This window comes from Gordonia paraffinivorans NBRC 108238 (assembly GCF_000344155.1).
In the GTDB taxonomy this organism is placed as follows: Bacteria; Actinomycetota; Actinomycetes; order Mycobacteriales; family Mycobacteriaceae; genus Gordonia; species Gordonia paraffinivorans.
Map to the genome: position 1 here is coordinate 1 of NZ_BAOQ01000011.1, position 115,343 is coordinate 115,343.

General features: G+C 69.4%; 97 protein-coding genes, 2 tRNA genes and 1 pseudogene (1 of these 100 running past the window's edge). 69 read left to right on the forward strand and 31 right to left on the reverse strand.

What is annotated here, in order from left to right; all coding sequences use genetic code 11:
- Nucleotides 1-128: 128 nt before the first annotated feature.
- Nucleotides 129-995 (reverse strand): universal stress protein, encoded by an 867-nt coding sequence (locus GP2_RS05620; protein ID WP_006899511.1) that lies wholly within the window; start codon nt 993-995, stop codon nt 129-131.
- Between the two features lie 132 nt (nt 996-1,127).
- On the opposite strand from GP2_RS05620, the gene glsA reads away from it, so the two are divergent.
- Nucleotides 1,128-2,561 carry a glutaminase A gene (glsA, locus tag GP2_RS05625; protein ID WP_006899512.1) on the forward strand — a complete coding sequence of 478 codons (1,434 nt, stop codon included), beginning with the start codon at nt 1,128-1,130 and terminating at the stop codon, nt 2,559-2,561.
- 102 nt (nt 2,562-2,663) lie between these two features.
- Nucleotides 2,664-3,347, forward strand: a complete 684-nt coding sequence (gene nucS, locus GP2_RS05630) for an endonuclease NucS (protein ID WP_006899513.1) — start codon at nt 2,664-2,666, stop codon at nt 3,345-3,347.
- 76 nt (nt 3,348-3,423) lie between these two features.
- Here nucS and GP2_RS05635 read toward each other — a convergent pair whose 3' ends face one another.
- Both GP2_RS05635 and mce read right to left on the reverse strand, forming a co-directional pair.
- Nucleotides 3,424-4,377: a coiled-coil domain-containing protein gene (locus GP2_RS05635; protein ID WP_040526503.1), complete on the reverse strand. Its 954-nt coding sequence runs from the start codon at nt 4,375-4,377 to the stop codon at nt 3,424-3,426.
- 268 nt (nt 4,378-4,645) lie between these two features.
- Nucleotides 4,646-5,128 (reverse strand): methylmalonyl-CoA epimerase, encoded by a 483-nt coding sequence (gene mce, locus GP2_RS05640; protein WP_040526504.1) that lies wholly within the window; start codon nt 5,126-5,128, stop codon nt 4,646-4,648.
- 85 nt (nt 5,129-5,213) lie between these two features.
- Here mce and GP2_RS05645 point away from each other — a divergent pair, with 85 nt between their 5' ends.
- The 5 genes from GP2_RS05645 (at nt 5,214) to GP2_RS05665 (ending at nt 9,525) form a co-directional block, all read left to right on the forward strand.
- Complete coding sequence (locus GP2_RS05645) at nt 5,214-6,416, forward strand: acetyl-CoA C-acetyltransferase (RefSeq protein WP_006899516.1); 1,203 nt, start codon at nt 5,214-5,216, stop codon at nt 6,414-6,416.
- A 103-nt stretch (nt 6,417-6,519) separates the two neighbouring features.
- Nucleotides 6,520-6,915 carry a DUF3817 domain-containing protein gene (locus tag GP2_RS05650; protein WP_006899517.1) on the forward strand — a complete coding sequence of 132 codons (396 nt, stop codon included), beginning with the start codon at nt 6,520-6,522 and terminating at the stop codon, nt 6,913-6,915.
- Between the two features lie 16 nt (nt 6,916-6,931).
- Nucleotides 6,932-7,246 (forward strand): thiamine-binding protein, encoded by a 315-nt coding sequence (locus GP2_RS05655; protein ID WP_006899518.1) that lies wholly within the window; start codon nt 6,932-6,934, stop codon nt 7,244-7,246.
- The gene (locus GP2_RS05660) at nt 7,247-8,512 is read left to right on the forward strand and encodes an MFS transporter (RefSeq protein WP_006899519.1); all 1,266 of its coding nucleotides are present in this window, start codon (nt 7,247-7,249) and stop codon (nt 8,510-8,512) included. It begins immediately after the preceding gene.
- 59 nt (nt 8,513-8,571) lie between these two features.
- Nucleotides 8,572-9,525: a tetratricopeptide repeat protein gene (locus tag GP2_RS05665; RefSeq protein WP_006899520.1), complete on the forward strand. Its 954-nt coding sequence runs from the start codon at nt 8,572-8,574 to the stop codon at nt 9,523-9,525.
- A gap of 93 nt (nt 9,526-9,618) precedes the next feature.
- On the opposite strand, the gene glgB is transcribed toward GP2_RS05665, so the two are convergent.
- The 5 genes from glgB to GP2_RS05690 all read right to left on the reverse strand — a co-directional run bounded on the left by glgB (nt 9,619) and on the right by GP2_RS05690 (nt 18,155).
- Complete coding sequence (gene glgB, locus GP2_RS05670; RefSeq protein WP_006899521.1) at nt 9,619-11,868, reverse strand: 1,4-alpha-glucan branching protein GlgB; 2,250 nt, start codon at nt 11,866-11,868, stop codon at nt 9,619-9,621.
- Between the two features lies 1 nt (nt 11,869).
- Nucleotides 11,870-13,870 (reverse strand): maltotransferase domain-containing protein, encoded by a 2,001-nt coding sequence (locus GP2_RS05675; protein WP_006899522.1) that lies wholly within the window; start codon nt 13,868-13,870, stop codon nt 11,870-11,872.
- Between the two features lie 141 nt (nt 13,871-14,011).
- Complete coding sequence (locus GP2_RS05680) at nt 14,012-16,108, reverse strand: ATP-dependent DNA helicase (protein ID WP_006899523.1); 2,097 nt, start codon at nt 16,106-16,108, stop codon at nt 14,012-14,014.
- A gap of 87 nt (nt 16,109-16,195) precedes the next feature.
- Nucleotides 16,196-16,813, reverse strand: coding sequence for a nicotinamidase (locus GP2_RS05685; protein WP_006899524.1), 618 nt, complete (start codon nt 16,811-16,813; stop codon nt 16,196-16,198).
- A 37-nt stretch (nt 16,814-16,850) separates the two neighbouring features.
- Nucleotides 16,851-18,155 carry a nicotinate phosphoribosyltransferase gene (locus GP2_RS05690; protein WP_006899525.1) on the reverse strand — a complete coding sequence of 435 codons (1,305 nt, stop codon included), beginning with the start codon at nt 18,153-18,155 and terminating at the stop codon, nt 16,851-16,853.
- Between the two features lie 20 nt (nt 18,156-18,175).
- Between GP2_RS05690 and clpS the strand changes: the two genes are divergently transcribed.
- From clpS to rdgB, 11 genes are all read left to right on the forward strand, one after another.
- Nucleotides 18,176-18,499, forward strand: a complete 324-nt coding sequence (gene clpS, locus GP2_RS05695; RefSeq protein WP_006899526.1) for an ATP-dependent Clp protease adapter ClpS — start codon at nt 18,176-18,178, stop codon at nt 18,497-18,499.
- A gap of 79 nt (nt 18,500-18,578) precedes the next feature.
- Complete coding sequence (gene aosR / locus GP2_RS05700) at nt 18,579-19,154, forward strand: oxidative stress transcriptional regulator AosR (RefSeq protein ID WP_006899527.1); 576 nt, start codon at nt 18,579-18,581, stop codon at nt 19,152-19,154.
- 132 nt (nt 19,155-19,286) lie between these two features.
- Entirely contained in the window at nt 19,287-20,384 is a 1,098-nt protein-coding gene (locus tag GP2_RS05705) for a P1 family peptidase (RefSeq protein ID WP_006899528.1), read from the forward strand.
- Nucleotides 20,385-20,562: 178 nt separating this feature from the next.
- On the forward strand, nt 20,563-20,970 hold the full coding sequence (locus GP2_RS05710) for a M67 family metallopeptidase (RefSeq protein ID WP_006899529.1): 408 nt from the start codon (nt 20,563-20,565) through the stop codon (nt 20,968-20,970).
- Nucleotides 20,971-20,972: 2 nt separating this feature from the next.
- On the forward strand, nt 20,973-21,248 hold the full coding sequence (locus tag GP2_RS05715; protein ID WP_006899530.1) for a MoaD/ThiS family protein: 276 nt from the start codon (nt 20,973-20,975) through the stop codon (nt 21,246-21,248).
- Between the two features lie 2 nt (nt 21,249-21,250).
- Nucleotides 21,251-22,222 carry a PLP-dependent cysteine synthase family protein gene (locus tag GP2_RS05720; protein ID WP_006899531.1) on the forward strand — a complete coding sequence of 324 codons (972 nt, stop codon included), beginning with the start codon at nt 21,251-21,253 and terminating at the stop codon, nt 22,220-22,222.
- A 55-nt stretch (nt 22,223-22,277) separates the two neighbouring features.
- The gene (locus GP2_RS05725; RefSeq protein ID WP_006899532.1) at nt 22,278-22,913 is read left to right on the forward strand and encodes a rhomboid family intramembrane serine protease; all 636 of its coding nucleotides are present in this window, start codon (nt 22,278-22,280) and stop codon (nt 22,911-22,913) included.
- Nucleotides 22,914-22,939: 26 nt separating this feature from the next.
- The gene (murI, locus tag GP2_RS05730; RefSeq protein ID WP_006899533.1) at nt 22,940-23,743 is read left to right on the forward strand and encodes a glutamate racemase; all 804 of its coding nucleotides are present in this window, start codon (nt 22,940-22,942) and stop codon (nt 23,741-23,743) included.
- Nucleotides 23,744-23,842: 99 nt separating this feature from the next.
- Nucleotides 23,843-24,607: a cyclic nucleotide-degrading phosphodiesterase gene (locus GP2_RS05735; RefSeq protein ID WP_006899534.1), complete on the forward strand. Its 765-nt coding sequence runs from the start codon at nt 23,843-23,845 to the stop codon at nt 24,605-24,607.
- An 80-nt stretch (nt 24,608-24,687) separates the two neighbouring features.
- The gene (gene rph, locus GP2_RS05740; RefSeq protein WP_006899535.1) at nt 24,688-25,443 is read left to right on the forward strand and encodes a ribonuclease PH; all 756 of its coding nucleotides are present in this window, start codon (nt 24,688-24,690) and stop codon (nt 25,441-25,443) included.
- The gene (gene rdgB / locus GP2_RS05745; protein ID WP_006899536.1) at nt 25,443-26,060 is read left to right on the forward strand and encodes an RdgB/HAM1 family non-canonical purine NTP pyrophosphatase; all 618 of its coding nucleotides are present in this window, start codon (nt 25,443-25,445) and stop codon (nt 26,058-26,060) included. Before rph ends, rdgB begins: the two co-directional genes overlap by 1 nt.
- 174 nt (nt 26,061-26,234) lie before the next feature.
- Here the strand turns inward: rdgB and GP2_RS05750 are convergent, their stop codons facing one another.
- Together GP2_RS05750 and GP2_RS05755 are read right to left on the reverse strand one after the other, a co-directional pair.
- On the reverse strand, nt 26,235-26,585 hold the full coding sequence (locus GP2_RS05750; RefSeq protein WP_006899537.1) for a DUF3817 domain-containing protein: 351 nt from the start codon (nt 26,583-26,585) through the stop codon (nt 26,235-26,237).
- Entirely contained in the window at nt 26,582-27,022 is a 441-nt protein-coding gene (locus GP2_RS05755; protein WP_040526508.1) for a glucitol operon activator, read from the reverse strand. Before GP2_RS05755 ends, GP2_RS05750 begins: the two co-directional genes overlap by 4 nt.
- 90 nt (nt 27,023-27,112) lie before the next feature.
- On the opposite strand from GP2_RS05755, the gene GP2_RS05760 reads away from it, so the two are divergent.
- Nucleotides 27,113-27,197 (forward strand) — tRNA-Leu (locus GP2_RS05760).
- 249 nt (nt 27,198-27,446) lie between these two features.
- On the forward strand, nt 27,447-28,796 hold the full coding sequence (locus GP2_RS05765; RefSeq protein WP_006899539.1) for a wax ester/triacylglycerol synthase domain-containing protein: 1,350 nt from the start codon (nt 27,447-27,449) through the stop codon (nt 28,794-28,796).
- Nucleotides 28,797-28,970: 174 nt separating this feature from the next.
- Here GP2_RS05765 and GP2_RS21810 read toward each other — a convergent pair whose 3' ends face one another.
- A complete protein-coding gene (locus GP2_RS21810; protein ID WP_006899540.1) occupies nt 28,971-29,618 on the reverse strand; it encodes a hypothetical protein in 648 nt (215 codons plus the stop codon).
- 190 nt (nt 29,619-29,808) lie between these two features.
- Between GP2_RS21810 and GP2_RS05775 the strand changes: the two genes are divergently transcribed.
- Nucleotides 29,809-31,386: a DUF7782 domain-containing protein gene (locus tag GP2_RS05775; protein ID WP_006899541.1), complete on the forward strand. Its 1,578-nt coding sequence runs from the start codon at nt 29,809-29,811 to the stop codon at nt 31,384-31,386.
- 34 nt (nt 31,387-31,420) lie between these two features.
- Here GP2_RS05775 and GP2_RS05780 read toward each other — a convergent pair whose 3' ends face one another.
- The 4 genes from GP2_RS05780 to GP2_RS05795 all read right to left on the reverse strand — a co-directional run bounded on the left by GP2_RS05780 (nt 31,421) and on the right by GP2_RS05795 (nt 36,606).
- A complete protein-coding gene (locus tag GP2_RS05780; RefSeq protein ID WP_006899542.1) occupies nt 31,421-32,242 on the reverse strand; it encodes a DUF1206 domain-containing protein in 822 nt (273 codons plus the stop codon).
- A 59-nt stretch (nt 32,243-32,301) separates the two neighbouring features.
- The gene (locus tag GP2_RS05785) at nt 32,302-33,513 is read right to left on the reverse strand and encodes a trans-sulfuration enzyme family protein (protein ID WP_006899543.1); all 1,212 of its coding nucleotides are present in this window, start codon (nt 33,511-33,513) and stop codon (nt 32,302-32,304) included.
- On the reverse strand, nt 33,510-34,748 hold the full coding sequence (gene opgC, locus GP2_RS05790; RefSeq protein ID WP_006899544.1) for an OpgC domain-containing protein: 1,239 nt from the start codon (nt 34,746-34,748) through the stop codon (nt 33,510-33,512). The genes GP2_RS05785 and opgC overlap by 4 nt, the downstream gene beginning before the upstream one ends.
- A gap of 70 nt (nt 34,749-34,818) precedes the next feature.
- Nucleotides 34,819-36,606: an AMP-dependent synthetase/ligase gene (locus GP2_RS05795; protein WP_006899545.1), complete on the reverse strand. Its 1,788-nt coding sequence runs from the start codon at nt 36,604-36,606 to the stop codon at nt 34,819-34,821.
- A 238-nt stretch (nt 36,607-36,844) separates the two neighbouring features.
- Between GP2_RS05795 and GP2_RS05800 the strand changes: the two genes are divergently transcribed.
- The 3 genes from GP2_RS05800 (at nt 36,845) to GP2_RS05810 (ending at nt 43,540) form a co-directional block, all read left to right on the forward strand.
- A complete protein-coding gene (locus GP2_RS05800) occupies nt 36,845-38,650 on the forward strand; it encodes a DEAD/DEAH box helicase (RefSeq protein WP_174320699.1) in 1,806 nt (601 codons plus the stop codon).
- Between the two features lie 175 nt (nt 38,651-38,825).
- Nucleotides 38,826-39,179: a rhodanese-like domain-containing protein gene (locus tag GP2_RS05805; protein ID WP_006899547.1), complete on the forward strand. Its 354-nt coding sequence runs from the start codon at nt 38,826-38,828 to the stop codon at nt 39,177-39,179.
- Nucleotides 39,180-39,370: 191 nt separating this feature from the next.
- The gene (locus tag GP2_RS05810) at nt 39,371-43,540 is read left to right on the forward strand and encodes a PDDEXK-like endonuclease domain-containing protein (RefSeq protein WP_006899548.1); all 4,170 of its coding nucleotides are present in this window, start codon (nt 39,371-39,373) and stop codon (nt 43,538-43,540) included.
- 83 nt (nt 43,541-43,623) lie between these two features.
- On the opposite strand, the gene GP2_RS05815 is transcribed toward GP2_RS05810, so the two are convergent.
- Both GP2_RS05815 and GP2_RS05820 read right to left on the reverse strand, forming a co-directional pair.
- Complete coding sequence (locus GP2_RS05815; RefSeq protein WP_006899549.1) at nt 43,624-44,436, reverse strand: SIR2 family NAD-dependent protein deacylase; 813 nt, start codon at nt 44,434-44,436, stop codon at nt 43,624-43,626.
- Complete coding sequence (locus tag GP2_RS05820; RefSeq protein ID WP_006899550.1) at nt 44,433-44,858, reverse strand: HIT family protein; 426 nt, start codon at nt 44,856-44,858, stop codon at nt 44,433-44,435. The genes GP2_RS05815 and GP2_RS05820 overlap by 4 nt, the downstream gene beginning before the upstream one ends.
- A 524-nt stretch (nt 44,859-45,382) precedes the next feature.
- Here GP2_RS05820 and GP2_RS05825 point away from each other — a divergent pair.
- Together GP2_RS05825 and acpS are read left to right on the forward strand one after the other, a co-directional pair.
- Nucleotides 45,383-54,646 (forward strand): type I polyketide synthase, encoded by a 9,264-nt coding sequence (locus GP2_RS05825; protein ID WP_006899551.1) that lies wholly within the window; start codon nt 45,383-45,385, stop codon nt 54,644-54,646.
- Nucleotides 54,647-54,669: 23 nt separating this feature from the next.
- Nucleotides 54,670-55,062, forward strand: a complete 393-nt coding sequence (gene acpS / locus GP2_RS05830; protein WP_040526511.1) for a holo-ACP synthase AcpS — start codon at nt 54,670-54,672, stop codon at nt 55,060-55,062.
- 21 nt (nt 55,063-55,083) lie between these two features.
- Here acpS and GP2_RS05835 read toward each other — a convergent pair whose 3' ends face one another.
- Together GP2_RS05835 and bcp are read right to left on the reverse strand one after the other, a co-directional pair.
- Entirely contained in the window at nt 55,084-55,716 is a 633-nt protein-coding gene (locus tag GP2_RS05835; RefSeq protein ID WP_006899553.1) for a TetR/AcrR family transcriptional regulator, read from the reverse strand.
- A gap of 25 nt (nt 55,717-55,741) precedes the next feature.
- Nucleotides 55,742-56,233, reverse strand: coding sequence for a thioredoxin-dependent thiol peroxidase (gene bcp, locus GP2_RS05840; protein ID WP_006899554.1), 492 nt, complete (start codon nt 56,231-56,233; stop codon nt 55,742-55,744).
- Nucleotides 56,234-56,379: 146 nt separating this feature from the next.
- Here bcp and GP2_RS05845 point away from each other — a divergent pair, with 146 nt between their 5' ends.
- From GP2_RS05845 to GP2_RS05860, 4 genes are all read left to right on the forward strand, one after another.
- Entirely contained in the window at nt 56,380-56,601 is a 222-nt protein-coding gene (locus GP2_RS05845; RefSeq protein WP_006899555.1) for a DUF3618 domain-containing protein, read from the forward strand.
- Nucleotides 56,602-56,752: 151 nt separating this feature from the next.
- Nucleotides 56,753-56,825, forward strand: a tRNA-Lys gene (locus GP2_RS05850).
- Nucleotides 56,826-57,049: 224 nt separating this feature from the next.
- Nucleotides 57,050-58,255 (forward strand): L,D-transpeptidase, encoded by a 1,206-nt coding sequence (locus tag GP2_RS05855; protein ID WP_040526512.1) that lies wholly within the window; start codon nt 57,050-57,052, stop codon nt 58,253-58,255.
- Nucleotides 58,256-58,261: 6 nt separating this feature from the next.
- Nucleotides 58,262-59,779, forward strand: a complete 1,518-nt coding sequence (locus tag GP2_RS05860; protein WP_006899557.1) for a DUF4185 domain-containing protein — start codon at nt 58,262-58,264, stop codon at nt 59,777-59,779.
- A 396-nt stretch (nt 59,780-60,175) separates the two neighbouring features.
- On the opposite strand, the gene GP2_RS05865 is transcribed toward GP2_RS05860, so the two are convergent.
- Complete coding sequence (locus GP2_RS05865) at nt 60,176-60,595, reverse strand: amidohydrolase family protein (RefSeq protein ID WP_006899558.1); 420 nt, start codon at nt 60,593-60,595, stop codon at nt 60,176-60,178.
- Between the two features lie 398 nt (nt 60,596-60,993).
- Between GP2_RS05865 and GP2_RS05870 the strand changes: the two genes are divergently transcribed.
- The 18 genes from GP2_RS05870 (at nt 60,994) to lgt (ending at nt 78,769) form a co-directional block, all read left to right on the forward strand.
- The gene (locus GP2_RS05870; RefSeq protein WP_157211652.1) at nt 60,994-62,784 is read left to right on the forward strand and encodes a GIY-YIG nuclease family protein; all 1,791 of its coding nucleotides are present in this window, start codon (nt 60,994-60,996) and stop codon (nt 62,782-62,784) included.
- 244 nt (nt 62,785-63,028) lie between these two features.
- On the forward strand, nt 63,029-64,369 hold the full coding sequence (gene hisD, locus GP2_RS05875; protein WP_006899560.1) for a histidinol dehydrogenase: 1,341 nt from the start codon (nt 63,029-63,031) through the stop codon (nt 64,367-64,369).
- Nucleotides 64,366-65,523: a histidinol-phosphate transaminase gene (locus GP2_RS05880; protein ID WP_006899561.1), complete on the forward strand. Its 1,158-nt coding sequence runs from the start codon at nt 64,366-64,368 to the stop codon at nt 65,521-65,523. Before hisD ends, GP2_RS05880 begins: the two co-directional genes overlap by 4 nt.
- Nucleotides 65,520-66,143: an imidazoleglycerol-phosphate dehydratase HisB gene (gene hisB, locus GP2_RS05885; protein WP_006899562.1), complete on the forward strand. Its 624-nt coding sequence runs from the start codon at nt 65,520-65,522 to the stop codon at nt 66,141-66,143. The genes GP2_RS05880 and hisB overlap by 4 nt, the downstream gene beginning before the upstream one ends.
- The gene (gene hisH / locus GP2_RS05890; protein WP_006899563.1) at nt 66,140-66,778 is read left to right on the forward strand and encodes an imidazole glycerol phosphate synthase subunit HisH; all 639 of its coding nucleotides are present in this window, start codon (nt 66,140-66,142) and stop codon (nt 66,776-66,778) included. Before hisB ends, hisH begins: the two co-directional genes overlap by 4 nt.
- Nucleotides 66,775-67,074, forward strand: a complete 300-nt coding sequence (locus tag GP2_RS05895; RefSeq protein WP_006899564.1) for a hypothetical protein — start codon at nt 66,775-66,777, stop codon at nt 67,072-67,074. Before hisH ends, GP2_RS05895 begins: the two co-directional genes overlap by 4 nt.
- Nucleotides 67,075-67,147: 73 nt before the next feature.
- Entirely contained in the window at nt 67,148-67,891 is a 744-nt protein-coding gene (priA, locus tag GP2_RS05900) for a bifunctional 1-(5-phosphoribosyl)-5-((5-phosphoribosylamino)methylideneamino)imidazole-4-carboxamide isomerase/phosphoribosylanthranilate isomerase PriA (protein ID WP_006899565.1), read from the forward strand.
- Nucleotides 67,891-68,724 (forward strand): inositol monophosphatase family protein, encoded by an 834-nt coding sequence (locus tag GP2_RS05905; RefSeq protein WP_006899566.1) that lies wholly within the window; start codon nt 67,891-67,893, stop codon nt 68,722-68,724. Before priA ends, GP2_RS05905 begins: the two co-directional genes overlap by 1 nt.
- A gap of 56 nt (nt 68,725-68,780) precedes the next feature.
- Nucleotides 68,781-69,554: an imidazole glycerol phosphate synthase subunit HisF gene (gene hisF / locus GP2_RS05910; protein ID WP_006899567.1), complete on the forward strand. Its 774-nt coding sequence runs from the start codon at nt 68,781-68,783 to the stop codon at nt 69,552-69,554.
- A gap of 43 nt (nt 69,555-69,597) precedes the next feature.
- On the forward strand, nt 69,598-69,966 hold the full coding sequence (hisI, locus tag GP2_RS05915) for a phosphoribosyl-AMP cyclohydrolase (protein ID WP_006899568.1): 369 nt from the start codon (nt 69,598-69,600) through the stop codon (nt 69,964-69,966).
- 38 nt (nt 69,967-70,004) lie between these two features.
- A complete protein-coding gene (locus GP2_RS05920; protein ID WP_005196179.1) occupies nt 70,005-70,184 on the forward strand; it encodes a tautomerase family protein in 180 nt (59 codons plus the stop codon).
- Entirely contained in the window at nt 70,181-71,773 is a 1,593-nt protein-coding gene (locus GP2_RS05925) for an anthranilate synthase component I (RefSeq protein ID WP_006899569.1), read from the forward strand. Before GP2_RS05920 ends, GP2_RS05925 begins: the two co-directional genes overlap by 4 nt.
- Nucleotides 71,770-72,525, forward strand: a complete 756-nt coding sequence (locus tag GP2_RS05930; RefSeq protein WP_006899570.1) for a Trp biosynthesis-associated membrane protein — start codon at nt 71,770-71,772, stop codon at nt 72,523-72,525. Before GP2_RS05925 ends, GP2_RS05930 begins: the two co-directional genes overlap by 4 nt.
- 203 nt (nt 72,526-72,728) lie before the next feature.
- Nucleotides 72,729-73,547 (forward strand): indole-3-glycerol phosphate synthase TrpC, encoded by an 819-nt coding sequence (gene trpC, locus GP2_RS05935; RefSeq protein ID WP_040526513.1) that lies wholly within the window; start codon nt 72,729-72,731, stop codon nt 73,545-73,547.
- 61 nt (nt 73,548-73,608) lie between these two features.
- Nucleotides 73,609-74,940, forward strand: coding sequence for a tryptophan synthase subunit beta (gene trpB / locus GP2_RS05940; RefSeq protein ID WP_006899572.1), 1,332 nt, complete (start codon nt 73,609-73,611; stop codon nt 74,938-74,940).
- A complete protein-coding gene (gene trpA, locus GP2_RS05945; protein WP_006899573.1) occupies nt 74,937-75,746 on the forward strand; it encodes a tryptophan synthase subunit alpha in 810 nt (269 codons plus the stop codon). Before trpB ends, trpA begins: the two co-directional genes overlap by 4 nt.
- A 256-nt stretch (nt 75,747-76,002) precedes the next feature.
- Nucleotides 76,003-76,776 carry a hypothetical protein gene (locus GP2_RS21605; protein ID WP_157211653.1) on the forward strand — a complete coding sequence of 258 codons (774 nt, stop codon included), beginning with the start codon at nt 76,003-76,005 and terminating at the stop codon, nt 76,774-76,776.
- 82 nt (nt 76,777-76,858) lie between these two features.
- Entirely contained in the window at nt 76,859-78,769 is a 1,911-nt protein-coding gene (lgt, locus tag GP2_RS05955; protein ID WP_006899575.1) for a prolipoprotein diacylglyceryl transferase, read from the forward strand.
- Between the two features lie 333 nt (nt 78,770-79,102).
- On the opposite strand, the gene GP2_RS05965 is transcribed toward lgt, so the two are convergent.
- The gene (locus GP2_RS05965) at nt 79,103-79,987 is read right to left on the reverse strand and encodes a hypothetical protein (RefSeq protein ID WP_157211654.1); all 885 of its coding nucleotides are present in this window, start codon (nt 79,985-79,987) and stop codon (nt 79,103-79,105) included.
- A 438-nt stretch (nt 79,988-80,425) separates the two neighbouring features.
- Between GP2_RS05965 and gltB the strand changes: the two genes are divergently transcribed.
- The 11 genes from gltB to GP2_RS06010 all read left to right on the forward strand — a co-directional run bounded on the left by gltB (nt 80,426) and on the right by GP2_RS06010 (nt 96,373).
- Nucleotides 80,426-84,997 (forward strand): glutamate synthase large subunit, encoded by a 4,572-nt coding sequence (gltB, locus tag GP2_RS05970; protein ID WP_006899578.1) that lies wholly within the window; start codon nt 80,426-80,428, stop codon nt 84,995-84,997.
- Nucleotides 84,990-86,495, forward strand: coding sequence for a glutamate synthase subunit beta (locus tag GP2_RS05975; RefSeq protein WP_006899579.1), 1,506 nt, complete (start codon nt 84,990-84,992; stop codon nt 86,493-86,495). Before gltB ends, GP2_RS05975 begins: the two co-directional genes overlap by 8 nt.
- A gap of 173 nt (nt 86,496-86,668) precedes the next feature.
- Nucleotides 86,669-88,093 (forward strand): pyruvate kinase, encoded by a 1,425-nt coding sequence (pyk, locus tag GP2_RS05980; RefSeq protein WP_006899580.1) that lies wholly within the window; start codon nt 86,669-86,671, stop codon nt 88,091-88,093.
- Nucleotides 88,094-88,174: 81 nt separating this feature from the next.
- The gene (locus GP2_RS05985; RefSeq protein WP_006899581.1) at nt 88,175-89,053 is read left to right on the forward strand and encodes an acyl-CoA thioesterase; all 879 of its coding nucleotides are present in this window, start codon (nt 88,175-88,177) and stop codon (nt 89,051-89,053) included.
- Nucleotides 89,050-89,541 carry a hypothetical protein gene (locus GP2_RS05990; protein ID WP_230824764.1) on the forward strand — a complete coding sequence of 164 codons (492 nt, stop codon included), beginning with the start codon at nt 89,050-89,052 and terminating at the stop codon, nt 89,539-89,541. Before GP2_RS05985 ends, GP2_RS05990 begins: the two co-directional genes overlap by 4 nt.
- Nucleotides 89,542-89,666: 125 nt before the next feature.
- A complete protein-coding gene (locus GP2_RS05995) occupies nt 89,667-90,356 on the forward strand; it encodes a vWA domain-containing protein (protein ID WP_006899583.1) in 690 nt (229 codons plus the stop codon).
- The gene (locus GP2_RS20915) at nt 90,347-91,363 is read left to right on the forward strand and encodes a hypothetical protein (RefSeq protein WP_157211655.1); all 1,017 of its coding nucleotides are present in this window, start codon (nt 90,347-90,349) and stop codon (nt 91,361-91,363) included. The genes GP2_RS05995 and GP2_RS20915 overlap by 10 nt, the downstream gene beginning before the upstream one ends.
- A 48-nt stretch (nt 91,364-91,411) precedes the next feature.
- Nucleotides 91,412-91,846: a hypothetical protein gene (locus GP2_RS20920; RefSeq protein ID WP_006899585.1), complete on the forward strand. Its 435-nt coding sequence runs from the start codon at nt 91,412-91,414 to the stop codon at nt 91,844-91,846.
- On the forward strand, nt 91,846-92,265 hold the full coding sequence (locus tag GP2_RS20925; RefSeq protein ID WP_006899586.1) for a hypothetical protein: 420 nt from the start codon (nt 91,846-91,848) through the stop codon (nt 92,263-92,265). Before GP2_RS20920 ends, GP2_RS20925 begins: the two co-directional genes overlap by 1 nt.
- A gap of 178 nt (nt 92,266-92,443) precedes the next feature.
- On the forward strand, nt 92,444-94,423 hold the full coding sequence (locus tag GP2_RS06005; protein WP_006899587.1) for an ABC transporter ATP-binding protein/permease: 1,980 nt from the start codon (nt 92,444-92,446) through the stop codon (nt 94,421-94,423).
- A 111-nt stretch (nt 94,424-94,534) separates the two neighbouring features.
- Nucleotides 94,535-96,373, forward strand: a complete 1,839-nt coding sequence (locus GP2_RS06010; RefSeq protein WP_006899588.1) for an AMP-dependent synthetase/ligase — start codon at nt 94,535-94,537, stop codon at nt 96,371-96,373.
- A gap of 6 nt (nt 96,374-96,379) precedes the next feature.
- Here the strand turns inward: GP2_RS06010 and eutC are convergent, their stop codons facing one another.
- Both eutC and GP2_RS06020 read right to left on the reverse strand, forming a co-directional pair.
- Entirely contained in the window at nt 96,380-97,177 is a 798-nt protein-coding gene (gene eutC / locus GP2_RS06015; protein WP_006899589.1) for an ethanolamine ammonia-lyase subunit EutC, read from the reverse strand.
- 11 nt (nt 97,178-97,188) lie between these two features.
- Nucleotides 97,189-98,598 (reverse strand): ethanolamine ammonia-lyase subunit EutB, encoded by a 1,410-nt coding sequence (locus GP2_RS06020; RefSeq protein ID WP_006899590.1) that lies wholly within the window; start codon nt 98,596-98,598, stop codon nt 97,189-97,191.
- 410 nt (nt 98,599-99,008) lie between these two features.
- On the opposite strand from GP2_RS06020, the gene GP2_RS06025 reads away from it, so the two are divergent.
- The 5 genes from GP2_RS06025 to GP2_RS06045 all read left to right on the forward strand — a co-directional run bounded on the left by GP2_RS06025 (nt 99,009) and on the right by GP2_RS06045 (nt 104,230).
- Complete coding sequence (locus GP2_RS06025; RefSeq protein ID WP_006899591.1) at nt 99,009-99,800, forward strand: enoyl-CoA hydratase-related protein; 792 nt, start codon at nt 99,009-99,011, stop codon at nt 99,798-99,800.
- A 29-nt stretch (nt 99,801-99,829) separates the two neighbouring features.
- Entirely contained in the window at nt 99,830-100,579 is a 750-nt protein-coding gene (locus tag GP2_RS06030) for an SDR family NAD(P)-dependent oxidoreductase (protein ID WP_006899592.1), read from the forward strand.
- A 41-nt stretch (nt 100,580-100,620) separates the two neighbouring features.
- On the forward strand, nt 100,621-102,294 hold the full coding sequence (locus GP2_RS06035) for a class I adenylate-forming enzyme family protein (protein ID WP_006899593.1): 1,674 nt from the start codon (nt 100,621-100,623) through the stop codon (nt 102,292-102,294).
- Nucleotides 102,295-102,311: 17 nt separating this feature from the next.
- Nucleotides 102,312-103,457, forward strand: a complete 1,146-nt coding sequence (locus tag GP2_RS06040) for an acyl-CoA dehydrogenase family protein (protein WP_006899594.1) — start codon at nt 102,312-102,314, stop codon at nt 103,455-103,457.
- Nucleotides 103,458-103,555: 98 nt separating this feature from the next.
- Nucleotides 103,556-104,230, forward strand: a complete 675-nt coding sequence (locus tag GP2_RS06045; RefSeq protein WP_006899595.1) for a TetR/AcrR family transcriptional regulator — start codon at nt 103,556-103,558, stop codon at nt 104,228-104,230.
- Here GP2_RS06045 and GP2_RS06050 read toward each other — a convergent pair.
- Nucleotides 104,204-104,842: a TetR/AcrR family transcriptional regulator gene (locus GP2_RS06050; protein ID WP_083900199.1), complete on the reverse strand. Its 639-nt coding sequence runs from the start codon at nt 104,840-104,842 to the stop codon at nt 104,204-104,206. The genes GP2_RS06045 and GP2_RS06050 overlap by 27 nt on opposite strands.
- 61 nt (nt 104,843-104,903) lie before the next feature.
- Here GP2_RS06050 and GP2_RS06055 point away from each other — a divergent pair.
- A pseudogene (locus GP2_RS06055) lies at nt 104,904-105,778 on the forward strand (alpha/beta fold hydrolase).
- Here GP2_RS06055 and GP2_RS06060 read toward each other — a convergent pair.
- On the reverse strand, nt 105,779-105,994 hold the full coding sequence (locus tag GP2_RS06060; protein WP_006899599.1) for a dodecin: 216 nt from the start codon (nt 105,992-105,994) through the stop codon (nt 105,779-105,781).
- Nucleotides 105,995-106,100: 106 nt separating this feature from the next.
- Here GP2_RS06060 and GP2_RS06065 point away from each other — a divergent pair, with 106 nt between their 5' ends.
- Entirely contained in the window at nt 106,101-106,508 is a 408-nt protein-coding gene (locus tag GP2_RS06065) for a YchJ family protein (protein WP_006899600.1), read from the forward strand.
- Between the two features lie 64 nt (nt 106,509-106,572).
- On the opposite strand, the gene GP2_RS06070 is transcribed toward GP2_RS06065, so the two are convergent.
- From GP2_RS06070 to GP2_RS06085, 4 genes are all read right to left on the reverse strand, one after another.
- Complete coding sequence (locus tag GP2_RS06070) at nt 106,573-107,973, reverse strand: amidohydrolase family protein (protein WP_006899601.1); 1,401 nt, start codon at nt 107,971-107,973, stop codon at nt 106,573-106,575.
- Between the two features lie 138 nt (nt 107,974-108,111).
- Nucleotides 108,112-108,744, reverse strand: a complete 633-nt coding sequence (locus GP2_RS06075; RefSeq protein WP_006899602.1) for a DUF2461 domain-containing protein — start codon at nt 108,742-108,744, stop codon at nt 108,112-108,114.
- A 4-nt stretch (nt 108,745-108,748) separates the two neighbouring features.
- Complete coding sequence (locus GP2_RS06080; RefSeq protein ID WP_006899603.1) at nt 108,749-109,846, reverse strand: DUF6670 family protein; 1,098 nt, start codon at nt 109,844-109,846, stop codon at nt 108,749-108,751.
- The gene (locus GP2_RS06085) at nt 109,843-110,508 is read right to left on the reverse strand and encodes a CHAP domain-containing protein (RefSeq protein WP_006899604.1); all 666 of its coding nucleotides are present in this window, start codon (nt 110,506-110,508) and stop codon (nt 109,843-109,845) included. Before GP2_RS06085 ends, GP2_RS06080 begins: the two co-directional genes overlap by 4 nt.
- 122 nt (nt 110,509-110,630) lie before the next feature.
- On the opposite strand from GP2_RS06085, the gene GP2_RS06090 reads away from it, so the two are divergent.
- The gene (locus tag GP2_RS06090) at nt 110,631-112,118 is read left to right on the forward strand and encodes a phospholipase D-like domain-containing protein (protein ID WP_006899605.1); all 1,488 of its coding nucleotides are present in this window, start codon (nt 110,631-110,633) and stop codon (nt 112,116-112,118) included.
- Between the two features lie 99 nt (nt 112,119-112,217).
- On the opposite strand, the gene GP2_RS06095 is transcribed toward GP2_RS06090, so the two are convergent.
- Nucleotides 112,218-112,823: a TetR/AcrR family transcriptional regulator gene (locus GP2_RS06095; RefSeq protein ID WP_006899606.1), complete on the reverse strand. Its 606-nt coding sequence runs from the start codon at nt 112,821-112,823 to the stop codon at nt 112,218-112,220.
- 495 nt (nt 112,824-113,318) lie between these two features.
- The gene (locus GP2_RS06100) at nt 113,319-113,864 is read right to left on the reverse strand and encodes an SbtR family transcriptional regulator (RefSeq protein ID WP_006899607.1); all 546 of its coding nucleotides are present in this window, start codon (nt 113,862-113,864) and stop codon (nt 113,319-113,321) included.
- Nucleotides 113,865-114,004: 140 nt separating this feature from the next.
- On the opposite strand from GP2_RS06100, the gene GP2_RS06105 reads away from it, so the two are divergent.
- Both GP2_RS06105 and GP2_RS06110 read left to right on the forward strand, forming a co-directional pair.
- A complete protein-coding gene (locus GP2_RS06105) occupies nt 114,005-115,054 on the forward strand; it encodes a hypothetical protein (RefSeq protein WP_006899608.1) in 1,050 nt (349 codons plus the stop codon).
- A 209-nt stretch (nt 115,055-115,263) separates the two neighbouring features.
- On the forward strand, nt 115,264-115,343 hold the beginning of the coding sequence (locus tag GP2_RS06110) for a glycoside hydrolase family protein (protein ID WP_006899609.1). 916 nt of this gene lie beyond the right edge of the window; only the first 80 of its 996 coding nucleotides appear in the window; the start codon lies at nt 115,264-115,266; the stop codon falls past the right edge of the window.

Genomic DNA, 115,343 nt, shown 5'->3' on the forward strand with positions numbered 1-115,343 from the left:
AGTGGGCGGTTGCGTCTCGTCTGTCGAACGACGATGTCCGAACCGCCGGCAACGGGCGGATGAGAAATGCCCCGCGACCATCCGGTCGCGGGGCATTTGCAGCCTTCATGCGAGATCAGTCTGCAGGGTCAGTCAGAACCCTTGGGCACGACGATGATCGGCACCGACACCGCGCGCAGGATCTTTGCCGCGGTGGCACCGAGGAAGAGCGTGCCGGGCGAGGCCAGTCGGCTCGAGCCGACCATCACGATGTCGCCGTCATGCCACTCGAGCGACGCGATGGCCTCCTCGATCGTGTCGCCCTGGACGACGGTGGAGGTGACCGGGAAGTCTTCCGGCAGTTCGGCCCTCGCGGCCTCGAGCGCCTTCTGCGCGTGCTCGCTGGCCTTCTCGACGGCGGCGTCCTCCGGTGCGTTCCGCCAGGGCTGCATGTCCCCGAGCGCGAGCAGCGACACGAGGCGGATCGGCCGGTGGGCGCGGATGCCACTGCGGATGGCGGTCTGGAACAGCAGGGGAGCACCCGGACGGTCTCCGATCGTCACGGTGATCTCGCGGACCTCGTCGGCGCCGAGATGGGCGAATCCGGGAGGAGCGACCGCCACGGGGATCGGCGACGAGTGGAGGATGTCGTTGACGTCGGTTCCCAGGGTGTGACGACCGAGGATGCCGCCGCCGGCGCCTCCGATGACGAGGATGTCGGCGGAGATGCGTCGTGCCTCGATGATGAGGCCCTCGGCCGGGTTGGGGTGCTCGGCGATCGTCGTCGTGGACTCGATGTCGTCGGGCAGGCGCGAGGCCGCCTCGTCGAGCCACTTGCGCGCCGCGTGGTCGAGTGCGTCGGAGAGCTTCTCGACCGCGTCGTCGGCCCCTGGCGGCTCCGGCGGGATGACGATGCAGATCTCGAGTTCGGCGTCGAAGGTCCTGGCCAGGCAGGCGCCCAACGCGACGGCATCCTCGCCGCCCGAGGTGGCGATGTATCCGACGAGTAGCTTCATCGTGCCTCCCAACTACACATGACCGACCCTGTGCCAGCCTAGTCATGGTTTGCCGGCGGTTCCGGCGCGTCGGAGTCACAGCGCTGTTGTGTCACGCTGTCCGATCGGCGTCGGACGCGCTTAGATTGGCCCATGGAATCCCTCGTCGACGGCTATCTGCGCCACATCATGGACAACGTCCGTCCTGACCGGTCCGGGCACGTGGCCGACTACATCCCCGAGCTGGCCCGGGTGGACCCCGAGGGGTACGCGTTGTCGTTGTGCGTGCACGACGGCCACACCTACTCGCTCGGGGACTCCGCGACGTCGTTCACCATCCAGTCGGTGTCCAAACCGCTCACCTATGCGATGGCCCTGCATCGGCATGGTCCGGAGGCGGTCGACGCGAAGATCGGGGTGGAGCCGTCGGGCGAGGCGTTCAACGAGATCAGCGTCGACGACCGCAGGCGGCCGAAGAACCCGATGATCAACGCGGGCGCGATCTTCGCGGCCTCGATGCTGCTGCCGTCGAGGCGGGATGTCGACGAGGCCGACATCGACGCGGCCTTCACTCAGATCCTCGAGTTCTACTCCGGTTGTGCCGGCCGCCGCCTGGAGATGGATGCCGACGTCTACGCCTCCGAGAAGGCGACCGGGTCGCGCAACCGGGCGATCGCCTACATGCTCGACAGCTTCGGCGCCCTCGAGACGAGCCCCGACGCGGCACTGGACCTCTACTTTCGTCAGTGTTCGATCCGGGTGACCACCGAGGACCTCGCCGGGATCGGCGCGACCATCGCCAACGGCGGTGAGAATCCCCGGACCGGTCGCGTCATGTTCTCCCACGAGATCGCCCAGCGCGTGCTCTCGGTCATGACGACGTGCGGCATGTACGACGGGGCGGGGGACTGGGTCACGTCGGTGGGACTGCCGGCCAAGAGCGGCGTCGGCGGCGGGATCCTGGCGGTTCTGCCCGGCCAGCTCGGCATCGGCGTCTACTCCCCGCGACTGGACGAGCACGGCAACAGCGTGCGCGGCGTCGAGACGTGCGAGCACCTGTCCCGGGATCTCGGGCTGCACATGTTCAACGTCACCCGCGAGAGTCGGGTGACCATCCGGTCGGTGTACGACCTCACCGACATCCCGGTCAGCGACGACTGGACCGATCGGGAGCGCAGCTACCTCCGCACCTGCCGCGACAAGGTCCGTGTCTACGAACTCCAGGGCGACCTCACGTTCGCGGGCGCCGAGAGCGTGCACCGGAGGCTCCTCTCCGACATGGACGACTACGCCGCGGTCATCGTGGAGATCTCGCGTCTCGGAGTCGTCGACGCGGTGGCGCGAACCATGGTCCTGAGCATCAAACGCGCACTCTCCGACACCGGCCGGCGTGCGGCGCTCGTCGATCCCGACGGGCTCGTGCGGGCCTGGGTGGAACGACAGCGTGAAGCGTGGACGAATCCGAAAGACAGTGCGCCGGTTGACCTGAAGGGCTTCGATCCGGCGCTGCCGCATGTGCACGCGACGATGGAGGAGGCGATACTCGACGTCGAGACCTTTCTGCTGAAGGACGCCTACGACGAGTGACCCGGCGCGACGGCCCCGCGGCGGTCCGGTGTTTTCCGGAGGCGGCGCCAGACCCGGCGCGGGGACGTGAGGCCACCGCTGCCGATGCCCTAGGGTGGGCACGTGCGTCTCGTCATCGCTGAGTGTCAGGTCGACTACGTCGGGCGGCTGACCGCCCACCTCCCCATGGCCAAGAGGCTGTTGCTCATCAAGTCCGACGGGTCGGTCAGCGTGCACGCGGACGACCGCGCGTACAAGCCGCTGAACTGGATGAGCCCGCCGTGCTGGCTCACCGAGGCCGCCGTGCCGGACGGGACCGAGGCCGAGGCCTATTGGGTCGTGACCAACAAGGCCGGCGAGGAGCTCCGGATCACCATCGCGTCGATCGAGCACGACTCGCAGCACGAGCTGGGCGTCGATCCCGGCCTGGTGAAGGACGGCGTCGAGGCCCACCTGCAGGAGCTGCTCGCCGAACACATCGAGGCGCTCGGGCCCGGTCACACCCTGATCCGCCGGGAGTACATGACCGCGATCGGACCGGTCGACATCCTCTGCCGCGACGCGGAGGGAAAGACCGTCGCCGTCGAGATCAAACGACGCGGCGAGATCGACGGTGTCGAGCAGCTCACGCGTTATCTCGAGCTGCTCAACCGCGACACCACGCTGGCCCCGGTGTCCGGGGTCTTCGCCGCGCAGCAGATCAAGCCGCAGGCCCGCACGCTCGCGGAGGATCGCGGAATCCGTTGCGTCGTGCTCGATTACGACGCCCTGCGCGGTGCGGAGAGCAACGAGTTCCGGCTGTTCTAGAACAGCCCTGACATGACACGACGCAGGGCCGCGCCGACCATCCGGTCGGTCGCGGCCCTGCGTCATGTTCGGCGTCTCAGGCGTTCGCGCGCGCGTCGGGCGACAGCTTGCGGTTGAGCAACTCGAGATCGTCGGTCTCCGACAGCAACTCGTACTCGGAGTCCTCCGGGCGCGCCAGCAGCTCGGGCAGCTCCGCCAGTTGCTCGCGGAGCCGTCCGAGGTTCGCGGCGATCTCCTGGCGGGTGTGGTCGGCGGCCTGGGCCATCTCGCGGGACCGGCTCAGACGCTCGTTGGCGATGTCGAGGGCGGTCTGCCGGATGTGGGCGGCCTCGTCGAGGGCACGTTCGCGCTGGTCGGCGAGCTCGGCTTCCTGACGCTCCCGCTGCTCGGCCAATTCGCGCCGGGTGACCTCTGTCAGCTCTGCGGCCTCCGCCTCGGCCTTCTCCACGATGCGGCGGGCCTCTTCGTGGGCAGCCTGCATGGTCGTGGAGTGCTCGGCCTCCATGGCGGCGGTGCGCTCGGCGATCAGGCGGGCCGACTCCGCCTCGTTCTTGGCCGCGGTCTCCTTCATCTCGCGGGCCCGCGCGGACGCCTCGTCGAGCATCTTCGTGGCGGCGGCCTCGGCCTCGCTGCGGACGCGTTCCGCCTCGGCGGCGGCCTCGGCGCGCATGTCGTCGGCTTCCTGACGCGCGACCGACAGCGTCTCGGCGGCCTCGGCGGAGGCCTCGGCACGCATCTCCGAGGCCTCGTCGGAGGCGAGCTGGAGCATGCGGGACAGCCGCTCGCTCATCCCCTGGGCGGTGGTCGGCGGAACCGACAGCTTGTCGACCTCGCGCCGCAGCTCGGCTATCTCCTGGCGCGCCTCTTCGAGATGGGCGGCGAGCTCGTTGGCGTTGGCGGTGGCGGCGTCGCGATCCGCGGCGAGGACCCGCAACTCGGCGTCGAGTCGCCGGAGGTGCTCGGCGACCTGCTCACGGTCATAACCGCGCATCACGATCGCGAAGGGCAATTGCCGTGCAGGACCTGACATGACGGCCAGTGTATCGGAGGAGCGTGCCGCGGGAGCCCCGTCGACCGGGCGGGTCCGCCCACGTCGACGCCCCGTCGGTTCGGCGTCCGGAGTCCGTTCGCGAGACGACGATGCCGGTGGAGCGGGGCTCCACCGGCATCTGTTTCGGGCATGGGCCCGAGGCGCTTTCGAGTATGAGCGGCAGGCGCGGTCGGATGAGCGGGGGCGCCGAGGAGACCCGTGGTCAGTGCGTCCTGCCGTCAGGGGCCCTCGCCTGCGACCCTCGTCGTCAGTGCGCCGCGTCGGCCGCGGGCTCGACGAGCTCGAGCAGCACGCCGCCGGCGTCCTTCGGATGGACGAAGTTGATACGCGAGTTCGCGGTGCCGCGCTTGGCCTCCGGGTAGAGGAGGCGGACACCCGCGCCGGTGAGGCGGGCGGCCACGGCGTCGATGTCGGTGACCCGCACCGCCAGCTGCTGGAGACCGGGGCCGTTGCGGTCGATGAACTTGGCGATGGTGGAGGACTCGTCGAGCGGGGCGAGCAACTGGATGAGCGTGCCGCCGCCGGCCGGGCCGACCATGGCCTCCTCGACGCCCTGTTCCTCGTTGGTCTCCTGATGCAGCGACTCGAACCCGAGGTGTGTCGCATACCACTTCTTGGCGGCTTCCAGGTCCGGAACGGCGATACCGACGTGGTCGATCGCGACGACGAGGTCGGAGATCAGCGCGGTCGCGCCTGCGGGGGTACTGGGGTCAGTTGCAGAGGTGCTCATGTCACAACGGTAGCGTTGTGGGTCAGAGCGCACAGAGCGGGCGCTCGGTAAGCCCCCTCGCACGACATCCCCGGAGGTTCCCTCAATGTCCTCGAACGCTGACAACACGACGGTCATCGTCGCCGGCGCACGCACCCCGTTCGGCCGCCTGTTGGGGTCGCTGAAGGACTTCAGCGCCGTCGACCTCGGAGCGATCGCGGTCAAGGGCGCCCTGGAGAAGTCCGGTGTCCCGGCCTCGGCGGTCGACTACGTCATCATGGGCCAGGTGCTGACCGCGGGGGCGGGTCAGATGCCGGCCCGCCAGACCGCCATCAAGGCCGGTATCCCGTGGGATGTCCCGACCCTGACCATCAACAAGATGTGCCTGTCGGGCATCGACGCGATCGCGCTCGCCGACCAGCTCATCCGCGCCGGTGAGTTCGAATGCGTCGTGGCCGGCGGCCAGGAGTCGATGACCCAGGCCCCGCACCTGCTGCCGAAGAGCCGCACCGGCTTCAAGTACGGCAACACCGAGCTCGTCGACCACACCGCCTTCGACGGACTGCACGACGCCTTCACCGACCAGCCGATGGGCGCACTGACCGAGCAGGGCAACGACACCGACGGCTTCACCCGCGAGCAGCAGGACGAGGTCGCGGCCCGCAGCCACCAGCGCGCCGCGGCGGCCTGGAAGAACGGCCTGTTCGACGACGAAGTCGTCCCGGTGGAGATCCCGCAGCGCAAGGGCGACCCGATCGTCTTCAACGAGGACGAGGGCATCCGCGCCAACACCACCGTCGAGTCGCTCGCCGGCCTGCGCCCGGCCTTCCGCAAGGACGGCACCATCACCGCGGGCAACTCGTCGCAGATCTCCGACGGCGCGGCCGCGGTCATCGTGATGTCCAAGGCGAAGGCCGAGGAGTTCGGCGTGTCCTGGATCGCCGAGATCGGCGCCCACGGCGTCGTCGCCGGCCCCGACTCGAGCCTGCAGGCGCAGCCGGCCAACGCCATCGCGAAGGCCTGCGCCCGCGAGGGCATCGACCCCGCCGACCTCGACCTCATCGAGATCAACGAGGCCTTCGCAGCTGTGGGCCTGGCATCGACCAAGCAGCTCGGCGTCGACCCGGAGAAGGTGAACGTCAACGGCGGCGCCATCGCCATCGGCCACCCGATCGGCACCTCCGGCGCCCGCATCACCCTGCACCTCGCACTGGAGCTCAAGCGTCGCGGCGGCGGCATCGGCGCGGCCGCACTGTGCGGTGCCGGCGGCCAGGGCGACGCCCTGATCGTCCGCGTCCCGAAGGCCTGAGGGGCCTACCGACGGGCCTGAGGCCCGTTCCGAACCGGTCCGACGGGGGAGACGTCTACTACACTTTGTCGTAGGCGGCTCCCCCGTTCGGCACAATGGAGCCATGTTGTCTTTCTTCGACCTCACCACCCCCGCGAAGCGCTTTCGGTTCATCGCCGTGGCCGAGGCCATCACGTGGGCGTGGCTGATCGTCGGCATGATCCTCAAGCGCGTCAACGACGATCCCGAGGCCATCGCGCTGCCGGGTGCCGTCCACGGCGCGGTGTTCATCGTCTTCGTGCTGGTCTCGCTGGTCAGCCACTTCCAGCTGAAGTGGAACGCCGTGACGTGGGACCTGCGTCTCGGCGGACTCCGAATCGCCGTGCCGGTCGTGACCCTGCTGGCCCTCGTATCGAGCATCCCGCCGTTCGGCTCGCTCGTCTTCGAGTGGTGGGCCAAACGCAACGGCCACCTCGCGGAACTCTCGGCGACGGAACCGGCCGCCGAGGTCGCCGCCTGAGCGGAGCGTCCTGCCCATGATCGTCGCCTTCAGCCTCAGCCCCTCCGGCGGTGACGCCGTCGACGCCGACGGCGGGATGTCGGAGGCAGTCGCCGCGGCCGTCGAGGTCGTGCGGGCCTCCGGCCTGCCCAACCAGACCACCGCGATGTTCACCTATCTCGAGGGCGAGTGGGACGAGGTCATGGCCGTGGTGAAGGCGGCGACCGAGGCGGTCGCCGCCCGCGCACCGCGGGTCGGCCTCGTGCTCAAGGCCGACATCCGTCCCGGCCACACCGGCGAGCTGACCGGCAAGGTCGAGCGCGTCGAACGTCATCTCGACCCGGATTCCTGAATGCGGGTGATCGCCGCGGCCCCGCCACGCCGGTCCCGACGCGCGGTCGCGGCGATCTTCGCCCTCAACGGGTTCCTGGCCGCGATGTGGGTCGCCCACATCCCGGTCATCAGCGACCGCACCGGCGTCGGTCACGACGAACTCGGCGGACTGCTGCTCCTCCTCGGCGCCGCGGCGTTCGTCGGCATGCAGCTCTGCGGTCCGCTGATCGACCGCTGGGGCTCGCGACCGCTCACCATCGCGGCGGCCTGCCTGCTCTCCGCCGTGATCGTGACGCCGGTCCTCGCGGTCGACACGGTCACACTCGGCGCGGCCCTCGCCGCCTTCGGCTTCGCCAACGGCTGTCTCGACGTCTCCATGAACGCTCAGGCCGTGGCGGTCGAACGCGCCTACGGCCGCCCGATCATGTCCTCGTTCCACGGCTGGTTCTCGGCGGGCGGCCTCGTCGGGTCGGGTGTGGTCGCGGTGACGCTGTGGACCGACGCCGGGGTCGTTCCGACCGTCGCCTGCGCGGCGGCGGCAGGCCTCGTGGTGGTGGCCGTGGTGGCCGCAGACCTCCGCGGCCGGGAGTCGCTCGGCGCGGCCGCCCCGGGCGGTATCGGGGACGAGACCGCGAGCGACGCGAAAGCGTCGAGCTCCTGGTGGGAGCTGGTCGATCGCCGCCGGCTGGTGCTGCTCGCGGTCGTCGCCTTCGGCCTGATGCTCGGCGAGGGGACCGCCTACGACTGGAGCGCGCTGCAGATCGTCGAGTCCCATGACACCGCCGAGGCACTCGGCGCCGTTGCCTTCGGCGCGTTCAGCGCGACGATGACCATCACCCGGTTCGTCGTCGACCGGGCGGTCGGCGCCGTGGGTGCGGTCCGCGTCCTGCGCGGCGGCGCGCTCGTGGGCATCGCCGGGATGGCGCTGGCCATCTGCGCTCCCGGCCCGGTGCTCTCGCTCGTCGGCTGGGCGATCTTCGGCGCGGGCCTGGCCGGATTGATCCCCCAGATCTTCACCGCGGCCGGCAACCTCACCGACGGAACCGGCGGCCGAAGCATCTCGGTCGTCGTCGGCATCGGCTACCTCGGCCTGCTGGCCGGGCCCGCGGTCGTCGGGTTCATCAGCAGCAGAACGTCTCTGGACGTCGGGCTCCTCGCGGCGATCGCGGCACTGATGCCGGCGGTGTGCCTCGCCGGCGTCGTGGGATCGCGAGACGGTTCGTCGTCCGCGGTCGGCGAACCTCGGACATCCGAGCCGGGCGGTCGTGCCACACTAGAGGAGTGACGCGACCAACCAATCGTCAGCAGGCCGCCGCGGCGGCCCGACAGCAGGCTGCTGCCGCCATGGCAATGTCCGGTGCCGTCGATCTCGGCGTGATCAAGGAGCGGGCCGAGGCACAACGTGCCGCCGCCCAGCGCGCCGAAGCGCAACGTGCCCAGACCCAGAACCAGAACCCGGCCGCCGGTGCCGGGGCCCCGGCCGGTCCGCCGGCGGGAGCACCACCCGCGGGGCCCGCGGTCATCGACGTCACCGAGGTGACGTTCGAGGCCGAGGTCCTCGACCGGTCGATGAGCCAGCTCGTCGTCGTCGACCTGTGGGCCGAATGGTGCGGTCCGTGCAAGCAGCTCTCGCCCGTGCTCGAGCGCCTGGCCGCGCAGTCGGGGGGACGCTGGGTGCTCGCAAAGGTGGACGTCGACGCCAATCCCCGTATCGCGCAGGCGTTCCGGGTCCAGTCGATCCCGATGGTCGTCGCGATCGTGCAGGGTCAGCCGGTCACCGCGTTCAACGGTGTCCGTTCCGAGGCGGAGATCACCGCCTGGATCGACGAGATCTTCGCCCAGGTCGGCCATGCGCTGACCGGCGCACCCGCCGACGCGCCGGCCGAGGAGCCGACCGACCCGCGGATGGCGGCGGCCGAGGAGAAGATGAACGAGGGCGACTTCGACGGGGCGCTCGCGGTCTACCGTTCCATCGTCGAGGCCGAACCGGACAACGTCGAGGCGGCGTCGGCGGCGCGGAATCTCGAGTTCATCCTGCGCGCGCGGGCGCACGACCCGTCGATCGTCGAGAACGCAGCGCCGCACGATGTGGACGCGCAGCTCGCCGCGGCCGACGTCCTGCTGCTGTCGCAGAAGCCGGAGGAGGCGTTCGACCGGATCATCGGCGTCGTGCGCGTCACCGCGGGCGACGAGCGCGAGCGTGCCCGGACGCGTCTGCTCGAGCTGTTCGAGCTGTTCGATCCGGCCGAACCGTTCGTCGTGTCGGCGCGCCGCAAGCTCGCCATGGCGCTCTACTGAGCACGACTGGCCAACCGAGAAGGCTCACCGCCCCAGTGGGGAAGTGGGCCTTTCTCCGTCTTCGGACCCGGCGAGGTCGGAGCCGACCGGTGGTCAGGCGTTGCGCGGCGCGAGCCAGATGGCCGAGTTCGCGGGGAGCATGAGCTGCGCGGAGGTCGGACGGCCGTGCCAGGACGGCCCGTCGGCGGTCACCGAGCCCAGGTTGCCCTTGCCGGCGCCGCTGTAGGCGTCGGCGTCGGTGTTGAGGATCTCGTCCCACACGCCCGCGCGCGGCAGACCCAGCCGGTAGTCGGTGCGGTCGACGCCGGAGAAGTTGAAGATGCACGCCACCACGGAACCGTCGGTGCCGAACCGCAGGAAGCTGATCACGTTGTTGGCGGTGTCGTTGGCGTCGATCCATTCGAACCCGAGCGGATCGGTGTCCTGCGTGTAGAGCGCCGGCGTGGCCCGGTAGACGCGGTTCAGGTCGGTGACGAGAGCCGAGATGCCCGAGTGCAGCTCGCCCTCCCAGCCCTCCAGCTGGTGCCAGTCGAGACTGCGGTTGTCCGCCCACTCGCCGACCTGGCCGAACTCCTGACCCATGAACAGCAGCTGCTTGCCCGGGTGCGACCACATGTAGGCCAGGTACACGCGTGCGCCGGCGGCCTTGGTGACGGAGTCGCCGGGCATCCGCGTCCACAACGTCCCCTTGCCGTGGACCACCTCGTCGTGTGACAGCGGCAGGACGAAGTTCTCGCTCCACGCGTACATCAGCGAGAAGGTGATCTCGTGATGGTGGAAGCTGCGGTGCACCTGATCCCGGGACAGATAGTCGAGGCTGTCGTGCATCCAGCCCATGTTCCATTTGAAGCTGAACCCGAGGCCTCCGAGGTCGGTCATCCGGGTGACGCCCGGCCATGCGGTGGACTCTTCGGCGACCGTGACGACGCCCGGGAAGTGCTTGTGCACCGTCGCGTTGGTCTCCTGCAGGAACTGCACCGCCTCGAGGTTCTCGCGGCCGCCGTGGATGTTCGGACGCCACTGGCCGTCCGGCCGCGAGTAGTCGAGATAGAGCATCGACGCGACGGCGTCGACGCGCAGTCCGTCGATGTGGAACTCGCTGAACCAGTACAGGGCGTTGGCGACCAGGAAGTTGCGCACCTCGTGCCTGCCGAAGTCGAACACGTATGTGCCCCAGTCGAGTTGCTCGCCGCGCATCGGGTCGGCGTGCTCGTAGAGGGGAGTGCCGTCGAACCGTGCGAGAGCCCACTCGTCCTTGGGGAAGTGGGCGGGCACCCAGTCGACGATCACGGCGATGCCACGCGAGTGGAGGTGGTCGACGAGATACCGGAAGTCGTCGGGGGTGCCGAATCGCGCGGTGGGTGCGTAATACGAGGTGACCTGGTAGCCCCACGACCCGCCGAAGGGGTGCTCGGCGACGGGCAGGAACTCCACGTGCGTGAACCCCTTCTCGACGACGTAGTCGGCGAGCTGGTGCGCGAGGTCGCGGTAGGAGAGGCCGTGTCGCCACGACCCCAGGTGCACCTCGTAGATCGACATCGGCTCGCGCTCGGGCGCCGACGCGGCGCGCCGTGCGATCCAGGAGTCGTCGGACCACTCGTGCGTCGACACCGTCACCACGGAGGCGGTCGACGGGGGAGGAGTGGTCCGGTACGCCATCGGGTCGGCCTTGTCCCGGACCACGCCGTCGGCGCCGTGCACGCGGAACTTGTAGAGCGCGCCGTCGCCGACGTCGGGGACGAACAACTCCCAGACCCCGCTGCTGCCGATCCTGCGCATGGGCGCACAGCGACCCGACCAGTGGTCGAAGTCGCCGATGACGGCGACACCGTGCGCATTGGGCGCCCACACGGAGAACGCGGTGCCGCGGACCTCGCCGTCGGGGGTGGTGTAGGAGACGACGCGGGCGCCGAGCACCTTCCACAGTTCCTCGTGCCGGCCCTCGCCGAACAGGTGCAGGTCCATCTCCCCGAGGCTGGGCAGGAACCGGTAGCCGTCGGCGACGACGAACTCCGAGGTGCCGCCGTCACCATCTGGGTAGACGACCCGGTAGCGGTAGTCCATCAGGTCCGCGACGGGAACGGTGACGACCCACAGGTCGTCGGTCTGGCGGGTCATCGGGTGGTCGACGCCGCCGATCACCGCCGACACCGAGACCGCCCCGGGCCGCAGGGTTCGCAGGATCGTGGTGCCGCCGGGCGCCTCGTGCGCGCCGAGGAAGGCGTGCGGGTCCGGGTGGGTCAGGGAGTCGAGACGGCGCAGGTCGTGGTCGGTGGCCCGCGGGTCGGGCAGTGCGGAAGCGGTGTCGGGGGCGGACTCGGGATCGCGATCGGTCACGGGCACCTCACTGGAGTCGGTAGGCGAGTCGCGCGGCCACCGCCGGGTCGAGCGGCGGTAGGGCGAGGATGTGGGCGACCGCGCGCCAGGGCTCGAGCCGGACGTAGTTGTCCTGGCCCCACCAGTACTCCTCGCCGGACACCTCGTCGATCACCGGGAAGCGGTCGTACCACTCGAAGCCGAGCTTGGGCAGGTCGAGCCAGACGGTCGATTCCTCCGCGCCGAAGGGATTGAGGTTGATGACCACGATGACGCGGTCGCCGGACACCGGATCGATCTTCGAGTAGGCGATCAGCGACTCGTTGTCGACGTGGTGGAAGTGGATGTTGCGCAGCTGTTGCAGCGCGGGGTGCCGGCGCCGGATCGCGTTGAGCGAGGTGATCCACGGCTCCAGCGACTCGCCGCGGCCGGCGGCCGCCTTGTAGTCGCGCGGGCGCAACTCGTACTTCTCGGAGTCCAGGTACTCCTCGCTGCCCTCGGCCACCGCGACGTGCTCGTACAGCTCGTAGCCGCTGTAGACGCCCCACGTGGGTGCGAGCGTCGCAGCGAGCGCGGCCCGGAGCGCGAACATTCCGGGGCCGCCGTGCTGCAGGCTCGCATGCAGGATGTCCGGGGTGTTGACGAACAGGTTGGGTCGCGCCTCGTCGGCCTTGGCCGCGAGTTCACGGCCGAACTCCTCGAGCTCCCACTTGGCGGTCTTCCACGTGAAGTACGTGTAGGACTGGCTGAATCCCAGACGGGCCAGGCCGTACAGCCGCGCGGGACGGGTGAACGACTCGGAGAGGAACAGCACGTCGGGATTGCGCTTCTTGACCTCGGTGATCAGCCATTCCCAGAAGTTCGGCGGCTTGGTGTGCGGGTTGTCGACGCGGAAGATCTCGACGCCGAGTCCGACCCAGTGCAACACCACCTTGAGCACCGCGCGGTAGATGCCGTTGCGGTCGTTGTCGAAGTTCAGGGGGTAGATGTCCTGGTACTTCTTCGGCGGGTTCTCGGCGTAGGCGATGGTGCCGTCCGGCTGGATGGTGAACCACTCGGGATGCTCGGTGGCCCACGGGTGGTCGGGGGCGCACTGCAACGCGAGGTCGAGCGCGACCTCCATCCCGAGCTCGCGGGTCCGGCTCACGAAGTACCGGAAGTCCTCCTCGGTGCCGAGCTGCGGGTGGATCGCGTCGTGCCCGCCGGCGGCCGAACCGATCGCCCACGGGGACCCGACGTCGTCCGGTCCGGCGACGAGGGTGTTGTTGCGGCCCTTGCGGTTGACCTCGCCGATCGGGTGGATCGGGGGCAGGTAGACGACGTCGAAACCCATGTCTGCGATCCGGGGCAGGTCCTCGGCGGCGGTGAGGAACGTCCCATGCACGGGGTTGCCCTCGTTGTCCCAGCCGCCGGTGGACCGCGGGAAGAACTCGTACCAGGAGCCGTAGAGGGCGCGGGACCGGTCGACCCACACCCGGTAGGTGCGGCTCTTGGTGACGAGCTCGCGGACCGGGGCGTCGTGCAGCAGTTCGGCGACCTCGTCGGAGATGGCGAGGGCCACCCGGTTCTCGACTCGGCGGCGCCGGGCGCGGAGCAGACGGGCGGCGTCGATGAGCAGCTCGCGGTTCTCGTCGGCCTGCAGCTCGGCGGCCCGCTCCAGGACGCGGGCACCGGTCTCGAGGTCGTTGGCCAGATCTGCGGCGCCCTGACCGGCGTCGAGCTTCTTGAGGACGGCCGAACGCCACGTCAGGTACGGGTCGCTCCAGGCCTCGATGCGGTACGACCAGAAGCCCACCCGGTCGGGGACGAAGGCGGCGTTGAACGTGTCGGGTTCGGGTGCCGGCGTCATCCGGATGTCGAGGACGCCGCGCCGCGGGGCCTCCACGTGCAGGGTCACGCCGAGTGCGTCGTGGCCCTCGCGCCAGGCCGTGGCACTGACCGGGAAGAACTCTCCGACAACGGCTTTCGCGGGATGCTGACCGGCCGAGACCAGGGGTTGGATGTCGTCGATCCCCATGCGCCCGATCACTCGAGGCCTCCTCTCGTCAGCTCCCGCGATTGGCCAGGGTGCCTGATGGATCTCGCCTGCGTTGGAATCACCGCTACCCAACCTAGTGCCCCGCGCACGGGCTTGTCTTGTCGTAGGCCGACGCGGGGCGGCGGGTGGGGGTCAGCCCACCGGGCGGGGTGCGGCGGCCAGGCGGGACAGCGCCGAGCGGACGACCGCGGGATCGGTCGTCCGCCACATCGGCGGGAGAGAGGCGAGGAGGTATCCGGAATAGCCGGCCGTGGCGAGTCGGGAGTCGAGGACCGCGACGACCCCGCGGTCGTCCACCGATCGCAGCAGTCGTCCTGCTCCCTGGGCCAGCAGCAGTGCGGCATGGTTGGCCGCGACCGACAGGAAGCCGTTGCCCCCGCGGGCGTCGACCGCGCGTTGCCGGGCGGTCAGCAGCGGGTCGTCGGGGCGCGGGAACGGGATGCGGTCGATGATGACCAGGCTCAGCGAGGGGCCGGGCACGTCGACCCCCTGCCACAGCGACAGCGTCCCGAACAGGCAGGTCTCCGGGTCCTCGGCGAAGCGGCGGACCAGCGTCGAGGTGGTGTCGTCGCCCTGGCACAGCACCGGGAAGTCGCTGCGTTCCCGGATCGCCTCGGCGGCCTCCTTGGCCGCGCGCATCGACGAGAACAGGCCCAGCGTCCGGCCGCCGGCGGCCTTCACGAGATCGGCGATCTCGTCCATGGTGCGCGGCGCGATCCCGGAGCGTTCGGGCCGGGGGAGGTGCTTGGCCACATAGAGGATGGCCGATTTCGGGTAATCGAACGGGGAACCGGCGTCGAGGCCGGTCCAGCGGACCGAGCCGGAGTCCGACGGCACGGCCTTGCCGTTGGCCGTGGTGCCCCGCGCGGCGGCCGGATCGGGGCCGGGTTCGTCGGCGGCGGGCCGATCGGTGCCGCGCCCGGAGGCGGGCAGGCCCCAGGTCGCGGCCAGCGCGTCGAACGACCCGCCGATGGTCAGCGTGGCCGAGGTGAGCACGACCGTGGAGTTGGAGAACAGCGACGCCCGCAGCAGGCCGCCCACCGACAGCGGCGCGATGTGCAGGACCGGGCGGGGCTCGGCCCCTCGCCGGGAGGTGTCGAGCGACACCCACACCACGTCGCGTCGTTTGGACTCGTCCGGTTCGTCGAAGGCGCCGAGGACGCGGACGACCGTGTCGTGCATGTCCTCCAGCGTGGTCAGCGCCGCCGATCGGGCTGCGGCGGCGCCGTCGTCGCCTCCGCCGGGCGGGCGGACCGGTCCGATGGCGGTGCGTGTCTGCCACAGCCGATCACGCAGCATCGCCAGGACCGCGGTGGCGTCGGGCGGCAGCTGCGTCCACTGGGTCTTCGGCGCGGACTCGAGTAGTTCGCCGAGCTGCTCGCCGGCGCCGAGTAGCGCGTCGGCGGTCTCCTCGTCGACCAGCTTGCCGACCCGGCGCGACACGAGTGCGACCGATGCCGTCGACAACTCGTCGGTGGCCACCGACGTCATGCGGTCGACGAGTTCGTGGGCCTCGTCGATGATGACCACGTCGTGCTCGGGCAGTACGTTGGCCGGGCTCGTCGCGTCGATCGCCAGCAGCGCATGGTTGGTGACCACCACGTCGACCTTCGCCGACTGCCGCCGCGCCTGCTCGGCGAAACAGTCCTCGCCGTAGGAGCAGTTGGCCGCGCCCAGGCATTCGCGCGCCGACACGCTCACCTGGCGCCACGACCGGTCGGTCACGCCGGGCACGAGGTCGTCGCGGTCGCCGGTCTCGGTGTCGCTGCTCCACTCGCGCAGGCGGGTGACCTCGCGGCCGGTGCGGGACAGCTCGAACGGGTCGAACAGCTCGGTGTCCGGCTCCTCCGCGGTGCCCGCATGGATCTTGTTGAGGCACAAGTAGTTTCCGCGCCCTTTGAGGATCGCGAAGGTGGGCTTGCGGCCGAGGGGCTTCTGCAGCGCGTTCGCCAGGCGGGGCAGGTCGCGCTCGATGAGCTGCCGCTGCAGGGCGATCGTCGCCGTCGACACCACGACGGTGCGCCCGGACTCCACGGCGTGCCGGATGGCCGGCACCAGATAGGCCAGCGACTTGCCGGTGCCGGTGCCGGCCTGCACGGCCAGGTGCTCACCGGTGTCGATGGCGTGGGCCACGGCGTTGGCCATGGTGACCTGGCCCTCGCGGCGGCGGCCACCGAGAGCGGTGACCGCGGCGTCGAGCAGTTCGGTCACCTCGGGTGTGTTGGCCATGGGGGAGTGCGGCGTCCTTCGTGAAGAGTGCGGAGTCGGGTGGCGGGGCTGCTGCTGTTCAGACGGAACGGCCCGCCCGTCGGTTCCCTAGGTCTGAGAGGAACCGGTGGAACCGTCGTAGATCAGGTCGCCGACGAGCTCGACCCCGGCCTCGCGCATCTGCTTGCACGCCGCCTCGCAGGTCTTGTCGGACACCCCGGCCGTGAAGTTCAGCAGCACCCGGGTGGTGAAACCCTCCGCGGCCGCGTCGAGCGCGGTGGCGCGCACGCAGTGATCGGTGGCGATGCCGACGATGTCGACGGAGGACACGTGGTGGTCGCGCAGCCACTGCGCCAGGGTGGTCCCGTCCTCGGCGGCTCCCTCGAAACCCGAGTAGGCCGCGGCGTATTCGCCCTTGGAGAAGACCTCCTGCACCGGGTCGGTGTCGAGTTCGGGATGGAACGCCACCCCGTCGGTGCCGGCCCGGCAGTGCGGCGGCCACGAGTCGACGTAGTCCGGCTCGTCGGAGAAGTGGTCGCCGGGATCGATGTGGTGGTCGCGGGTCGCGACGACGGTCTCGTACTCGCCGAGGATCTTCGAGATCGCGCGCGCCACCGCGGCGCCGCCGCTGACCGCGAGCGCGCCGCCCTCGCAGAAGTCGTTCTGCACGTCGACGACGATCAACGCGTCGGCCGGCGTGGTGCCGTCGTTGCGTTCGATGCTCATCGCAACACTCCCTGACAGATCGAAGGTGTTCTGCTCGTCAGTCGAGCACGTAGCGCGTCGGGACCGCCGGGTCGCCGTGGGACAGGCCCAGGCCCTCCCAGGGCAGGCTCACCAGCCCGGCGGCGAGGCGTTCGCGCGCGTCGGACAGGGTCGGCAGCGGTTCCACCGGCTCCCCGCCGCGGACCAGCGGGATCTGCAGGTCGCGCAGCTGCAGGCCGTCGGCGTCGGGACGTGGTCCGTCGGCGCGGTAGACGATCTCCTCCACGATCGTCCCACTGCTGCGCGCGGCGCGTACCGCCGCCTTCGCCCCGCCCCGCGACTCCTTGTGGCTCGACCGCTTGGCGACGGGCATCCCGTCGACCTCGACGAGCTTGTAGACCATACCCGCAGTCGGTGCGCCGCTTCCGGTCACCAGCGAGGTGCCCACCCCGTAGATGTCGACCGGTTCGGCTCGCAGGGATGCGATCGCGTACTCGTCGAGGTCGCCGGAGACGACGATCTTGGTCTTGGTGGCGCCGAGCGCATCGAGTTGCTCGCGCACCTTTCGGGCGAGGACGCCCAGGTCGCCGGAGTCGATGCGAACCGCGCCGAGCCCGGTGCCCGCGACCTCGATCGCGTTCTGCACGCCCCGGGTGATGTCGTAGGTGTCCACGAGCAAGGTGGTGCCCACGCCGAGGGCCTCGACCTGCGCGGCGAAGGCGGCCTTCTCGTCGGGGCCGTCGGGACCGGTGAAACCGAGCGTGAAGGCGTGGGCGGCGGTGCCCGCGCTCGGCACGCCGAACCGCCGGTTGGCCTCCAGATTCGACGTCGCCGACAGCCCGGCGATGTAGGCGGCGCGTGCCGAGGCGACCGCGGCGCGCTCGTGGGTGCGCCGCGAGCCCATCTCGATGATCGGCCGGGAACCGGCGGCGCTCACCATGCGCGCGGCGGCCGAGGCGATCGCGCTGTCGTGGTTGAGGATCGACAGGACCAGGGTCTCGAGCAGGACGGCCTCGGCGAACGTGGCGCGCACCGTCAGGATGGGCGAGCCCGGGAAGTACAGCTCGCCTTCGCGGTAGCCGTCGATGTCGCCGGAGAAGCGATAGTCGCGCAGCCACTCGACGGTGTCGGGGTCGAGGAACTTCTCGACGACCGCGATCTCGTCGTCGCCGAACCGGAAGTGGGCGAGCTCGTCGATGAGGCGTCCGGTACCCGCGACGACGCCGTAGCGCCGGCCGTCGGGGAGGCGTCGGGCGAACACCTCGAACACGCACCGGCGGTGCGCAACCGGCTGGCGGAGCGCCGCCGCGACCATGGTCAACTCGTAGTGATCGGTCAGCAGCGCGGTGTTGTCGATGCTCACTGTGGCGTTACCCTGTCTTCATGGCGCTTGACGAAACTCGTGCGCACGAGGCTACCCCCGGCGGCACTGCGGTGGCCGAACCCGCGGTCGCCGACGGCGCGGCGGACCTCGACAAGCCCTGGATGACCATCGTGTGGGACGACCCCGTCAATCTGATGCGGTACGTCACCTATGTGTTCCAGAAGATCTTCGGCTACTCCGAGGCGCGGGCCAACGAACTGATGATGCAGGTCCACACCGAGGGCAAGGCCGTGGTCTCCAGCGGCGACCGCGACAAGGTGGAGAGCGACGTGCGCAAACTCCATGCGGCCGGTCTCTGGGCCACGATGCAGCGCGATTCATGAGCAGGCGCTCGGCGTGCCGCGCCCCGCGACCGGGAAGCCCCCGGGACCACATCGGAGACCGGTGAGGGGACACTGACGCGTGCGCACCTGGAAACGCAAAGGGCGCGGGGACGGGGTCCGCATCGTCTCCCAGCTCGACTCCCACGAGGCCGAACTGCTCGCCTCACTGGTCTCGTCGATGTGCGAGCTCCTCACCGAGCGTTCCGACACCGCGCCCCGCGACGCGCTGTCGGAGGTGACCGGGATCCGCACCGGCCACTCCGAGCCGCCGGACGACGCCACACTCGGACGCCTGTTGCCGGATTTCCATCGTCCCGACCAAGACGAGCAGTTGTCGGCCGAGGTCGTCAACGGCCGGCTCAACTCGGCGCTGCGCAGCGTCAACGAGCCGAAGATCATCGACGCCAAGCTCTCCGCGGCACACGTCCTGCTCGACACCCTGCCCGCTAGCGGGGGCGACCTTTCGCTGACCGTCGACGAGGCGGAGGCCTGGCTGACCGCCCTCAACGACGTGCGGCTCGCGCTCGGCGCGATGCTCGGCATCTCCGAGGACACCCCGGACCAGCTGCCGTCCGATCATCCGCACGCGGCACACCTCGACGTCTATCACTGGCTCACGGTGATGCAGGACCTGCTCGTCGAAGCGGTGATGTGACCGCCGCCGGCTGACCTAGAGTTCGGTGGGGACGGTTCGGACCTTTCGGGCATCTCACGTTCTCGGCTGGGTGCCCGGACGGCGGTCGACCGCCACCGGGGACGACACAGGCGGGGGAGAGCGGAGGAACGCGTGACCACCATCGGACGACCCGCCCGGGCCGGTGACCGGATCACCGACGTCGCAGGCATCACCGTCGGGCACTTCCAGCGCGTCGACGCCGATGCGCGCGTGGCCGATCCGGACTCGCCCGACGGGCACGGATGGGCCACCGGAACCACCGTCGTCCGGGTCGCGGCCCCGAACGCGGTCGCCGCCGTCGACGTGCGCGGCGGCGGACCGGGCACCCGCGAGACCGACCTGCTCGACCCGTCGAACACCGTGCAGACCGTCCACGCGATCGTGCTGTCCGGCGGCAGCGCATACGGGCTGGCGGCCGCGGACGGCGTGATGCGCGCCCTGGAGGCCGACGGGGTCGGGCTGCCCATGGACGCCGCCGGCCACGTCGTGCCGATCGTTCCCGCCGCGGTCATCTTCGACCTGCCCGTCGGGGCATGGGACCACCGGCCCGACGCCGGCTTCGGCGCCGAGGCGGTGCGCTCTGCCGGGACCGACTTCTCCGTCGGCAGCGTCGGCGCGGGCGCCGGTGCGCGGGCCGGCTCGCTCAAGGGCGGCGTGGGCACCGCATCGGTCACCATCGCCGAGGGCCCCGCGGCCGGCATCACCGTCGGCGCGCTGATGGTCGCCAACCCGGTGGGTGCCGTGATCGACCAGTCCACGGGCCTGCCCTTCGACCTCACCGACGCCGACCTCGCCGCCCGCGGGCTGAAACGGCCCGACCCCGAGGAATGTTCGGCCGTCGCCGCCCTCGCCGCCAAGCAGACCGTGCTGAACACGACCATCGGGGTGGTCGCCACCGACGCCGCGCTCGACGCGGCGATGACCCGTCGGCTCGCGATGGCCGGGCACGACGGACTCGGCCGGGCCATCCGCCCGGCGCACTCGCCGCTCGACGGTGACACGATCTTCGCCGTCGCGACCGGCGGGGTGCGACCGGAATCGGCCGTCCCGGTTCCGCCCGGCATGCACGCCGATGTGGCGATCGTCGCCGAGGTCGGTCGGCACGCCGCCGAGGTCGTGCAACGCGCGATCGTCGACGCGGTGCTCTCGGCCGAGTCGGTGGCGTCCATCCCCGCCTACCGCGACATCGCGCCGTCGGCGTTCGTCTGACGGCGGCTCTCGGGCGAGGCGACTCTCGGGTGAGGGCGGTTCTCGCGCCGCGCGCGTCCCGTGACCCGGGTCCTGGTCGGAATATGGTGGCGATGTGTGGCGTTGCCAGGCGCGACGCCTCACGGGACGGTGAGATGCCGTCGCACACCCCGCACCTGCAGAGGAGAACCGGTCACAGATGCTCAGGATCGATCAGCACCTCGTCGACGAGATGATCGCGCACGCCCGCGCCGATCACCCGGACGAGGCATGCGGGGTGATCGCGGGACCGGAGGGCTCCGACGAACCGCGCCGGTTCATCAAGATGGTGAACGCCGAGCGGTCGCCGACGTTCTACCGGTTCGACTCCGCCGAACAGCTCGCCGTCTGGCGGGAGATGGATCGCCGCGACGAGGAACCGGTGGTGATCTACCACTCGCACACCGCCACCGAGGCATACCCCAGCCGCACCGACATCTCGTATGCGGGCGAACCCGATGCCCACTACGTGCTGCTGTCCACCCGCGACCCCGAGACCACGGAGATCCGTAGCTTTCGCATCGTCGACGGCACGGTCACCGAAGAAGAGATCGAGATCAGGAGCTGACCATGTCCGTCACCGTGTCCATCCCCACGATCCTCAGGACCCACACCGGAGGCGCCAAGCGCGTCGAGGGTTCCGGTGAGACGCTCGCCGCGCTGATCGACGATCTCGAGTCGTCGAACCCCGGCCTCAAGGAGCGGCTCGTCGCAGACGGGAAGCTGCACCGCTTCGTCAACATCTACGTCAACGACGAGGACGTCCGCTTCTCCGGCGGCCTCGACACCGCCATCACCGACGGTGACGAGGTGACGATCCTGCCCGCGGTCGCCGGCGGCTGCTGAGCGTGACCCGCTACGACTCCCTCATCGAATCGGTCGGCAACACGCCGCTGATCGGACTGCAGCGTCTGTCGCCGCGCTGGCACGACACCGACGAGGGTCCGCACGTGCGGCTGTGGGCCAAGCTCGAGGACCGCAACCCGACCGGGTCGATCAAGGACCGCCCGGCGCTGCGCATGATCGAGCAGGCCGAACGCGACGGTCTGCTGCACGAGGGCTCGACGATCCTCGAGCCGACGAGCGGCAACACCGGAATCTCCCTCGCGATGGCCGCGAAACTCAAGGGCTACCAATTGATCTGCGTGATGCCGGAGAACACCTCCGAGGAGCGCAGGTCGCTGTTGCGCATGTACGGCGCGCAGGTGATCTCCTCGCCCGCGGCCGGCGGCTCCAACACCGCGGTGGCCGTCGCCAAGAAGCTCGCCGCGGAGAACCCCGACTGGGTGATGCTCTACCAGTACGGCAATCAGGCCAATGTCGACGCGCACTACGAGGGCACCGGTCCCGAGCTGTACGCCGACCTGCCCGAGATCACGCACTTCGTCGCCGGGCTCGGCACCACCGGGACCTTGATGGGCGTCGGCCGGTTCCTGCGCGAGCAGAACCCGGACATCGAGATCGTCGCGGCCGAACCGCGATACGGCGACGAGGTCTACGGGCTGCGCAACATCGACGAGGGCTTCATCCCCGAGCTCTACGACGACACCGTCCTGACCCGCCGGTTCTCGGTGACCGGCGTCGACGCGGTCGCCCGGGTGCGCGAGCTGATCGAGCTCGAGGGCATCTTCGCGGGCATCTCCACCGGTGCGATCCTGCAGGCCGCGCGCGGGATCGCGCGCCGGGCGCTCAAGGAGGGCGCGCGCGCCGACATCGGCTTCGTGGTGCCCGACGCGGGGTGGAAGTATCTGTCGACCGGGGTCTACGAAGGTAGCCTTGACGACGCGGAGCAGGCGCTCGAGGGCCAGCTCTGGGCGTGACGCGGATCGTCGTGCACGCCAATCCAGGAGTCGGTACCCGAAAGCACACGTAGCCATGACGTCGTACACCCCGCCGCTCGGCCAGGAACAGCCGTCGCGTTCCCGGCGGCCCCTGTGGCTGCGGTCGCTGATCACCACGGTGTGCATCTTCGCGGTGCTCTTCGTCGTCGAGCTCGTCGACGCGGCCACCGCGGTCGATCTCGACGCCAACGGGATCGAGCCGCGCCAGGTCGACGGCCTCGACGGCATCCTGTGGGCGCCGATGCTGCACGCCGACTGGCAGCATCTGTTCGCCAATCTGGTGCCGGGTGCGGTCCTGTGCTTCCTCGTGCTGATGACGCAGCGCTTCCTCATCGTGACCGCGATCGTCTGGCTGGTCTCGGGGCTGGGCGTGTGGCTGTTCGCCGCGCCGTACACCGTCACGGTGGGGGCGTCGGGCATCATCTTCGGCTGGCTCACGTTCCTGCTCGTGCGCGGGCTGTTCAACCGGGATCCGTGGCAGATCCTCGGCGGGGTCGTGCTCTTCCTGATCTACGGCTCGCTCCTGTGGGGCGTATTGCCGTCCAATCCGTTCGTCTCGTGGCAGGCACATCTCTTCGGCGCCGTCGCCGGTGTGCTGGCCGCATGGTTCCTGGCATCGCGGGATCGCAAGAAGCGGACCCGCGCCGCGTCCCCGGGGGTGGCGTCATAACAGGCTTCAATTCAGGTCCGCTCGCGGTGATCTCCGATCCCGAGGCTCCCATCGGAATCTTCGACTCCGGCGTCGGCGGACTCACCGTCGCGCGCGCCGTCATCGACCTGCTCCCCGACGAGGACATCGTCTACATCGGCGACACCGCCAACGGTCCCTACGGTCCGCTCACCATCCCGGAGATCCGCAAGCACGCGCTCGCCATCGGCGACGAGCTCGCCGAACGTGGCGTCAAGGCGATCGTCATCGCCTGCAACACCGCGTCGGCCTCCTGTCTTCGGGATGCCCGCGAGCGCTACGCACCGATCCCTGTGGTGGAGGTCGTCCTGCCGGCCGTGCGACGAGCCGTCGTCGCCACCAAGAACGGCAGGATCGGTGTCCTCGGCACCGAGGCCACGATCGCCTCACGCGCCTACCAGGATTCGTTCGCCGCGGCCCGCGACGCCGTCATCACCGCGGTGGCGTGCCCGCGCTTCGTCGACTTCGTGGAACGCGGCATCACCAGCGGCCGGCAGATCCTCGGACTCGCCCAGGGCTACCTCGAACCGTTGCAGCGCGCGGGAGTCGACACCGTCGTGCTCGGCTGCACCCACTACCCGCTGCTGTCGGGTGTGTTGCAGCTCGCGCTGGGCGACGAGGTGACCCTTGTGTCGAGCGCCGAGGAGACCGCCAAGGACCTCTTCCGCGTGCTCACCGAGAACGACCTGTTGCATCCGCACACGGGCCGGGAGGCGACTCGGGTGTTCCAGGCGACCGGTGATCCGGAGATGTTCGCGAAGCTCTCGCGGCGCTTCCTGGGGCCGTCGGTGGGCACCGTCCAACATCTGTGACGAATCGGGACCCGCCCGAGAGCGCCGGATCCCCATCGCCGCACAGTTGTGACCACGTAACCCGACTTCGGTGCGGGAAGTCATGGCACAGTAGGGCCTATGCGTCTCACGGTCCTCGGATGTTCGGGCAGTGTGGGCGGGCCGGGGGCGGCGTGCTCCGGTTACCTGCTCGCCGTTCCCGGAGAACAGCCGGTGCTGGTGGACTGCGGGCCGGGGGTTTTCGGTGAGCTGCAACGGGTGACCGATCCCAACGGCGTCGCGGTCGTCCTCAGTCACCTCCATGCAGATCACTGTCTCGATCTCCCGGCGATGCTGGTCTGGCGGCGCTACGCCCCGACGCCGGCAGTCGGGCGGGCGCCGCTCTACGGACCGCCGGGCACCGCGATGCGGATCGGCTACGGCTCCTCGGAGTTCCCGGGACAGATCGACGACATCAGCGACACCTTCGACGTCCACGAGTGGCGCGACGGGCTCGAGATCACCCTCGGCGGCATGCGGATCAAGGCCGTCGGGGTCAACCATCCGCCGGCGACCTTCGGGCTGCGCATCACCGGGCCGCAGGGGCAGGTGATCGCCTACAGCGGCGACACCGCACCCTGCGACGAGCTCATCGACCTCGCTGCCGACGCCGACCTGTTCCTGTGCGAGGCGTCGTGGACCCACTCGCCGTCGGAGCGCCCGCCGGACCTCCACATGTCGGGGATCGAGGCGGGGGAGGCCGCGACCAAGGCGAACGTCCGCGCGCTGGCCATCACCCACGTCGCCCCGTGGACAGACTCGGCGGAGATCCTCGCCGAGGCGCGCAGCACGTTCTCCGGGCCGGTCGATCTCGTACACCAGGGCCAGGTCTTCGACCTTCTCTGACCGAGGTCTTCGCCGGTCGTTGTCGTCGGTGTTCTCCGGCTGTTGCCGAGCGCGGGGACGCCGGTCGATAGAGTTGAGCCGTGACCACACGAGCTGACGGCCGAGCCGACGACGAACTGCGCCCCATCAAGTTCACCCGCGGATTCACCAGCCACCCCGCGGGTTCGGTGCTGGTGGAGTTCGGGGACACCCGGGTCATGTGCACCGCGAGTGTCACCGAGGGCGTGCCGCCGTGGCGTCGCGGCTCCGGACTCGGATGGCTGACCGCCGAGTACGCGATGCTGCCGGCCGCCACCCACGAGCGCTCGTCGCGCGAGTCGGTGAAGGGCAAGATCGGCGGGCGCACCCACGAGATCAGCCGGCTGATCGGCCGCTCGCTGCGCGCGTGCATCGACCTGTCCGCGCTCGGCGAGAACACGATCGCCCTCGACTGCGACGTGCTCCAGGCCGACGGCGGCACCCGCACCGCAGCGATCACCGGCGCCTATGTCGCCCTGCACGACGCCGTGACGTACCTGCGAGCCGCGGGCAAACTGTCCGACCCGCAACCGCTTTCGTGCGCGATCGCGGCCGTCAGCGTCGGCGTCGTCGACGGCCGCGTCCGGCTCGACCTGCCCTACGAGGAGGATTCGCGCGCCGAGGTCGACATGAACGTCGTCGCCACCGACGCCGGGACCCTCGTCGAGGTCCAGGGCACCGGCGAGGGCGCGACGTTTGCGCGGTCCACGCTCGACACGCTGCTCGATCTCGCGGCGGTCGGGACCGAGAAGCTCTTCGAGGCGCAGCGCGCCGTGCTCGCCGAGCCGTACCCGGGCGAACTGCCGGGCCAGGGCTGATGGCGAAGGTCCTCCTCGCGAGCCGCAATCGCAAGAAGCTCGCCGAACTGCAGCGCGTCGTCGACGCCGCGGGGATCACCGGACTGGAGATCCTCGGCCTCGACGCGGTGCCGGAATACCCGGAGGAGCCCGAGACCGGCGCCACCTTCGAGGAGAATGCGCTCATCAAGGCCCGCTCGGGTGTCCGCGCGACCGGATTGCCCTGCCTCGCCGACGATTCCGGCATCAGCGTGGACGCGCTGAACGGGATGCCGGGTGTCCTGTCGGCACGCTGGTCCGGGCGCCACGGTGACGATCCGGCCAACAACGCGCTGCTCCTCGCGCAACTGTCCGACACCCCGGACGAGCGGCGCGGGGCGGCATTCGTCTCCGCGTGCGCGCTGGTTCTGCCCGACGGCACCGAGACGGTCGTGCGCGGGGAATGGCGTGGTCGAATCCTGCGCGAGGAGCGAGGCCCGAACGGCTTCGGCTATGACCCGCTGTTCGCACCCGACGACGATCTCGCCGCCGGACGTTCCTCGGCCGAGCTCACCCCGGAGGAGAAGGACTCGCTGAGCCACCGCGGCAAGGCGCTGGCGCAGTTGGTGCCGGTGTTGCGGGAGCTGGCTGGTTCCTGAGGTCGGCATCGCAGGTCGTACGACGGCCTTGCGAGCTCACGATGACGATCATTCAGCAGTAGGTATCGCCTGGCGATACCTACTGCTGAATCTGTTGTCGAGGCTTTTGCGGGGTGCCCGCGCAGCAATGCCCGGTCCGCGGACGAAGGCGCCCTTCAGGTCGCCGGTGACGGATCAGAGCCCGAACTGCGCCTTCACTTCCTTGGTCCGGATGTGCTCGACCCAGAAGGACAGGAACGGGATGGTGCCGGCGATCGCGGTGATGATCGTCTTGCCCACGCTCCAGCGGACCTTGATGGCCAGGTCGACGGCCATGATCAGGTACACGAAGTAGACCCAGCCGTGGACGATGGGCACGAAGCCCAGGGCCTTGTTGTCGAAGCCGTAGGCCAGGATCAGCTCGGCGACGAGCAGCAGCAACCAGATACCGGTGATCCACGCGAGCACCCGGTACCGCAGCAGGGCGGCCCGGACCTTCTCCGCCTGTGCGGCGGGGACGGGGGAGGCGGAAGCGGTCTCGGTCACTGGGTGCCTTTCGACGAGGGGGTGCTGTCGGTGGACTGGGACTCGGGGGCGTCGGCGGCACGCAGCTCGGCGAGGTACCGGTTGTACTCGATGAGTGCTTTGTCGGCCCGCGGATCGAGATCGGCGAGTGCCGCTGCGCTCGGCGTGGTCGGCCGCTCCGGGAGGATGCCCTCGGGGATCTCGTCCACCCGGGACTTCTCGGCGACCTTGCGCGCCTCTTCGGGGTCGCTCTCCAGGACGACGAAGCGGCGGTAGGCGTAGATCACGGCCACCGCGAAGGCCGGCCATTGGAGTGCGTAGCCCAGGTTCTGGCCGGTGCCCGACGCGGACTCGAAGCGGGTCCACTGCCACCAGGCGAGCGCAAGGCATGCCGCCGCGGCGACGACGGTCAGCACGATGAGCGCGGGCCGGTGCGTGCGACGACGGGGAGAGGACATGCCTTTCACGGTACCTGGCCTGCGATGATCAGAACGCGGCCGGTAGGGTGGTCGCCGTTACAGTGCGTCCGGCCCCGCCGGGCGCGTCTTGCGCGAGTGGCGGAATTGGCAGACGCGCTGGATTTAGGTTCCAGTGTCTTCGGACGTGGGGGTTCAAGTCCCCCCTCGCGCACCACGCCGCGGGCGTGCGGCGCAGTACGCCGGGTCCGTCATTTGGCGCGGGTGCGGCTATCTCAGCGTCGCGCTGTGTGCGACTTCTGCCGGTCCCGGTCGGTGGACGGCTCGGTAAACCATCGAGCTGCTCCAAACGCCCAGGTCTATCGTTGATCTTCATCGCGTTGTCGTGCTGATACGCCTCTCCTGACAGCTGCGCGCGAGCGGTTCCAGAGTCGCGCGTCCGAGCACCATAGATAAGTTGGGTCGAGTGATACGAGTCAAGCCACTTGATGCTCTGTACGTCTATTCCGAGTCCGATCGCGTGAGTTCGGCGATGGTCTCCGCATATGCGTTCGCAGAATCCGACGCGACCACGGAAGAGTTGGTTCAGTGGCTCGCCGACCGAGCTTCTGGGATTCCGGAACTCAGGCAGAGGATGGTCCGAGCCTATGGCGACATCGGAGATGCTTACTGGTCGGAGGCTCCGGCCTTCGACCCTCGTGACCACATTTCCGCAACGTCGGGCATGTCGTGGGATGAGCTTCGGATGCGAATCGCCGGCACACACCGAGTCGTCTTCGATTCTTCCCGACCTCTGTGGAGTGCCGAGATCGTCCGACACGTCGGCGGAATCGAACCGGCCCACGGGCGTGAGTGCGTGGTCGTCATCCTCAAGTGCAATCACGCGATAACCGACGGCTTGGGTTTTGCGGATGTCGCGAGGAAGTTGTTCTCGAGTGACGTTTCCAGTTGCGAGGTAGGGCAGACCGTCTCGCGTGGCACTGTCACAGCGCTCGAATCGGCACGACTGGTTGTCCGACCATTTCTTGTCCTATCCGACGTATGGCGTTTGCTGAAGACCAGCCGGCAGAGGTCGAAAGACAGACGAGCAGGTCTTTGGAGCATGCCGGATTTCGAGCCCCGCAGTTCGGCGGTCAATCAGGCCTGGAGCGGCGAGGCGGTCACCGAGGTCGTGTACGCGTCGGTTTCCGAGTTGCGGCAGGCGGCGAAGCGAATCGGTGAGGTCTCGGTGAATGATCTGGTGCTCGCTGCCATCGGTGGCGCAGCGGCAAGGCACCTCGGGGAAGAGCATCTGGCCGCAGCTGTGCCGATCTCGATCAGAGATATCTCCGCCGAGGCCCGCAATGCGACCGCGATTGCGATCGTCGACCTGCGCGTGGACCTACCGGCGGCCGAGCGGTGTGTCGCGATTCACGCGAATGTGGCCCGGGAGCGTGCCCGCTTTCGTCTGCCTTCGTGGGCGGAATCGTGCCAGCCGGACATCTTGCCCCGGCTTCCTGGATTCGTCTACCGAGGGCTTGCCGCCTGGCAGCGACGGTCGGGTGCGCACGCCAAGCCTGGATTCACCCAACTCAAGGTGAGCACGGTCCCGAAGGGGCCTGCAGATGAGTGGGTGTTGGCCGGTTCGCCTGTGGTGGCCAATTTCGGGGCACCCCCATTGGCGGATGGTCTCGGGCTCAACCATTCGGTCTCTCGCCTGGGGGACGTTCTGGGAATCGCTTTCGTGTACGACCCCAAGCAGCTGCCGGCGCCGGACGGCTACGCTCGGTGTCTGAGAGCAGAGCTCGCGGCGCTAACGGGCGCAGACGCGATGTAGGGCCACAGACAGACGATCGTGAGCGTGGCCTGGCCGTCCAGGTGTTCGGAGGCCTCCCCCTAGCGCCGGAATCAGGCGCTTGAAGGGCGCACCTACTTGAACTCGCCGTCGCCCCGACATGCAACGAGTAAGAAGTGCCTCGACCGGCGTTCTCGTGCGGAGGCGATGTGCGACTCAGGCCGAGATCAACTCCACCGCATCGTCATCGGCGAAGACGATGTCGTGGTCATCGGTCGATATCGCCCACCGGCGCAGGCGGGCGACGTGTTCGTGATCGATGCGCGCCTCGACCGGTTTGTCGCCCGGGGCGAGGTCGGCGAAGTCGTCGATGATCTCTCCCTCGCGTACCGTGCCGTCCTCGAGCGTGACGCGCACCCGCGACGAGACGTGCGGCTCATCGTCATCCGCGGCATCGGCGGTCTCCGCAGCGTCCTCGGGTGTCGTGACGGCGGCCACCTCCTCGGCGGTGATCTCGACGGTCTCGTCCTCTGCGTAGCCATCGGAGTCGTCGGCGGGCGACTCCGAAACCGCGGACTCCGGGTCGCTCGCCTCGGCCGCGGCGCTCTCCGTCTCGGTGTCGGTGCCGGCGACCTCGGTGGTGACGCCGTCCGCTTCGCCCGTAGCGGTGTTCTCGGCGGTTGCGTCGACGTCCACGTTCTCGTCCACGGTGCTCTGGTCGGGGGTGTCGGTGACGGCCGTGTTCTCGGCGGTTGCTTCGACGCCCACGTTCTCGTCCACAGTGCTCTGATCGGCGGCGTCGGTGACGGTCACGTCCTCGGCGGCCGCCGTCTCTCGATCGCCGCTGCTCTCCGGTGAGCTCATGGCGTTGCCGTCCTTCCGATCAGGATCTGGATACGTGCATGGTCAGGTACCCACTCGTGATGTGGTTCACCCGTACTAGCCCACATAGTAATAAATTTCCAGATTGTCATCCCGAACGGAATCGAATCGTTGCCGACGCACGGCGTCGGCCGTGGTTCTACGGCCGCAGTGCGTGAGTAGCCTCATCAGCGTGACCGCGCAACGTACCTCCGGCCAGCCACGCAGCGACGCATCCACGACGAAGGCCCCGCCCGCCGACACCGGCCATCCGCTGACCGACGACGCGGTCGTGGACGCGCTCGGCGCCGACCTCCGTGCGGCCGGCTACACCACCGACGGGGTCACCGAGTTCCTGGGCGACGACATCCACGACGCGCTGCTGCGCGGTGTCTGGTGGCCCGCGTCGACCGCCACCGAAGACGCCGACGCCGATCGGGTCCCGCTGGCCACCATCATCCGACTGTTCCTCCTCGGCTCCGACGAACCGCGATCACGTGTCGCGCGGGCGTTCCCCTCGGCCGGAGTGGACGCGCTCGTCGACCAGGGTGTGCTCGAGAGGCTCGACGACGGACTTCTCCGCGCCCGCCTCGACATCCGGCCGCACGCCGACGACACCCACGATTTCCTCGTCGTCGCCGACCAGGATGCGGCGATGCGACCGGGCCCGCTGGCCCGCGACCACGTGCTCGGGATCGGTGCCGCGTCGTTGTCGCTGGCCCGAGCGGTGATCCGCGAACCGGCCCGGCGCGCGCTCGACATCGGCACCGGCTGCGGGATCCAGGCGCTGCACCTGAGCTCGCACTGCGAGGAGATCGTCGCCACCGACACCAACGAGCGCGCGCTCGCCCTGGCGCGCGCCACGGCACGACTCAACGGCATGACATGGGATCTGCGCGCGGGCAGCATGTTCGAACCCGTGGCCGGCGAGCGGTTCGACCTGATCGTGTCCAACCCGCCCTTCGTGGTCGGCACCGGCAGTCAGGACTACATCTACCGCGACTCCGGCGTCGTCGGAGACGCGTTGTGCGAGCAGTTGATCCGCGAACTCCCAACGCACCTGAACCCGGGCGGCACCGCGCAACTCCTCGCCAACTGGATCATTCCCGAGGGCGCGGACTGGCGCGACCGCCCGCGCGCCTGGCTCGAGGGCACCGGTCTCGACGCCTGGGTGGTCCAGCGGGAGGCGGCCGATCCCATCAGCTACGTGTCGCTGTGGTTGTCCGACGCCGGGGAGGACGAGCAGACCGCGACCCGTCGCGGAGCCGAGTGGCTGAAGTGGTTCGCCGACAACGGGATCGCCGCGATCGGGATGGGCTCCATCACCGTCCGGGCGCCGGAGGCGGGGGAGGACCGCCGACCCGACGTCGTGATCGAGGAGATCACCGGCGCCGGCGAGGAGATCACCGGTCCGGAGGCGCAGGCCTTTCTGGCGCGACGCCGATACCTACGTGAGACCTCGGATGCCGAACTGCTCACCCGACGGCTCTCGGTGGCGCCGGTCATGCTCGAGGAGCACTCCCTGCCCGGCGAGGACGGCTGGCAGCTCGTCGGCTCGGCCGTCCGCCGGCCCGGAGGTCCCGCAGCGGTCCTCGGCGTCGACGAGGTGTCGCGGGCGCTGCTCGCCGGCTGTCGCGGTCAGGTCCCGCTCGGTGCGCTGATCGAATTGCTGGCCGATTTCCACGGGGTCGATGCCGACGCGCTGGCGGAGGCGGCGCTCCCGGTGGTGCGCGAGGCGATCGGACGCGGAATCCTCTACGAGGCCACCTGAGTCGCTCGTCGCAGCGGGCCGCTCCGGACGTCGGTCACATCCGTGCGAAGCGGGTCAGCCAGTAGCAGTAGACGCCGTAGGCGGCGATGCCGGCGGCAGCCAGCAGCATCAGGACCTGACCGGCCGGCAGGCCGGACAGCGATTTCACCGTCGCGTCGAGGCCACTGGCCTTCGACGGATCCGCGGTCGCCACCGCGACGAGGACGAGGACGCCTGTCCCGACGAGCACGGTCCCCTTGCCGCAGTAGCCGATCACGCCGGCGACCGTCGCGCCCCGGTCGCCGGCGACCGTCAGGTCGTCGAGGAACTTGCGTCGCACGCCCTTGTACACGTGGTAGCCGCCGACGCCGATGATGACGAGTCCGGCGACCACGACCACGAACTTTCCCGCGCCCGACTCCATGAGCCGGGCGGTGAGACCGGCGTTCTGCTCTCCGCTCGAGGTGCCGCCGCCCATCGCGAATCGTGCTGCGGTCCAGGCGAACCCGACGAACACGAGCCCCACCGAGAATGCCTTGCCGCGATCGACCCAGTCCTCGAGGCCGTCGTTGTCGCCACGGCCGGGCTCGGTGGGGGGCGGTCCGACGATCGCCTCGGCGAACCGCCACAGCGCGAGTCCGGCGAAGGCCACGGTCGCCACCCAGAGCGCGATCCGCCCACCCGTGCTGTCGGCGAACATCCCCAGCGCGCCCGACTGGTCGGCGGAACCGCCGTCGCCGAATGCGAGGCGCACGATGATGTAGGCGATCAGGAGGTGGACGAGTCCGCTGACCGCGTGACCCGCGCGGGCCACCCGCTCGAACCATGAGCTGTCGGTGGCGCGGTCGACGGCGCCCGTGAGGGAGTTGCCGGCCATCGTCGCCGCCCTTCTGTCCGTGAGGTGCACGGTCAGGGGATACCCGGCGGCCGGGTCCGCTACACCCGCTGGTCGACGCCGTTCGGAAAGGTTGCCGCGAGCGCCCGGGCCAGGTCGGCGATCAGATCGTCGGCGTCCTCGAGTCCGACGGAGAAACGCAGGTGGCCCCACTCGCGGAACTCCGCCGGGTAGGCGGCGACACGCGGCCCGTCGGGCCCGACGTGCACGATCAGGGACTCGTCGTGGCCCAGTGACACCGCGGAGGTGATCACCTCGAGATTGGCCACGAACCGGTTCTGGGTCGCCGAATCTCCGCGCACCGCGAACGCCATCATGGCGCCGAAGCCCCGGCCGTCGAACTGGCGTGCGGCCAGGTCGTGCTCGGGATGCGAGGGCAGCCCGGGGTAGCGGACGTAGGCGATGCGCGGGTCGGCGTCGAGGAATGCCGCCACCCGTTCGGCGGTCTGCTGGTGCTGGGCGAACCGAAGGGGCAGGGTGATCGCGCCGCGCGAGATGAGCCAGGCGTTGAACGGAGAGATGACGCCGCCCACGTCGACCATCGCCTCCGTCTTGATGCGGTCGATGAGCTCGGCCCGGCCGAGCACCGCACCGCCCATCGCGTCACCGTGGCCGTTGATGTACTTCGTCAGCGAGTGCACGACGAGGTCGGCGCCGTCGGCGAGCGGCCGGTAGAGCGGGGGAGGCGTGAAGGTCGAGTCGACCAGCAACAACGCCCCCGCCTCGTGCGCGATCCCGGCCATTGCGGCAATGTCGGCGACCTTGGTGGTCGGGTTCGCGATGGTCTCCACCGCGAAGAGCTTGGTCTCGGGCCGGAAGGCGGCGCGGACCGCGTCGTGATCGGTGACGTCGACGAAGGTCGCCTCGATCCCGTACTTCCTCGGCAGCAGCTCGGCCCAGAGTTTCCAGGTCGCCTCATAGGTCGTGTCGGAGACGACGACGTGGTCGCCGGTGGACAGGAAGGTGAAGAACACCGCGTGCAGGGCGGCGACCCCGGAGGCCAGGGCGACGGCGGCCTCGGCCTCCTCCAGCGCGGCGAGCTTGTCCTGCAGGGCCACCTGGTTGGCGCCGGTGTTGCGCGTGTAGAACAGCTGGTTGGTTCCCGACCAGCTCATCTGCTCGGGTTCGGGCGGCAGGTGGTAGGAGTTCGCCATCGTGATCGGCGTGCGGATCGACGGACCCGACGGGTCGTTGCCCGCATGGACACTGCGGGTCATCATGCCGTGGGCGTCGGGCCTGATCTCGTCGTTCATACGTGGGCTCCTGTCGTATGCAGCTGCTCGCCGGTCGGGGTCTCCCGATCGGGTCGATGTGCCGGCCCGGGGGCCGGGCCGGACGGCTTCCTCTGGTCGCCGAGGCTCCGGACAATCCGTCCGGGGACCCGGTGCAGCTTGTCGATGTGCATGAAGTGGCGGAACTCGGCCCAGGCCCAGCAGGCGCCGAACACCAGCAGCGCGACGGACTGCATGGTGATGTCGTCCCACGGGCGGTGCGCGATGTGGATGGGCACGACGACCAGCGCGATCGCCTGGATGACGTAGGAGTCGAGACTCCGGGTGCCGGTCATGACCAGCGGGCGCAGCCAGTCGTGGTGCCACCAGCGCAGCAACAGACGGAACACCCCGTAGAGGGCGGGGATCGCGAGATAGGCGCCGATCGCCCGTGCCGGACGGAAGTCGAGTTTGTCGGCGAGCTTCGGTTCGAGGTGCGCCCACGGTCCGGTGTCGATGCCGTAGTGGAAGAACAGCGCGACGGCCACCGCCACCGCGATGATGACGAGCAGCCATCGGTCGATGAATTCGGGGACGTCCCAGCGGGTCCAGTTCCAGCCGATCACCACCGACGGGATGAACATGATCTGCCAGCCGGCGACGTTCTGGATGTGGGGGGCCGCCTGGTAGGCGCTGAGATAGAACCAGTCCGGGGACCAGAAGAGCGACAGGACGTACAGCGCCAGCGAAGCCGCCAGGATCGGCGCCCACCAGCCGCGCTGCAGCATCGGGAACAGGGCGAACGCCGTCGCCATCAGCACCATGTAGAGCAGCAGGATGTTGCCGCCGCTCGGCAGGTACTGCATGGTCACCGACAGCCAGATCCCCTGCATCCAGCCGTCGATCGGCAGCAGCAGCGTCAGCCAGCGGTGTCCGGCCAACGCGGCCGCGACCGCGACGAGCGCGATGAGCAACTGGCAGCAGTAGAGGACGGCGATGCGTTTGAGGAGACGGACGTAGGCGAAGCGCAGCCCGTACCGCGTGACCCAGCGTTGGTACACCAGGCCCAGGACGATGCCGGAGAGCATGACGAAGGCCGACATGCCGTCGACGTAGTTGAAGGAATGCGTGGGGGCCGCGAGCGCCGACTCGGTCGCGAAGTGCGCGGTGACCATGCTCCAGATCGCCACTCCGCGGGTGGCGTCGATCGCGAGATCCCGGTTGCCGGGGCTCCGTTTCGCGGGCACACGGTTTGCAGACGCACGGTTCGCAGACATTGACCTGCACACTAGAACTCACCGCGGCCCGGAGTCATCCCGGGCCGCGGTGAGTCGTGATGGAGATCGCTTACGAGTACAGGTCGGCGATCGCCTCCTTGTAGGCGTCGTGGATCACGTTGCGCTTGAGCTTGAGCGTCGGCGTCAGCTCACCCGACTCGATGCTGAAGTCGGTGTCGAGGATCGTGAACTTCTTGATGGCCTCGGCGTTGGACACCTTGGCGTTCGCCTCGGCGACCGCGGCCTCGATCTCCTTGCGCAGGTCGGGGTTGTCGACCAGGTCGGAGATCGGGGTGTCGGCGGGCAGGTGGTGCCGCTCCAGCCAACCCGGGATGGCCTCCGCGTCGAGGGTGATCAGGGCGCCGATGAACGGCTTGTTGTCGCCGACCACCAGGCACTGGCTGACCAGCGGATGCGCGCGGATCGAGTCCTCGAGCTGTGCCGGGGCGACGTTCTTGCCGCCGGCGGTGACGATCAGTTCCTTCTTGCGCCCGGTGATGAAGAGGTAGCCGTCGTCGAGGGTGCCGACGTCACCGGTGTGGAACCAGCCGTCGCGGATCGCGTCGGCGGTGGCCTGCTCGTTCTGCCAGTAGCCGCTGAACACCATCGGGCCCTTGACCAGGATCTCGCCGTCCTCGGCGATCCGGACGGTCACGCCGGGCACCGGGCGGCCGACCGAACCGACCTTCTGGTGCTTCTCGTTGTTCGCGGTGACGGCGGCGGTGGTCTCGGTGAGGCCGTAGCCCTCGTACACCGGGATGCCGACGCCGCGGAAGAAGTGGCCGAGGCGGGCGCCGAGCGGGGCGCCACCGGAGATCGCGCCCTCACACTGGCCGCCGAGTGCGGCGCGGAGCTTGCCGTAGACCAGCTTGTCGAACAGCGCGTGGCGCAGCTTCAGGCCGAGGCCGATCTTGCCGGCCTCCATCGCCTTGCTGTACTCGATCGCGGTCTCGGTGGCCTTCTCGAAGATCGAGCCCTTGCCGCCGTCGTAGGCCTTCTGCTTGGCGGAGTTGTACACCTTCTCGAACACGCGCGGCACCGACAGCACGTAGTGCGGCTTGAAGGTGGCGAAGAGATCGACGAGGTTCGCGATGTCGTTCGTGTGGCCGAGGATGACGCGGTTCTCGATGGCGGCGACGGCGATGATGCGCGCGAGCACGTGGGCCAGCGGCAGGAACAGCAGGGTCTGCTTGCCCTCCTGCAGGCCGGCGCCCACGGCGTCGCGGGTGGCCGCGCACTCCGCCATGAAGTTGGCGTGGGTGAGCAGGACGCCCTTGGGGCGTCCGGTGGTGCCCGAGGTGTAGATGAGGGTCGCGGCGTCACTCGAGAGGGCGTTCGCACGACGGCGGTCGAGCTCGTCGTCGGCGACCTTCGCGCCGCGCTTGGCCAGCGTGGGCAGCGCGTGCTCGTCGAAGACGAGGGTCTCCTTCAGGGTGGACGTCTCGTCGATGACCCGGATGTGCTTGGTGTAGTGGCCCTGGTTCTCCACCACCAGCAGGACCGCGGCGGAGTCCTCGAGGATCCACTGCACCTGGTCGGGCGCCGAGGTCTCGTAGATGGCGACGGTGCAACCGCCCGCACGCCAGATCGCGTAGTCGAGGACGGTCCACTCGTAGCGGGTCGACGACAGGATCGCGACCCGGTCGCCGGGCTGCACGCCCGAGGCGATGAGACCCTTGGCGACCGCGTCCACCTCGTCGGCGAACTGCTTCGCGGTGACGTTGATCCACTGGTTGTGGGAGCGCTTGCGGAAGAGAGGGAGGGTCGGTCGCTCGCTCCGGTACTTCAGGATCGAGTCGACGAGGCTCGCCTTGTCGTCGATCGTCAGATCGGACGGGGTGGCGTACTGCTGCTGCATGGCACTCCTGTGTCGGGCAGACGATATGGGCATTTCGGGCACCGGCGTCGGGAAACACCCCGACCACCGGCCGTTGAGTGGAACTGACAGTACCAGTATTCGGTGTGATGCATCACACGTGCCACTCGAAGTGGTGTATCCGCAGTTCATCGGCGAGATGTGACGGGCTTGTGGCACGATGCCGAGTTTCCCGGCCTGGGCGTTTACAGTTGATAGCGATGAATGAGACCCGTAGCGCATGAGCACTTCCGATCAAGACGAGCGCAGTGCGCCGGCAGACCCCGCAGTGACAGGCATTTCCGTGACAGAATCCCCGGCGGCAGCTTCGCCGGCCAGCACCACCGACCACACCTTCGACGATCTGGGCATCGAGCCCCGGGTCCGGGCCGCGATCTCCGACGTCGGCTACGAGACCCCGTCCCCGATCCAGGCGGCGACCATCCCGCCGCTGATGGCCGGCCGCGACGTCGTCGGCCTGGCCCAGACCGGCACCGGTAAGACCGCGGCGTTCGCGATCCCGATCCTGTCGCGCCTCGACACCTCCGCGAAGACTCCCCAGGCGCTCATCCTCGCGCCCACGCGCGAGCTCGCGTTGCAGGTGTCCGAGGCGTTCGGCCGCTACTCGGCGCACATGCCCGAGGTGAAGGTCCTGCCGATCTACGGCGGCCAGTCCTACGGCGTGCAGCTCGCGGGCCTGCGTCGCGGCGCGCAGGTCATCGTCGGCACCCCGGGTCGCGTCATCGATCACCTCGACCGCAAGACCCTCGACATCTCCAACCTCGAGTTCCTCGTGCTCGACGAGGCCGACGAGATGCTCACGATGGGATTCGCCGAGGACGTCGAGCGCATCCTCGCCGAGACCCCCGACTCCAAGCAGGTCGCGCTGTTCTCGGCGACCATGCCCAGTGCGATCCGGCGCCTGGCCCAGCGGTATCTGAACGATCCGCAGGAGATCACCGTCAAGTCCAAGACGGCGACCGCGCAGAACATCACCCAGCGCTATCTACAGGTGTCCCACCAGCGCAAGCTCGACGCGTTGACCCGATTCCTCGAGGTCGAGGAATTCGACGCGATGATCGTCTTCGTCCGCACCAAGCAGGCGACCGAGGAGCTCGCCGAGAAGCTGCGGTCGCGCGGCCTGTCGGCGGTGGCGATCAACGGCGACCTCGCGCAGGCGCAGCGCGAGCGCACGATCAACCAGCTCAAGAACGGCTCGATCGACATCCTCGTCGCCACGGACGTGGCCGCGCGCGGACTCGACGTCGACCGCATCTCCCACGTCGTCAACTACGACATCCCGCACGACACCGAGTCCTACGTGCACCGCATCGGCCGCACCGGTCGTGCGGGCCGCTCGGGCAACGCGCTGCTGTTCGTCTCGCCGCGCGAGCGCCACCTGCTCCGCGCCATCGAGCGCGCGACGCGGCAGGAGCTGACCGAGATCGGCTTGCCCAGCGTCGACGACGTCAACGCGCAGCGCGTCGCCAAGTTCGCCGACTCGATCACGCAGAACCTGTCGTCGGAGCACCTCGATCTCTTCCGCGGCCTCGTGGAGAACTACGCCCGCGAGCACGACGTCACGATGGCCGACATCGCGGCGGCTCTCGCCCTCGAGACCCGCGACGGCGGATTCCTCATGGCCCCGGACCCGCCGGAGTCCGAGCGCCCCGCCCGCCGCGAGCGGGCCCCGCGGCGTCCGGGTGCGAGCTACGCGACCTACCGCATCGCGGTCGGGCGCAAGCACAAGGTCTCCCCGGGCGCGATCGTCGGGGCCATTGCGAACGAAGGCGGTCTCACGCGCGCCGACTTCGGCAACATCAGCATCCGCGACGACTTCAGCCTCGTGGAGTTGCCCGACGATCTCGACAAGGAGACGCTGTCGCTGCTGCGGCACACCAGGATCGGCAAGCACCCGATCGACATCCGCAAGGATCTCGGTGCGCCCCGCGCACGGGGCGGCGCCAAGCGCAATGCCCACGGCGGCCGCGACAACTGGGGCAAGCGGCCGTCGCCGCGAGTCGCCGGCCGGGGACGCCGTTCCTGATTCGTCTCACCGGCGATCAGCTCGCTGACCTGCGGTTCTTGCCAATCTGCAATCAATCCGTAACCTGAGATGCGGGGGTCAACAGGAATCCGTTCCCGCGCGTTCGGGTCCCGTCCGGGGTCCGGCGCGGGCGGATCGGCAACGTTCGAGTGAACACAGGATTGGTGAGTCACCAGTGGCAGTCGTGAGTGCGATTTCAGCAGAGGAAGCGTGGGATCACAGTCGCGCCGGCAAGGCGGTCGTGGTCGATGCGCGTCCGCAGGTCGTACGGCATCAGGGAAGTCTTCCCGGCGCCTTCGTCGTGGAGCCCTCAGAGGTCCCCGCACGCCTGCGGCCGACCCCGACCGGCAGCTTCCCGGTGATCAAGGATCCGTCCGCCAAGGCGCGCGAGATCCGTCGCGACACCGAGATCGCGGTGGTGTCCGTCCGCTCGGAGGCCCCGCGTATCGCCGAGCAGATCGCCAAGCTCGGCTACACCAACGTCCACTACGTCGACGGCGGCTACCGGGCACTGCGATCCCGGGTCTGATCACCCGGCCCGCACCGGCGGTCCGGCCGCCGGCGCGGGCCGGGACCACCCGCACCGACGCCGCCTCTGTGCGCGAGTGCGGGGCGGCACTTCGTCGCCCGCCGGATGACGCGCACGCCGCATCGGCCCCCGTGTCCTGACCAGCGCCTTGATAGCGTGGGGTGCGCGGATCGACGAGAGGACGCAATCGGATGCAGGATGACACTCGCGAGGCACTGCGAGACCAGGTCACCCGGCTGATGTCGTTCCTCCGCGATGTCGTCCGTTCCCGCTCGGGCGACGTCCGCGACATCGACGAGCACGTCGGCCATGTCTGGGTCGGTTCCTCCACCTCCGTCTCGGTGCGGTCGTCGGCGGTGCCCGGCCACGTCGTGATCGAGCTCGGGCCCGACGACCCGGCACACGCAGAGCTCTCCGGCCTCCTCGACGAGTTGGCCGAGAACCCGGAGACACTCGAGTTGGTCCTGGCCGACGCGCTGGTGACGGTCCACGACGACGCGGGCGGTGATACGACCGGCGAACCCCTGGTCCGCGAGCACCTCCTGACGCAGGCGCTGGTCGCCGACCGCGACGACTCGCGCGCCATCAGGCTCTCCCTGGCCGCGGGGTCGGTGCCGGTCCTGCACGACACGCACCTGCTCGCCTCCGTCGACGGCATCGAACTGGCCGGTGCGGTCAAGACCCGGTCCCGGATCGCCGAGCAACCGTCGGTGGCGTCGAAGCAGGTCGCCGACCTGATCGGGGACTGGCTCGACGAGATCGACGTCGACCCCGACCGCGTGGGTCTCGCGCTCGACATGCGTCCCGCCGTCGTGCTGCGGCGGCGCAGCGTCGAGAGCTCGGTCGCCTTCTACGACGCCATCCTCGACGACCTACGCGACGACGAGTCGCCCGTGCCCGTCGGGCCCGCGCAGCTCGTCCGTCCCATCGAGGCCCCCGAGCGGCTCGCCGCACTCGCCGAGCCCGGGATCCTCGAACCCGACCGACTCGTCTCCGACGCGCTGTTCCCGCTGCCGTCGAACGTCGAGCAGCGCGACGTGCTGGTGCGGCTCGGCAACGACATCGGCGTGGTCGTCGAGGGGCCGCCCGGCACGGGCAAGACCCACACCATCGCCAACGTGATGTCGGCGCTGCTCGCGAAGGGGCAGCGTGTCCTCGTCGTCAGCGAGAAGGCCCACGCCCTCCACGTGCTCCGCGACATGCTCCCACCCGAGTTGCGCGACCTCGCCGTGTCCATCGCCGACGTCTCCCGGGACCGATCGGACGCGATCGTCTCGGTCGTCGAGAACCTCGCCACGCGCAAGGCCTCGTTCTCCGAGGCCGTCGCCGACGCCGAGATCGCCGATCTCGAGGCACGACGCGAACATGCCCTCATGAGCCGCGATCGCACCCTGCGGGACCTGTGGGAGCTGCGGGCATCCGAGACCGAGGTCCACGAGTGGGTGGCCGGCGACTACCGCGGCACCCCTGCCGAGATCGTGCGTCAGGTCAAACGCGATGCGCCGCAGTACGATTGGATGCCGCCGGGACTCTCCGGTGCCGTGCCGCCGCTGGACTCCGCGGAGTTCGCCAGGCTCGTCGAACTGCTCGCGGTCACCGGCGGCGACACCCATCGCCTCGGTCAGCGCTTCCCCGACCTGTCCGAGTACCTACCGGAACCGGCCGAGATGGACGCGATCTGCGCACGCGTCGCCGCGCGGCCCCACGGCACGGGCACGTCCGGTGCCGAGTCTCTGCTGTCCGTGCTCGACGGCGTCGACAGCGGACGGCTCCTCGCGATCAAGCAGACCTGTGAGCAACTGGCCGCGGCCGCGGCCGAGGTGAGCTCTTTCCCAGCACCGATGGTCGACATGGCCGACCGCCTGCTCGCCGGACAGGCCACCCACCTGTGGTCGCGGGTCACCACGCTGTCCCCGGTGATCGCGGAGGCCGCCCGCCGCGACCGCGACCTGGGCGCCCACCGGGTCGTCGTCGAGGGCGAACGCCCCGGCGACGCCGCGATCTTCGACGCCGCGGCCGACCACCTCGCCGCCGGCGGGCAGTGGCGCGGCCGGTTCCGTCGTTCGCCGGAGCAGCGGGCGGTGGAGGAATCCGGGGTGCGGGCCACCGTCGACGGCCGGGAACCCGCCGACGAGCAGTCGCTGCGGCGCGTCGCCGACCACCTGTCCGTGGTCGAGGCCGTCGGACAGGCGCACCGGATCCTGGCCGACCTCCACGTCCCGTTCGACGCCTCCGGGTCGCGGTCGGCCCAGGTCGATCACCTCGTGCAACTCGACGCCCAGCTCGCGTGGATCTCGCGGCTGGTCACCGGCCGCGACCGCCTGGTCCACCAGCTCGACGCGATCAGTCCGGGAGGACCGCGCCCGCGCAGCGTCGCCGAGATCGCCGCGGTCTCCGAGCAGGCGCATGCGATCGCCGCCGCCAACGACGCGGTCCTCGCCGAGCAGGCGCTCTCCGATCACGCCTCCGCTCTGGCCTCGGAGCTCGAGAAGGGGCCCTCGCCGGAAGGCGACGCACTTCTGTCCGCGCTCGCCTCGGCGGATGCCGGGGCGATCCGGGAGGCGCGGCGCGCGTACGAGGAGGCACGCGAGACGGCGGCGGCGCAGACCGCACTCGACCTGCTCCAGATGCGCCTGCGCAGTCGCGCGCCCGAACTCGTGAAGCTGATGTGGGGCAGCCCCGACGACCCGGTGTGGGCCGACCGCGCCCGGGAGATGTCGGCCGCGTGGGCATGGCGATATGCCCACACCTGGATCACCGATCGCAGTGATCCCGAGTCGGAGAAGCGCATCCAGGCCGAACTCGACGCACTCGAGGTCGACATCGCGCAGCTGACCACCCGGCTGGCCTCCGCCCGTGCCTGGCGTGAGCTGCTCTCACGCACCACGACCGGCGAGATCCAGGCGCTGCAGTCCTATCGCGACCACATGATCAACCTGGGCAAGGGTTCGGGAAAGCACGCCAACCGGTTCCGCAAGGCCGCCCGAGAGGCGATGGCGGTGGCGCAGAACGCGATCCCGGCGTGGATCATGTCGATCAGCCAGGTCGCCGAGACACTCCCGCCGAAGCGGCACTCGTTCGACGTGGTCATCGTCGACGAGGCATCCCAGGCCGACATCACCAGTGCATTCCTGTTGTGGCTGGCCCCGCGGGTCATCGTCGTCGGCGACGACAAACAGTGCGCGCCCGTCGGCCTCGCCGGGACCACGCTCGACGAGGCGTTCGCCGAACTCGACGCGGCCCTGCCGGATGTCCCGGAATACCTCCGCGACGGACTCACCCCACGGTCGAGTCTGTTCTCGTTGCTGCGCAGCCGGCTCGGCAACGTCGTGGCGTTGCGGGAGCATTTCCGGTCGATGCCGGAGATCATCGAGTTCTCCTCCCGGCAGTTCTACGCCAACTCGCCGCTGATCCCCGTGCGGCAGTACGGCTCCGACCGTCTCGATCCACTGCGCACCGTCGCGGTCGCCGGGACGGCCACCGGCAGCGGGGCCTCGCTCGTCAACGAGGCCGAGGTCGAGGCGATCGTCGGCGCGCTGCGCTCCTGCCTCGACGACTCAGCTTATGACGGAATGGATTTCGGGGTCATCGCCCTCGCCGGAAGCAAACAGGCCGAGGCGTTGGAGAAGGCGTTGCGGGCTGCGGTCGACGACGAGACGTGGCGTGCGCGCCGTATCCGCGTCGGCACGCCCCCCGACTTCCAGGGCGACGAGCGACGGGTCGTCTTCTTGTCGATGGTGGTCTCCGATCCGTCCGCGATCTCGGCGCTGACCCGGGCCGAGTCCCAGCGTCGTGTCAACGTGGCCGCGACGCGGGCGATGGACCAGCTGTGGCTGTTCCATTCGATCGCCCTCGAGGACCTGAGACCAGGCGACCTCCGGTACTCGCTGCTGTCCTACATGACCGCGCACGAGGGCCTGTCGGTGCCTCCGATGCCTGTCGACGTCCCCGACGACCGGCGGGTGGAACCGTTCGACAACCTTCTCGAGCAACGGGTGTTCAACCGCCTGGTCGCGCTCGGTCATCACGTCACCCCGAAGGTCACCGTCAACAACCGGGTCATCGATCTGGTGGTCCTCGGCGCCGACGCGCGGATGGCCGTCGAATGCGACGCGGACGCCTTCGCGGGGACCGGGCGCCAGGCGCGGTCCGATCTGGAGCGTGAACGCGAACTGCGCCGCTGCGGTTGGGAATTCGTACGCGTCCGGGAATCGGAGTTCGAACTGGATCCCGATCGGGTGATGGAGCAGGTGGCCGCGGCGCTCGAGGCACGCGGGTGCAAGCCGGGGTCGGTCACCGCGAACCCCGGGGCGCCTGCCGCGCCGGCGTGGACGCCCATCAACCTGACGGCAGGGGAGTGAACCCGTCCGCGTGAGCGGGCGCCTCGCCGGCTTGCCGAGGCGCCCGCACAGCGCGTCCGGCCCCGTTGCCGCGGGAACGGCCGCTAGCCGATGGCGCGGAGGAGTGCGGGCAACCCGACCGCGGCCGAGACCCGCAGGCTGTGAGTCGCGATCGAGGTGACCGCCGACTCCGCGGGATTGAACTCGATGACCGGAATGCCTTGCCGTGCGGCGCGTTCGGGTAGTGAAGCGGCGGGATAGACGATCCCGCTGGTGCCGACGACGAGCACGACCTCGGCCGCCCGGAACGCCTGGTCGGCTCGCTGCCAGTCGTCGGCGGGCAGTGCTTCGCCGAACCACACGACGCCCGGGCGGACCCGCCCGCCGCAGCGCGGGCACGTCGGCGGGGTGACCCGCGGCTCGATGTGCTCGGTGTCGGGTTCGGCCGGCGTCGGGTGTGCCTCGGGTCCGTCGTACGGGGTTCCGCAGTCGGCGCATCGAGGCGCGAAGAGACTGCCGTGCAGATGGCTGACGACGTTGCTCCCGGCGCGTTCGTGCAGATCGTCGACGTTCTGCGTCACCACCATCACGGTGCGGGAGGACCCCAGTTCCGCCAGCGCCCGGTGTCCGGCGTTCGGCTCGGCGGAGAGGACCTCGCGGGCGCGCCAGCGGTACCAGCCCCATACGAGGGCGGGATCGCGCTCCCAGGCCTCCGGGGTGGCCAGTTCGGAGGGGTCGAAGGTCTCCCAGAGGCCGGTCTGGGCGTCGCGGAAGGTCGCGATGCCGCTGTCCGCCGACATCCCGGCGCCGCTGAACACGGTGATCCAGTCCGCGTCGCGGACGAGGTCGGCGACGGCGGCGGGGATGATCTCGCCGACCTCGGCGTCGGGCGACCCGGGCCCCGGCGCGGGGCTCACCCGGCTGCCTCCAGCGAGGCCCGCAGGAGTTCGGCGGTCTCGTCCGGGTCGGGGTCGCGGCGCACGACGAAGCCCTTGGCGAAGCTGAGCTTGTCGCCGGCCCGTCGGGGGACGACGTGGAGGTGTGTGTGGAACACGGTCTGAAACGCCGCGCGTCCGTCGTTGAGGGCGATGTTGACGCCGTCGGCCGCCAGGGGGCCTCGCTTCATCGCGGTCGCGAGACGTTGCCCCGCGCGGAAGAGGGCGGCGCCGCGGGCCGGATCGAGGTCGTCGAGCCCGGAGGAGTGAATCCGGGGGACGAGGAGCGTGTGCCCGCGGGTGACCGGCCGGATGTCGAGGAACCCCACGACCTCGTCGTCGGAGTAGACGATCCGCCCCGGAGCCGTGCCCTCGACGATGGCGCAGAAGATGCAACTGCTCATGGGCTGACTCTAGGGCACCGCGGTCGGGGCTCGAGGGTTCTACACATGGGTGTCGGGGTCGCGACACGGGACGTGTGCCGCATCACATAACGGTTTCATAACGGTCTGTCGGGCGGCCGTTCCGGGTGCGCCGCGCGCTGATCGACGGCGCCTGGCCTGGGGGTTTCGCGACCCTTCGGATGGCCGTTGACATGGTGTTTCAAGTTACCCGCGGGGTTACTGATCGGTATACCGACAGGTCACCCAGAAACATGAGGAATCCCTCACTTTCGTGTGTCATCATGGGGACACGTTCACGCCGACGACGACTCGTGACGACGGGTCGTTGTCGTGAATGTTCCTGCCGGACAAGCGTGTTCGTCAACTGTGCGTTTCGTCCGAACCCGGACGGGCCGCCGTGGTCCGAGTGTCCGACGCCACCGGCGCCGTGGACGCATCCATCTCACCGATGAGACCCGCGGCGCTCCCGCCTGCCACCGACACTCCGCCGACCGCCGAAGACAGACCACCACAGAGGAGTACCCGTGACCGTCGACCAGTTCCGCACCGGCTCGCAAGGCGCAGCCAACGCCGAACGCCCGACCACCACGCTCATCGATCGGCTCACGCAGGGCGAGCCCTACGCGATCAGTTTCGGCGGACAGGGAGGCGCGTGGTTGCCCACGCTCGCCGAGCTGGTGGTCGACGCCGACCTCGAGCACCGGATCGCCAAGATCGTCGAGGCGGCCGAGCGACTCCTCGATCCCGTCGCCGACCAGCTGGTCGTCGCGCGCGGCGACGGCTTCCACCCGCTGGCCTGGGTGCATGCCCACGACGCCGGCGAAGAGGTCCCGTCCGAGACCGCACTCGCCGACTTCACGCTCTCCGGCCCCGGCGTGCTGCTGACGCAGCTCGCCGCCGTCGAGGCGCTCCGCAAGCAGGGCCTCGACACCGCCGCGGTGCCCCCGAGCGCCGTCGTCGGCCACTCCCAGGGCTCGCTGGCCATCGACGCCGTCGGGGCCGAGGGCAACGCCGTCGAGGGCGGACAGGGGCTCCTGCTCGCGATCGCCCACCTCATCGGCGCCGCCGGCTCGCTCGTCGCCCGTCGCCGCGGGCTCGGCGTGACCACCGACGGCACCCCGATGCTCGCCGTCGCGAACGTCGCGCCCAAGCGCATCGACGAGATCCTCGCCGAGTACCGGGCCGGCCTGCACGAGGGCGACCTCGCCACCGCGCCGGTGGTCTCGATCAAGAACAGCCGCAACGCCCTTGTGCTCTCCGGGGCCCCGCGCCACCTCGCCGGCTTCGCCGCCCTGTGCGAGCGCATCGCCGCCGACGAAGCCGACCGGCGCAAGCGCAAGCTGACCGGCGGTGCCCCGTTCTCCCCGAGGTTCGACCATCTCCAGGTCTCGGTCGCCTTCCACCACCCGGCGATGGCCGAGGCGGTCGAGCTCGTGGGCGAGTGGGCCGGCGAGTGCGGCATCGATCGCGAACTCGCCACCCGTCACGCGCAATCCATCCTGGTCGACCACGTCGACTGGGTCGGCGAGATCGACGAGGTCGTCGCCGGCGGCGCGAAGTGGATCCTCGACTTCGGTCCCGCCGACACCGCCACCCGCCTGACCGCCCCGCTCGTGCGCGGCCAGGGCGTCGGGCTGGTGCCGGCCGCGCTGCGCGTGGGCCAGCGCAACCTGTTCACCCCGGGCGGCGTCCCCGAGGTCGCCGCGCCGTGGTCGCAGTTCGCCCCCACACTCGTCGAACTGCCCGACGGCCGCACCGTCGTCGAGACCGCCTTCACCCGCCTCACCGGCCGCTCGCCGATGCTGCTGGCCGGTATGACCCCCACCACCGTGGACCCGGCGATCGTCGCCGCGGCGGCCAACGCCGGCCACTGGGCCGAGCTCGCCGGCGGCGGCCAGGTCACCGAGGAGATCTTCGCCCGCAACATCGCCACCCTCACCGACCTGCTCGAGCCCGGTCGCGAGGCGCAGTTCAACGCCCTGTTCCTCGACCCGTACCTGTGGAAGCTGCAGCTCGGCGGGAAGCGGCTGGTGCAGAAGGCGCGTGCGCAGGGCGCCCCGATCGACGGCGTGATCGTCTCGGCCGGCATCCCCGAGCTCGAGGACGCGGTGGCTCTGGTGGAGGAGTTCGTCGAGGCGGGTCTGCGCTTCGTCGCGTTCAAGCCGGGCACGGTCGAACAGATCCGGCAGGTCGTGCGGATCGCCGCCGAGGTCCCGCACCACCCGGTCATCGTCCAGATCGAGGGCGGCCGCGCCGGTGGCCACCACTCGTGGGAGGACCTCGACGACCTGCTGCTGGCCACCTACGGCGAGCTGCGCGCACGGCCGAACGTCGTGATCTGCGTCGGCGGCGGCATCGGCACCCCCGAACGCGCCAGCGAATACCTCACCGGCGTCTGGTCGACGGCGCACGACCACCCGGTGATGCCGCTGGACGGCATCCTCGTCGGCACCGCGGCGATGGCCACCAAGGAGGCCACCACCAACCCCGACGTCAAGAAGATGCTGGTGGAGACCGCGGGCATCGACGAGTGGATCGGCGCGGGCCACGCCACCGCCGGAATGGCCTCGGGCCGTTCGCAACTCGGCGCCGACATCCACGAGGTCGACAACGCCGCGTCGCGGTGCGGACGTCTGCTCGACGAGGTCGCCGGCGACGCCGAGGCCGTGGCCGCGCGCCGCGACGAGATCATCGCGGCGATGGCCGTCACCGCCAAGCCGTACTTCGGCGACGTCGAGACCATGACCTACCGCCAGTGGCTCGAGCGCTACGCGACCCTGGCCGTGGGCGACGCGCACGGCGACCACCTGCCGTGGGCCGACATCACCTGGCAGCAGCGGTTCGTCGAGATGCTGCAGCGCACCGAGGCCCGCATGCACCCGCAGGACTCCGGGCCCATCCCGACGATGTTCGCCGACATCTCGACCACCGACGACCCGCATGCCGCGATCGACGCGCTGGGCAGCGTCTACCCCGAGATCGACACCGACATCCTGCATCCGGCCGACGTCGCGTTCTTCTTCGAGCTCTGCCGCACGCCGGGCAAGCCCGTCAACTTCGTCCCGGTCATCGACAAGGACGTGCGCCGCTGGTGGCGCAGCGACTCGCTGTGGCAGGCACACGATCCGCGCTACAGCGCCGACGAGGTCTGCATCATCCCCGGCCCGGTGGCCGTCGCCGGCATCACCCGCGTCGACGAGCCGGTCGGCGAACTCCTCGACCGCTTCGAGGCCCGGGTCGTCACCGACCTGAAGACCGCGGGCGAGCGCCCGGTGCCCGTCGCCTCGCGTCATCGCGCGGGTCGCGTGGACGAGGTCGGCGCGTTGACCGCCGTCATCGAATCCGCCGACGTGAGCTGGGCCGGCCGCATCGTGCCGAACCCGATCGCGCTGCTCGGCGACGTCGACCGCTGGACCGCCGTCGCGCCGGAGCGTGCCGAGCACGCCCCCACCGGTGCCGTTCTCGAACAGACCGCGTCCGAGGGCGACTCCGTCCGCTTCGACCTCGTCGTCCCGATCTCCGGTGCGTCCGTGCGCATCCCGATCGTGGCCGGCGCGGGGGTCCGCGACGGCGGCGCGCCGATCGTCGGCCTCGACGACGCGTCGGCCGCGATGCGCGAGATCCTCACCGTCGCCGCCGGCGGGTCGCTGGCCGAGGTGACCGACGGCGTCGCGACCACCACCATCACCTGGCAGCCCGACTCGGTGGCCGATCACGCCTCGGTGACCGGGTTCTCGCTGCCGGCGCACCTGCGTCCCACGACCCCGACCGAGCCCTTCGGGTTCGCCGTCCCCGACACCCTGGTCGGCGCCTGCTGGCCGAGCGTGTTCAGCGTCATCGGCGCCGCCCGCACCGACGCCGGAACCCCGGTCGTCGAGGGTCTGCTCGATCTGGTCCACCTCGATCACGCCATCCACGTGACCGGCGAGATCCCCACCGAGGTCACCGATCTGACCGTGACCGCGCGCACGGGCGCGGTCCACGACTCCGAGGTCGGCCGGGTCATCGAGGTCTCGGTCGAGATCGTCGGCGAGGCCGGGCCGGTCGCGACGCTCGAGGAGCGCTTCGCGATCCGCGGTCGCCTCGGCGATGCCGAACTGACCGCCCCGCTGCGGGCCGGCGGCGCGCTCGACGACGAGCGTTCGGCCACCCGCAAGCTGCTGCGCACCGCCACCATCACCGCGCCGAGCCGCATGAACGGCTTCGCCGTGGTCTCCGGCGACCGCAACCCGATCCACACCGATGCCTCGGCGGCGAAGCTGGCCGGTCTCGGCGACCCGATCGTGCACGGGATGTGGCTGTCGGCGGCGGCCCAGCAGGTCGTCACCGCGACGGATGCGAAGAACCCGATCCCGTCGCCGCGTCCGCTGGTCGGCTGGACCGCCCGCTACCTCGGCATGGTGCGCCTCGGCGACACCATCACCGTGCGCGTCGACCGCGTCGGCCTCGACAAGGGCCGCGAGGTCGTCGAGGTCAGCGCCAAGGTCGGCGACGACCTCGTCATGAGCGCCACCGGCCTGCTCGCCGCGCCGCGCACCGTCTACGCGTTCCCGGGCCAGGGCATCCAGACCAAGGGGATGGGGCTCGACGCCCGCTCGCGGTCCAAGGCCGCGCGCGACATCTGGGACCGGGCCGACAAGCACACCCGCAAGGCGCTGGGCTTCTCGATCCTCGCCGTCGTCCGCGACAACCCGACCAAGCTCGTCGCCAACGGCACCACCTACCAGCACCCGGACGGCGTGCTGTACCTGACGCAGTTCACCCAGGTGGCCATGGCCACCCTGGGTGTCGCGCAGATCGCCGAGCTCAAGGAGGCCGGCGGCTTCGTCGAGGGCGCGATCACCTGCGGCCACTCGGTCGGCGAGTACAACGCACTCGCCGCGTGCGCCGGAGTGCTCCCGCTCGAGGCCGTCCTCGAGGTCGTGTTCCAGCGCGGCGAGGCGATGCACCACCTGGTGCCGCGCGACGAGCAGGGCCGCAGCAACTACCGGATGGCGGCCATCCGCCCGAGCCAGTTCGGCCTGGCCGACGCCGAGGTCACCGACTTCGTGTCCGGTCTCGGCGAGCAGGTCGGCGAGTTCCTGGAGGTCGTCAACCTCAACCTCCTCGGGTCGCAGTACGCGATCGCCGGCACCGTCCGCGGGCTGAAGGCGCTCGAGGCGGAGATCGACCGCCGCCGTGCCGAATTCGGCGGCAAGCGGGCGTTCATCCTCATCCCGGGCATCGACGTCCCGTTCCACTCGACCGTGCTGCGCGCGGGTGTGCCGGAGTTCCGACACAAGCTCGAGGACCTGCTGCCGCATGAGATCGACGCCGACGTCCTCGTCGGGCGCTACATCCCTAACCTGGTGCCGCGCCTGTTCAATCTCGGACGCGACTTCGTCGAGGAGATCGCGGCTCTGGTGCCGTCGGATCCGCTGAACGAGGTCCTCGCCGACTGGGACTCCTGGGCCGCCGAGCCCGCCCGGCTGGCGCGCGTGATCCTGATCGAGCTGCTGGCCTGGCAGTTCGCCAGCCCGGTGCGCTGGATCGAGACCCAGGACCTGCTGTTCAGCGGCCCGGAGCGCAACGGCCTGGGCGTGCAGCGCTTCGTCGAGATCGGCCTGAAGGGTGCGCCGACGCTGGCCGGCCTGGCGACCAACACCCTCAAGCTCGACGACTACGCCTCGGCCACCACGGAGGTCGTCAACGTCGAACGCGACTCGGACGTGATCCTGGCCAAGGACGCCGGACACGAGCCCGACGAGGAGATCGCCGCCCCGGCAGAGGAGTCCGCCCCCGCAGACGCCGCCGAAGCCGCGGCCCCGGCCCCGGCCGCCCCGGCACCCGCCGCGGCCGCACCCGCGGGCGGGCCCCGTCCCGACGACATCGCCTTCACCCCGTCGGACGCGGTGAAGTCCGTCATCGCGCTGTGGACCAAGATGCGCGTCGATCAGATCGGCTCCGCCGACACCATCGAGGCGCTGTGCGACGGCGTGTCCTCACGCCGCAACCAGCTGCTGCTCGACATCGGCGGCGAGCTCGGGCTCGGCGCCATCGACGGCGCCGCCGAGGCCGACATGGTCGCCCTGTCGACGACCGTGGAATCCCTTGCGCGCGGCTATCGCCCGCTCGGCGCGGTCCTCACCGACGCCGTCAGCGACCAGATCCGCAAGGTGCTCGGCCCGCTGGGCAAGCGCCAGAACTACATCACCGACCGGGTGAGCAACGTCTGGCAGCTCGGGCCGGGCTGGGGACTGCACACCACCGTCGCGCTCGCCCTCGGCACCCGTGAGGGCGCCTCGGTGCGCGGGGAGGCACTGGGCAACCTGCTCGACGGTCCGGTCGCCAACGCCGACGCACTCGACGCGCTCATCGACCGGGCGGTCACCGCGGTCGGCGCCCAGAAGGGCATCGCCGTGAGCAAGCCCGCCGGCGACACCGGCGCCGGCGCAACGGTCGACGCGGCCGCGCTGGGAGAGTTCACCGAGCAGATCACCGGACGTTCCGGCGCCCTGGCGTCGGCGGCGTACACCATCCTGGAGAAGCTGGGCCTGGCCGAGACCGCAGATCTCGCCGAGGTCGCCGGCGATCCGAACGCCGAGATCGCCGAGCTGGTGAGCGCCGAGCTGGGCGCCGACTGGGCCCGCACGGTCGCACCCGCCTTCGACTCCGCCAAGGTCGTGCTCGTCGACGACCGGTGGGCCACCGCCCGCGAGGACCTCGTCCGGCTCTGGCTGACCGACGCCCACGAGGTCGAGGACGACTTCGAGGAGATCGTCGCCCGCTTCGTCGCCGCCGGCGCCACCGTCGCCGACCACGCCACCTGGTGGCAGGGCAAGGCGCTGTCGTCCGGGAACGCCGTGCACGCACGCCTCTTCGAGGCCATCGCGCAGGCCGCCGAGGACAGCGGGAAGGGCGTCTACAGCGGCGAGATCGCCGTCGTCACCGGTGCCAGCAAGGGATCGATCGCCTCGGGCGTCGTCGCCGGCCTGCTCGCCGGAGGCGCCACGGTCATCGCGACGACCTCGCGGCTGGACTCCGAGCGGCTCGCGTTCTACAAGAAGCTCTACCGCGAGAACGCCCGCACCGGCGCCGCGCTGTGGATCGCCCCGGCCAACATGGCGTCCTACGCCGACGTCGACGACCTGGTCGCCTGGGTCGCGGGGGAGCAGACCGAGAACCTCGGCGGCACCACCGCGGTCGTCAAGCCGGCGATGAAGCCGACCATGCTCTTCCCGTTCGCCGCCCCGCGAGTGGCCGGCGACCTCACCGAGGCCGGTGCCCGCGCCGAGCTGGAGATGAAGGTCCTGCTGTGGTCGGTCGAGCGGCTCATCGCAGGCCTGGCCGACGCCCACTCCGACCACGACATCGCCGCACGCCTGCACGTCGTGCTGCCCGGCTCGCCCAACCGCGGCATGTTCGGCGGCGACGGCGCGTACGGCGAGAGCAAGGCGGCCCTCGACGCGCTGGTCCAGCGCTGGTCGGCCGAGGAGTCGTGGGGCTCGAAGACCACGCTGGCCCACGCCCTCATCGGCTGGGTCCGCGGCACCGGACTCATGGGCCACAACGACGGCATGGTCGAGGCGGTCGAGGCCGCGGGAGTGCGCACCTGGAGCACCGACGAGATGGCCGCGAACCTGCTGACGCTGTGCACCCCCGAGCAGCGTGCCGCCGCGGTCGACGCGCCGATTCTCGCCGACTTCACCGGCGGGCTCGACGCCTCCACCGACCTCAAGGCGCTCGCCGCGACCGCAGCCGCGGCCGCGGAGAAGGCCGAGGACGACGCCGAGACACCGGAGCAGGCCACCGTGGCCGCGCTCCCGGCCCCGGCTCGCGCCCCGCGCGCCCTGCGCCCGCAGTGGCCGTCGATCAGCGCGCGGCCCGAGGACCTGGTGGTCATCGTCGGAGCCGGCGAGCTCGGGCCGTACGGTTCGGCCCGCACCCGCTTCGAGATGGAGGTCGACGAGAAGCTCTCGGCCGCAGGTGTTCTCGAACTCGCGTGGAACACCGGCCTGATCCACTGGGATTCGGCCCCGAAGCCCGGCTGGTACGACACCGAGACCGGTGACCCGGTGCCGGAGAGCGAGATCGCCGAGCGGTACCACGACGAGGTCGTCGAGCGTTGCGGCATCCGCCGCTACGAGGACGACGGCGCGATGGTCGACAACACCTCGCCGCTGCTCACCTCGGTGTTCCTCGACGAGGACCTCACCTTCACGGTGAACTCCGAGGCCGAGGCGCGCGCCTTCGCGGCCGCGAACCCGGAGAAGACCCGGATCGCCCAGACCGCCGACGGCGACTGGCAGGTCACCCGCCTGGCGGGCACGGAGATCCGTGTGCCGCGCCGGTTCTCGCTCTCGCGCACCGTCGGCGGTCAGATCCCGACCGGCTTCGACCCGGTGCGCTGGGGCGTGAGCCCGGACATGGTCGAGTCGATCGACCGGGTCGCGCTGTGGAACCTCGTCGCCACCGTCGACGCGTTCCTGTCGTCGGGCTTCACCCCGAGCGAGCTGATGCGCTGGGTGCACCCGGGCCTGGTCGCCAACACGCAGGGCACCGGCATGGGCGGCATGGCCTCGATGCGGGACCTGTACATTAACACCCTGCTCGGCGAGGCCAACGCCAACGACATCCTGCAGGAGGCCCTGCCGAACATCGTTGCCGCACATGTCGTCCAGTCCTACGTCGGCTCCTACGGCGCGATGATCCACCCGGTCGCGGCCTGCGCCACGGCGGCGGTGTCGGTCGAGGAGGGCGTCGACAAGATCCGGCTCGGCAAGGCGCTGTTCGCGGTGGCCGGCGGGTTCGACGACCTCGGCATCGAGGGCATCGTCGGCTTCGGCGCGATGTCGGCGACCGCCGAGTCGGCGAAGATGTCCGAACGCGGAATCGACGACCGCCGGTTCTCGCGGGCCAACGACCGGCGTCGCGGCGGCTTCGTCGAATCGCAGGGCGGCGGAACGATTCTCCTCGCCCGCGGCGACGTGGCCGCGCAGATGGGCCTGCCGGTCCTCGGCGTGGTCGCGTGGGCGCAGAGTTTCGGCGACGGTGTGCACACCTCGATCCCGGCCCCGGGTCTCGGTGCCCTGGGCGCGGCACGCGGCGCCCAGTCCTCGCCGCTGGCCACCGCGCTCGCATCGCTCGGTGTGTCCGCCGACGACGTCGCCGTGGTCTCCAAGCACGACACCTCGACGAAGGCCAACGACCCCAACGAATCCGAGCTGCACGAGCGTCTCGCCGACGCCATCGGCCGCAGCAAGGGCGCGCCGTTGTTCGTCGTGTCGCAGAAGTCGCTCACCGGTCACGCCAAGGGCGGTGCCGCCGCCTTCCAGCTGATCGGACTGTGCCAGATGCTGCGCGACGGCGTCGTCCCGCCGAACCGGAGCCTCGACTGCGTCGACGACCAGATGCAGGAGTACCCGCATCTGGTGTGGCCGCGCGAGACCCTGCGGCTGGGGGAGCGGTTCCCGCTCAAGGCGGGCCTGCTCACCAGCCTCGGCTTCGGTCACGTGTCCGGGCTCATCGCGGTGGTGCATCCGGAGGCCTTCATCGCCTCCCTCGCCCCCGAGGAGCGCGAGTCCTACCGCACGCGCGCCGCGGAGCGGGAACGCCAGGGCCACCAGCGCTTCCTGCAGACGCTCTGCGGCGGCGAGCCGGCCTACCAGCGTCCGCCGAACCGCCGGTTCGACGAGTCGGTCGACGAGCACGACGCCGAGGCGGGCCTGCTGCTCGACCCGCGGGTCAGGTTGTCCGAGTCCGACGTCTACCGTCCGGCGGATGCCGTCGGCGCCGACGAGCGATCGTGACGGACGGCGACCGTACAGCGGAGATGAGCGTTCTCGGAGTCGGGATCGACATCGTGTCGATCCCGGAGTTCGCCGAGCAGCTCCGGCAGCCGGGTACGACGTTCGCCGACCGGTTCACGGTCGGCGAACGTCGGGACTCGGCGGCCGGGACCGGCGACGACGCACGGCATCTCGCCGCCCGCTGGGCGGCCAAGGAGGCCGTGATCAAGGCCTGGTCGGTGAGTCGCTTCTCCCGGTCGCCCCTGCTGCCGCAGATCCGGCACAGCGACATCGAGGTCGTCACCGACACCTGGGGGCGGCCCGCCGTCCGCGTGTCGGGCGAGGTCGGAGACCACCTGCGCGACACCGTGATCCATGTGTCGCTGACCCACGACGGCGACACCGCCGCCGCGGTGGCCATCCTCGAGGGCCATTAGGGCGGTCAGGTCCGGCTCGGGTCAGCTCGTGACCTGCGTCGACTCCTCGAGGAGCAGGTAGCCGGCGAGCATCCGCTTCAGCTCGGCGACGGTCTCCTCGTGGTCGTGACCGTCCTGCACCGAGAAGCTCAGCAGCGAGTACGCGGTGTGGACGAGCACCTGCGACATCATCTCGCGGCGCTCACGCTGGGAAGGCGTGAGCGGCGCGAGCATCCGCGCGACCTGCGCGGCGAGCACCCGCTCGTTCTCCGACGCGGTCGCCCGCGTGGCCGGCGTCGACTGGACCGCGAGCCACACCGCCCGCCGCGACGGGTCGGTGCGCCACAGCGCGGCGAGGTGATCGAGGAACTTCTCGAGCAGGCTCGGCCACTCCAGCGACGGCACCTCGTTGGCGAAGGCGGTGAGCTCCTCGCGGACGTTGACGGTGTCCTGCCGGTCGAGCTCGCAGACGATCACGTACTTGTTGGCGAAGTACTGGTAGAGGGTTCCGATCGGGACCTCGGCCCGCGCCGCGATCTCCTCACACGTCAACGACTCGAACCCGACCTCGACGAGCAACTCGCGCGCGGCGTTGAGCATCGCCTGGAACTTGCGCCTGCTGCGCTCCTGGGTGGGTCGCTTACGCGGGACCAGTGGTTCGGTCGACCCCGTCATGGTTCTCGCTCACCGACTCCGCGGGTCACACCGACAGATCGCGACGCAGCTTCGCGACGTGCCCGGTGGCACGGACGTTGTACTGCGCGAGGGCCATCTTGCCGTCCTCGTCGACCAGGAACGTCGAGCGGATGACGCCGGTGACGGTCTTGCCGTACATCTTCTTCTCGCCGAATGCGCCCCACTCGGCGAGGACCTTCTTCTCCGGGTCGCTCAGGAGGGGGAAGTTGAGGCCCTCCTTCTCGATGAACTTCTGAAGTTTCGCGGGCTTGTCCGGCGAGATGCCGAGCACCGCGAGGCCGGCCTCGTTCAGCTCGGCGAGATTGTCGCGAAAATCACACGCCTGCTTGGTGCAGCCCGGGGTGGCGGCCGCCGGGTAGAAGTACACGATGACCTTCTGTCCCGCGTAGTCCGACAACGACACCGGATCGCCGTTCGCGTCGGGCAGGGTGAATGCGGGTGCGCGATCACCGACGGACAGACGCTTTGCCTCCGCGGGGGGAGTGACCTCTGACATGCAAGTCAGGCTAGTCCATGGGCACCTGACGGCACGTGAGGATGTCGTAGCATCGAGTCGCCGCCGTTCGGCGGCGATCTTGACAGTCAGTGGCGCAGGCGTGAGACCGCGTGCGCCTGCAGCGAGAAGCGCCGGAAGGATGCACAGTGGCCGGAGATACCGAACGTATCGAGCAGGAGATCGCGAAGGCCCGTGAGGACCTCGCCAACACGCTCGACGCGCTGGCCGAACGGGCGAATCCGCAGCGTCTCGCAGACGACGCGAAGTCGCGTGCCCTGGCCACCCTGCAGACCCCGGCGGTGAAGTACACGATCGCCGGCGTCGGAGCGCTCGTGCTCGTGCTGGTGGTCCGCAAGATCGTGAGCTGAGCCGGCTGCGGGCCGCGTCGGGTCTCCCGCCCGGCGGGGGGGAGAGCATCGGAAAAACCCTCTCCGACCAGGCGATTTCACATCTGGCGAGAGTGTCATGTAATGTTCTTTCCCGTCGCCGGGAGGCAAGCCCGACAGCGACAAACGGCAAGCGCCATTAGCTCAATTGGCAGAGCAGCTGACTCTTAATCAGCGGGTTCGGGGTTCGAGTCCCTGATGGCGCACAGAGATTCACAAGACGCCTCGCAGGATTGCGGGGCGTCTTGTGTCATGTCGGCGGGTTTCCGGTCACCGATGACCGGACACGCAGACGATCGGATGACGCGCCCCGGTGTTCGTCGCGGATTCTCGTACACTGGAGCGTGATTCGGGGAGGCAACTGCCGACCAGGTCACAAGAGTTGGTCGACTCAGGCGGGAGAGAGATGGGTATCGGTCGTACTCGACGGATGCCGCTGATGATCAGTGGTGTTCTGCTCGCGGTCATCGCACTCGTGACGTCGTGCTCACATGAGGCGTCCTACAGCGACAACGTGACCAGCTCGAGCCTCTTCGACGACCTGCTCAAGCCCGACATCGAGATCTCCACCGAGGACGACACCGCCGACGGCGCCAAGCCGCTCGCGGACAACTCCGTCGGGGTCCTGCCGGGCGCGCCGATCACCGTCAAGACCACCGAGGGCACGCTCAAGCGCGTCCTGATCACCAAGGCCGACGGCACCCCGCTCAAGGGACGCTTCGCCGACGACGACACGGTCTGGACGAGCGCCGAGGCCCTCGGCTACAACCGCACCTACACGCTCGACGCGGAGGCCATCGGCATCGGCGGCACGGTGAACAAGCGGGTGAGCTTCACCACGAGCAGCCCCAACAACCTCACCCAGGCCTACCTCACGCCGAGCCCCGGCGAGACCGTCGGCATCGGCCAGCCGGTCGCGGTGAAGTTCGACGAGCCGATCCCGAACCGACGGGCCGCACAGCGGGCGATCAAGGTCACCACCGACCCGCCGGTCGAGGGCGCTTTCTACTGGATCAGCGACAGCGAGGTGCGCTGGCGTCCCAAGGAGTTCTGGAAGCCTGGCACCAAGGTGAAGGTCTCCGTGAACACCTACGGCATCGACCTCGGCGACGGCCTCTACGGCCAGGAGAACGTCAGCACCCACTTCACCATCGGCCGCAAGATGGTCATCACCGCCGACGACAACACCAAGCAGGTGGTCTTCGAGCGTGACGGCAAGGTCATCAAGACCATGCCGACGTCGATGGGCAAGCCGGGCGACGAGACCGACAACGGCATCTATCTGATCGCCGACAAGCACGACCACATCATCATGGACTCGTCGACCTACGGAGTGCCGACCAACTCGCCGAACGGGTACCGCACCCCGGTCGACTACGCGACCCGCATGTCCTACAGCGGCATCTTCTTCCACTCGGCCCCCTGGTCGATGTGGGCGCAGGGCAACACCAACACCAGTCACGGCTGCCTGAACCTGAGCCCGGAGAACGCGCTGTGGGTCATGAACAACACGCTGCGCGGTGACCCGGTCATCGTGAAGAACACCACGGGCGGCACGCTGTCCGGCACCGACGGACTCGGTGACTGGAACATCCCGTGGGAGCAGTGGCGCAAGGGCAACGCGGACCAGGCCTAGACACACATGAGACGGTCGATCCTCCGTTCCGCCGGCACTCGCTGGCTCGCCGCGGCCGTCGTCGCCGGAACCACACTGGGCGGGACCACCGCCGCCGCCCACGCGGAGCCGAAGCCGCAGCGAGAGCTGCCGAGTTCCGGCTGCGAGGCCGACCTGCCGCCGGAGCGCAAGCCCATCCCCGGAAATCCGCTGGACCTGCTCCCGCGCCTCCCGGACCGGCTGTCCATCCCGCTGCCGTACCCGCGAATCCTGCCCGTGCCCGAGCCGGCACCGGAGAAGCCCGTGGTGCGCATCCCGTCGGAGCCGCCGCCGAAGGACCCGTGTTCGGACCCGTGCCCGGATATCACCGACCCGCCCAAGCCCAAGCCGGGTGCCGGTGGGCCCGCGCTGAGCCTCGAGTTCCCCAAGATCACCCTCGACCCGGCGCCCAAGAACATCCCGGTCCCGGTGCCCAACCCGAACCCGCCGCCGCTGCCGCCCCGTCCCGCGAAGGTGAACCCCGGCGTCGACGCGGGTCCGGTCGCGCCCAAGCCGACCCCGCCGCGGGTCTCGGGACTCGAGTGGGTCGGCACCGTGACGGGCCAGGGCTCGACGAGCCGCACCGACAAGCGCTGGCAGATCAACGGCACCGACCTGGGGATCATGTGGGAGGCCGAGCCGGACAAGGTCGCGATCGTCTTCGGCGACACCTTCGGCAAGGGCTTCCGTCCGCCCGGCGCCAACGGTCGTGACTGGCGCAGCAACGTGCTTGGGTTCTCGTCGGACAAGGACCTCTCCGATGGCCTGTTCATCGACACGATGATCCAGGACAGCCGCTGCCACGCGGCCGAACTGCTGAGCGCCCGGCGTATCGACCACTACGAGATCACCGTCATCCCGACCTCGGGCTTCGCGGTCGGCGACCGGCAGTACATGAGCTACATGTCGGTGCGGACGTGGGGAGAGATCCCGGGTCTGTGGCTGACCAACTACGGCGGCCTGGCCTACTCCGACGACGGCGGTTCGACGTGGGTCAAGGATCCGTACGCGCGTTGGGACAACATCTTCGGCGTCAGCCAGTTCCAGGTGTCGTCCATGGTCCCGAAGGGCGACCACGTGTACATGTTCGGCACGCCCAACGGGCGTATCGGCTCGGTGGGTGTCGCCCGCGTGCACCGCGACCACATCCTGAACAAGACCGCCTACCAGTACTGGCGTGACGGCAAGTGGGTTCCGGCGCGCGACGGCAACGCGGCGTCGGTGATCATCGGCGGCCCGGCCGGCGAGATCAACGTCCGCTACGACGAGTCGACCGACCGCTGGCAGATGACCTATCTCGACGCGTTCCGGGGCGCGATCGTCCTGCGTAAGGCCCGGGAGCCGCAGGGCCTGTGGTCGGAGCCGTCGGAGCTCGTCCACTCGTCGAAGTACGCCCAGCTGTACGGCGGGTTCATGCACCCGTGGTCGGCGGGTGAGGACCTGTACTTCACCCTGTCGACCTGGACCGACTACAACGTCTCGCTGATGCGGGCGCGCGTTCGCTGAGTCGCGTCCCCGCGCCGGTCGGTCTCATCTGACTTCGAACGTCCTCGGCGTAGCGCTGATCGGGCGGATTCTGCATCGCCGTCGCGGGCGCTGCCGTGGTGGACGAGATCGTCGAGTCGCATAGCGCTCGAGATCGTCTTTCCACCTCGGCGGAGCCGCCAGGCGAACGACCGCACACATTCCGCACCGGGGATCGGTGATCGACGCGAGCGGGATGGGGCGAGGTCCGCCTCGAACACACGGCGGTTCCCGGTGCGCACGAGGGTGCGCGGCCGTGAGAGGAGGGACGCTCAGTCCTTGGGGCCCGGGATTCCGAGGAAGAACCCGATCCCGATGATCAGGCAGGAGACCAGAGCGACCACGAACATGACCCAGTAGGCAGGCATGTCGGTGACGTTACTGCGGGAGAACCGCCACCGCAGCAACTCTGGGACTATTGGGGGCCAAGGACCCGGAAGCGGTGGGTAACAAGGACGGATGGGACGCCGGGACCTTCGACGCGGGCGCGAGATCCGTCAGTCGGCGGCGTCGGCGGAGACCCGATTTGAGGTTGTCCTCGTCGAGCCCCCAGATCGACGACGGGACAGACCAATCCGCCTCGAGGGCGGTCCCGAGGATCGCGGGGTCGTCGGTGTTGAGGCTGACCGGCACACCCGGTGGGCACAGGCGAGGCAGCGGGTGCGCGTCCCACGATCGGTAGAGCCTGAGCGAGATGTTGGACCGCGGCCACACGCCGAGCGGGACCTCTTCGTCACGCAACCTCGCCAGCAGATCGGGGGCCTCGACCGCGCGCCCCGTGGTCGACCCGCTCGGCATGTAGGAGGTCGACAGCGTCGCGCACGCCTTCGGGCCGACGACTCGCCGGCGTGGACGATCCGATGGAGGCCGTGCGACCGTGCCAGCGCGGAGGCATCGGTTGGCGGCGTTCGGCAAGGTGTCATCCGCGCGTCACGCCCTTCCTCACCGGTACGAGCTGCCGGTGAGGTGGTGGCTGTCTGTGGCAACAGAGTTCCGAAGAAGTCAGAGGAGACGGCGGCTTCAATTGACCTTCGGCGCCATGGAGAGTCTCGGTGGCACCTACGGATTTTGGTCCCAATCTTGGCCCGTCGGACCGGTGCTTCGTCGGGAAGGATGACTCGTGACGATCCGCCTTTCTGCCTGAAACGGCGAAGTCGTCGGTAGGTGAAGAACTGAGGCACAAGGGGCGGCGAGTGGTGACTGAACGTGCGACGGCATTTCTTGCGGATCAGATAGACGAGTTGCAGTTCCTTCCGCTGCTGAATGGCGACTGTACGGCTGGTGTGTCCCTTGCTGAGGGGGGCTTACGGTTCGAGGTTTCGGTCGGGAGAGAGACGCTCGTCTCGATCTTCGATGGCCAGACATGGGTCCCGGTTGAGGAGGACGAGGACGGGGCCACAGAATTCGGTCTGTGGACGCCTCTGGTTCCACACGACTTTCGTAACCTCGACGTCACCGACGATGACCTCGTCGACGAGCAGCTCTTCAGGACTTACGAGGAAAATGCCGATCTCGCAAACTGGGTCGCCACTCTGGTAGCTGCAGGATGGCGGGTCAGCGTACGACATACGGGTGACGGTGCCGTGGCCGAGGTGCATGTTGCCGCGTCTGCGCCGGACGTCGACGAGGGCCGCGCTGGCGTCGCGTGCCATGCTTTGAGGCTTCCGTCCGGAATCAGCGAGATTGAAGCAGTCTGGGTTAGGCATTCGGGACTCGACAGTTGGGGTTTCCAGGACGAGGCCGAGGTAGCTGCCGGGAACGGAGAGCGACAGAGGGTACCAATTGACCGACTGCTCACCTATGTCATTGCGTGTGCTCCCTCGTGGTGCCTCGCCCCGGGGCTCGACTCACCGGTAGATCGGCGCGCTGGCGGTCACGATATGAAGAGTTCGATTGTGGCCGAGATCTGGAAGCCGACGACGCGCTCGCATCACGAAATCCGCAATTGTCGAGCGGCAGTGGCCAAGTGGTCTGAGGACCATGGCTTCAGCGAGCCGCTCGAACCGGCTTTGCCCCAGAAGGTACAACGATTTCTAGATGATCTGAACGAGGGAAACACCGGGTACTACTTACTCGAGTTCGACAATGGTGACTGTTACCTAGGGCAGTCGAAATCGATTGCAGACCGTCTGAAGGGTCACCGGGTCAATCGCAGTGACATTAGGTCCATCCGGGTGAAACCCGACTCCGTCGCACGAACGCTGACAGACCCGTTACGACACCTCCTCGAAAACGAAGCGACGCTGATAAACAGCATCCAGTTGGCCAGACTGCCGGCGCGAAACAAGGCTCAGATGACCTATATCAGCGAGCAGCGCTCGCTGGACGAGATCTTCAAGGACTGTGAGACCACCGTTGCTGACTGGTTGTCGAGACCAGCGCAGGTAAACCGCACGTTTGATGCTGACGGGCGCACGGTGCCGCTCGAACCGAGCCAACGCGCACCGTGGGAGACAAGTTACGAACTCTGGTGCGAGCGAACCGGCGACGACGCCGATACGGTGCGGTCCCTGTATCGCACCTACATGGAGTTGTGTCTCCCGCTCCCACGGCGGACGGAGTATGCGTACTGGGTGCTGAGTGCGCCGGAGAAAATTCCATACTTCCGCTCAATCTCGAACCTCACAATCGGGTTCACTGAGGCCTTCCGGCTGATGATGGACACGGACGGATCCCTCTCCGGAATGGTCCAGGTTAACGGAGTCGAGCTGTTGGGTGAGGAGATGTCTGACACCGCTCTGGTTCGTTTCATGCGGCAGCACCCGGGAGTCAGTGTTACGGAGGCGCCATATCAGGCATCGGGCCCGTTCAATCTTCTGGTGTGGGCACCGAACCTGCAGTCGCTTGTCGACCTCTTCCAAGATGCGACCTTCCTGAGGTCGGCGGCGACTGCGGCGATACATCTAATGCGGGCGAGTAGGGCCGGGAACATTCGGACCGCACATAATCCCATCCTCGTCGATGCGATCCTTTCGGACCAAAGCTGAAATCGGGGCGCCGGTCTGGTCGACGTGACACAGCTGCTACCCGGAGTGCGTCTGCTCAGCTGTTCTCAGCTAGTTCCGAGTCCTAATCGATGCCGGTGATGCAGTGTCGTGGGAGCGTGCCGTGCCCAGTGTTCGGAAAGGCGGCCCAGGAGGCTGGTCGTCGCCTTGTCACCCGCACGGAAAACCCACTGGCCGCCGACCCGTATCCTGGATGGGTAAATTCCCGCACCGACCAGGAGAGATCATGCTCGCCCGAATTGACCTGCGCGGTAGCACGCCGACGCTCGCCGAACTGCGTCGCGCGCTTCCCCGTGGGGGCACCGACGTCAATGCCGTCCTCGACACGGTGACGCCGGTGGTGCATGCGGTCGCCGAGAAGGGCACGCCCGCCGCACTGGAGTTCGGGGAGAAGTTCGACGGCATCAGGCCGCCCTCGGTGCGCGTCCCGGCGAAGGTCATCGCCGAGGCGCTCGAGGGACTCGACCCCCAGGTCGCCGACGCGCTGCGCGAGTCGATCACCCGCGCCCGCAAGGTCCACGCCGACCAGCGTCGGGAGACCACCCACACCCAGGTCGCCGACGGCGGCGTGGTCAGCGAGAAGTGGATCCCGGTCCGCCGGGTCGGCCTCTACGTCCCGGGTGGCAATGCGGTCTACCCGTCGTCGGTCGTGATGAACGTCGTCCCGGCGCAGGAGGCCGGCGTCGGATCGCTCGTCGTCGCCTCGCCCCCGCAGAGGGACTTCGGCGGCTGGCCGCATCCGACCATCCTCGCCGCGTGCGCGCTCCTCGGCGTCGACGAGGTGTGGGCCGTCGGCGGCGCCCAGGGCATCGCGCTGCTGGCCTACGGCGGCGCCGACACCGACCAGGCCGACGAGCCCAACGCGGTCCTCGACCCGGTCGACCTCATCACCGGCCCCGGCAACATCTACGTCACCGCCGCCAAGCGGCTCTGCCGCAGCGTCGTCGGCATCGACTCGGAGGCCGGGCCCACCGAGATCGCGATCCTCGCCGACGACTCCGCAGATCCCGGCATCCTCGCCTCCGACCTGATCAGCCAGGCCGAACACGACGTGCTCGCCGCATCGGTGCTCGTCACCGACAGCGTCGAACTCGCCGACGCCGTCGACGCGGCCGTCGAGCAGCAGGCCGCCGCCACCAAGCACCGCGAGCGCGTCGTCACCGCGCTGTCGGGGGAGCAGTCCGGCATCGTCCTCGTCGACGACGTCGAGGCGGGCCTCGCCGTGGTCGACGCCTACGCCGCCGAGCACCTCGAAATCCAGACCCGCGACGCCGCCGCCATCGCCGACCGCGTCCACAACGCGGGCGCGATCTTCGTCGGCCCGTACGCGCCGGTCAGTCTCGGCGACTACTGCGCGGGCTCCAACCACGTCCTGCCCACCTCGGGGTCGGCGCGCTTCGCGTCGGGCCTGTCGGTGCAGACCTTCCTCAAGGGCGTGCACGTCATCGACTACGACGAGGCCGCGCTGCGCGAGGTCGCCGACAAGGTCGTCACCCTCGCCGATGCCGAGGACCTGCCCGGGCACGGCGACGCGATCAAGCAGCGCTTCGCGGGGTCGCGCCGGTGACCGCATCCGACGCCGTGACCGAACGGACCGGCGGGCTCCCCGGCTCGGGCATCACCGTCGACGACCTGCCGCTGCGCGACAACCTGCGCGGCAAGTCGGCCTACGGCGCACCCCAGCTGAAGGTGCCGGTCATCCTCAACACCAACGAGAACCCGCACCCGCCGTCGCAGGCGCTGATCGACGACGTCGCCGCCTCCGTGCGGGAGGCCGCGGCGGAACTGCACCGCTACCCCGACCGGGACGCGGTCGCCCTGCGCACCGACCTCGCGGCCTACCTGTCGCGCGCCACCGGAGTGCACCTCGGGGTCGAGAACCTCTGGGCGGCAAACGGTTCCAACGAGATCCTGCAACAGCTGTTGCAGGCGTTCGGCGGTCCGGGACGCAGCGCGCTCGGCTTCGTGCCGTCGTACTCGATGCACCCGATCATCGCCGACGGCACCGACACCGCGTGGCTGGTGGCCGCGCGCGCGGCCGACTTCGGACTCGACACCGACTACGCCGTCGCCGAGGTCGCCAACCGTGAACCCGACATCGTCTTCGTGACCTCGCCCAACAACCCGACCGGCGGGTCGATCCCGCTCGCGGACCTGCGGCGCATCGTCGAGGCCGCGAAGGGCATCGTCATCGTCGACGAGGCGTACGCCGAGTTCTCGTCGGCGCCGAGCGCCGTCGAACTGATCGACGAGTTCCCGACGAAGGTCGTCGTCAGCCGCACCATGTCCAAGGCCTTCGCCTTCGCAGGCGGCCGCCTCGGCTACCTCGCCGCGGCCCCGGCCATCATCGACGCGATCCAGCTCGTCCGCCTGCCGTACCACCTGTCGGTGCTGACCCAGGCCGCCGCGCGTGCGGCACTGCGTCACGCCGACGACACGCTCGCCGGTGTCGCGAAGATCGTCGCCGAACGCCAACGCGTGGTGGCCGCCCTCGAGGACGCCGGCTACCGCACGGTCGACTCCGACGCCAACTTCGTGCTGTTCGGGCGCTTCCGGGATGCTCCGGCGTCGTGGCAGCGTTACCTCGATGCCGGTGTCCTCATCCGGGACGTCGGGATCGCCGGCCACCTGCGGGTGACCATCGGGCTCCCGCACGAGAACGATGCCTTCCTCGACGTCAGCCGCACGCTCGCATCAACAGATCTGGAGAACTCTCAGTGAGCATCCCCGCGCCTCGCATCGCGAAGGTCGAACGCACCACCAAGGAATCGTCGATCTCGGTCGAACTCAACCTCGACGGGACCGGCCGTACCGACATCTCCACCGGCATCGCGTTCTACGACCACATGCTCACCGCCTTCGGCCAGCACGGCAGCTTCGACCTCACGGTCAAGGCGGAGGGCGACATCGAGGTCGAAGGCCACCACACCATCGAGGACACCGCCATCGTCCTCGGTCAGGCGCTCGGTCAGGCCCTCGGTGACAAGAAGGGCATCCGCCGCTTCGGCGACGCGTGGATCCCGATGGACGAGACGCTCGCGCAGGCCGTCGTCGACGTGTCGGGTCGTCCGTACTGCGTGCACACCGGCGAACCCGACCACATGCTGACCGCGGTGATCGGCGGGTACCCGGGCGTGCCGTACTCGACCGTCATCAACCGGCACGTGTTCGAGTCGCTCGCCCTCAACGCCCGCATCGCCCTGCATGTCCGCGTCCTCTACGGCCGCGACCAGCATCACATCACCGAGGCCGAGTTCAAGGCCGTGGCCCGCGCCCTGCGCGCGGCGACCGAATACGACGCCCGGGTGACCGGCGTGCCGTCGACGAAGGGAGCGCTGTGAAGCCCGACGTCACCATCCTCGACTACGGTTCCGGCAACCTGCGCTCGGCGCAGCGTGCGCTCGAACGGACCGGTGCCCAGGTCACCGTCACCTCTGACTTCACCACCGCCCTCGAGGCGACCGGACTCGTCGTCCCCGGCGTCGGCGCCTTCGCCGCATGCATGGAAGGGCTGCGCGCGGTCAAGGGCGAGCGCATCATCGGCCGTCGCCTCGCCGGCGGGCGCCCGGTGCTCGGCATCTGCGTGGGCATGCAGATCATGTTCGAGCGCGGCGTGGAGTTCGGCGTGGAGGCCGAAGGGTGCGGCGAGTGGCCCGGCGCGGTCACCCAGCTGCCCGCCGAGGTGCTGCCCCACATGGGCTGGAACACCGTCGAGGCGCCCGAGGACTCCGTGCTGTTCGCCGGTCTCGACGCCGACACCCGCTTCTACTTCGTGCACTCCTATGCCGCGCAGTCGTGGGACATGGACAACGTCGGGTCGCCGCTGGCGGCACCGAAGCTGACCTGGGCCGAGCACGGCGGACGCTTCCTCGCGGCCGTCGAGAACGGCGCGCTGTCGGCCACGCAGTTCCACCCGGAGAAGTCCGGCGACGCCGGGGCCCACCTGCTGGAGAACTGGGTGCGGGGACTCTCATGACCGACGGCACACCGCGCCGGGACGGGGCGGGGGCGGGTCCGGACGACACTCCGCGGCCGGGCGGCGGTTTCTCGATCGCCAAGCTCGCGTTCTACGCTCTCGGCGCCGGTGTGCTGGTCCTGGCGGTGTGCATCCCGATCATCGTCGTGTGCGCCAACTGGTCCCCGTTCGCCGGTCTGGCCGCCGCGCTGGTGGCGGTGGTCGCGATGATCGCCGCGATCGGTACGGTGGCAAACCGCATGGTCGACCGCGCGCGGGCCGAATTGCTCGCCGCGCAGGACCGGCCCCCGCACTGACTCCGGACCGCCCTCCGAACCCGACCCGATCCCACGATCCGACCCCCGCGAACAGACAGGAACAGATTCACCCATGGGTAGCACCCTCGAACTCCTTCCCGCCGTCGACGTCGCCGACGGGCAGGCGGTCCGCCTCGTCCAGGGCGCGGCCGGCACCGAGACCTCCTACGGCTCCCCGCGCGATGCGGCGCTGGCCTGGCAGAACGACGGTGCGGAGTGGATCCACCTCGTCGACCTCGACGCCGCGTTCGGCCGGGGCGACAACCGCGAGCTGCTCGCCGGTGTCGTCGCCGAGCTCGACGTGAAGGTCGAGCTGTCCGGCGGCATCCGCGACGACGAGTCGCTCGCCGCCGCGCTCGCCACCGGCTGCACCCGTGTCAACCTCGGCACCGCCGCGCTGGAGAACCCCGAGTGGTGCGCCCGCGCCATCGCCGAACACGGCGACCGCATCGCCGTCGGCCTCGACGTCATCCGCGAGGGCGACTCCTACCGCCTGCGCGGCCGCGGCTGGGTGACCGACGGCGGCGACCTGTGGGAGGTGCTCGAGCGCCTCAACCGCGACGGCTGCGCGCGCTACGTCGTCACCGACGTCTCCAAGGACGGCACGCTGAAGGGCCCGAACCTCGAGCTGCTCGCCGAGGTCGCCGCCGCCACCGACTCGCCGATCGTCGCCTCCGGCGGCGTGTCGGCCATCGACGATCTCGTCGCGATCGCGGGCCTCGTCGACCAGGGCGTCGAGGGCGCGATCGTCGGCAAGGCGCTCTACGCGGGCCGGTTCACCCTGCCCGAGGCGCTGTCGGCGGTCGCCGGGGTCTGATGAGCGGAACCGAGAGCGCGCTCGACCTCCCGCGGTTGCTCGACACCGCGGGGGCCGTCCTCGACGACGCCGTCGAGATCTTCGTCGACGGCCTCGGTGCGCCGAGCGCGGTCTACAAGGGCGGCAAGGACTTCGCCACCCAGGTCGACCTCGACATCGAGCGCCGGATCACCGCGCAACTGGAGGATCGCACGCAGATCCCGGTCCACGGTGAGGAGTTCGGCGGCGCCGATCCGGTCGACGGCCCGGTGTGGGTTCTCGATCCGGTCGACGGGACGTTCAACTACTCGGCGGGCATGCCGCTGACCGGCATCCTGCTCGGCCTCGTCGTCGACGGGGAGGCCACCCTCGGGCTGACCTGGCTCCCGCTGCTCGGCCGCAAGTACGCGGCACACGCCGACGGGCCTTTGCTGGTCAACGGCGAGGCAGTCGAGCCGCCACCCGACCTGGAGCTGGAGGAAGCGGCCATCGCCTATGGCTCGTTCAACGCCAAGGGCGGCGGCCGCTACGCCGGCGACCGGCGCGCCGACCTGTTGAGCGCGTTGAGCTCTCGCGTCGCCCGCATCCGGATGACCGGCAGCACCGGCGTCGACATGGCGTTCACCGCCTCCGGCGTGTTCGGCGGGGCGATCGCGTTCAGCAGGCACCCCTGGGACAACGCCGCCGGCGCCGCCCTGGTCCGCGCGGCCGGCGGCGTCGCCACCGACATCGCGGGGAATCGCTGGACGGTCACGTCGCCGTCGCTGGTCGCCGGCCGGCCCGGCGTCCACGCCGGGCTGATGAGGGTCATCCGGGGAACGGTCGGGGAGTGGTCGGAATCGCCCGACCTCTGAAGAGACGGACACGAGAACAGACGAATGAACAACGAGAACGCGAAGGAGACACGACGATGACGCTGGCGACCCGGGTCATCCCGTGCCTCGACGTCGACGCCGGACGCGTCGTGAAGGGCGTCAACTTCGAGAACCTGCGCGACGCGGGCGATCCGGTGGAGCTCGCCGAGCGCTACGACCGGGAGGGCGCCGACGAGCTGACCTTCCTCGACGTCACCGCGTCGAGCTCGGGCCGCTCCACGATGATCGACGTCGTCAAGCGCACCGCCGACCAGGTCTTCATCCCGCTGACCGTCGGCGGCGGCATCCGCACCGTGGAGGACGTCGACGCGATGCTTCGGGCCGGCGCCGACAAGGTCAGCGTCAACACCGCGGCCATCGCCCGCCCGGAGGTGCTCGCCGAGATGAGCCGTCGCTTCGGCTCGCAGTGCATCGTCCTGTCGGTCGACGCGCGCACCGTGCCCGAGGGCTCGGAGCCGACCCCGTCGGGGTGGGAAGTCACCACCCACGGCGGGCGCAAGGGCACCGGCATCGACGCCATCGAGTGGGCACGACGCGGCCAGGACCTCGGCGTCGGGGAGATCCTGCTCAACTCGATGGACGCCGACGGCACCAAGCAGGGTTTCGACCTCCGCATGCTGAGGGCGGTGCGCGAGGCGGTCAGCGTGCCGGTCATCGCCAGCGGCGGTGCGGGCAAGGTCTCCGACTTCGCGCCCGCGGTGAAGGCCGGTGCCGACGCCGTGCTCGCCGCGTCCGTCTTCCACTTCGGCGAGCTCACCATCGCCGAGGTCAAGGAGGCGATGCGAGAAGAGGGCATCACCGTCCGATGAACCCCGCATCCCGCGCAGCACGGCACCAGGCAGGAGAACGCTGATGGCACTCGATCCCGAACTCGCAGCACGCCTCAAGCGGAACGCCGACGGGCTGTTCTGCGCGGTCGCGCAGGAGAAGGGCACCGGCGAGGTGCTGATGGTCGCGTGGATGGACGACACCGCGCTCGAGCGGACCCTCGCCACCCGGAAGGCGACCTACTACTCCCGCTCCCGCCAGGAATACTGGGTCAAGGGCGAGACCAGCGGGCACACCCAGTACGTGCACGACGCCCGGCTCGACTGCGACGGAGACACCGTCCTGCTCGTCGTCGACCAGGTCGGGGCGGCCTGCCACACGGGCAATCACTCCTGCTTCGACACGGAGTCGCTCACCTTCGGGGTCCCGCCGCGACCGGACTCCGCACAATAGTTCTCAACGTGATCACACCCGAAAGGCGGTGACGCTCCATGCCCCTCATCCAGATCTCGCAGACACCCGGACTCTCCGACCGCGTCAAGCGCGAGACGATCGCGGCGGTGACCGAGGCGTACGCCAAGGCCACCGGCAAGAACCCCGACTCGGTCTGGGTGACGATCACCGAAGTGCCGCGTACCCAGTGGGGCGTCGGCGGCGAGCCGCTCGGATGACCGGCGTGACGTCTGCGACGGGGGCTCACACGACGAGCCTCGAGGAGTTCCTGGATCTCGCCCGCGACCATCGCGTCGTGCCGGTGACCCGCAAGGTCCTGGCCGACTCGGAGACGCCGTTGTCGGCGTACCGGAAGCTCGCCGGCGACCGCCCGGGGACCTTCCTGCTGGAATCTGCGGAAAACGGCCGGTCCTGGTCGCGCTGGTCGTTCATCGGCGCCGGGGCGCCCTCGGCCCTGACCGTCGTCGACGGCCAGGCGCACTGGTGGGGTTCGGTGCCCGTCGGCGCGCCGGAGGGCGGCGACGCGCTCGAGGTGCTGGCCGAATCGCTGCGCATCCTCAAGACCGACCCGCTGCCCGGCATGCCGCCGCTGACCGGCGGGTTCGTCGGGTTCATGGCCTACGACATGGTCCGCCGCCTCGAGCGGCTCCCCGAGACCACCGTCGACGACCTGGGGCTGCCCGACCTGATGATGGTCCTGGCCACCGATCTGGCCGCCGTGGACCACCACGAGGGCACCATCACCCTGATCGCCAACGCGGTCAATTGGGACGGCTCCGACGAGCGCGTCGAAGAGGCCTACGCCGACGCGGTGGCCCGGCTCGACCGCATGACCGCGGCTCTCGCCGCACCCGCGCCGTCGACTGTTTCGGTCTTCGACCGGCCGAAGCCGGACTACACCGCCCAGCGCACGCTGGAGGATTACAGCGAGATCGTGACCAGCCTGGTCGGCGAGATCGAGGCCGGCGAGGCGTTCCAGGTGGTCCCGTCGCAGCGTTTCGAGATGGACACCGAGGCCGACCCGATCGACGTCTACCGCGTCCTGCGGGCCTCGAACCCGAGTCCGTACATGTACCTGCTGCGGATGCCGGGCACCGAGGCCGACAGCGACACCGCTGCCCCGGACGCGATCGCCCGCAAGCCGTTCACCATCGTCGGCAGCAGCCCGGAGGCCCTCGTGACGGTCTCCGACCGGGTCGCGACCACCCACCCGATCGCCGGCACGCGCTGGCGCGGCGCCACCGAGGAAGAGGACCAGCTGCTCGGCAAGGGCCTGCTCGAGGACGAGAAGGAGAATGCCGAGCACCTGATGCTGGTGGACCTCGGTCGCAACGATCTCGGCCGGGTCTGTGAGCCGGGCACCGTCAAGGTGAGCGACTACCGCCACATCGAGCGCTACAGCCACGTCATGCACCTCGTGTCGACCGTGTCGGGCACGCTGCGCGCGGACAAGCACGCGCTCGACGCGGTGACCGCCTGCTTCCCGGCGGGCACGTTGACCGGCGCCCCGAAGGTGCGCGCGATGGAGCTGATCGACGAACACGAGAAGACGCGGCGCGGCCTGTACGGCGGCATCGTCGGCTATCTCGACTTCGCCGGCAATGCCGACACCGCGATCGCCATCCGCACCGCCCTGCTCGCCCGGGGCAAGGCCTACGTCCAGGCCGGTGGTGGCGTCGTCGCCGACAGCCAGCCAGAATACGAATACAACGAGGCCCGCAACAAGGCCACCGCGGTCCTCAACGCGGTCGCCGCGGCGTCCACGATGCGCCGGGTGGGCGAGCCCCCGGCAGGGGAGAACCCGTGACCACTGCCGACCAGCCCGCCGATCAGTCTGCCGAGCCGTCCGCGGCCACACCGTCGCGGCGGCCCCAGATCATCGCCGCGATCCTGATGGCGGCGACCGCCGCCGCGTTCTGGGGGGCGAGCCGGCTCACTTGGGCCACCGTCTCCGCCGAGGACGGGCTGTCGCCCCAACGCGCCTTCGACGTGAAGGGTTCGGACTGGAGTCCGTGGCTGACGCCGCTCGCGCTGGTCTACCTGGCCGGCATCATCGTGGTGCTCGCGGTGCGTGGATGGGCGCTGCGCGTGGTGGCGATCCTGGTGGCCGCCGGCGGTGTGCTCGCGGCCTTCCCGGCGATCTCGCTGCTCACCGGCGGTGGTGACTCCGACTACGCCGCCGACGCCGGAGACATCCCCGACCGCTATGTCGTGCTGTTCGTCGACACCAAGGCGCCGGCGGCACTGCTGGTGCTTCTCGGCACCGTGTGCGCCGTCGCCGCCGGAGTGATGCTGCTGAGGGTGGCCCGGGGCGCGGTCTCGACGTCGAAGTACGCGACCCCGGCGGCGCGCCGGGAGAAGCTCGAGAAGGAGATCTTCGCCGAGCACGAACGCCGCAAGAAGGCCGAGGCACAGGCGAAGGCCGCTCCCGACGCCGCCGAGGACACCGCCGCCGGTGACGACCCAGCGAAGTCCCGTGAGGCGAACGAGCGCATGATGTGGGACGCTCTGGACACCGGTATCGACCCGACCGACCCGTCGGACACCGACGACCGCTGACCGGGGACCCGCGCGCCGACCGGGGGCGCCTGCGGATGACAGGCGTCACATCCGGCCGCCGATGCGACAAGGCGCAGGTATCCCTTGACACGGCGCCGTCGACGGGTGTCTAGGCGTCCGGGATCGGCCAACCCGCCGGAGGCCCGCGCGGCCCTCCGGTCTACCCTGAGATCACACGACTAGCGAAAGGGAACGGAGTCGCTGTGAGCATGCCCAACGTTCTCGCGTCGATCATCGAGGGAGTCAAGGCCGACGTCGCCGCGCGCGAATCGGCGATCGACTTCAACGCGGTGAAGGCTGCCTCGGCCAAGGCTCCCGCTCCCCGGGACGCCATGGCGGCGCTGCGCCAGCCGGGTATCGGTGTGATCGCCGAGGTCAAGCGCGCCAGCCCGTCCAAGGGGGAGCTGGCGACCATCGGCGACCCCGCCGACCTGGCCACGGCCTACGAGGAGGGTGGCGCCCGCATCGTCAGCGTGCTGACCGAGGAGCGTCGCTTCCACGGCTCTCTGGCCGACCTCGACGCGGTCCGCGCCGCGGTCGACATCCCGGTCCTGCGCAAGGACTTCATCGTGGGGCCTTACCAGATCCACGAGGCCCGCGCCCACGGCGCCGATGTCATCCTCCTGATCGTCGCCGCGCTGGAACAGAACGTCCTCGCGTCGCTGCTCGACCGCACCGAGAGCCTCGGGATGACCGCCCTCGTGGAGGTCCACACCGAGGAAGAGGCCGACCGTGCCCTGGAGGCCGGGGCGTCGGTGATCGGCGTGAACGCCCGCAACCTCAAGACCCTCGAGGTCGACCGGGACACGTTCGCCCGGATCGCCCCCGGCCTGCCGACCGAGGTCATCCGCGTCGCCGAGTCCGGGGTGCGCGGCACCGCCGACCTGCTCGCCTATGCGGGCGCGGGCGCCGACGCCGTCCTGGTCGGCGAGGGACTCGTCACCAGCGGCGATCCGCGTGCCGCGGTGCGTGAGCTCGTCACCGCCGGTACCCACCCCTCGTGCCCGAAACCTGTTCGCTGACAACGACGCAGGGGCCGTGTCCGGTCCGTGTCGTCGTCGGCCCGATCGACTGTGAGATGTTGTGACCGCCCATCATGATTCGGCCCGTCCGGATTCGCCCGAGACCCCCGCCCTGCCCCCGGCCAGCACCGGGTTGACCACCCGTACGTCGATCGAGCCCGACGAGGGCGGCCACTTCGGCGTCTACGGTGGCCGGCATGTGCCCGAGGCGCTGATGGCGGTCATCGACGAGGTGACGTCGACCTACTTCAAGGTCCGCGCCGACGACGACTTCCTCGCCGAACTCGACCGTCTGCAGCGCGACTACGCCGGTCGCCCGTCGCCGTTGTACGAGGCGGAGCGACTCGCCGAGTACGCCGGTGGCGCACGGATCTTCCTCAAGCGCGAGGACCTCAACCACACCGGTTCGCACAAGATCAACAACGTTCTCGGACAGGCCCTTCTGGCCCAGCGGATGGGCAAGACCCGCGTGATCGCCGAGACCGGCGCCGGGCAGCACGGCGTCGCCACCGCGACCGCCTGCGCGCTGCTCGGCCTCGAGTGCGTGATCTACATGGGCCGCGTCGACACCGACCGCCAGGCGCTCAACGTGGCACGTATGCGTCTGCTCGGTGCCGAGGTCGTCGCGGTCGACAACGGCTCGGCCACCCTGAAGGACGCCATCAACGAGGCGATGCGCGACTGGGTCACCAACGCGCACAACACCTACTACTGCTTCGGCACCGCGGCCGGACCGCACCCGTTCCCGGTCATGGTCCGCGACCTGCAGCGCGTCGTCGGACTCGAGGCGCGTGCGCAGATCCTCGACAAGGCCGGTCGCCTGCCCGACGCCGTGACCGCCTGCGTCGGTGGCGGTTCCAACGCCATCGGGATCTTCCATCCCTTCATCGACGACGAGGGGGTGCGTCTCGTCGGTTTCGAGGCCGCGGGCGACGGCGTCGAAACCGGCCGCCACGCAGCGACTTTCACCGGCGGTACCCCGGGCGCCTTCCAGGGCGCCTACTCGTACCTGCTGCAGGACGAGGACGGGCAAACGATCGAATCGCATTCGATCTCCGCGGGTCTGGACTACCCGGGCGTCGGTCCCGAGCACGCCTACCTCAAGGACACCGGTCGCGCCGAGTACCGCCCGATCACCGATACCGAGGCGATGGATGCCCTCGCGCTGCTGAGTCGCCGCGAGGGCATCATCCCGGCCATCGAGTCGGCCCACGCCGTCGCCGGAGCCCTGAAGCTCGGCAAGGAGCTCGGCGAGGGATCGATCATCGTCGTCAGCCTGTCCGGGCGCGGCGACAAGGACGTCGACACCGCCGCACGCTGGTTCGGGCTCTTCGATCCGCCGCCGTCGCAGGACGAGGCCGTCACCGGGGGACAGCAGGGAGGAAAGGCATGAGTGCGGACGTGTTGGCGTCGAAGACGGGGCCGGTCTTCGCGAAGTGCCGCGAGGAGAACCGCGCCGCCCTCATCGGTTACCTGCCGGTCGGCTACCCGACCGTCGACGACTCGCTGACGTCCTTCCGGACGATGGTCGAGGCGGGGTGCGACATCATCGAGGTCGGCGTGCCCTATTCCGATCCGGTGATGGACGGGCCGACCATCCAGGAGGCCGCCGACGTCGCGCTCACCAACGGCGTGCGCGTCCGTGACGTGTTCACCGCGGTCGAGGCGATCACCGCGGCCGGCGGCAACGCGGTCGTGATGAGCTACTGGAATCCGGTGCTGCAGTACGGCGTCGACAGGTTCGCCCGCGACCTCGCCAACGCCGGCGGCTCCGGCGTCATCACGCCCAACCTCATCCCCGAGGAGGGGGCGGCGTGGCGTGAGGCGTCCGACGAGTACGGCCTCGACCGCATCTACCTCGTCGCGCCGTCGTCGACCACCGAACGCATCGCGCTCACCGTCGACGCGTCGCGAGGATTCGTCTACGCGGCGTCGACCATGGGCGTGACCGGGGCGCGAGATGCGGTGTCGGACATGGCTCCCGAACTCTGCGCGCGTGTCCGCGAGTACTCCGACATCCCGATCGGCGTGGGGCTCGGCGTCCGCAATCGCGAGCAGGCCGCGCAGATCGCCTCGTATTCCGACGGTGTCATCGTCGGTTCGGCGTTGGTGACCGCGGCCAAGGCCGGCCAGGATCGCCTGGCCGCCCTGACCGCGGAACTCGCCGAGGGAGTCCGCTCGCGTCACGCGGTGGCCTGATCGGGGTCGAGCTGATTCTGGTCGGAGATCGTCAACCCAACCGCGTTGTCGTGAGCGATTCAGCACAGAATTCTGAATACCGGAATTTAGCGAGCGCGCCTAGCTAACAATTGTATTTCAGAATCATCGATTGTTGATTTCCTTTCTTCGTTACTGTCCGAGTGGTCGGCTCGAAGAAAGGTGAAATCATGGGAATTCGCGGTCGCCGTCTCGGCATCACCCTTGCGGTTGGTGCGACCGTGGCTGGAGGGGACTGGTGGCCGCCGGGGAAGCCGACGCTGCACTGAGTTCACCGACTGTCACGGCGAACAATTCCGGAAGAACCATCAACATCACGGTCACCAATCCCAATCCCGCAGTCGATTCTGCGGAAAAGTTCGGATCGGCCTGTGTTCCGTTGGTTCTTGAGTACAGACCTGCGGGAGTTGGAGGTGGTGAGCCATTTCGATGGTCGCCAGAACCCGATATCGACGCCGAGTCGGAGTCCATCGAGCAGGCTGGAGAGATTCTGGTCTCCGCAGGGATCGCGCCTCCTCAACGGTCTGCGTCATCGTCGGTGACGGTTCCCTCTGATGGTGTCTACATGGTGGGTGCCGTATGCGAATCCGATGTCGAACCGGGCGCCAGGAGTGTCGGGGGCGTGCCGCCGCTGGCAATCGGCGCCCAAACAGGCGTGCCCGTGAACGTCAGCGTCCAGGGACGGGGCATCACTGCGTCGGTCACCAACAACACCGGTGTGGCCGGATCGGTCTGCACCGCTGCGATCGGGGAGTTGGACTTCTCCCGGCCGGACCCGTACCGCTCGGAACCCAACTGGGAGGACCGTGGAACGGTGACTGTCACCGTTCCACGCGACGGGTACTACGCGGTGACGGGTGTCTGTGTCACAGAGGGCACACAGCCGGGCGAGTTCGAGGTGGTCAGCTACACCAAGCCGGCCAAGGTCGTGACCGTGCCCGGTGGAGCAACCCCCGAGGCCGACTGCGGCATGTCGCTCTGTCTCCCCGTTCGCGGAACGCCGACACCCTGACCCTGCCATCCGTCCGGGGGATCATCCCTCGACCCGAAACCGACCGCACGGAGAATCCCGTGCGGTCGGTTAGGGTTGCACCGTGATATCGCCGACCACGACGATGCTGGCCTACATCCCCAGCCCTCCCCAGGGCGTGTGGAACCTCGGACCCTTCCCGCTGCGTGCGTATGCGCTCTGCATCATCGTCGGGATCATCGTCGCGGTCTGGTGGGGCAACCGCCGGTGGGTGGCCCGCGGCGGGCAGGAGGGCGAGGTCCTCGACGTCGCCATCTGGGCCGTGCCGTTCGGACTCGTCGGCGGCCGTCTGTACCACCTCATCACCGACTGGCGCACCTACTTCGGGGCCGACGCGCCCAAGGAACCGCTCGACGCGCTCCGGATCTGGGACGGTGGTCTCGGAATCTGGGGTGCCGTCGCCCTCGGTGCGGTCGGCGCGTGGATCGGCGCACGACGCCGCGGCATCCGCCTGCCCGCCTTCGGCGACGCGATCGCGCCGCCGATCCTGCTGGCACAGGCCATCGGTCGGCTCGGCAACTACTTCAACCAGGAACTCTACGGCCGCGAGACGACTCTGCCGTGGGGCCTGGAGATCTACGAGCGCGTCAACGACTCCGGGTACGCCGACCCCGGGCTCATCGACGGCGTCTCCAACGGCGTGGTGGTCGCGGTCGTCCAGCCGACGTTCCTCTACGAGCTGCTCTGGAACGTGCTCGTCGTGATCGCACTGGTACTCATCGACCGCACGTTCCGCATCGGTCACGGCCGGCTGTTCGCGCTGTACATCGCCGGCTACTGCCTGGGCCGCTTCTTCATCGAGATGCTGCGCGACGACCGCGCTGCCGTCGCCAACGACATCGCGGGCATCCGACCCAACCTGTTCACCGCGGCGCTCGTGTTCCTGGCGGCCATCGTCTACTTCGTCCTCGCGCCGAAGGGCCGCGAGCAGGGCCTCGAGATGTACCACCCCGAACGGGCCGCCGAACTCGAGGAGGAGGGCGTCGCCGGTTACGTCGACGACTGGTACGAGGAGGACTGGGACGCCGACGAGGTCGACGCTGCCACCGAAGTCGATGCCGACACCGTGGTCGATGACGGGCCGGTGATAACCGATCCCGGTGTGGCCGTCGCCGACGACGAGCCCGCCGACGACGAGCCAGCCGCTGACGATGCCGCGGAGACGATCGAGATCGAACCCGAGGGTGCGGTGGACGAGACCGTCGAGATCGCGTCGAGCGGCACCGCAGACGACGCTGTCTCGGACGACGAGGACGTCGCGACCGACTCCGAGAGCACCGTGTCCGACGGCACCGATGTCGACGCCGAGGCAGAAGCAGATGAGGCGGGAACGTCCGGGGCGGTGGCAGAAGAGTCGGTGGCAGACGAGTCGGTGGCAGAAGAGTCGGAGGCGGGGGAGCCGGAGGGCCCCGAGACCGCTGACGCGGTCGTTGCCGCGGTGACCGCCGACGAGGTCGCCGCGGACGAGGCCGCCGACGCCACCGTGTCCGCGGAGGCCGGCGCGGAGGCAACCGACGACGCGGGGGCAACCGACGACGAGGAGTCCGGCGACCTCAAGTCCGCGGGGGCCGAGTCCGTGGCTTCCGAGTCGGCCGCCGAAGGCGACGAGAGCACGGACGACGCGACCGCTGCAGAAGTGACCGTTGTCGACGAGACCCCGGACGGTGCATCGCCGGACGCCGAACCCACGGGCGCCGAACCCACGGGCGCCGAACCCACGGGCGCCGAGCCCGAAGAGGCGGCCGACACCGAGGCCGCTGACGTGCCGGTCGAGGAGCCGGCCACCGACGGAGACGACGAGTCGGCCTCGGACGTGGTCACCGGCACGCCGCCAGAGGCAGCCGACGATGCCGAGTCCTCCGACGAATCGGCAGCCGATGACGAGCCGGAAGCCGAGGCGGAGTCCACCGACGCGCAACCGGCGGAGCCCGATTCGGTCGAGGACGGCGGCTCGAGCGACCCGGACAAGGGCTGACGCCGGCAAGAGACGACGAGTACTGACGACCAGCACTGACGCTGTCGGCACCGGCTGAAGGGCCGCCGGTCCGGCGTCAGTCGCCCGCCTGGTCGGAGACCGGGTCGATCCCGTCGGAGACCGGTTCGATCGCTCGAACGCGCCAGTTCCGGTCCGCACCTCGCTGCAGGATCAGCCGACGCGCGGTCGAGCGCTCGCGGCCTCCCGCCGACCGGACGAGGTCGACCCTGGCCGTGCCGTCGACGGTGTCCGTCGGGACCAACTCATGCGCCGGCGAGAGTCCGCTCAGTTCCTGCTCGACCGCGTCGAAATCCCAGCACGAGGGATCGACGGTCAGATCGGCGAGCGCCCGCGGATGTCGGTCCCGGGTGGCCAGCGCTCCCCACCAGAGGTGAGCGGCCGCGAGGGGGTCGCGGCGCAGTGCCTCGGCGGACGCCCCGGCGAGGTGCCGTGCGCCCGTAGCCACACCGTGCGCAGGGACGTGGTCGGGGTCATCGGTGGCGTCGGGTTCCGGTACCACCGGAGGTCGATCGCGAAGGCAACTGCGAGCAATGCCAGGCCGACCCCGATCAGGACGAGGTCGGTCAACAGGTCGTCTCCGAAGAGGACTCCCTGTGCGTTCCACACCACGTCGAGGACCATCAGCGCGACGAGCAGGCGCACATCGGGCCAGCGCCAGTAGACGATCGCGGTCGCCAGCGCCCAGGGTGCCAGCCACCAGACACCCGCATGACCGTAGTAGAGGTGGTAGGCCATGCGTGCGGCGACGAGGACCGGAACGGCGAATCGTCCGGACACGCGGTAGAACCGCAGCACGGTGACCGGAGCTGCGACGACGAGGATCTCCTCGCCGATCCCGGCGGACACTGCGTCGAGCCAGTCGGTGGTCGCGGTGGCCTCCGGAGTCTCGAACCAGTTCAGCAGTCCCAACCGGTTGAACATGGGGATCGTGACGACACCCTCGAGAAAGAACGCGAGAGCGACGATCCCGGCGCCACCGAGCACGGTCTCGACGGGTACCCGGGCGGACGACCACGGCCACCGGCCCGGCGACGGCCACCACGGGCGGCGGAACCGCAGCGCGGCGACGACGCAGAGCGCGACGGTGATCGTCCACACCAGGCCGGCCACCGACGAGGCCAGGCTCGTCCCGATCTCGTGGACCACGCCGGCCGGCGCGGCGTAGCGGACGGATTCGAGAATCTCCGGACCGAACACCGCGAGATAACCGACGCCGACCGATCCGATGGCGATGCCCGCCTGGGTCGTTCGAGTGTTCGCGACCAGTCGTTCACGCGCGGCCCGCCGGCCGCCTTCGACCCGGATCGCTGCAACGTAGCAAACAGACGCCGGTGGTTTGTTCCGCCGGATGCCGCGGTGCCTCGGCACGCCAGAGCAGAGCGGGACGGGGCCGCGGTCGCCATCATCACAGGCCAGCGCACGGACACGGGCACCGGTGTTCGGATAGGATCGAATGCACACCGACGCGCGATCTCCCTCCGCCCGGTACCGCCCCGAGGCGCCGCCACGACGGTTTCGACTCGGCCCGATACCGATCTCGGCACGGTCACTCGCTCGGCGCGCAATTTCTCCTCGGGCCAGTGCTGTCCCAGTGGACACTCAGCAGATCCGACCTGTCGGATCGAGGAGGTAGTGATGCTGTTTTCCGCTCTCCCGGCCAAGCAGGGCTTGTACGACCCCGCGCTCGAATCCGATTCGTGCGGCGTCGCCATGGTCACCGACATCCACGGGCGCCGGTCGCACTCGATCGTCTCCGACGGTCTGCTGGCGCTGGAGAACCTCGAACACCGCGGCGCCGCCGGGGCCGAGGCCAACAGCGGTGACGGCGCCGGAATCCTCATCCAGCTGCCCGACGAGCTGTTGCGCGCGACCGTGGACTTCGACCTGCCCGAACCCAACGCCGCCGGCGACCACACCTACGCCGCGGGCGTGTGCTTCCTCCCGGTGGATCCGGCGTTGCGGCGCAAGGCGATCGACCGTGTCGAGGCGCTGGCCGCCGACGAGGGGATCACGATCCTGGGCTGGCGCGACGTCCCGGTCGACCACGAGCACGCCGACATCGGCAAGACCGCGGTCGAGTGCATGCCGTACATGATGCAGCTGTTCGTGACCGTCGATCCCGAGCCGGGCGCCGAGCGCGTCGGCGGCCTCGCGCTCGATCGCCTCGTCTACCCGTTCCGCAAGCAGGCCGAGCGGGTCACCCCGGAGATCGAAGAGGCCGGCACCGGCCTGTACTTCCCGTCGCTGTCGAGCCGCACCATGGTCTACAAGGGCATGCTGACGACGATGCAGCTGCCGCTGTTCTACGCGGACCTGCGTGACGAGCGGTGCACGAGCGCGATCGCGATCGTCCACTCGCGCTTCTCCACCAACACCTTTCCGTCGTGGCCGCTGGCGCACCCGTTCCGGTTCGTCGCACACAACGGCGAGATCAACACCGTGCGCGGGAACCGCAACCGCATGCGGGCCCGTGAGGCGCTCCTCGAGACCGACCTGATCCCCGGCGACCTGAAGCGCGCCTTCCCGATCTGCACCCCGAACGCCTCCGACTCGGCGTCGCTCGACGAGGTGCTCGAGTTGCTGCATCTGGGTGGCCGCAGCGTGCCCCATGCGGTGATGATGATGGTCCCGGAGGCCTGGGAGAACGTCCCCGAGATGGACCCGAAGCGACGCGCGTTCCTGCAGTTCCACGCCTCGCTGATGGAGGCCTGGGACGGGCCGGCCTGCGTCACCTTCACCGACGGCACGGTCGTCGGCGCGGTCCTCGACCGCAACGGCCTGCGCCCCGGTCGGTGGTGGCAGACCCGCGACGGCCGCGTGATCCTCGCATCGGAGGCGGGTGTCCTCGACGTGCCGGTCGGCGACGTCATCAGCAAGGGGCGGCTCGAACCGGGCCGGATGTTCCTCGTCGACACGGCCGCCGGCCGGATCGTCCCCGACGAGGAGATCAAGGGCGAGTTGATGAACGCCGAGGCGTACGACGAATGGCTCTACGCCGGGCTCCTCGACATCCGGACGCTGCCCGATCGCCCGGTGTACAAGCCGAATCACGACACCGTCGTGCGGCGCCAGCAAGCCTTCGGCTGCACCGAGGAGGACCTGCGGGTGCTGCTCACGCCGATGGCGGCGTCGGGCTACGAGCCGCTCGGTTCGATGGGCACCGACACCCCGATCGCGGTCTTGTCCCGCCGGTCGCGGCTGCTGTACGACTACTTCGTCGAACTGTTCGCCCAGGTCACGAACCCGCCGCTGGACGCGATCCGCGAGGAGATCGTCACCTCGATGGCGCGCGTCATGGGGCCCGAGCAGAACCTGCTCGAGCCGACCGCGGCGTCGTGCCGCCAGATCCTGTTGCACTGGCCGGTGCTCGACAACGCCGAACTCGCCAAGCTCGTCCACATCAACGACGACGGCGACCACCCCGGTCTGTCGGCGAAGGTGCTGCGCGCCCTCTACGAGGTGAACGAGGGCGGGGAGGGCCTCCGCAAGGCCATCGAGGATCTGCGCATGCGCGCGAGCCAGGCCATCGCCGAGGGGCACAGCACCCTGGTGATCTCCGATCGCCGGTCGGACAAGGACCACGCGCCGATCCCGTCGCTGCTCGCGGTCTCAGCAGTGCACCACCACCTCGTCCGCACCAAGGAACGCACCCGGGTGGCACTTGTCGTCGAGTCCGGCGACGCCCGCGAGGTCCACCACATCGCCACGCTCATCGGTTTCGGCGCGGCCGCGGTCAACCCGTACCTGGCGCTCGAGACGATCGAGGACCTGATCGGCGAGGGCGAGCTCACCGGCGTCACGCCGTCGAAGGCCTTCCGCAACTACATCGAGGCGCTCGGCAAGGGCGTGCTCAAGGTGATGAGCAAGATGGGCATCTCGACCATCAGCTCCTACACCGCGTCGCAGGCCTTCGAGGCGGTCGGCCTGTCGGCGGAGGTGGTGCAGGAGTACTTCACCCGCACCGTCACCCAGATCGGTGGCGTCGGGCTCGACGAGATCGCCGAGGAGGTCGCGATCCGGCATCGCCGTGCGTTCCCGGAGAACCCGACCGAGCAGGTCTACCGCCGGCTCGAGGTGGGCGGGCAGTACCAGTACCGCCGCGAGGGCGAGTTGCACGTGTTCACCCCGGAGACGATCTTCCTGCTGCAGCACGCCACCAAGACCGGTCGCGAGGAGGTCTTCCAGAAGTACTCCGACGAGGTCAACCGCCTGCAACGAGAGGGCGGCACGCTGCGCGGCCTGTTCGAGTTCGACCTGTCCGAGCGCGAGCCGATCCCGCTCGAGGAGGTCGAGCCGGTCGAGTCGATCATGAAGCGGTTCAACACCGGCGCCATGAGCTACGGGTCGATCTCCGCGGAGGCGCACGAGACCATCGCGATCGCGATGAACCGGATCGGCGGGCGGTCGAACTCGGGCGAGGGCGGCGAGGACGTCGACCGACTCTACGACCCGGAGCGCCGCAGCGCGGTCAAGCAGGTCGCGTCCGGCCGGTTCGGCGTGACCAGCGACTACCTGATCAACGCCACCGACATCCAGATCAAGATGGCGCAGGGCGCGAAACCCGGTGAGGGCGGCCAGCTCCCGGCGTACAAGGTGTATCCGTGGATCGCCAAGACCCGGCATTCCACACCCGGCGTCGCGCTGATCTCACCGCCGCCGCACCACGACATCTACTCGATCGAGGATCTCGCGCAGCTGATCCACGATCTGAAGAACGCCAATCCGCAGGCGCGGATCCACGTCAAGCTCGTCAGCGCGGTCGGCGTGGGCACGGTCGCCACCGGCGTCTCGAAGGCGCACGCCGACGTCGTGCTCATCTCCGGCCACGACGGCGGCACCGGCGCCTCGCCGCTGACCTCGCTCAAGCATGCGGGCACCCCGTGGGAGATCGGCCTCGCCGATGCCCAGCAGACCCTGATGCTCAACGGCCTACGCGATCGGATCACCGTCCAGTGCGACGGCGCGCTGCGCACCGGCCGCGACGTCATCATGGCGGCGCTGCTCGGCGCCGAGGAGTACGGGTTCTCCACCGCACCCCTCATCGTCGAGGGCTGCATCATGATGCGCGTGTGTCACCTCGACACCTGCCCGGTCGGCGTCGCGACGCAGAACCCGCAGCTGCGTGCCCGCTTCACCGGGCGGGCCGAGCACCTGGTGAACTTCTTCCGGTTCATCGCCGAGGACGTGCGGAAGTACCTGGCGCAGCTGGGGTATCGCACGCTCGACGAGGCGATCGGCCAGTCTCACCGTCTGCACACCGACAAGGCGCTCGCCCACTGGAAGTCGAAGGGCCTGGACCTGACCCCGATCTTCCGGCAGGTCGAGGGCAAGGGGCCGAGCCGGCGGGTGCGCGACCAGGAGCACGGTCTCGATCGCGCACTCGACCAGACGCTCATCCAGCTCGCCGAGGGCGCGCTCGAGGACGCCCACCCGGTCACGCTCGAGCTCCCGGTCCGCAACGTCAACCGCACCGTCGGCACGTTGCTCGGCTCCGAGGTGACCAAGCGGTACGGCGCACAGGGGCTGCCCGAGGACACCATCGTCGTGAAGCTCGAGGGCAGCGCCGGCCAGTCGCTGGGCGCGTTCCTGCCGCCCGGGGTGACGATCCGGCTCACCGGCGACACCAACGACTACGTGGGCAAGGGACTGTGCGGCGGCAAGATCGTCGTCGCGCCGCACCCGGACTCGCTGTTCGTCGCCGAGGACCAGGTGATCGCGGGCAACACGATCCTCTACGGCGCGACGTCCGGCGAGGTGTATCTGAGAGGCCGTGTGGGGGAGCGGTTCTCGGTTCGCAACTCGGGCGCGACGGCGGTCGTCGAAGGCGTCGGCGACCACGCCTGCGAGTACATGACCGGTGGGCGGGTCGTGGTGCTCGGACCGACCGGCCGCAACCTCGCCGCCGGCATGTCCGGCGGCATCGCCTACGTCCACGCCCTCGACGAGTCGAAGGTCAACATGGCGATGGTCGAGCTGATGAAACCCGACCCCGACGACCTCGAGTGGCTGAAGGCGACCATCGCCGAGCACACGGAGCTGACCGGGTCGGCGATCGGTGCGTCGATCCTGGCCGACTGGCCGCGGCGCAGCCTCGCCTTCACCAAGGTCATGCCGACCGATTACAAGCGTGTCCTCGACGCGGCCCGCATGGCCGAAGCCGAAGGGCGCGACGTCGATTCAGCGATCATGGAGGCGGCACGTGGCTGATCCGCGCGGGTTCCTGGAGGTCCCGAAAATGGAAGAGAAGTACCGGCCGGTCGCCGAGCGGATCCAGGACTGGGAGGACGTCCACGAGCACCCCGCCGACCCGGCGAAGGAGCTCGAGGAGGTCGGCACCCAGGCCCGGCGGTGCATGGACTGCGGTATCCCGTTCTGCCACTCCGGCACCGCGGGATGTCCGCTGGGCAACCTGATCCCGGAGTGGAACGACCTGGTCCGCCGTGGCCGGTGGGACGCGGCGAGCGCACGCCTGCACGCGACCAACAACTTCCCGGAGTTCACCGGCATGGTGTGCCCGGCGCCGTGCGAGGCGGCCTGCGTGCTGTCGATCAACGAGCGCGTCACCGGCGGCAGCGTCACCATCAAGCGCATCGAGAAGACCATCGCCTACGAGTCGTGGGCCGAGGGCTTCATCGGTCCCGAGCCGCCGGCGTCCAAGACAGGCAAGTCGGTGGGCGTCGTCGGCTCGGGACCCGCGGGTCTGGCCGCCGCCCAACAGCTCACGCGGGCCGGACACGACGTCACGGTGTACGAGCGCGACGACCGCGTGGGCGGCCTGCTGCGGTACGGCATCCCCGAGTACAAGCTGCCGAAGGCCGACATCGACCGCCGCATCGCCCAGATGCGCGCCGAGGGCACCGACTTCGTCGTCAACTGCGATGTCGGCACGGACCTGTCGGTCGAGGAGCTCCGCAACAGGCACGACGCGGTGGTCCTGGCCATCGGCGCGATGGAGGCCCGTGACAACCCGGTGCCGGGACGTGATCTCAAGGGCGTCCATCTCGCGATGGAGCACCTGGTCGCGGCCAACCGGGAGTGTGAGGGCGACGGTCCGTCGCCGATCACCGCGGCCGGCAAGCACGTGGTCATCATCGGCGGCGGCGACACCGGCGCGGACTGCCTGGGCACCGCGCACCGTCAGGGTGCGGCGTCGGTGGTGCAGCTCGACTACAACCCGGAACTGCCCGGTGAGCGTGACGACGATCGTTCGCCGTGGCCGACGTGGCCGCTGATCATGCGCACCTCGAGCGCACACGCCGAGGGCGGCGAGCGGCGCTATCAGGTGGCGGTCCAGCGTTTCCTCGGCGACGACGAGGGCAACGTCACGAAGATGGTCCTCGCCGAGGTGCGGGTCCAGCGCGACGCCGACGGCAACCGGGAGATCATCCCGGTCGGCGAGGAGTTCGAGATTCCTTGTGAACTGGCACTTTTCGCGATCGGCTTCACCGGGGTGCGGCGCACCGAACTGCTGAGCGGCCTGGGGATCGAGCCCAACCGTCGGGGAGCGATCTCGTGCGGCAGCGACTGGCAGACCGACGCCCCCGGGGTCTTCGTCTGCGGCGACGCCCATCGCGGCGCGTCACTGGTCGTCTGGGCGATCGCCGAGGGGCGGTCGACGGCCCGCGCGGTCGACGAGTTCCTCGTCGGCTCGTCGGACCTCCCGGCGCCGGTTCGTCCGGCGACGCTTCCGCTGGCCGTGCGCTGACCGCCAGGGGCGCGTTCTCCGGTCACCTGGACCAACACGCACGGGCGGCAGGTGTGACGTGAATTGCGTACCGGGGAGTAGCCGGGTGCCACCTGCACGGACACCCGGCGCACCGCCGGTGGGGGCCCGGTCGGCGCGTGGAGATGCACCTACGACGGGACTAAGGTGATGTTGTGACACGGCGAACCAAGATTGTCTGTACCCTGGGTCCTGCGACTTCCAGCGACGAGCGCCTCAAGGAGCTCGTCGCTGTCGGTATGGACGTGGCCCGGATGAACTTCAGCCACGGCAAACACGAGGACCACGCTGCCGTGTACGAGCGGGTCCGCAAGGCCTCCGACGAGGCGGGCAAGGCGGTCGGCATCCTCGCCGACCTCCAGGGTCCCAAGATCCGGCTCGGCCGCTTCGACGGCTGCGGCGGGAAGACCGTCTGGGAGACCGGCGAGCAGGTCCGCATCACCGTCGAGGACGTGGCCGGAGACCACGACCGGGTCTCCACGACCTACAAGAACCTGTCCGAGGACGCCAAGCCCGGCGATCGGCTGCTCGTCGACGACGGCAAGGTGGGTCTGACGGTCTCGGCGGTGGAGGGCACCGACGTGATCTGCACGGTCACCGAGGGCGGCCCGGTCAGCAACAACAAGGGCCTGTCGCTGCCCGGGATGAGCGTCTCGGTGCCCGCGCTGTCCGAGAAGGACATCGACGACCTGGAGTTCGCCCTCGGGCTGGGCGTCGACCTGGTGGCGTTGTCGTTCGTGCGCAGCCCGTACGACATCGAACTGGTCCACGAGGTGATGGACCGCGTCGGCCGCCGCGTGCCGGTCATCGCCAAGCTGGAGAAGCCCGAGGCCATCGAGAATCTCGAGGCGATCGTCCTCGCGTTCGACGCGATCATGGTCGCTCGTGGCGACCTCGGCGTCGAGCTGCCGCTGGAGGAGGTGCCGCTCGTCCAGAAGCGCGCCATCCAGTTGGCCCGCGAGAATGCCAAGCCGGTGATCGTGGCGACGCAGATGCTCGACTCGATGATCGAGAACTCCCGACCGACACGCGCCGAGGCGTCCGACGTCGCGAATGCGGTGCTCGACGGCGCGGACGCGGTCATGCTGTCGGGGGAGACCTCGGTCGGCAAGTACCCGCTGGAGACCGTGCAGACCATGGACCGCATCTGCCGCGCGGTCGAGAACGGTCCGCGCGACGTGCCCCCGCTGTCGCACGTGCCCCGCACCAAGCGCGGCGTCATCTCCTACGCGGCCCGCGACATCGGCGAGCGTCTCCAGGTCAAGGCCCTCGTCGCCTTCACCCAGTCCGGCGACACCGTCCGACGCCTGGCCCGCCTGCATTCGCGGCTGCCGCTGCTGGCGTTCACCCCCATCGAGGAGGTCCGCAGGCAGCTCGCGTTGAGCTGGGGCACCGAGACCTACATCGTCACCGATGTCGACACCACCGATCACATGATCGACCAGGTCGACCATCAGCTGCTCGAGGTCGGACGCCTCAAGCACGGTGACGTGGTGGTCATCGTCGCCGGCGCCCCGCCCGGCACCGTCGGTTCGACCAACATGATCCACATCCACCGCATCGGCGAACAGGATCACTGACCGACTCCACCCGAGCCGTCCGCTGCCGGCCGCTCGGGTCGGTGCGCGTACCGGTTGCGGCCGGTCACTAGGGTGGTTGGCATGACCGTGGAACACACCGGGGATCTCGGCAAGCTGCTCGAGCTCCTCGACGTCGAACGCCAGGACGAGGACCTGTTCATCGGACAGCATCCCGAGCAGGTCACGGCGCGCACGTTCGGCGGACAGCTGCTGGGACAGGGCGTGGTGGCCGCCGCCCGCACGCTCACCCGCGGCAATCCGCCGATCCACGCGCTGCACGCGCACTTCATCCGCGGCGGCGACGTGACCAAGCCGATGGAGTACCACGTCGACCGGTTCCGCGACGGCAAGTCCTTCGCCAACCGGCAGGTCACCGCCAAGCAGGACGGCGAGACGATCTTCACCATGCTGGTGGCCTTCCAGGACAACGCCGCCGGCCTCGAGCACGCGGTCGAGATCCCACAGGTGCCCTACCCGGAGGAATTGCCGCCTCTCGGTGAGCATTTCAAGGGCTACGAGGACCAGATCGCGACCTTCGTCAACGCGCTGCACCCCATCGACATCCGCTTCGCCAACGATCCGACCTGGAAGGCGAAGGAGTCGGGGACGAGGCTCACCGACAACCGGGTCTGGATGAAGGCCGACGGCGTGATGCCCGACGACCCCGTGATGCACGTCGCCGCAATGTGTTACGCGTCGGACACCACGGTCCTGGACTCGATCATCACCACCCACGGACTGTCGTGGGGCCTCGACCGGTTGTTCGCCGCGACGGTCAATCACTCGATGTGGTTCCACCGCGAGTTCCGCTTCGACGACTGGCTCCTGTACGCGACCCGCTCGCCGGTGGCCACCGGCTCGCGCGGCATGGCGTCCGGCCGGTTCTGGATGCGCGACGGCACGCTGGCCACGTCGGTGGTGCAGGAGGCCCTGATCAAGTACTTCCCGCCGCGGACGTGACCGGCGCACCGATGAACCGGCCCCCGGTCGCCGACCACGAGATGTGGCTCGACCCGGGGCCCCGGCTGCCGCGGCGCAACTGGCAACGCCGGACCAGGCTTCCCGTCATCGTCGCGACCACGGTGGCGATGGTCCTGCTCGCCGCGCTCGCGATCGGTGCGGTTCTCCTGGGGGCGCTGCGGACGCCGACCTTCATCGCGAAAGGCGGGGTCGTCGTCGACTGCACCTCGCAGACCGCCGAGATCCCCGGCGGCACACCGATCACCCGCCAGTCGCCGGTCGTCATCTTCGACGCGGCCGGCGGCGAGGTCGCCCGGACCACGCTGACCGGGTTCGTCCGCGACGACGACGGCTGCCGGCTGACCTTCGAGGCGGACCGCGTCGAGTACACCGACGCCGGTTACCTCGTCCGCGTCGGCGACCGCTTCACGCAGACCGCGTCCGCCTCGGCCCTGCAGCAGGGAGTCGTCCTCCGGCCGGTCGGCTGAAGCGCGCCCGACCGGTGGTCGCTCCGGCCGGCGGCACGCATATCTCCGTTCGGGTGATACCGAGGCGCCCGGCCGCCCGAATAATTTGACGGAATGTCGATTTCGACTGTCGCCGGGGACTTTTCGTGATTTTCCGGGTCCGGATCGCTCTCGTCTCGCTCTGTGCTGCGGCTGCTGTGGTCGCCGGTTGCAGCTCGGAAGGGAACCCGCAGCCCGCCGAGGAATCATCCGCCGCGGCGGTTCCGGTGCCCGAGGTGGTCGCACCCACCGCGTTGATCCTCGACGCCTCGGACTCGATGGCGACCGAGGACGCGCCCGGACCGCGGATCGACGCCGCCCGCACCGCGGTGCGCGAGCTCGTCGCCGCCCTTCCGTCGGACACGCGCCTGGCGGTTCTGGCGTACGGCACCGGAACGTCGAACCGGCCGTCCGATCACGCCGCCGGCTGCCGGGACGTCACGACGCTCATACCGTTCGGTCCGATGAACCGGGACCGCGTGCGCAACGCGGTCGACGGACTGACCCCGCGGGGATTCACCCCGATCGCCGAATCGCTCCGCCAGGCTGCGACGACCCTGCCGACCGACGGCGATGTCGCGATCGTGCTCGTCTCCGACGGCGAGGACACGTGCGGCGAACCGCCGTGTCCGGTCGCCGAACAGCTCAAGCGCGACAACCCGCGACTGCGTATCTCGACGCTGGGCTTCAAGACCGCGGGGCCGCGTCGGAGGATCTGGAATGCATCGCCGCGGCGACCGACGGGGTGTTCATCACGGCGTCGAACGCGGCGCAGTCGCGTTCCCGGTTGCTGGTGACGCAGAACGCCGACGCCGGACGCGCCGCACTCAACGACGACACCTTCCAGGGCGTCACCCTCGGTGACACGCTCGTCGAGATCCGTGCGGCCAATCCGGATTTCCCGGCGGGTGGCCGGCGGCAGGGCGAGACGACGATCATCGTCTGGCGCGACTGCGAATGGGTCTTCGGCTCCGGCGGCGAACTCGTCGAGATCCGTCCCGGCACAGGAGTGCGCACCCTGGACGGGCTGGGCGTCGGGAGCACCGTCCGACAGTTCGACGAGCTGTACGGTCCGCCCGTGGAGGACGACAAGTCCGGGCCGCGTGTCCTCCTGTACGCCCCGGACCCCGAGTCCACGACCGGCTACCGCGTGGAAGCCGACGGGACCGGCGACGATGCGCGCATCACGCGTATCACGGTGTGCCGGTGCGCTCCCGGGAAGTCCTCGACCGGCGGGGGACCCGAACGAACCGTGCTGACCCCGGTCACCTCGTCGGGGCAGACCACGGCCGGCTGGCTCAAGGACACCACGGCCCTTGGCGCACACGCCCTGATCGATGCCCGACGAGCCCGAGCACCAGTAGAGACCGTCGTCGACGACGCCGGGCACAGGAGTCGTGTCGCACGCGTAGTAGCCGCCGGCCCCGGCAGCGGAGATTTCGTCCTGTGCGTCACCGATCCGTTCGAGAAGGTCGTCACGGTGTCGGCCCCGACGAAGCCGTTGCCGGCGGCACCCCGCAAGGCGGCCGACCCGATCCCGTTCGGGCTGGTGTTGGAGGACGGGACGAAGTGCGTGTACGCGGCGATCCGCGGAATGTCGCCGCCCAACAGCACGGCGCCGGACGCGCAGGTGCGGTACTCGTGCGGCGGAGAGGGCAGTGACGCGCTCTACACGTGGGCAGCGCCGAGCGCGTTCCCGATCGAGCGGGGTTCTCGTTGGACCGTGCGGGTGGGTCCCTTCGGGAACACGCCGCTGGCCGAGAAGGCCGTGACCGAGGTCGTCTTCATCGGACTCGGCAATTGACGTCGGACACTCGGCAGTCGACGTCGTCGGACAAGGAAGGACATCCAGATGAACACAGGGGTCGGGGTGCGCGCGCTTCTCGCGGCGTCGGCGGCGGGCCTGGGGCTCGCCCTGATGACGGGTTGCACCGAGTCGGGGTCGGCGGCCCCGGAGTCGACCGGGACCGCATCGGCGGCCCTGGAGTCGACCGGGACCGCATCGGCGGCCCTGGAGTCGACCGGGAACGCGTCTGCGGCCCCGAGCGGATCGCCGACCGTCGCGGCACCGATCGACCCCTGTGCGTCGGCGGCCGGGACCTGCGTCCACGTGGCCGATGTCGATGTCGACGGAGACGGGACCCCCGACCAGGTCGGCGTCGCGGTGGGAGACGGGACCGTCACGACGATCGTCGGGATCAACGGCACCCGTACCAGATCACGCGCAGCGTCTCGGCGGGCAACGCCTACACCGATCCGAACGAGGTCTACCGCGGAGCCTTCCTGATGTCGCGGGCACAGGGAGCCGACCTCGTGCTGCACCTCGTGCCCGGTCAGGGCAATGCCGAGCAGTTCGCCGTCATCAGTTGGGACGGCTCCGAACTGGTCGCGCTGCCGCAGCCCCCGTCCGCCGACCGCACCGGCGCGCAGGAGCCCGGTGTCTGGTACCTCGGCTCGTCGCACGGCCGCCAGGACTCCGTCGCCTGCCGCACGCCGGGGGAGATCGCGATGGTGCGCCTCACGGCCGCCACATCCGAGGGCGTCCCCGTGCCCGGCGGAGGGCGTCGGGAGGAGAACTTCTTCACCTTCTCCGGCGATTCCTGGCAGCCGGCCGGCTCGGACAACCAGGCGGACACGAGCTTCAGCTACAGCTGGAACGCCCATGAGAACGCCTTCCGGTGTGACGACCAGGGGACGAGGCCCTGATCGCCTCCTCGCACGATCACGGTTGCCCGGACATCGGGTGTGGCGCGGGTTAGACTGCGCCGGATCAGTGTTGGGCCCGGACCCGTTGTGTCGACGCGACGTTCGACGCCGACGCGTGCCTCCGGGTCGCGCCGCGAACCGGTCGCCCGGTCGTGACGCACGACGGTAGGGAGCGTGGGTGGACTACAGCAGAGACTGGAACAACGAGATCTGGGAGAGCCTGAAATGGCTCGGCATCGCCTCCGCCATCGCGATCGCGGCGATCCTGGTGATCGGCTTCCTGCTCGCCCGGTTCAGCCGCTGGGGACGGCCGCTGTGGCGGATCATCGGCGGCTACTTCACCGAACCCGCCACCCGGGTCCGGGCCTGGATGTACTTCGTCCTGCTCACCGTGCTCGCGCTGGCCGGCGTCCGCGTGATCGTCCTGTTCTCCTATTTCAGCCGAGACCTGTTCAACGCCTTGCAGATCGCCGCCGAATCGTTCGCCCAGCCCGGGCCCGAGGGTGAGCAGCTGCTCCAGCAGGGCAAGGACATGTTCTGGTACTCGATGGCGGTGTTCGCCGTCCTGGCCACCATCCACGTGGTGCGGACGATGGTGGAGATCTACGTGGGCGCCGCCTTCGAGATCAGCCTGCGCAAGTGGATGACCGCCGGTGCCGCCGCGGACTGGATGGAAGGTCGCGCGTTCTACCGCAACCGTTTCGTCGACCTCGGCGGTGTGTTGTCGCGCAGTGTCCTGCCGTTCCGCCGGCGGACCAAGACGTCGAACAAGGTCACCGACATCCATCCCGGAGTGGACAACCCCGACCAGCGCATCCAGGCCGACATCACCAACGTCGCCTCGGTCGGTTCGGGACTGCTCTGGGGCGGCGGCGGGTCGTCGACCAACGGCGTGCTCACCGCACTGGCCTCGATCGTGTCGTTCACCCAGATCCTGTGGGAGCTCTCGGGCCCGGTGACGCTGTTCGGCGTCGAGATCCCGCGGATGATGATGTGGCTGGTCCTGACCTACGTCCTGGTGACCTCGGTGATCGCCTTCCTGGTCGGCCGTCCGCTCATCCGACTCAACTTCTGGCAGGAACGCCTCACCGCGAACTTCCGCTACGCACTGGTCCGCGTGCGCGACGGCGCCGAGAACATCGCCTTCTACCGGGGCGAGAAGGTCGAGCACCAGGGCTTGATGGCACGCTTCGCCGAGGTCATCAAGAACTATTGGCAGATCGTCTACGTCCGGATCGTCTTCGTCGGCTGGAATTTCATCGTCAGCCAAACCGCCGTGGTGTTCCCGTACCTGGTCCAGGCGCCACGATTCTTCGAAGGCCAGATCAAGCTAGGCGACATGCAGCAGACGGCGTCGGCATTCGGCGAGATGCACGACGCGCTGTCGTTCTTCCGCCAGAACTACGACACGTTCACCGGATTGCGCGCCTCGATCATCCGCCTCGACGGCCTCGCCGACGCCGACACCAAGTCGCGGACCATGCCCGAGATCTCGGCCGTCGACCGAGACCGCGCGGTGCGGCTGGCCGACATCGACGTCAAGACCCCGAACGGCGACGAACTGATCCACGCTCTCGACCTCTCGCTCGATCCGGGGGATGCCCTGGTCATCAAGGGACGGTCCGGGGCGGGCAAGACGACGCTGTTGCGCGGCCTGGCCGGGCTGTGGCCCTACATCGACGGCGAGTTCGCGCGTCCGGCGGGCAACAAGACGCTGTTCCTGTCGCAGATGCCCTACATCCCGCTCGGTGACCTGCGGACCGCCGTCGCCTACCCGGCGCTGCCCGACGAGGTCGGTGACGACGCGATCCGCGAGGCCCTGCAGAAGGTGTTCCTACCGCACCTCGTCGACCGTCTCTATGACGAGGAGGACTGGTCCAAGGTGCTGTCGCCGGGTGAGCAGCAGCGCGTCGCGTTCGCCCGCGTCCTGCTCACCAGGCCGGAGGCGGTGTTCATGGACGAGGCCACCTCGGCGGTCGACGAGGGACTCGAATACGCGCTGTACCAGCTGATCCGGACCGAGCTGCCGGACACGATCATCGTGTCTGTCAGCCACCGCAGTACCACGGACCAACACCACACCCAGGTGCTCGAGCTGACCGGTGGCGGGAAGTGGACCGTGTCGCCGGTCGGTGCGACTCCGTCGCTCGACAAATAGTTGTGACCTGCAATTTTGCGTTCGGGTGACGTTTGATGTGATCCGACCGTCTCGGCCCCCTCGACTCGCTATTGTGGCGCACACCACATCCACTTCGTGAGTCGAGGGGCCATGACCGCAACGGACCTGATCACCTTTCCCCACGAGACCGGGGTCGACGTCGCGACCCTTCCCGCCGCGTTCCAGCAGACGATCACTGTGCGACCCGACGCGGTGGCGATCCGTACCGTCGCCGGCACGCGGCAGATCACCTGGTCGGAGTACGGGACCCGGGTCGAGGCGATCGCCGGTGGTCTTGCCGCGCTGGGGATCTCGCGCGGCGACACGATCGGCATCATGCTCACCAACCGGCCGGAGTTCCACCTCGTCGACACCGCCGCGCTCCACCTCGGGGCGATCCCGTTCTCGATCTACAACACCAGTTCGCCGGACCAGGTCGAGTACCTGTTCGGCAACGCCGGGAACAAGGTCGTCATCACCGAGCAGGCGTTCCTCCCGGTGATCACCTCCGCGGCCTCCGGCATCGAGAAGATCATCCTGGTCGACGGTGACACCGACGCCACGCTCTCCCTCGAGGAGGTCGAGCGACTCGCTTCGCCCGCGGGGTTCGACTTCGCAGCGTCATGGCAGGCGGTCGAGCCCGACGATCTCGCGACGCTCATCTACACCTCCGGGACCACCGGCCCGCCGAAGGGCGTCGAGATCACCCACCGCAACATCATCGCCGAGCTCGCGTCGCTCGCCGACATCGTCGACGCCGGGTTCGACGACCGGGCGATCTCGTATCTGCCGGCCGCCCACATCGCCGACCGGGTGTCCTCGCACGCGGCGAACATGGTGCGCGGCATCCAGCTCACCACCGTGCCCGACCCGCGGGAGATCGCCGCAGCGCTGCCCGAGGTGCGCCCGACCTTCTTCTTCGGGGTGCCGCGGGTGTGGCAGAAGATCCGGGCCGGCATCGAGGCGAGACTCGGCGAGGAGACCAGCCCCGTCAAGAAGGCCCTCGCGGGGTGGGCCCTCGGGATGGGGACCAAGGCCGCCGACGCCCGACTCGCCGGCCGCGAACTCGGTGTGCTGGACCGCATCGGACACGAACTGGCCGACAGGCTGATCCTGCACAAGGTGCGCGCCGCGCTCGGCCTCGACGAGGTGGACTTCGCCGGGTCGGGTGCTGCGGCGATCCCGCTCGAGGTGCTGAAGTACTTCCTGGGCCTGGGTCTTCCGGTGCTCGAGGTCTGGGGCATGTCGGAGACGACGGGCGTCTCTACGATGACCACCCCGGACGACCTGAAGATCGGCACGGTGGGCAAGCCCATCCGCGGCATCGAGGTCAAGCTCGCCGAGGACGGGGAGCTCCTGGTGCGCGGGCCGGTCGTCATGAACGGCTACCGCAAGCAACCCGACAAGACGGCCGAGACCATCGACCCCGACGGGTGGCTGGCCACCGGCGACATCGCGACCATCGACGCCGACGGGCACGTCACGATCGTCGACCGCAAGAAAGAACTGATCATCAACGAGTCCGGAAAGAACATGTCGCCCACCAACATCGAGAACACGATGAAGGCGGTGTCGTCGCTCATCGCTCAGGTCGTGGCGATCGGCGACGGCGAGCCCTATGTGTCGGCGCTGGTGGTGCTCGATCCCGAGGCCGTCGAGGCCTATGCCAAACGCCTGAACCTGGGGCAGGGTGGCTTCGCCGAATTGTCGTCCCATCCGGCGATCGTCGAGGAGATCACCGGGGCGATCCGGGAGGGCAACACCAGGCTCTCGCGGGTCGAGCAGGTGAAGCGGTTCACCATCGTGCCCACCGCATGGGATCCCGGCGGCGACGAACTGACACCCACGATGAAGTTGCGCCGCAACCCGATCGCGACGAAGTACGCCGCCGAGATCGGCGCGCTGTATGCGCCCGGGCCGAACGCATCTGTGGTCGACCTGCGTTCGTGACCGTTCTCAATCGGAGGTGATCGCACCCCGGTCGTCGACCGTGAGCGAGTCCTGACGCGAGGTGTCCTTCAGGTCGACACCCGAGCGTCCCAGCTTTCGGGCTCCGTCGACGAGCGACGCCGCAACCCGTGCGGCCACCTCGTACTGCAGGCCGTCGGGCGGGTGGATGTTGGAGATGCAGTTGCGGTCGGCGTCGGTGCGGCCGGGTCTGGGCAGGTGCGTGAGATAGATGCCCAGGCTGTCGGCGACCGAGAGCCCCGGTCGTTCCCCGATGATCACCAGCAGAGTGGTCACGCCGAGGGTCTCGCCGATGTGGTCGCCGAGCGCGACCCGCGCCTGGGTGGCGACGACCGGTGGCGCGATGGTGTAGCGGCCGGCGAACGCGTCGAGCAGTGCGCCAAGCAGTCCGTGCGCATGGTCGACGACGGCTCGCGGCGAGAGTCCGTCGGCGATGACGATCCCGATCTCGGCATCGGAGCGAGGAATTCGCGACAGGTCCGCCGGTGTGCGCCCCAGGTCCGGCCGGCGCAGGTACTCGCTTCGCGTCGATGCCCGGCTCGTGACGATCACCGGGTCGTCGAGCCCGAGATCTGCGAGGGTCGCGGCGAACGCCTCTGCGTCGAGGGGGTCGTGCACCGCGTCGCGAGCCGCCGCATGCGCGGCCTGGAATTCGAGGACCCGTCGCGTCGGCAACGAGTTCCCGGCCCGACCCAATCCGATGCGGGCCTGGGTGGTCCGTCGCAGCGGCGCCCACACATCGATGGTCGGATCATGCTCTGCCGGAACGTGTTCCGGGTCGGTCATCGTTCGGTCGCTCATCGTCCGGCCGCCAGGGGTAGCAGGGGAGAGGCCGCCGGGTCGACCGGGAGAATCCGGCCGTCGGCGTCGGCCATGCCGAGTCTTGCCAGCCATTCCTCGAACTCCGGCGCCGGACGCAGGCCGAGCGCCTGGCGCACGTACAGCGCGTCGTGGAACGCGAGACTCTGGTAGCCGAGCATCACGTCGTCGGCGCCCGGGACCGCGATGACGAAGGCCGCGCCCGCGACGCCGAGCAGGGTGAGGAGAGTGTCCATGTCGTCCTGGTCGGCCTCGGCATGATTGGTGTAGCAGACGTCGACGCCCATGGGTAGCCCGAGCAGCTTGCCGCAGAAGTGATCTTCGAGTCCGGCGCGGATGATCTGTTTGCCGTCGTAGAGGTACTCGGGACCGATGAACCCGACGACGGTGTTGACCAGCAGTGGATCGAGTGCACGTGCCACCGCGTATGCCCGCGCCTCGAGGGTCTGCTGGTCGACCGGCTTGCCGTCGGTGCCGAGGTGTGCGCCCGCCGACAATGCCGACCCCTGGCCGGTTTCCAGGTACATGACGTTGTCGCCGACGGTGCCACGCTGCAACGAGCGGCCAGCCTCGTTGGCCTCCTGCAGGATCGACAGCGTCACGCCGAACGCGGCGTTGGCGCCCTCGGTACCGGCGATCGACTGGAAGACGAGATCGACCGGAACACCCTGTCCGATGAGGTCGACGGTCGTCGTGACATGCGACAACACGCACGACTGCATCGGGATCTCGTAGCGCCGGCGGATGTCGTCGAGCATGTGCAGCAGGTCGGCCGTCGTGTGCGGCGAGTCCGACGCCGGGTTGATCCCGATGACCGCGTCGCCGCATCCCATGAGCAGGCCGTCGAGTGTGGCGGCCGCGATCCCGCGCGGATCGTCGGTCGGATGGTTCGGTTGCAGACGCGTGGCGATCCGGCCCGGGAGGCCGATCGTCGTGCGGAAGGCGGAGGTCACCCGGATCGCCGCGGCGACCAGGATCAGGTCCTGGTTGCGCATGATCTTCGATGTCGCGGCGGCCATCTCCGGCGTCACCGCAGGGGAGATGCGGGCGATCCGCTCCGCCGCGTCGGGCCTGGTCGAGGTCTCCAGCAGCCAGTCGCGGAACCCGCCGACGGTCAGGTGTGAGATCTCGGTGAACGCCTGCCGGTCGTGCGTGTCGACGATCAGTCGCGTCACCTCGTCCGACTCGTACGGAACGAGCAGGTCCTCGAGGAACGTCGACAGCGGGACGTCCGCCAACCGCCATGCGGCAGCCGCACGTTCGGCGTCGGATGAGGCGGCGCAGCCCGCGAGTTCGTCGCCCGACCGTCGCGGTGTGGCCTTTGCCATGAGTTCGACGAGGCCGTCGAACTCATACGTCGTCCCGGAGATCGTCTGCGTGTACCTCATCGAAGGTCCTCACGGCTTGTCATGGTGTCCCGAAGTCTAGGTTCGGCACCTTCGGGTCGCATGACGAACGACCGACCTCACATGCGTGTCCGCTCCTGCTCCGAACCCTGCGCCGAACCCTCTTCAGAACCTTCCGGGGAGTGACCCTTGACACATCGGAGGCGATGAATGTACGTTCACTCATACCGAACGAGTTATTCACAACGCCCTGCTCCGGGCGCTGCGACCGCGATTCACCTGCGGGTATGTCGTCCGTTCAGCATCATGCGCCGGGTGTGTTCACGGCCGAGTCGGTCGGCGCACCGCGTCTGGCATCGCACGGCACGGCACTCGGCATGCCCGATCCACCCAGTCCCGATCCACCCAGACCCGATCCACCCAGACCCGATCCACCCAGAGGAGTGAGCAGGATGGACTACGAAGACGTCGACTACACCGTCGAGGGCCACACCGCGATCATCACGATGAACCGACCTCACCGGTACAACGCCTTTCGGGCCAAGACCGTGGAGGAGATGATCCACGCGTTCCGTCGTGCCTGGGCCGACAACGGGGTACAGGCCGTCATCCTCACCGGGGCCGGCGACAAGGCGTTCTGCACCGGCGGTGACGTGAAGCAGCGTGCCGAGACCGGCGACTACGGTCCGAGCGAGAGCGGCATGTTCGAGATCGGCAACCTGCACAAGACGATCCGCGACATCCCCAAGCCGGTCATCGCCGCCGTCAACGGCCTCGCCATCGGCGGCGGACACGTCCTGCACGTCCTGTGTGACCTCACCATCGCCGCCGACACGGCACGTTTCGGCCAGTCCGGTCCCAAGGTCGGCTCTTTCGACGCCGGGTTCGGCTCGGCCTACCTCGCCCGCGTGGTCGGGGAGAAGCGAGCCCGCGAGATCTGGTTCCTGTGCCGCCAGTACGATGCCGCGACCGCCGAACGGTGGGGTCTGGTCAACTGGGTCGTCCCCGCCGCCGACCTCCTCGACGAGGCCAAGAAGGTGGCCGCCGAGATCGCCGAGAAGTCGCCCACCGCGCTGCGTTTCCTCAAGCAGAGCTTCAATGCCGACACCGACCACCAGGCGGGACTGTCCAACCTGGCGATGAGCGCGCTCGACCTGTTCACCCATTCCCCCGAGGGCCTCGAGGGTGCCAACGCCTTCGCCGAGAAGCGCGCCCCGCAGTTCAACCAGTACGTCGGCGCCTGAGCGCCCCGGAACCCGCTGAGGAAAAACCCATGACCGACAAGCACATCGCCGTCGTGACCGGCGCCGGTTCCGGTATCGGCAAGGCCATCGCCCTCGGCTTCGCCACGCAGGGCACCACCGTCGTCGCCGCCGACCTCGACCTCGATGCCGCCAAGCGCACCGCGGAACAGTCCCCGTCGATCATCCCGATGGCCGTCGACGTCGCCGATCGCGCCACGGTCGACGAGCTGCGCGACGCCGTCGGCGCCGAGGTCGGGGTCCCGGACATCCTCGTCAACGCCGCCGGTTGGGATCGCACCGACCGGTTCCTCGACGCCACAGCCGAATTCGCCGAGAAGGTCGTCGCGATCAACTACCTCGGACCGGTGCACATGGCCAGTGCATTCCTGCCGGGCATGGTGGAGGCGTCGAAGAACGACGACTGGCAGGGTGGTCGCGTCATCAACCTCGCCTCCGACGCAGGTCGCGTCGGCTCGGCCGGCGAGACCATCTACGCCGGCGCCAAGGGCGGCGTCATCGCGCTCTCCAAGTCGCTGGCCCGTGAGATGGCGCGCCATCGGATCACGGTAAACGCCGTCTGCCCGGGACCCACCGACACACCCCTGTTCCAGGCCCAGCCCGACAAGCTGAAAGAGGCTCTCGTCAAAGCGATCCCGTTCCGGCGCCTCGCCACACCAGAAGAGGTCGCCGCCCCCGTGCTGTTCTTCGCCTCGCCCGCGGCGTCGTTCATCACCGGTCAGGTGCTCAGCGTCAGCGGCGGACTCACCATGGCCGGGTGACCGGCCCCATCCCGGTAACTCTCGAACCTCAGGGAACTCACATGACCCACGCATACGACGCCCACGCGTACCGCAGATTCTTCGAGCACGAGTTCACCTATCTCAACGGCTTCCGGCGTAACGTCACCCGCTACGCCGGCGTCGTCGCGATGATCGACCCGACCACCGACCGGCAGTGGACCTATGCCGCGCTCGGCCGTGACGTCGACGCCCTCGCCGCAGGTCTCGCCGCCCGCGGCGTCAGCCCGGGCGACGTCGTCGCCTACCAGCTGATGAACGGGCCGGAGTTCGCCCGGCTCTACCTCGCCACCCAGGCCGCCGGAGCGGTCGGATCGCCGATGAACTTCCGGCTCGCGGCGGGGGAGAGCGCCGTCATCCTCAACATCAGCACGCCGAAGGTCTACATCTACGACACCGCCTTCACCCCGATGGTCACCGAGGCGGTTCGCCTCGCCGGTCACACGCCGGAACTGCTGGTGGGCGTGGGTGACGGCGACCTCGCCCAGGGCGACGGCGCGGCCTCGATCCGCTTTGCCGACCTGCCCGTCGCGGACGGGAACCCGCCGGAGGTCACGAGGACGATCTTCGACGAGACCACCCGGCTGTACACCTCGGGCACCACCGGCATGCCGAAGGCGGTGCCCATGAACTCGGCCATCGAGATCTTCTCGGCGCACGACGTGATCATGCACTTCCCGCTGGCCCCGGACGACCGCACCCTCAACATGACCCCGTGGTTCCACCGCGGCGGTCTCTACTGCGCGGGCCCGAATCCGTCCTTCTACCTGGGATCGTCGGTGGTCCCGATGCGGACCTTCGATCCCGCGCTCACCCTGGACTGGGTCGAGAAGTACCGGCTCACCTTCCTCATCGGGGCCCCGACCAACCTCGCGATGCTGGCCGCCGCTCAGTCGGCGAATCCGCGGGACCTGTCGAGCCTGCGCGGCATCGTCACCATGGGCGCCCCGCTCGAACGCGAAGCGGCGCTGCGGTATCAGGAGGTGCTCACTCCCCGCATCTACAACGGGTACGGCAGCACCGAGGGGTTCTGGAACACCTTTCTGCGGCCCGGCGACCTGCCCGACCACGCCGGAACCGCCGGACGTGCCTGTATCGACGACGAGGTGCGCGTGGTCCGCGTGCACGAGGACGGCCGGCTCGCCGATCCCGACGACGTCGTGGCCCGTGACGGCGAGGAGGTCGGTGAGGTCATCATCCGCTCGCCGAAATGCGCTGCCGCCTATCATGACTCGCCACAGCAGGAGAAGGCGATGTACAGCGGCAGCTGGTTGTACATCGGGGACCTCGCGACCTGGGACGCCGACGAGTACGTCACGATCGTCGGACGCAAGGACGACATGCTGATCTCCGGCGGCGAGAACGTCCATCCCGTCCAGGTGGAGGAGGCGCTGAACGGTCATCCGGCCGTGGCCGATTCGCTGGTCGTAGGGATTCCCGACGATCGATGGGGAAGCCTCGTGGTCGCCTACATCGTCCCGGACGGCGAGCCGCCGACAGCCGAGGACCTCGATGCGTACTGCCGCGCCCACCCGATGCTGTCGACGTTCAAACGCCCACGCGCGTACCGCATCGTCGATTCGCTGCCCGTGTCGGCGACCGGAAAGAAGCTGCACTACAAGGCGACCGAAGCCGCGGCGCGGGAGATGGCCGAAGGGGCCTTCCGGGTTCCGGCAACCACCCACGTCGGCCCCTGAGGCAGAAGGGAACCCCCATGTCCTCGCTCACCCACGACCTCGAGCACAAGCAGTTCCGCGATACCGTACGGCGGTTCGTCGCCGAACAGATCACGCCCACGCACACCGACTGGGAGGCCGCAGGCCAGTGGGACCGTGCACTGTTCGTCGAGGCGGGCAAGAACGGCCTGCTCGGCTTCGAGGTGCCCGAGGAGTTCGGCGGTCCCGGGGTCGACGATTTCCGCTACAACGCCATCGTCATCGACGAGGTCGCGCGGACCGGCGCCGCCGCCGAGGCGATCGCCTTCTCGCTGCAGAACGACGTGGTGCTGCCGTACCTCACCGACCTGACCACCGACGAGCAGAGATCTCGCTGGCTGCCGGGCGTGGTCACCGGCGACACCGTGCTCGGCATCGCGATGACCGAACCCGGCGCCGGCAGCGACCTCACCGGTATTCGTACCTCGGCCGTCCGCGACGGCGACCACTACGTCATCAACGGCTCGAAGACGTTCATCTCCAACGGGCGCAACGGCGACCTGTTCGTCGTCGCCACCCGCACCGGGCCCGACAGGCACAAGGGGCTCACGCTGTTCGTCGTCGATGCCGACACACCCGGGTTCGTCCGCGGCCGCAAACTCGACAAGATCGGCCTGCATGCGCAGGACACGAGCGAGCTGGGCTTCGAGGAGATGCGAGTGCCGGTGGCCAACCGGCTCGGCGAGGAGGGGGAGGGGTTCTACCAGCTGGTGCGCAACCTCCCGCAGGAGAGGCTGTCCCTGGCGATCGGTGCGGTCGCCGCGGCGGAGGGGACATTCGCGCGGACCCTCGACCACATCCGCGAGCGCACCGCCTTCGGCTCGGCGATCTCATCGTTCCAGAACACCCAGTTCATCGCCGCCGAGCTCGCCACCGAACTCGACGTCGCCCGCACCTTCCTCGACGACTGCATCGCCGCTCACGTCGCGGGCGAGCTCACCCCGGCGCGCGCCGCGAAACTGAAGTGGTGGGCCACCGAACTGCAGGTTCGCACCGCCGACCGGTGTCTTCAGCTGCACGGCGGGTACGGCTACATGCGCGAGTTCCCGGTGGCCCGGGCGTTCGTCGACGCCCGGATCCAGACGATCTACGGCGGCACCACCGAGATCATGAAGACGATCATCGCCAAGGATCTTGGTATATAGATGACCGGCTGCGGCTTGTACTGTGTGTGAACAGCGATTCACCCGCGGATGGCCGCACGGCCAGGGTTCGGCGGGTCCGGTGACGAAAGGGGACGGCGATGGCGAAACCGGCCACGGCGCGGTCCGATGCCGACCTCGCCGTCGAGGAGGCGGTGCGCGCCGCGCGCGTCTCCACGCGACGTCGTCAGCTCCTCGATGCCGCGGTGAAGGTCATGGAGCGCACCGGTTTTCATCAGATGTCGATGCAGGCGCTCGCCGAGGAGGCGCAGGTCAGCGTCGGTCTGTTCTACAAGTATTTCGGCGGCAAGGAGGAGATCCTGCTCGCCGCCATCGTGGACATTCTCGAGGCCTTCCGCGACCAGCTGCAGCCGGCCATGGACCGGGCCGGCGACGACCCCGTCGAACGGTTGATCGCCGGCTTCCGCCAGTACGCGACGATCGTCGACGAGAATCGCGACGCGGTGGTCCTGACCTACCGGGAGAGCCGAACCCTCGACGCCGCCGGGCGGGACCGGATCAAGGAACTCGAGGTAGAGACCTCGGCGCCGATGCGCGAGGCGGTGGCCGCGGGTGTGGAGGCCGGACTGATGGTCGAGGTCGATGCCGACCTCGTCGTGTTCGACCTGATGATGCTGGCGCACGGATGGGCGCTCAAGCACTGGCATTTCGCGCCGGAATATGACCTGGACCGCTACGTGTCGGCGCAGTTGCGGTTCGCGCTGCAGTCGCTGGTCGTGCCCGATGCGCTACCCCGGTACCTGGCGCTTCTCTGACGGATTCGTCGTCGAGTCCTCGGAACCGGTGACCGAGGTGTTCGCCAGCGACCGCGCGTAGGCGCCCATCGCCCGGCCCGCGGCCAGGATCGGCTCCGGCGAACGCGTCGTCCGGGCCAGGACGAACGCGCCCTCGAGGGCGGAGACGAGTGCGAACGTCAGTGACCTGGCGTCGGACTCGTCGATTCCTCGCTCGACGAAGAGTGCCGTTCCGGCATCGATCCACGACGTCATCACCTCGTCGGCAACCTCGCGCAGTGCGGGCTCGGCGTCGGCGATCTCCCCGGCGACCGTGGACACCGGGCACATGTTGAGCCACCCGCCCTCCTCGATCGTCTCCGCGGCCGTGGCGAAGGCCGACTCGACCCCTGCCGCCGGGTCATCGAACGGCGCGAGCAGCATCGTGACGAGCTCGGCGTAGGCCTGGCCGGACTGTCGCAGGGCGGCCGCCGCGACGTCGCGCTTCCCGCCGGGGAAGTGGTGATAGATCGAACCGACCGGCGCTCGGCCGGCCTCGACGATCTGCTTCATCCCGGTCGCGGCGTAGCCCTGGCGCCGCAGCAGCTCGATCATGCCGACCACGATGCGTTCCTCGGTCTTCACCCTGGTCATTCTAGAGCAGTTGTTCTAGAGTGAATGTTCTAGAGCAGTCGTTCCAGTAGGGGAGGGCGCCATGGTCGACAAGACGAAGCCCAGCCGTGTCGAGGTCCCGGCCGGCGCTCTCGAATACGTCGACGAGGGTTCCGGTCCGCCGGTCGTCCTGCTCCACGGCCTGCTCATGGACCACACCGTGTGGGACGACGTCATCCCGTTGCTGCCGAAGGGCTTTCACTATATCCGTCCGGTGTGCCGCTCGGGTCGCACCGCATCCCGATGCGCGAGAGCGCCGATCTGACGCTGGACGGCATGGCCGGACTGGTCGCGGACCTCCTCGACGTCCTCGACCTCGACGACGTGACTCTCGTCCACTCCGACTGGGGTGGCGGGCTGTTCCTCACCGCGCTCGGCCGGGGCCCGCGGGTGGCCCGACTGGTCATCCTGCCGTGTGAGGCGTTCGAGAACTTCCCGCCCGGCCTGCCCGGGAAGATGGCGACCCTCGCCGTGAGGATTCCCGGCGGTGTCTCGCTCGCGGCGCGCCAGTTGCGGATCGCCCGGTTACGGAGACTGCCGATGCTGTGGGGGTGGATGGTGACGCGCCCCGGTGATCCGCGCCTGGATCGGCGGATGCGCGCGTGGACCGAACCGGTGCTCGCCGACGCACGTATCCGGCGTGACCTCGTCAAGTACGCGAAGTCGGTGCTGGACGACGCCGATCTCATCCGGAAGACCGAGGCGCTCAGGGGTTTCGAGGGTGACGCGCTGGTGCTGTGGTCACCCGACAACCGGGTCATGCCGCCCGAACACGGACCCCGGCTCGCCGGGCTCCTGCCGCATGGTCGCTACGTGGGTATCCGTGGGGCCGCGGTGCTGTCCATGCTCGACGACCCGGAAGCGGTGGCGCGCGAGATCGGCGGGTTCCTCACCGGGTCTGCGGCACGCCGGAAGTGATCAGGACGGCGATTCGATCTTGAAGCCCACCTTCAGCGTTACCTGGAAGTGGGCGATCTGGCCGTCCTCGATGTGGCCGCGGGTCTCGGTGACCTCGAACCAGTCGAGGTGGTTGACCGTCTGCGAAGCACGCGCGATCGCGTTGCGGATCGCGTCGTCGGTGCCGGACGTCGACGATCCGACCACCTCGATGACCCGATAGACGTTGTCGGACAAGGTTTCTCCCTTCGTCGCATCGGTGCGGACCCGGCCCGTCGGCGATGCGGTCGACGGGGCCGGGCCGTGGATGACCTCGTCTCTGTCTACCCCTAAGATGCGGTGGATGAACCTCGAATCGGCAAACCGCGACCCTGACGCGAGATGTCCGTGCCTGTCCGGCCTGCAGTTCGGTGAGTGCTGCGGCCCGGTCCTCGACGGCACTCGCCCCACCCCGACCGCGGAGGCGTTGATGCGCTCACGGTTCACCGCGTTCGCGGTCGGGGACCGTGACCATGTACTGCGCAGCTGGCACCCTCGCACCCGTCCCGCCGATCTGGCACTCGACGACGAGATGCGCTGGTACCGCCTCGATGTGGAGTCGACCAGCGGCGGCACGCCGTTCGACACCGACGGCGAGGTCACCTTCACCGCCCACTACCGCATCGGATCGGAGAAGGGTTCGCTGCACGAGCGCAGCCGGTTCACCAAGTACCGCGGACAATGGGTCTACGTGGACGGTGTCATCGCCTGAGGTCATCGCCTGAGGTCAGCCCCGAGCTGCCGCACCGTACCCGGCGGGTGGCGAGTCGCCCCGGTCAGGGAGCGGTGATCCGCCGTCCCTGCACGTAGACCTCGGCGATCGACGATTCCCGGATACCCATGAGCAACGTGAACAACGTCTGATCGCGCGCGAGGAGCGGGTCGTCGGAGCGGACCGCGTTCGCCAACACGGCGGCGAGCGGGGCGTCGGGCTCGATGACGACGAAATCGGCCTCCTTCCCGGCGTCGAGATTGCCGAACCGATCCTCCATGTCGAGGGCGCGGGCGCCGCCGAGTGTGCCGAGGAACAGCATCTCCGCCGGATGCATGGAGACACCCGCGTCACCGGGCTCGGAGATGTGCTGCTTGAACGCGTCACCCAGCACCCGCGGGATCAGCCACTCGTCGCCTCCGCCGACGTCGGTGCCGGCCGCGATGTTCACGCCCGACGCGACGGTCCGCTTCCACGGCATCGTGCCCGAGCCCAGGAACAGCTGCGAAATGGGGCAGTGCGCGATCGAGGTGCCGGTCTCGGCCATCCGCGCGATCTCGGCGTCCTGGCAGTGCACCGCATGCGCCAGGATCGTGCGTCGCCCGAGCAGGCTCTTGCCGCCGACCTCCGACCACGGCAGGAACCTGCCGTCGTAGGTGTCGAGGTACGAGTCGCAGCGGTAGAGCTTCTTCGTGATGTCGATCTCGCCGGTGCCCGGCCGGTTGTTCTCGTTGAGATGTGTGTGCACGTACACACCCCGATCGCGGTACTCGTCGTAGAGTTCGCCGAGGTTGCGGAGGGTCTCGGCGGTGACCGACAGCGAGAAGCGGGGCACGATCGCCACGTGGACGAGCGCGGTGGCCGGGTCGCCGGTGTCGGCGGCGTGCCACTTCTCGATCTCCTCCCGCGTGAGCCGGATGGCCTCCTCCTCGGAGGTGAGCAGCGGCCGGGCGGATTCGTCGCCGACGGTCTGGATGCCCCGGCCGGACACGATGCGCAGTCCGGCACTCAGCGTCTCCTCGAACAACGCGTCCTGCGCGGCGGGGAACGCGGAACCGAAGGCCATCATTGCCGTGGTGCCGGCGGCGATGCGCCGGCGCGTGAACTCGACGGCGGCCGTGCGCGCAAACCCCGGGTCGGCGAGACGGGCCTCCGCCGGGAAGATGCAGCGGTCGAGCCACTCGAGGAGTTGACCGCCGCCGTACGAGGCGCCGGCGAAGGTCTGCGGGAAGTGGATGTGCGTGTCGACGAAGCCGGGCAGCAGGAATCCGCCGGGATGCTCGTGCTGTTCGGCCGATGCGAATTCCGTTGGGACGCCGGACCGTTCGCCGCAATACGCGATGCGGCCGTCGTCGCCCACCACCAGTGCACCGTCGGGGATCGACACGAGGGCGTCGTCCGCCTCGGTGATCAGGGGGCTTCCGGACAGGTGGAAGACGTGGCCGTAGTGGATGTGATCGGTCATCGTCGACTCCTGGACATCACCCGGGGGACGTCGTGAGATGGGGAAGGCACCGGCAAAGGATGGCACGGGTGGTGCCGACGTGCAGGTCGGGCGGGCACCGGGGCGTCGCCCACGCGGGCCGCGGCCGGCCGGCGCGGCTCAGACGGCGCCGTGTCGGTCGATCCACTCGATCAGCGGTTTGGCGGAGCGCCAGTCCTTGCGGACGCGGTCGACGAGTGCGGGCGAGTGGATGACCTCGTCGAACCCGTAGTCCTTGCCGACGAACAGCGACTTGTGCCGCAGGAGTTCGATGCGCGGGTGGTCGACGTCGTAGCCGCGGGGTGCGGTCTTGAGTCGCTCGCCGTCGACCTCCCAGCCGGCCTTGGTGAGCTTGCGCACGATGCGCACGAGTTCGGGGCCGTGCAGGTCGTCGTCGATGGCCCGGCGGATCGCGGCGAGCCGGTCGGAGGCGGCCTCGTAGAAACCGACCGCGACACGGACGCCGGGCGCCCCGATCTGGATGTAGTAGCCCGTGGCGGGGGCCACCTGGACGAAGGCGCCCTGATGGGTCTTGTACGGGGACTTGTCCTTGGAGAACCGTACGTCCCGGTACGGGCGGAACAACTTGGCCGGCCCGAACTCGTCGGCGAGTTCCTCGGTGAGCGCGGTCATCGGCTCGGCGACCGCCGTCGTGTAGGTCTCTTTGTGCTGCTCCCAGAAGTACTTCGAGTTGTCGATCTCGAGGTCGTCGTAGAAGTCGAGGGCAGCTTCGGGGAAACCGGTGAAGCTCATGCACTCACCGTATCGGTGCGACCCGGCGTCCCGGACTCCTGTGCGGCGGCACGCGTTCGTCGATGTGCTCGGAGTAGCCCCGGGTGGTGAACTCCTCCCCGTCGAGGCGCACCTGCGCGCTGTACCCCGAGATGTACCCGCGGCCGATGGCGAAGCGTTGCGGACAGTCGTAGGTTCCGACGACCGTCATTCCGTCGCAACCGAACTCGAAAGTACGGGGCAACAATCGCGCGTTGCCGTAGGCGTCGACGGTCGGGGCGTCGTCGGTCTCCAGGACCCGGTGGTATCCGCCGTGGACCTTGCGGTCGGGTGTGCCGTCCATCGACCGGAAGATGGCGTTCGTCTCCACGATCGCCCCGAAGGCGCCGAGTTGCGTGAACAGGATCTGCCGTTCGCCGGGCACGTCGACCACGTGGTAGCTGAACCACTGCAGCGGCAACCGTCGGCGGGAAGCGCGGCGCAGCACCACGTAGGGACTCACACTGCGGGCGTACTCGAGGTTGCCGACGCCGGAGACCGGGGTGACCACCCCGCGGTGCGTGACCTCGCCCTCGTAGCGTCCGACGTGGCCGATGTGCCGCCACACCGGCGATCGCACGAACCATGTCGTCTCCGGGCGGCACCTCATGGTCACCCGCGCGTCGAGGTCGCCGGCGTGCAGGCGGATCTCGAAGTCCGGGTGGGTCCCGCTGATGGTCGCGAGCGTCCCGAACTCGGCGTGATCACGCGCGAACCGGCCGTCCCGTTCGATCGACAGCACCTCGCGTGCGTAGGCGTTCTCGGCGCCGCTCGATGCCGACGCGACGATGATGTCCTGGGGATCGTCCGGTGCCGCCTCGTGCGGGAAGTCGAAGGCCTGCAGCCCGGTCGTCCCGCACATGACCATCAGGCTCAGATAGCGATGCGGGTCGGGCAGGTTCGGGAGCATGAGGCCGTGATGGCTCCAGCCGTAGCGGCGTGAGAGAGCGGTGTGGGGGAGCAGGTCCAGCGAATGGTCGAACGGCTCGTGCGATGCGCGATGGGCGGCGTCGGTGTAATGGCGGGCCACCGCCAGTGCCGGCCGGAGGTATCGCGGCGGTCGCGATGGGTACTCCGTGGTCATCGGGCCGCTCCGGAGTCGTCGAGCCGCCCGAATCCGACGACCCCGCCGTCGGACGACCAGTCCAGCTTGTGGACCCGGATCCTCCTCATCTCGTTGCCCCCGACCGTGACCGCCTCGTCGCCGTCGACCGCGACCACGATGTTCGTGTGCTGGCCCAGCGCCGAGGACCGGTCGTACAGGACGACATCGCCGACCCCGGGCGTGTGGTCGCCGACCGGTTCGAACCTGCCGGTGCCGTCGTAGAACTCCTGCAACGTGAACACGCCCGGGATGCGCCAGTGCCCGGAGTTGGGGTTGCGCAACGGCACCCCGGCCTCCCGCATGATCCAGCTGACGAAGTTCGCGCACCAGGGTTCGTCGGCGCCCTCGGAGTAGAAAGTGCCCGGCCGCTGCCTGGCGTGCTCGGCGCGCAGCAGCTCGACGATCCGGTTCTGCGTCGGCGTCAGCTGCGACGCGTCGACCTGCGGGAACTCGGCCGTGTCCCACGGAAGCCACCGTTGCGGCACCGTGCGCCAGGCGACCACGCCGACCCCGAGGACCAGCATCACGACGACCACCGCGGCCAGGACGAACGGGCGGCGACGGCGTGGTCGGTGACGCGGATCCGTGCCGGTCGCGGGATCGGCTCCGGTGCGGGTCGCGGCATCGGGCTCAGGGCTCACTCCGCCGAGTGTAGGCAAACCATCCGCGCACGAGGCCACGCCGAATCCCGATGTCGGAACGGACGAGGCTGCGAGATGTTGGCACAATGGCCGGGCCGGGCCGGGGAGGGTGGAGAGAGACGATGGTGGACCAGACCGAGCACGCGCCGATCCTGCGTGTGGGCGAGACATGCCGGGAGATCGCCGCTGCCGGGCGGGTGGCTTGCATCGTCGATGCGGCCGATTACTTCGTGCACGCGAAGTCGGCCCTGTTGCAGGCCAAACGCCGTGCGGTGTTGATCGGCTGGGACGTCGACACCCGTATCCGGCTCGACCCGCGCTCGTCGGAGGGCGATGTGCCCGACGAACTCGGGGACTTTCTCAAGTGGCTGGTGGACAACCGGCCCGGATTGGAGATCTACGTTCTGCGCTGGAGCGTCGGCGCGTTCACCGGCATGTTGCGCGGCGTCGCGCCGCCCTTCGTGCAGGACCTGCTGACCGGGCGCCGGCTGCACTACCGGATCGACTCCGCCCATCCCGCCTCCGCCGCGCACCACCAGAAGATCGCGGTCATCGACGACCAGTTCGCCTTCTGCGGCGGGATCGACATGACCGTGGACCGCTGGGACACCTCGGAGCACCTGTCGCGCAACGAGTTCCGTCGTGGTCCTGACGGCGAGCCGCACGGTCCGTGGCATGACGTGACGGTAGCGCTCGACGGGGATGCGGCCCGGGTCGTCGCCACGGTGGCCCACGACCGGTGGGAGGCGGCCACCGGCGAGCGACTGGCCCCGCTCGTCGACACCGCGGGGCCCGACATATGGCCGGAGGGCCTCGAGCCGACCTTCACATCTTGCGACGTGGGCGTCGCCCGCACCATCCCGCACTACGGCGACCGTCCGCAGGTCGAGGAGATCCGCCGGTTGTACCTGGCGGCGTTCGCGGCCTCTCGGCACACGATCTACATCGAGAGTCAGTACCTGGCCGCACGCGAGATCGCCGAGGCGCTCGCAGCACGGCTTCGCGAGGACGACGGACCGGAGATCGTCGTCGTGCTGCCCCGGCATTCCGACAGTCCCGTCGAGCGACTCGCGATGGACGGGGCGCGGCACAGACTGCTGAAGTTGCTGTGGCAGGCCGATGTTCACGATCGCTTCCGCGCCTACTATCCGGTGACCGCGGAGGGCGACCCGATCTACGTCCATGCGAAGGTCCTCGTCGTCGACGACGTCCTGCTGCGGATCGGGTCGTCGAACCTGAACAACCGGTCGCTGGGGTTCGACAGCGAGTGCGACGTCGCGATCGAGGCGGATGCCGACGACCCGGCCGACGCCGAGTTGCGAGCGAAGATCACCGGGTTCCGTGTCCGGCTGCTGTCCGAGCACCTCGACGTGACCGCGGACGAGTTCGATGCCGCTGTGCGGGAACGGGAGTCGCTCCTCGAGGCGGTCGAGGCGATGCGCAGCCCGGGGCGGACACTCGAAGAGTTCGACCGGGAGACGATCGACGACGAGGAATCGGTCATCGCCGAGAACGAACTCGTCGACCCGGAGGACGCGAGAACCCCGACGCTGGAACGGGTCTACCGGAGTGTGCTGCGGCGGGCCGGCGGCCGGCGGTCGCGCCACTGAGGCCCGGAGGTCTCCGGTCGCGGCGCTCGGACCCGGCGGCCTCGGACCCGGGGCTCTCGGCCCTGCGGTCCTGCGACTCGAGGCATCCGGGGATCGCGGTCAGTCCGCGCGGACCCGGGCCGCCTCGATGGCGGGTGCGATGATCTCGGCGAGGTCTGCTGCGGCGTCGCGGTCGCCCTCGGGCGGCATGGCCACGAAGCTCAGGGCCATCCGGGTGGTCGCCCGGCAGACGCGTTCGATGTCGTCCTCGGCCATCGACAGCCAGGTGGACTCGCGGAACGCCTGCGCGAGTACCTCACTCGCGGTCGTGAGGATCGGTGCGGCGTCGGTGGTGATGAGCTTCATCAGGTCGGGCTTCGCCTCGCCGGACAACAGGGACGCGACGAGGGGGTCGGTCGCGACCCCGGCGAAATACTCGGTGAACGACGTCCGCAGCGCACCCGTCACGTCGTCGACGTGCGCGGCCAACGCCTCGGCCACATGTCCGGCGAACCTGCTCGCGAGGCGCACGGCGTACCCGCGGGCCAGTCCGTACCGGGAGCCGAACTCGTTGTAGACGGTCTGGCGGCTCACCCCGGTGGCGGCGGCGACATCGGACATCCGGACCTGCGACCAGTCCCGCTCCATGAGCAGGTCGTGCAGGCCGTCCAGGAGCGAGTTCCGGAGGAGCGACTTGCTGTCCTGCGCGTAGTTCCGGGTCTTCATCTCTCGCGCCAGTCCCTCGACCGTCGTGTCCGTTCGCGCCGCGGCGCGGTGTCGGCTCCTCGTGTTCTCACTCGCACAGTCGTGCGATGCCGCTGTGGACATTATCAGGGCTGTGTATGAGCACTGGACAAAACGGGTGGTTTGTAAAATACACTTCCGCCAAGAAGATCCCTCGCGCTTTTCTGTCGGGGGAGGGCGCGAGGGATCTTCTCGGGGGGGGATTCAGATGCGGTGAGGGGACATCCGCACCTGCTCGAGGGGCTCTTTCACCCCTCCGCGTCGGTGTGTTTGTCGACAGGTCGACTCCACACGTCTGATCGGGTACCCGGGGTTCCGGGTCCGGAAACAGATTGTTCCATCTGCAACGACGTTCACGGCGGTCTCGGCGCCAGTTGATTCGAACGGACGACACCGTGCGTGTCGGCCGCTGCGTGTATGTCCGCTGTGTCTGTGTCGCTGTGTGTGCGTCGCTGCGTCGCCGCTGGTCCAGCGGTCTCACCGGGGGCGCATGCCCGCCAGAAGGATCGACACCAGCCGGGGCACCAGCTCCGGGGTCGCGGCACTGACGGCTGCCGGCTGTGGGCGGGTGAGCAGGCCGATGCCGACGATGAGCTCGAGTGCCTGCAGGTCCCCTCGGACGAGTCCGGCGTCTTTCGCTGTGTCCAGTAGTTCTTCGACGCGCTCGAGCGTCTGTGTCTGCGTCTGCCGAACCGCGGCGGTGACGTACTCGGCCAGCGCCGCCGACAGCGCACCGAGGTCGAGGTCGACGAGTCGGTTCACGAACGCCGCCCACGTGTCGTCGGGGGAGTCGGCGACGGTCGCCAGCGCTTCGTCGGCCGCGCGGCCGATGTCGGCGAGGATGGCCAGTGCGACCTCGTCGGCCAGCGCGTGCCGGGACTCGAAGTTGCGGTAGAGCGTCGCGATGCCCACCCCGGCGGCCTCGGCGACGGCCTCGAGGGCGACGCCTCCGCCCTGGGCGGCGAACAGGCGGCGGGCTTCTCGGACGATCGCCTCGCGTCGTCGTGCCGCGTCGGCCCGCATGGCCACGTCCCTTCTTCTCCGTGGGGCGGCTTCGGTGTGCACCGTCCATCACAACCGGTTGACAAGTCCAGTCTAACCGGAGGATCATCCTCCAGTATTAAGTGGAGGAAAAACATCCACTTCTAGTTCTGAGGAGAATTGTGACGACGACAGCGAATCGGGCGCCGGATGCACAGGCCGATCCGGTGGCCGAGAAGACACCCCACCCGGTGCTGATGTTGCTCGGGCTGACCGTCGGACTCGGCGTGATCCTGGTCTTGCTCCTGCTGGTCTTCATCCTCCCCTCGCTCAAGAGCGGGGCCCACGACCTGCGTGTCGGCGTCGTCGGGCCCGTCGCGGCGGTCGATTCCTTCGAGAGGTCGCTCGAGGCGGCCGACCCGGGCGCATACGACACCCGGCGGTTCACCTCGGAGGACGATCTGCGCGCAGCCATCGAGAACCGCGACGTGGTCGGCGGATTCGTCGTCGACGACACGAGCATCGACGCCCTGGTCGCCAGCGCGGGGTCGGCGACCATCAGCGGCAACCTGGCCGCCACGGCCCAGGCCGTCGGCAAGGCGACCGACCGTGCGGTCGAGGTCGACGACGTCGTCGCGCTGCCCGCGGCCGACCCGACCGGCATCGGCATCGGCGGTCTCGCGTTCCCGCTGGTGTTCGGCGGCATCGTGCCCGTCGTCGCCTTCCGCAAGGTCTTCCCGCGCAGCGAGGGCTGGTACCACGCCGGGCTCTTCGGGTTCTCGTTGCTGGGCGGTTTCATCGTCGCCTGCATGCTGGATTTCGTCTTCGGCAGCATCGACGCCGGCCTGTGGTCGGCCGAGTTCTGGGCGGTCGCCGGGGCGATCGCACTGGGCATCGGGGCGTTGGCGTTCCCGCTCGCCGGACTTCAGGGCGTCTTCGGTGCCAAGGGGTTCACGCTCGGCGCGATGGTGATGATGTTCCTGGGCAACCCGTTCGCGGGTATCGCCGCCACCGCCGCATGGTTGCCGTCGTGGGCCGCCGTCGTCGGCCAGATCCTGCCGCCGGGCGCCGCGGGCACGCTGGTCCGTGCGGCCGCGTACTTCCACGGCGCGGGCGGTGCGACGGCCGGTCTGACGCTGGCCGCGTGGATGATCGTCGGCCTGGTGCTGATCGCGGTCGGGTTGCGCCGCAACCTCGTGTCGTCGGCGGCTGAGGCGGGGGCCGCAGCCTAGGCTCTGCCCGAATCCTCTGGCAGAGGGAGCGTTCGGTGTCGCTGCAGGTGAACGTGGACGATTTCGTCTGGGCCGAGACGCGCCGGACGTCTGCCCGAACGTGCTGATCGCGATCCGGATCCGGTCGAGACCGCGCCGCCCCGGACTCGTTCGGCAACGGTTGCCGGAAACCCTCGCGCGGCCCCGGTGGCGTCGCCGATACTGCTGGCATGGTGCCGATCCGGGGAATCCGCGCTCGTCGTGACCGCTCTCGTCTCCACCTGGGTGCGCTCGCAGCCGCGCTGCTCGC

Coding starts and splice junctions, on each gene's coding strand:
- GP2_RS05620 (WP_006899511.1), bottom strand. CDS start 995: ATGAAGCTACTCGTCGGATACATCGCCACCTCGGGCGGCGAGGATGCC.
- glsA (WP_006899512.1), top strand. CDS start 1,128: ATGGAATCCCTCGTCGACGGCTATCTGCGCCACATCATGGACAACGTC.
- GP2_RS05635 (WP_040526503.1), bottom strand. CDS start 4,377: ATGTCAGGTCCTGCACGGCAATTGCCCTTCGCGATCGTGATGCGCGGT.
- mce (WP_040526504.1), bottom strand. CDS start 5,128: ATGAGCACCTCTGCAACTGACCCCAGTACCCCCGCAGGCGCGACCGCG.
- GP2_RS05645 (WP_006899516.1), top strand. CDS start 5,214: ATGTCCTCGAACGCTGACAACACGACGGTCATCGTCGCCGGCGCACGC.
- GP2_RS05650 (WP_006899517.1), top strand. CDS start 6,520: ATGTTGTCTTTCTTCGACCTCACCACCCCCGCGAAGCGCTTTCGGTTC.
- GP2_RS05655 (WP_006899518.1), top strand. CDS start 6,932: ATGATCGTCGCCTTCAGCCTCAGCCCCTCCGGCGGTGACGCCGTCGAC.
- GP2_RS05660 (WP_006899519.1), top strand. CDS start 7,247: ATGCGGGTGATCGCCGCGGCCCCGCCACGCCGGTCCCGACGCGCGGTC.
- GP2_RS05665 (WP_006899520.1), top strand. CDS start 8,572: ATGGCAATGTCCGGTGCCGTCGATCTCGGCGTGATCAAGGAGCGGGCC.
- GP2_RS05680 (WP_006899523.1), bottom strand. CDS start 16,108: ATGGCCAACACACCCGAGGTGACCGAACTGCTCGACGCCGCGGTCACC.
- GP2_RS05685 (WP_006899524.1), bottom strand. CDS start 16,813: ATGAGCATCGAACGCAACGACGGCACCACGCCGGCCGACGCGTTGATC.
- clpS (WP_006899526.1), top strand. CDS start 18,176: ATGGCGCTTGACGAAACTCGTGCGCACGAGGCTACCCCCGGCGGCACT.
- GP2_RS05710 (WP_006899529.1), top strand. CDS start 20,563: ATGCTCAGGATCGATCAGCACCTCGTCGACGAGATGATCGCGCACGCC.
- GP2_RS05715 (WP_006899530.1), top strand. CDS start 20,973: ATGTCCGTCACCGTGTCCATCCCCACGATCCTCAGGACCCACACCGGA.
- GP2_RS05725 (WP_006899532.1), top strand. CDS start 22,278: ATGACGTCGTACACCCCGCCGCTCGGCCAGGAACAGCCGTCGCGTTCC.
- GP2_RS05735 (WP_006899534.1), top strand. CDS start 23,843: ATGCGTCTCACGGTCCTCGGATGTTCGGGCAGTGTGGGCGGGCCGGGG.
- rdgB (WP_006899536.1), top strand. CDS start 25,443: ATGGCGAAGGTCCTCCTCGCGAGCCGCAATCGCAAGAAGCTCGCCGAA.
- GP2_RS05755 (WP_040526508.1), bottom strand. CDS start 27,022: ATGTCCTCTCCCCGTCGTCGCACGCACCGGCCCGCGCTCATCGTGCTG.
- GP2_RS21810 (WP_006899540.1), bottom strand. CDS start 29,618: ATGAGCTCACCGGAGAGCAGCGGCGATCGAGAGACGGCGGCCGCCGAG.
- GP2_RS05780 (WP_006899542.1), bottom strand. CDS start 32,242: ATGGCCGGCAACTCCCTCACGGGCGCCGTCGACCGCGCCACCGACAGC.
- GP2_RS05785 (WP_006899543.1), bottom strand. CDS start 33,513: ATGAACGACGAGATCAGGCCCGACGCCCACGGCATGATGACCCGCAGT.
- opgC (WP_006899544.1), bottom strand. CDS start 34,748: ATGTCTGCGAACCGTGCGTCTGCAAACCGTGTGCCCGCGAAACGGAGC.
- GP2_RS05795 (WP_006899545.1), bottom strand. CDS start 36,606: ATGCAGCAGCAGTACGCCACCCCGTCCGATCTGACGATCGACGACAAG.
- GP2_RS05800 (WP_174320699.1), top strand. CDS start 36,845: ATGAGCACTTCCGATCAAGACGAGCGCAGTGCGCCGGCAGACCCCGCA.
- GP2_RS05810 (WP_006899548.1), top strand. CDS start 39,371: ATGCAGGATGACACTCGCGAGGCACTGCGAGACCAGGTCACCCGGCTG.
- GP2_RS05820 (WP_006899550.1), bottom strand. CDS start 44,858: ATGAGCAGTTGCATCTTCTGCGCCATCGTCGAGGGCACGGCTCCGGGG.
- acpS (WP_040526511.1), top strand. CDS start 54,670: ATGAGCGTTCTCGGAGTCGGGATCGACATCGTGTCGATCCCGGAGTTC.
- GP2_RS05835 (WP_006899553.1), bottom strand. CDS start 55,716: ATGACGGGGTCGACCGAACCACTGGTCCCGCGTAAGCGACCCACCCAG.
- bcp (WP_006899554.1), bottom strand. CDS start 56,233: ATGTCAGAGGTCACTCCCCCCGCGGAGGCAAAGCGTCTGTCCGTCGGT.
- GP2_RS05855 (WP_040526512.1), top strand. CDS start 57,050: ATGCCGCTGATGATCAGTGGTGTTCTGCTCGCGGTCATCGCACTCGTG.
- GP2_RS05860 (WP_006899557.1), top strand. CDS start 58,262: ATGAGACGGTCGATCCTCCGTTCCGCCGGCACTCGCTGGCTCGCCGCG.
- GP2_RS05865 (WP_006899558.1), bottom strand. CDS start 60,595: ATGCCGAGCGGGTCGACCACGGGGCGCGCGGTCGAGGCCCCCGATCTG.
- hisD (WP_006899560.1), top strand. CDS start 63,029: ATGCTCGCCCGAATTGACCTGCGCGGTAGCACGCCGACGCTCGCCGAA.
- GP2_RS05895 (WP_006899564.1), top strand. CDS start 66,775: ATGACCGACGGCACACCGCGCCGGGACGGGGCGGGGGCGGGTCCGGAC.
- priA (WP_006899565.1), top strand. CDS start 67,148: ATGGGTAGCACCCTCGAACTCCTTCCCGCCGTCGACGTCGCCGACGGG.
- GP2_RS05905 (WP_006899566.1), top strand. CDS start 67,891: ATGAGCGGAACCGAGAGCGCGCTCGACCTCCCGCGGTTGCTCGACACC.
- hisF (WP_006899567.1), top strand. CDS start 68,781: ATGACGCTGGCGACCCGGGTCATCCCGTGCCTCGACGTCGACGCCGGA.
- hisI (WP_006899568.1), top strand. CDS start 69,598: ATGGCACTCGATCCCGAACTCGCAGCACGCCTCAAGCGGAACGCCGAC.
- GP2_RS05920 (WP_005196179.1), top strand. CDS start 70,005: ATGCCCCTCATCCAGATCTCGCAGACACCCGGACTCTCCGACCGCGTC.
- GP2_RS05925 (WP_006899569.1), top strand. CDS start 70,181: ATGACCGGCGTGACGTCTGCGACGGGGGCTCACACGACGAGCCTCGAG.
- trpA (WP_006899573.1), top strand. CDS start 74,937: ATGAGTGCGGACGTGTTGGCGTCGAAGACGGGGCCGGTCTTCGCGAAG.
- gltB (WP_006899578.1), top strand. CDS start 80,426: ATGCTGTTTTCCGCTCTCCCGGCCAAGCAGGGCTTGTACGACCCCGCG.
- GP2_RS05985 (WP_006899581.1), top strand. CDS start 88,175: ATGACCGTGGAACACACCGGGGATCTCGGCAAGCTGCTCGAGCTCCTC.
- GP2_RS20920 (WP_006899585.1), top strand. CDS start 91,412: ATGAACACAGGGGTCGGGGTGCGCGCGCTTCTCGCGGCGTCGGCGGCG.
- GP2_RS20925 (WP_006899586.1), top strand. CDS start 91,846: ATGTCGCGGGCACAGGGAGCCGACCTCGTGCTGCACCTCGTGCCCGGT.
- GP2_RS06010 (WP_006899588.1), top strand. CDS start 94,535: ATGACCGCAACGGACCTGATCACCTTTCCCCACGAGACCGGGGTCGAC.
- eutC (WP_006899589.1), bottom strand. CDS start 97,177: ATGACCGACCCGGAACACGTTCCGGCAGAGCATGATCCGACCATCGAT.
- GP2_RS06020 (WP_006899590.1), bottom strand. CDS start 98,598: ATGAGGTACACGCAGACGATCTCCGGGACGACGTATGAGTTCGACGGC.
- GP2_RS06025 (WP_006899591.1), top strand. CDS start 99,009: ATGGACTACGAAGACGTCGACTACACCGTCGAGGGCCACACCGCGATC.
- GP2_RS06030 (WP_006899592.1), top strand. CDS start 99,830: ATGACCGACAAGCACATCGCCGTCGTGACCGGCGCCGGTTCCGGTATC.
- GP2_RS06035 (WP_006899593.1), top strand. CDS start 100,621: ATGACCCACGCATACGACGCCCACGCGTACCGCAGATTCTTCGAGCAC.
- GP2_RS06040 (WP_006899594.1), top strand. CDS start 102,312: ATGTCCTCGCTCACCCACGACCTCGAGCACAAGCAGTTCCGCGATACC.
- GP2_RS06045 (WP_006899595.1), top strand. CDS start 103,556: ATGGCGAAACCGGCCACGGCGCGGTCCGATGCCGACCTCGCCGTCGAG.
- GP2_RS06050 (WP_083900199.1), bottom strand. CDS start 104,842: ATGACCAGGGTGAAGACCGAGGAACGCATCGTGGTCGGCATGATCGAG.
- GP2_RS06065 (WP_006899600.1), top strand. CDS start 106,101: ATGAACCTCGAATCGGCAAACCGCGACCCTGACGCGAGATGTCCGTGC.
- GP2_RS06070 (WP_006899601.1), bottom strand. CDS start 107,973: ATGACCGATCACATCCACTACGGCCACGTCTTCCACCTGTCCGGAAGC.
- GP2_RS06075 (WP_006899602.1), bottom strand. CDS start 108,744: ATGAGCTTCACCGGTTTCCCCGAAGCTGCCCTCGACTTCTACGACGAC.
- GP2_RS06080 (WP_006899603.1), bottom strand. CDS start 109,846: ATGACCACGGAGTACCCATCGCGACCGCCGCGATACCTCCGGCCGGCA.
- GP2_RS06090 (WP_006899605.1), top strand. CDS start 110,631: ATGGTGGACCAGACCGAGCACGCGCCGATCCTGCGTGTGGGCGAGACA.
- GP2_RS06095 (WP_006899606.1), bottom strand. CDS start 112,823: ATGAAGACCCGGAACTACGCGCAGGACAGCAAGTCGCTCCTCCGGAAC.
- GP2_RS06100 (WP_006899607.1), bottom strand. CDS start 113,864: ATGCGGGCCGACGCGGCACGACGACGCGAGGCGATCGTCCGAGAAGCC.